The organism is Kosmotoga olearia TBF 19.5.1 (assembly GCF_000023325.1).
Taxonomy (GTDB): domain Bacteria; phylum Thermotogota; class Thermotogae; order Petrotogales; family Kosmotogaceae; genus Kosmotoga; species Kosmotoga olearia.
On sequence record NC_012785.1, the window covers coordinates 1,268,774 to 1,384,116 of the forward strand.

100 protein-coding genes and 1 riboswitch (1 of these 101 cut by a window edge) are annotated in these 115,343 nt (G+C 39.9%); of the genes, 47 read left to right on the top strand and 53 right to left on the bottom strand.

Features of this window, described 5'->3' with window-relative positions; all coding sequences use genetic code 11:
- The 3 genes from KOLE_RS06020 to KOLE_RS06035 form a co-directional block, all read left to right on the top strand.
- Positions 1-966 carry the 3' portion of a GH39 family glycosyl hydrolase gene (locus tag KOLE_RS06020; RefSeq protein WP_015868551.1) on the top strand. Its footprint begins 831 nt before the window's first position, so 966 of the gene's 1,797 nt are visible here — the last part of the coding sequence; its start codon lies off the left edge, out of view; the stop codon is at positions 964-966.
- A 640-nt stretch (positions 967-1,606) separates the two neighbouring features.
- Positions 1,607-2,530 (top strand): MJ1477/TM1410 family putative glycoside hydrolase, encoded by a 924-nt coding sequence (locus tag KOLE_RS06025; RefSeq protein WP_015868552.1) that lies wholly within the window; start codon positions 1,607-1,609, stop codon positions 2,528-2,530.
- A 547-nt stretch (positions 2,531-3,077) separates the two neighbouring features.
- Entirely contained in the window at positions 3,078-3,989 is a 912-nt protein-coding gene (locus KOLE_RS06035; protein WP_015868553.1) for a DMT family transporter, read from the top strand.
- Between the two features lie 5 nt (positions 3,990-3,994).
- Here the strand turns inward: KOLE_RS06035 and KOLE_RS06040 are convergent, their stop codons facing one another.
- Positions 3,995-4,249, bottom strand: coding sequence for a hypothetical protein (locus tag KOLE_RS06040; RefSeq protein ID WP_015868554.1), 255 nt, complete (start codon positions 4,247-4,249; stop codon positions 3,995-3,997).
- Positions 4,250-4,751: 502 nt separating this feature from the next.
- On the opposite strand from KOLE_RS06040, the gene KOLE_RS06045 reads away from it, so the two are divergent.
- The 6 genes from KOLE_RS06045 to KOLE_RS06070 are packed head-to-tail and all read left to right on the top strand — an operon-like array spanning position 4,752 to position 12,519.
- Positions 4,752-5,741 carry a LacI family DNA-binding transcriptional regulator gene (locus KOLE_RS06045; protein ID WP_015868555.1) on the top strand — a complete coding sequence of 330 codons (990 nt, stop codon included), beginning with the start codon at positions 4,752-4,754 and terminating at the stop codon, positions 5,739-5,741.
- Positions 5,742-5,747: 6 nt separating this feature from the next.
- Positions 5,748-7,589, top strand: coding sequence for an MGH1-like glycoside hydrolase domain-containing protein (locus tag KOLE_RS06050; protein ID WP_041288940.1), 1,842 nt, complete (start codon positions 5,748-5,750; stop codon positions 7,587-7,589).
- A complete protein-coding gene (locus KOLE_RS06055) occupies positions 7,586-8,797 on the top strand; it encodes an ABC transporter substrate-binding protein (RefSeq protein ID WP_015868557.1) in 1,212 nt (403 codons plus the stop codon). The genes KOLE_RS06050 and KOLE_RS06055 overlap by 4 nt, the downstream gene beginning before the upstream one ends.
- Before the next feature lie 45 nt (positions 8,798-8,842).
- Positions 8,843-10,009, top strand: a complete 1,167-nt coding sequence (locus KOLE_RS06060) for a carbohydrate ABC transporter permease (protein ID WP_015868558.1) — start codon at positions 8,843-8,845, stop codon at positions 10,007-10,009.
- 19 nt (positions 10,010-10,028) lie between these two features.
- Positions 10,029-10,916, top strand: coding sequence for a carbohydrate ABC transporter permease (locus tag KOLE_RS06065; protein WP_015868559.1), 888 nt, complete (start codon positions 10,029-10,031; stop codon positions 10,914-10,916).
- Between the two features lie 4 nt (positions 10,917-10,920).
- Positions 10,921-12,519 carry a glucosidase family protein gene (locus tag KOLE_RS06070; RefSeq protein WP_015868560.1) on the top strand — a complete coding sequence of 533 codons (1,599 nt, stop codon included), beginning with the start codon at positions 10,921-10,923 and terminating at the stop codon, positions 12,517-12,519.
- A 691-nt stretch (positions 12,520-13,210) separates the two neighbouring features.
- On the opposite strand, the gene KOLE_RS06080 is transcribed toward KOLE_RS06070, so the two are convergent.
- The gene (locus tag KOLE_RS06080) at positions 13,211-14,383 is read right to left on the bottom strand and encodes a DUF401 family protein (RefSeq protein WP_015868561.1); all 1,173 of its coding nucleotides are present in this window, start codon (positions 14,381-14,383) and stop codon (positions 13,211-13,213) included.
- 816 nt (positions 14,384-15,199) lie between these two features.
- Here KOLE_RS06080 and KOLE_RS06085 point away from each other — a divergent pair.
- A complete protein-coding gene (locus tag KOLE_RS06085; protein ID WP_015868562.1) occupies positions 15,200-16,171 on the top strand; it encodes a 3'-5' exoribonuclease YhaM family protein in 972 nt (323 codons plus the stop codon).
- Between the two features lie 61 nt (positions 16,172-16,232).
- Positions 16,233-16,583: a DUF7670 domain-containing protein gene (locus KOLE_RS06090; RefSeq protein WP_015868563.1), complete on the top strand. Its 351-nt coding sequence runs from the start codon at positions 16,233-16,235 to the stop codon at positions 16,581-16,583.
- A gap of 312 nt (positions 16,584-16,895) precedes the next feature.
- Here KOLE_RS06090 and KOLE_RS06095 read toward each other — a convergent pair whose 3' ends face one another.
- From KOLE_RS06095 to KOLE_RS06130, 7 genes are all read right to left on the bottom strand, one after another.
- Positions 16,896-17,417, bottom strand: coding sequence for a UPF0158 family protein (locus tag KOLE_RS06095; RefSeq protein ID WP_015868564.1), 522 nt, complete (start codon positions 17,415-17,417; stop codon positions 16,896-16,898).
- 629 nt (positions 17,418-18,046) lie between these two features.
- Positions 18,047-19,093, bottom strand: coding sequence for a nitrilase-related carbon-nitrogen hydrolase (locus tag KOLE_RS06105; RefSeq protein ID WP_015868565.1), 1,047 nt, complete (start codon positions 19,091-19,093; stop codon positions 18,047-18,049).
- Positions 19,090-19,842 carry a carbon-nitrogen hydrolase family protein gene (locus KOLE_RS06110; RefSeq protein WP_420170100.1) on the bottom strand — a complete coding sequence of 251 codons (753 nt, stop codon included), beginning with the start codon at positions 19,840-19,842 and terminating at the stop codon, positions 19,090-19,092. Before KOLE_RS06110 ends, KOLE_RS06105 begins: the two co-directional genes overlap by 4 nt.
- Before the next feature lie 80 nt (positions 19,843-19,922).
- A complete protein-coding gene (locus tag KOLE_RS06115; RefSeq protein ID WP_015868567.1) occupies positions 19,923-21,218 on the bottom strand; it encodes an MFS transporter in 1,296 nt (431 codons plus the stop codon).
- A 655-nt stretch (positions 21,219-21,873) separates the two neighbouring features.
- Positions 21,874-22,146, bottom strand: coding sequence for an SHOCT domain-containing protein (locus tag KOLE_RS06120; protein ID WP_015868568.1), 273 nt, complete (start codon positions 22,144-22,146; stop codon positions 21,874-21,876).
- Position 22,147: 1 nt separating this feature from the next.
- Positions 22,148-22,354: an SHOCT domain-containing protein gene (locus KOLE_RS06125; protein ID WP_049753258.1), complete on the bottom strand. Its 207-nt coding sequence runs from the start codon at positions 22,352-22,354 to the stop codon at positions 22,148-22,150.
- 119 nt (positions 22,355-22,473) lie between these two features.
- Positions 22,474-22,827: a DUF3147 family protein gene (locus KOLE_RS06130; protein ID WP_015868570.1), complete on the bottom strand. Its 354-nt coding sequence runs from the start codon at positions 22,825-22,827 to the stop codon at positions 22,474-22,476.
- 393 nt (positions 22,828-23,220) lie between these two features.
- On the opposite strand from KOLE_RS06130, the gene KOLE_RS06135 reads away from it, so the two are divergent.
- Both KOLE_RS06135 and KOLE_RS11825 read left to right on the top strand, forming a co-directional pair.
- Positions 23,221-23,430, top strand: coding sequence for a hypothetical protein (locus KOLE_RS06135; RefSeq protein ID WP_015868571.1), 210 nt, complete (start codon positions 23,221-23,223; stop codon positions 23,428-23,430).
- Positions 23,431-23,687: 257 nt separating this feature from the next.
- Positions 23,688-23,813: a hypothetical protein gene (locus KOLE_RS11825; RefSeq protein ID WP_272940767.1), complete on the top strand. Its 126-nt coding sequence runs from the start codon at positions 23,688-23,690 to the stop codon at positions 23,811-23,813.
- 394 nt (positions 23,814-24,207) lie between these two features.
- Here the strand turns inward: KOLE_RS11825 and KOLE_RS06145 are convergent, their stop codons facing one another.
- The 5 genes from KOLE_RS06145 to KOLE_RS06165 form a co-directional block, all read right to left on the bottom strand.
- Positions 24,208-25,557, bottom strand: a complete 1,350-nt coding sequence (locus KOLE_RS06145) for a glycosyltransferase family protein (protein ID WP_015868572.1) — start codon at positions 25,555-25,557, stop codon at positions 24,208-24,210.
- Between the two features lie 26 nt (positions 25,558-25,583).
- A complete protein-coding gene (locus KOLE_RS06150; RefSeq protein WP_015868573.1) occupies positions 25,584-26,675 on the bottom strand; it encodes an ABC transporter ATP-binding protein in 1,092 nt (363 codons plus the stop codon).
- 27 nt (positions 26,676-26,702) lie between these two features.
- A complete protein-coding gene (locus KOLE_RS06155) occupies positions 26,703-28,010 on the bottom strand; it encodes a carbohydrate ABC transporter permease (RefSeq protein WP_015868574.1) in 1,308 nt (435 codons plus the stop codon).
- Positions 28,010-28,888, bottom strand: coding sequence for a carbohydrate ABC transporter permease (locus KOLE_RS06160; protein ID WP_015868575.1), 879 nt, complete (start codon positions 28,886-28,888; stop codon positions 28,010-28,012). Before KOLE_RS06160 ends, KOLE_RS06155 begins: the two co-directional genes overlap by 1 nt.
- Positions 28,889-28,964: 76 nt before the next feature.
- Positions 28,965-30,173, bottom strand: a complete 1,209-nt coding sequence (locus KOLE_RS06165; protein ID WP_015868576.1) for an ABC transporter substrate-binding protein — start codon at positions 30,171-30,173, stop codon at positions 28,965-28,967.
- Between the two features lie 250 nt (positions 30,174-30,423).
- Between KOLE_RS06165 and KOLE_RS06170 the strand changes: the two genes are divergently transcribed.
- Both KOLE_RS06170 and KOLE_RS06175 read left to right on the top strand, forming a co-directional pair.
- Entirely contained in the window at positions 30,424-31,425 is a 1,002-nt protein-coding gene (locus tag KOLE_RS06170; RefSeq protein WP_015868577.1) for a LacI family DNA-binding transcriptional regulator, read from the top strand.
- 13 nt (positions 31,426-31,438) lie between these two features.
- Entirely contained in the window at positions 31,439-32,209 is a 771-nt protein-coding gene (locus tag KOLE_RS06175) for a hypothetical protein (RefSeq protein WP_148207998.1), read from the top strand.
- A gap of 842 nt (positions 32,210-33,051) precedes the next feature.
- Here KOLE_RS06175 and KOLE_RS06185 read toward each other — a convergent pair.
- From KOLE_RS06185 to KOLE_RS06205, 5 genes are all read right to left on the bottom strand, one after another.
- On the bottom strand, positions 33,052-34,212 hold the full coding sequence (locus KOLE_RS06185; protein ID WP_015868580.1) for an amidohydrolase: 1,161 nt from the start codon (positions 34,210-34,212) through the stop codon (positions 33,052-33,054).
- A gap of 507 nt (positions 34,213-34,719) precedes the next feature.
- The gene (gene icd / locus KOLE_RS06190) at positions 34,720-35,922 is read right to left on the bottom strand and encodes an isocitrate dehydrogenase (NADP(+)) (RefSeq protein ID WP_015868581.1); all 1,203 of its coding nucleotides are present in this window, start codon (positions 35,920-35,922) and stop codon (positions 34,720-34,722) included.
- A gap of 6 nt (positions 35,923-35,928) precedes the next feature.
- A complete protein-coding gene (locus KOLE_RS06195) occupies positions 35,929-36,429 on the bottom strand; it encodes a 3-isopropylmalate dehydratase small subunit (RefSeq protein ID WP_041288941.1) in 501 nt (166 codons plus the stop codon).
- A gap of 16 nt (positions 36,430-36,445) precedes the next feature.
- Complete coding sequence (locus KOLE_RS06200; RefSeq protein WP_015868583.1) at positions 36,446-37,699, bottom strand: 3-isopropylmalate dehydratase large subunit; 1,254 nt, start codon at positions 37,697-37,699, stop codon at positions 36,446-36,448.
- Between the two features lie 3 nt (positions 37,700-37,702).
- Complete coding sequence (locus KOLE_RS06205; RefSeq protein WP_015868584.1) at positions 37,703-38,842, bottom strand: citrate/2-methylcitrate synthase; 1,140 nt, start codon at positions 38,840-38,842, stop codon at positions 37,703-37,705.
- A 914-nt stretch (positions 38,843-39,756) separates the two neighbouring features.
- Positions 39,757-39,876: riboswitch (FMN riboswitch) on the top strand.
- Positions 39,877-39,965: 89 nt separating this feature from the next.
- Between KOLE_RS06205 and ribD the strand changes: the two genes are divergently transcribed.
- The 4 genes from ribD to ribH are packed head-to-tail and all read left to right on the top strand — an operon-like array spanning position 39,966 to position 43,189.
- On the top strand, positions 39,966-41,003 hold the full coding sequence (gene ribD / locus KOLE_RS06210) for a bifunctional diaminohydroxyphosphoribosylaminopyrimidine deaminase/5-amino-6-(5-phosphoribosylamino)uracil reductase RibD (protein WP_015868585.1): 1,038 nt from the start codon (positions 39,966-39,968) through the stop codon (positions 41,001-41,003).
- Positions 40,988-41,545, top strand: coding sequence for a riboflavin synthase (locus tag KOLE_RS06215; RefSeq protein WP_015868586.1), 558 nt, complete (start codon positions 40,988-40,990; stop codon positions 41,543-41,545). The genes ribD and KOLE_RS06215 overlap by 16 nt, the downstream gene beginning before the upstream one ends.
- Positions 41,546-41,549: 4 nt before the next feature.
- Positions 41,550-42,722, top strand: coding sequence for a bifunctional 3,4-dihydroxy-2-butanone-4-phosphate synthase/GTP cyclohydrolase II (locus tag KOLE_RS06220; protein WP_015868587.1), 1,173 nt, complete (start codon positions 41,550-41,552; stop codon positions 42,720-42,722).
- Positions 42,719-43,189 carry a 6,7-dimethyl-8-ribityllumazine synthase gene (ribH, locus tag KOLE_RS06225; protein ID WP_015868588.1) on the top strand — a complete coding sequence of 157 codons (471 nt, stop codon included), beginning with the start codon at positions 42,719-42,721 and terminating at the stop codon, positions 43,187-43,189. Before KOLE_RS06220 ends, ribH begins: the two co-directional genes overlap by 4 nt.
- A gap of 97 nt (positions 43,190-43,286) precedes the next feature.
- Here the strand turns inward: ribH and KOLE_RS11490 are convergent, their stop codons facing one another.
- Both KOLE_RS11490 and KOLE_RS06230 read right to left on the bottom strand, forming a co-directional pair.
- Positions 43,287-43,466 carry a hypothetical protein gene (locus KOLE_RS11490; RefSeq protein ID WP_148207999.1) on the bottom strand — a complete coding sequence of 60 codons (180 nt, stop codon included), beginning with the start codon at positions 43,464-43,466 and terminating at the stop codon, positions 43,287-43,289.
- A 264-nt stretch (positions 43,467-43,730) separates the two neighbouring features.
- Positions 43,731-43,940, bottom strand: coding sequence for a hypothetical protein (locus tag KOLE_RS06230; protein ID WP_041288686.1), 210 nt, complete (start codon positions 43,938-43,940; stop codon positions 43,731-43,733).
- Between the two features lie 554 nt (positions 43,941-44,494).
- Here KOLE_RS06230 and KOLE_RS11175 point away from each other — a divergent pair.
- The 5 genes from KOLE_RS11175 to KOLE_RS06255 all read left to right on the top strand — a co-directional run bounded on the left by KOLE_RS11175 (position 44,495) and on the right by KOLE_RS06255 (position 49,790).
- Entirely contained in the window at positions 44,495-45,724 is a 1,230-nt protein-coding gene (locus KOLE_RS11175; RefSeq protein WP_015868589.1) for an HD-GYP domain-containing protein, read from the top strand.
- 227 nt (positions 45,725-45,951) lie between these two features.
- On the top strand, positions 45,952-47,082 hold the full coding sequence (locus KOLE_RS06240) for an MFS transporter (RefSeq protein ID WP_015868590.1): 1,131 nt from the start codon (positions 45,952-45,954) through the stop codon (positions 47,080-47,082).
- A gap of 659 nt (positions 47,083-47,741) precedes the next feature.
- Positions 47,742-48,119 (top strand): helix-turn-helix domain-containing protein, encoded by a 378-nt coding sequence (locus KOLE_RS11750; RefSeq protein WP_015868591.1) that lies wholly within the window; start codon positions 47,742-47,744, stop codon positions 48,117-48,119.
- Positions 48,041-49,048 (top strand): IS3 family transposase, encoded by a 1,008-nt coding sequence (locus tag KOLE_RS06250; protein ID WP_237697556.1) that lies wholly within the window; start codon positions 48,041-48,043, stop codon positions 49,046-49,048. Before KOLE_RS11750 ends, KOLE_RS06250 begins: the two co-directional genes overlap by 79 nt.
- Before the next feature lie 307 nt (positions 49,049-49,355).
- Positions 49,356-49,790, top strand: a complete 435-nt coding sequence (locus KOLE_RS06255; protein WP_015868594.1) for a type II secretion system protein — start codon at positions 49,356-49,358, stop codon at positions 49,788-49,790.
- A gap of 206 nt (positions 49,791-49,996) precedes the next feature.
- Here KOLE_RS06255 and KOLE_RS11180 read toward each other — a convergent pair whose 3' ends face one another.
- Positions 49,997-50,659 (bottom strand): GNAT family N-acetyltransferase, encoded by a 663-nt coding sequence (locus tag KOLE_RS11180; protein WP_015868595.1) that lies wholly within the window; start codon positions 50,657-50,659, stop codon positions 49,997-49,999.
- Positions 50,660-50,782: 123 nt separating this feature from the next.
- Between KOLE_RS11180 and KOLE_RS06265 the strand changes: the two genes are divergently transcribed.
- The 3 genes from KOLE_RS06265 (at position 50,783) to sfsA (ending at position 54,352) form a co-directional block, all read left to right on the top strand.
- The gene (locus KOLE_RS06265; protein ID WP_015868596.1) at positions 50,783-50,914 is read left to right on the top strand and encodes a desulfoferrodoxin FeS4 iron-binding domain-containing protein; all 132 of its coding nucleotides are present in this window, start codon (positions 50,783-50,785) and stop codon (positions 50,912-50,914) included.
- 1,241 nt (positions 50,915-52,155) lie between these two features.
- The gene (gene ltrA, locus KOLE_RS06270) at positions 52,156-53,427 is read left to right on the top strand and encodes a group II intron reverse transcriptase/maturase (protein ID WP_015868598.1); all 1,272 of its coding nucleotides are present in this window, start codon (positions 52,156-52,158) and stop codon (positions 53,425-53,427) included.
- A gap of 163 nt (positions 53,428-53,590) precedes the next feature.
- Positions 53,591-54,352 (top strand): DNA/RNA nuclease SfsA, encoded by a 762-nt coding sequence (gene sfsA, locus KOLE_RS06275; protein ID WP_158303012.1) that lies wholly within the window; start codon positions 53,591-53,593, stop codon positions 54,350-54,352.
- Between the two features lie 110 nt (positions 54,353-54,462).
- Here the strand turns inward: sfsA and KOLE_RS06280 are convergent, their stop codons facing one another.
- Complete coding sequence (locus KOLE_RS06280) at positions 54,463-54,906, bottom strand: GNAT family N-acetyltransferase (protein WP_015868600.1); 444 nt, start codon at positions 54,904-54,906, stop codon at positions 54,463-54,465.
- A gap of 179 nt (positions 54,907-55,085) precedes the next feature.
- On the opposite strand from KOLE_RS06280, the gene KOLE_RS06285 reads away from it, so the two are divergent.
- The 9 genes from KOLE_RS06285 to KOLE_RS06330 all read left to right on the top strand — a co-directional run bounded on the left by KOLE_RS06285 (position 55,086) and on the right by KOLE_RS06330 (position 65,425).
- On the top strand, positions 55,086-55,859 hold the full coding sequence (locus KOLE_RS06285) for a transglutaminase-like domain-containing protein (RefSeq protein ID WP_015868601.1): 774 nt from the start codon (positions 55,086-55,088) through the stop codon (positions 55,857-55,859).
- A 50-nt stretch (positions 55,860-55,909) separates the two neighbouring features.
- On the top strand, positions 55,910-56,386 hold the full coding sequence (gene bcp / locus KOLE_RS06290; protein ID WP_015868602.1) for a thioredoxin-dependent thiol peroxidase: 477 nt from the start codon (positions 55,910-55,912) through the stop codon (positions 56,384-56,386).
- Between the two features lie 686 nt (positions 56,387-57,072).
- Positions 57,073-58,155: a BMP family ABC transporter substrate-binding protein gene (locus tag KOLE_RS06300; protein WP_015868603.1), complete on the top strand. Its 1,083-nt coding sequence runs from the start codon at positions 57,073-57,075 to the stop codon at positions 58,153-58,155.
- A gap of 73 nt (positions 58,156-58,228) precedes the next feature.
- Positions 58,229-59,779 (top strand): ABC transporter ATP-binding protein, encoded by a 1,551-nt coding sequence (locus tag KOLE_RS06305; RefSeq protein WP_015868604.1) that lies wholly within the window; start codon positions 58,229-58,231, stop codon positions 59,777-59,779.
- On the top strand, positions 59,776-60,936 hold the full coding sequence (locus tag KOLE_RS06310; RefSeq protein ID WP_015868605.1) for an ABC transporter permease: 1,161 nt from the start codon (positions 59,776-59,778) through the stop codon (positions 60,934-60,936). The genes KOLE_RS06305 and KOLE_RS06310 overlap by 4 nt, the downstream gene beginning before the upstream one ends.
- The gene (locus tag KOLE_RS06315; protein ID WP_015868606.1) at positions 60,933-61,856 is read left to right on the top strand and encodes an ABC transporter permease; all 924 of its coding nucleotides are present in this window, start codon (positions 60,933-60,935) and stop codon (positions 61,854-61,856) included. Before KOLE_RS06310 ends, KOLE_RS06315 begins: the two co-directional genes overlap by 4 nt.
- Before the next feature lie 18 nt (positions 61,857-61,874).
- Positions 61,875-62,798, top strand: a complete 924-nt coding sequence (locus KOLE_RS06320) for a nucleoside hydrolase (protein ID WP_015868607.1) — start codon at positions 61,875-61,877, stop codon at positions 62,796-62,798.
- Positions 62,799-62,843: 45 nt separating this feature from the next.
- Positions 62,844-63,605 (top strand): nucleoside phosphorylase, encoded by a 762-nt coding sequence (locus KOLE_RS06325; protein WP_015868608.1) that lies wholly within the window; start codon positions 62,844-62,846, stop codon positions 63,603-63,605.
- Between the two features lie 539 nt (positions 63,606-64,144).
- Positions 64,145-65,425 carry an ArsB/NhaD family transporter gene (locus tag KOLE_RS06330; protein WP_015868609.1) on the top strand — a complete coding sequence of 427 codons (1,281 nt, stop codon included), beginning with the start codon at positions 64,145-64,147 and terminating at the stop codon, positions 65,423-65,425.
- A gap of 479 nt (positions 65,426-65,904) precedes the next feature.
- On the opposite strand, the gene KOLE_RS06335 is transcribed toward KOLE_RS06330, so the two are convergent.
- Positions 65,905-66,186, bottom strand: coding sequence for a type II toxin-antitoxin system RelE family toxin (locus KOLE_RS06335; protein ID WP_148208002.1), 282 nt, complete (start codon positions 66,184-66,186; stop codon positions 65,905-65,907).
- A complete protein-coding gene (locus KOLE_RS06340; RefSeq protein ID WP_015868611.1) occupies positions 66,170-66,448 on the bottom strand; it encodes a hypothetical protein in 279 nt (92 codons plus the stop codon). Before KOLE_RS06340 ends, KOLE_RS06335 begins: the two co-directional genes overlap by 17 nt.
- 352 nt (positions 66,449-66,800) lie before the next feature.
- Between KOLE_RS06340 and KOLE_RS06345 the strand changes: the two genes are divergently transcribed.
- Positions 66,801-68,174: an ATP-binding protein gene (locus KOLE_RS06345; RefSeq protein WP_015868612.1), complete on the top strand. Its 1,374-nt coding sequence runs from the start codon at positions 66,801-66,803 to the stop codon at positions 68,172-68,174.
- A gap of 222 nt (positions 68,175-68,396) precedes the next feature.
- Here the strand turns inward: KOLE_RS06345 and KOLE_RS06350 are convergent, their stop codons facing one another.
- Together KOLE_RS06350 and KOLE_RS06355 are read right to left on the bottom strand one after the other, a co-directional pair.
- Positions 68,397-69,434 (bottom strand): metallophosphoesterase family protein, encoded by a 1,038-nt coding sequence (locus tag KOLE_RS06350; protein ID WP_015868613.1) that lies wholly within the window; start codon positions 69,432-69,434, stop codon positions 68,397-68,399.
- Positions 69,435-69,668: 234 nt separating this feature from the next.
- The gene (locus KOLE_RS06355) at positions 69,669-70,943 is read right to left on the bottom strand and encodes a DNA polymerase Y family protein (protein ID WP_015868614.1); all 1,275 of its coding nucleotides are present in this window, start codon (positions 70,941-70,943) and stop codon (positions 69,669-69,671) included.
- A 737-nt stretch (positions 70,944-71,680) separates the two neighbouring features.
- Here KOLE_RS06355 and KOLE_RS06360 point away from each other — a divergent pair.
- Positions 71,681-72,604: an aminoglycoside phosphotransferase family protein gene (locus KOLE_RS06360; protein ID WP_015868615.1), complete on the top strand. Its 924-nt coding sequence runs from the start codon at positions 71,681-71,683 to the stop codon at positions 72,602-72,604.
- A gap of 278 nt (positions 72,605-72,882) precedes the next feature.
- Here the strand turns inward: KOLE_RS06360 and KOLE_RS06365 are convergent, their stop codons facing one another.
- The 7 genes from KOLE_RS06365 to cmr1 all read right to left on the bottom strand — a co-directional run bounded on the left by KOLE_RS06365 (position 72,883) and on the right by cmr1 (position 81,254).
- Complete coding sequence (locus KOLE_RS06365; protein ID WP_015868617.1) at positions 72,883-73,575, bottom strand: transposase; 693 nt, start codon at positions 73,573-73,575, stop codon at positions 72,883-72,885.
- Positions 73,576-73,987: 412 nt separating this feature from the next.
- On the bottom strand, positions 73,988-74,881 hold the full coding sequence (locus tag KOLE_RS06370) for an RAMP superfamily CRISPR-associated protein (RefSeq protein WP_015868618.1): 894 nt from the start codon (positions 74,879-74,881) through the stop codon (positions 73,988-73,990).
- A complete protein-coding gene (locus KOLE_RS06375) occupies positions 74,878-75,279 on the bottom strand; it encodes a hypothetical protein (protein WP_015868619.1) in 402 nt (133 codons plus the stop codon). The genes KOLE_RS06370 and KOLE_RS06375 overlap by 4 nt, the downstream gene beginning before the upstream one ends.
- Positions 75,272-76,252: a type III-B CRISPR module RAMP protein Cmr4 gene (cmr4, locus tag KOLE_RS06380; protein WP_015868620.1), complete on the bottom strand. Its 981-nt coding sequence runs from the start codon at positions 76,250-76,252 to the stop codon at positions 75,272-75,274. The genes KOLE_RS06375 and cmr4 overlap by 8 nt, the downstream gene beginning before the upstream one ends.
- Complete coding sequence (locus tag KOLE_RS06385; protein WP_015868621.1) at positions 76,239-78,959, bottom strand: CRISPR-associated protein Csx11; 2,721 nt, start codon at positions 78,957-78,959, stop codon at positions 76,239-76,241. Before KOLE_RS06385 ends, cmr4 begins: the two co-directional genes overlap by 14 nt.
- Positions 78,956-80,029: an RAMP superfamily CRISPR-associated protein gene (locus KOLE_RS06390; RefSeq protein ID WP_015868622.1), complete on the bottom strand. Its 1,074-nt coding sequence runs from the start codon at positions 80,027-80,029 to the stop codon at positions 78,956-78,958. The genes KOLE_RS06385 and KOLE_RS06390 overlap by 4 nt, the downstream gene beginning before the upstream one ends.
- The gene (gene cmr1 / locus KOLE_RS06395) at positions 80,019-81,254 is read right to left on the bottom strand and encodes a type III-B CRISPR module RAMP protein Cmr1 (protein WP_041288688.1); all 1,236 of its coding nucleotides are present in this window, start codon (positions 81,252-81,254) and stop codon (positions 80,019-80,021) included. Before cmr1 ends, KOLE_RS06390 begins: the two co-directional genes overlap by 11 nt.
- A gap of 387 nt (positions 81,255-81,641) precedes the next feature.
- On the opposite strand from cmr1, the gene KOLE_RS06400 reads away from it, so the two are divergent.
- Complete coding sequence (locus KOLE_RS06400) at positions 81,642-82,730, top strand: IS701-like element ISKol8 family transposase (protein ID WP_015868119.1); 1,089 nt, start codon at positions 81,642-81,644, stop codon at positions 82,728-82,730.
- Between the two features lie 312 nt (positions 82,731-83,042).
- Here the strand turns inward: KOLE_RS06400 and KOLE_RS06405 are convergent, their stop codons facing one another.
- Positions 83,043-83,984, bottom strand: a complete 942-nt coding sequence (locus tag KOLE_RS06405; RefSeq protein WP_015868623.1) for a UDP-2,3-diacylglucosamine diphosphatase — start codon at positions 83,982-83,984, stop codon at positions 83,043-83,045.
- A gap of 396 nt (positions 83,985-84,380) precedes the next feature.
- On the opposite strand from KOLE_RS06405, the gene KOLE_RS06410 reads away from it, so the two are divergent.
- Positions 84,381-85,961 (top strand): TIGR04141 family sporadically distributed protein, encoded by a 1,581-nt coding sequence (locus KOLE_RS06410; protein ID WP_015868624.1) that lies wholly within the window; start codon positions 84,381-84,383, stop codon positions 85,959-85,961.
- Positions 85,962-86,481: 520 nt separating this feature from the next.
- Here the strand turns inward: KOLE_RS06410 and KOLE_RS06415 are convergent.
- From KOLE_RS06415 to KOLE_RS06425, 3 genes are all read right to left on the bottom strand, one after another.
- Positions 86,482-87,174, bottom strand: coding sequence for a transposase (locus KOLE_RS06415; protein WP_015868625.1), 693 nt, complete (start codon positions 87,172-87,174; stop codon positions 86,482-86,484).
- A gap of 122 nt (positions 87,175-87,296) precedes the next feature.
- Positions 87,297-88,295, bottom strand: coding sequence for a type II TA system antitoxin MqsA family protein (locus KOLE_RS06420; protein WP_083763205.1), 999 nt, complete (start codon positions 88,293-88,295; stop codon positions 87,297-87,299).
- Complete coding sequence (locus KOLE_RS06425; protein WP_041288689.1) at positions 88,292-88,723, bottom strand: hypothetical protein; 432 nt, start codon at positions 88,721-88,723, stop codon at positions 88,292-88,294. Before KOLE_RS06425 ends, KOLE_RS06420 begins: the two co-directional genes overlap by 4 nt.
- A 335-nt stretch (positions 88,724-89,058) precedes the next feature.
- Between KOLE_RS06425 and istA (KOLE_RS06430) the strand changes: the two genes are divergently transcribed.
- Complete coding sequence (gene istA, locus KOLE_RS06430) at positions 89,059-90,498, top strand: IS21 family transposase (RefSeq protein ID WP_049753259.1); 1,440 nt, start codon at positions 89,059-89,061, stop codon at positions 90,496-90,498.
- A complete protein-coding gene (istB, locus tag KOLE_RS06435; protein WP_015868629.1) occupies positions 90,495-91,217 on the top strand; it encodes an IS21-like element ISKol3 family helper ATPase IstB in 723 nt (240 codons plus the stop codon). The genes istA (KOLE_RS06430) and istB (KOLE_RS06435) overlap by 4 nt, the downstream gene beginning before the upstream one ends.
- Positions 91,218-91,704: 487 nt before the next feature.
- On the opposite strand, the gene KOLE_RS06440 is transcribed toward istB (KOLE_RS06435), so the two are convergent.
- The 12 genes from KOLE_RS06440 to KOLE_RS06500 form a co-directional block, all read right to left on the bottom strand.
- Positions 91,705-92,772, bottom strand: a complete 1,068-nt coding sequence (locus tag KOLE_RS06440) for an N-acetylneuraminate synthase family protein (protein ID WP_015868631.1) — start codon at positions 92,770-92,772, stop codon at positions 91,705-91,707.
- Entirely contained in the window at positions 92,744-94,408 is a 1,665-nt protein-coding gene (locus KOLE_RS06445; RefSeq protein ID WP_049753260.1) for a cytidylyltransferase domain-containing protein, read from the bottom strand. The genes KOLE_RS06440 and KOLE_RS06445 overlap by 29 nt, the downstream gene beginning before the upstream one ends.
- 380 nt (positions 94,409-94,788) lie before the next feature.
- Positions 94,789-95,157: a hypothetical protein gene (locus KOLE_RS11500; protein ID WP_041288690.1), complete on the bottom strand. Its 369-nt coding sequence runs from the start codon at positions 95,155-95,157 to the stop codon at positions 94,789-94,791.
- The gene (locus KOLE_RS06455; RefSeq protein WP_041288691.1) at positions 95,154-95,612 is read right to left on the bottom strand and encodes a transposase; all 459 of its coding nucleotides are present in this window, start codon (positions 95,610-95,612) and stop codon (positions 95,154-95,156) included. The genes KOLE_RS11500 and KOLE_RS06455 overlap by 4 nt, the downstream gene beginning before the upstream one ends.
- Before the next feature lie 61 nt (positions 95,613-95,673).
- On the bottom strand, positions 95,674-96,105 hold the full coding sequence (locus KOLE_RS06460) for a transposase family protein (protein ID WP_237697517.1): 432 nt from the start codon (positions 96,103-96,105) through the stop codon (positions 95,674-95,676).
- A gap of 121 nt (positions 96,106-96,226) precedes the next feature.
- Complete coding sequence (locus KOLE_RS06465; RefSeq protein WP_015868633.1) at positions 96,227-97,684, bottom strand: oligosaccharide flippase family protein; 1,458 nt, start codon at positions 97,682-97,684, stop codon at positions 96,227-96,229.
- Positions 97,685-98,001: 317 nt separating this feature from the next.
- Positions 98,002-99,711, bottom strand: a complete 1,710-nt coding sequence (locus KOLE_RS06470) for an asparagine synthetase B family protein (RefSeq protein ID WP_015868634.1) — start codon at positions 99,709-99,711, stop codon at positions 98,002-98,004.
- A gap of 1,005 nt (positions 99,712-100,716) precedes the next feature.
- Positions 100,717-102,162 carry a hypothetical protein gene (locus KOLE_RS06475; protein WP_015868635.1) on the bottom strand — a complete coding sequence of 482 codons (1,446 nt, stop codon included), beginning with the start codon at positions 102,160-102,162 and terminating at the stop codon, positions 100,717-100,719.
- Positions 102,119-102,835, bottom strand: coding sequence for a hypothetical protein (locus tag KOLE_RS11505; RefSeq protein WP_158303013.1), 717 nt, complete (start codon positions 102,833-102,835; stop codon positions 102,119-102,121). The genes KOLE_RS06475 and KOLE_RS11505 overlap by 44 nt, the downstream gene beginning before the upstream one ends.
- 590 nt (positions 102,836-103,425) lie before the next feature.
- Positions 103,426-104,511: a glycosyltransferase family protein gene (locus KOLE_RS06485; protein WP_015868637.1), complete on the bottom strand. Its 1,086-nt coding sequence runs from the start codon at positions 104,509-104,511 to the stop codon at positions 103,426-103,428.
- 437 nt (positions 104,512-104,948) lie between these two features.
- Positions 104,949-106,037, bottom strand: a complete 1,089-nt coding sequence (locus tag KOLE_RS06495) for a glycosyltransferase family 4 protein (RefSeq protein WP_015868638.1) — start codon at positions 106,035-106,037, stop codon at positions 104,949-104,951.
- Between the two features lie 357 nt (positions 106,038-106,394).
- Complete coding sequence (locus KOLE_RS06500; protein WP_015868639.1) at positions 106,395-107,681, bottom strand: exopolysaccharide biosynthesis polyprenyl glycosylphosphotransferase; 1,287 nt, start codon at positions 107,679-107,681, stop codon at positions 106,395-106,397.
- A gap of 884 nt (positions 107,682-108,565) precedes the next feature.
- Between KOLE_RS06500 and KOLE_RS11385 the strand changes: the two genes are divergently transcribed.
- The 5 genes from KOLE_RS11385 to KOLE_RS06525 all read left to right on the top strand — a co-directional run bounded on the left by KOLE_RS11385 (position 108,566) and on the right by KOLE_RS06525 (position 111,974).
- Positions 108,566-108,832, top strand: coding sequence for a DUF3467 domain-containing protein (locus KOLE_RS11385; protein ID WP_015868640.1), 267 nt, complete (start codon positions 108,566-108,568; stop codon positions 108,830-108,832).
- A gap of 2 nt (positions 108,833-108,834) precedes the next feature.
- On the top strand, positions 108,835-109,098 hold the full coding sequence (locus KOLE_RS06510; protein ID WP_015868641.1) for a hypothetical protein: 264 nt from the start codon (positions 108,835-108,837) through the stop codon (positions 109,096-109,098).
- Between the two features lie 223 nt (positions 109,099-109,321).
- Positions 109,322-110,797: an IS21 family transposase gene (istA, locus tag KOLE_RS06515; RefSeq protein WP_015868642.1), complete on the top strand. Its 1,476-nt coding sequence runs from the start codon at positions 109,322-109,324 to the stop codon at positions 110,795-110,797.
- A complete protein-coding gene (istB, locus tag KOLE_RS06520; RefSeq protein ID WP_015868643.1) occupies positions 110,794-111,516 on the top strand; it encodes an IS21-like element ISKol3 family helper ATPase IstB in 723 nt (240 codons plus the stop codon). Before istA (KOLE_RS06515) ends, istB (KOLE_RS06520) begins: the two co-directional genes overlap by 4 nt.
- Positions 111,517-111,569: 53 nt before the next feature.
- The gene (locus KOLE_RS06525; RefSeq protein ID WP_015868644.1) at positions 111,570-111,974 is read left to right on the top strand and encodes a type II toxin-antitoxin system VapC family toxin; all 405 of its coding nucleotides are present in this window, start codon (positions 111,570-111,572) and stop codon (positions 111,972-111,974) included.
- Between the two features lie 395 nt (positions 111,975-112,369).
- On the opposite strand, the gene KOLE_RS06530 is transcribed toward KOLE_RS06525, so the two are convergent.
- From KOLE_RS06530 to KOLE_RS06540, 3 genes are all read right to left on the bottom strand, one after another.
- A complete protein-coding gene (locus tag KOLE_RS06530; RefSeq protein WP_015868645.1) occupies positions 112,370-112,726 on the bottom strand; it encodes a four helix bundle protein in 357 nt (118 codons plus the stop codon).
- A gap of 644 nt (positions 112,727-113,370) precedes the next feature.
- Positions 113,371-114,339 carry a nucleotidyl transferase AbiEii/AbiGii toxin family protein gene (locus KOLE_RS06535; protein ID WP_015868646.1) on the bottom strand — a complete coding sequence of 323 codons (969 nt, stop codon included), beginning with the start codon at positions 114,337-114,339 and terminating at the stop codon, positions 113,371-113,373.
- 3 nt (positions 114,340-114,342) lie between these two features.
- Entirely contained in the window at positions 114,343-115,143 is an 801-nt protein-coding gene (locus KOLE_RS06540) for a type IV toxin-antitoxin system AbiEi family antitoxin domain-containing protein (protein WP_015868647.1), read from the bottom strand.
- Positions 115,144-115,343: the final 200 nt, after the last annotated feature.

A 115,343-nucleotide genomic window follows, 5' to 3' on the forward strand; every position in this document is an offset into this window, starting at 1 on the left:
AAGAAGTTCATAGATTATACGAGTGTCGTGCCGCTGATACAGTTAGGATATTTTACCGATGAACCCGTTGAAGAACAACTCGAAAAAGTTCTGGCATTTATTCCTGAGACAGAATTCGTATCCTTTTCGAATGAGGCAAATATTTATCCTGTAATAATGGGGAAAAATGTTTCCGTTGAAGAATTCAATTCCAGATATAGATCAGGGGTCTCAAAAATAAAAGAAAGAGCTCCTTTTATCAAAATAGTGGGACCGGATTTTACAATTGGAAACCTTCCGCAGTATGATTCCTGGTTGAAAAAATTCCTTGAAAAAAACGGAGATTTGATCGACATATTCTCGATTCACTACTATCCCTTTGATGGTTCCCAAAGCGCAGAAAGAACGCTTGAGAACATAGAAGAATTCCCGGTTTATATCGACCAGCTGAGAAAGCTTCTCGGGAAATACGGGCTTGAAGATATCCCTATTGCCATTACCGAATGCAATACCTCCTATGACTTCAACTCTTCAGGACCTGGTAACGCTTCCACATTCGAAGCAGCTCTTTGGGCAGCCGCAGCGTTTATAACAGGAATTGAGAAAGAGCTCTGGTCGATACAGCTGTGGGGAATCGTAAATGATGGAACCTTGAGCCTGTTGAATATCGAAGACGGATATACAGATTTCAAACCAACTACCCGTGTTTACTCTGTATTCAAAGACTTTAGCGACAGATATATTCCCGTTGAAAACAAAGTGTCGAAATTGAAGATCGTATTTTCTCCAAATGAGGACCTTGGAGTTATAGTTGCTGTTGTGGTAAATTATGATTCTTCTCCAAAAGAATTGTTGTTGAGAAAGATTGATAACGGGATATCTGTCGAACCCATGGAAGGCGGAATAAAAATAGAAGGCTTATCCATCACTCTTTTATATCTAAACGAAAAACTTGAGGTTGTGTATAGGAAAGATTATACGAAGTGATCGGGATTCGGGATCTGAGATCCGGGAATCGAAAGAGCCAAAGAGCGATACTGAATGTTGGAGAGTGGAGATTAGCGAGATTCGGAGCGACTGGCTACGCCAGTGAGGCGCACTCCTGCGGAGATAGAAAACATTAGACGCTTGCAAGGCTGTCAGCTGATGGAGCGACGTTCGAAGACAGAGGCTTGCAGACGCTGATGAAAAGCCGAGATTTGAGATCCGAGAGTCCGAGAAGGCTGCTTCGCAGCGGACGCGAATCCCTTCGGGATTGACCCGAACTCCTGGTAAGAATCGAGAGTCCGAGAACCGAGAGGGCCGCTGTGCGGCTGGTGAGCACGCTTCGCGTGGGTGGGCCCAGCTGCGCTGGGGGTACGCCTGACTACGTCAGGGGTGTGCACTCCTTCGGAGTGGGTAAAAACTGTCATTCTGGAGATGTTTTATCCAGAATCTTATTTTCTTAAGTACGAGATCCTGAATCAAGTTCAGGATGACGATCTCTGCTCTTCGAAGCGAGTTTACCAATTGACAGCTTTGCAAGCATCGCTCCATCAGCTGACAATGTCGTGAGCGTCAGCCTCGTAAGCGTCCGGAACGAAGTTCCGCGCTTAAGCCGTTTCATGGTTCAAAAGAAGGTGAAAAAGTGAAAAGAGCCGTTTTACTTCCAATTTTGATGCTGATTGTAGTATTCTTGATGGAAGCGTGCTTCAAGCCAGAAGCAGAAAATAAATATTTTCTTTATCAGTTGGTTGAAATGGACATAAAGGAAGTTCTGGAGCATCAATTCGATTATCTGGTAACTGATTATTCGAGAGATGGTTCCGAAGATGGGCGATACTCGGAGGAAGAAATTAGTAAATTGAAAGAAAAGGGAATCATTCCTTTGTGTTATATAAGTATCGGTGAGGCTGAAGACTACAGATTTTACTGGCAGGAAGATTGGCGAACAAATCCGCCTGACTGGCTTGGACCAGAAAATCCGGAATGGGAGGGAAATTATAAAGTAAGGTATTGGTACGATGAATGGAAGAAGATTGTTTTTGAGTACCTGGACAAAATTATTGAGGAAGGTTTTTCTGGTATTTATCTGGATATAATTGACGCATACTATTATTGGTCAGTGGAAATGAACGAGCTTGGTGAAAAAGAAGCTGCTGAGAAGATGATTGAATTTGTGGAAGAAATAGCAAAATATACAAGAGAAAAAGTTCCGGGCTTTTTAATTGTTCCACAGAATGCAGAGGATATTCTCGAATGTGATGATGACGGAAGTTATCTGGATACGATTTCTGGGATAGGTGTCGAAGACCTTTCTTACACAACTGATGATAATGATAACATAATCGTACAGGAAGAGAGTGATTACAGAATCGAGTATTTAGACCGAATCAAAACAGCTGGTAAATTCGTCTTGAGCGTGGATTATGTATATGATCCAAAAAATCCGGATATGAATATAGTAGGAGATTATGTGAAAAAGGCGAGAAAAAGAGGATATATTCCCTATCCTGCCAATAAAAACAGAGCTCTGGATGAAATCGTGACGGTAATCTTTGAAATTAAATAGTTGGACCTGTTCGTAAATGTTGAAGAAATCGGATACTGTCCCATCGCAGGCGCACATCAACTGCGAAGCAGCTCTTTCGCCTTCTCGATTTCTCGGATCTCGGTTCTTGGCTTTTCATCAGCGTCTGCAAGCCTCCTGGACGTAGTCCAGCACTTCGTCTGTACCGCAGTGGACTGTCCCCATTTTCTTGACCTGTCATCCTGAACTTGATTCAGGATCTCGTACTTAAGAAAATAAGATTCTGGATAAAACATCTCCAGAATGACAGTTTTTACCCACTCCGAAGGAGTGCACACCCCTGACGTAGTCAGGCGTACCCCCAGCGCAGCTGGGCCCACCCACGCGAAGCGTGCTCACCAGCCGCACAGCGGCCCTCTCGGTTCTCGGACTCTCGATTCTTACCAGGAGTTCGGATCAATCCCAAAGGGATTCGTACCTCATCGAAGCCAAGCTTACCCACACTTAGCGTGCTTACCGAATCTCGATTTTCATTTCCTCAATTTCCTGATAGAATAGTTCGAAATTCTAATTCTTTAAGGAGTGTTACATGAAAGAAAGATTAAAAAATCCGCTTATAGCGGCTTTGTTGGCTACAGCGGCTTCAGTTCTTTGGGGAAGCGCCTTTCCTGTATTAAAAATAGGCTTTAGAGAAATGGGGATAGGACCTGAGAATGTTGCGGAAAAGCTTGTCTTTGCCGGTATCCGTTTCTTGGGTTCAGGATTATTGATCTTCATATTTTCGCCTTTGATTGCCAAAGGTAAATTCTGGCCGGGCAAACGAGTTTTCAAAAGCCTGTTGCTCCTTGGACTGTTGCAGACTGCTTTACAATACACGCTCTTTTACAATGGTTTATCCAACACAACAGGAGTGAAGTCTTCTATAATCATCTCCAGCGGAAACTTTTTCGTGGTACTTATTGCTCATTTTGTGTATAAAGACGACAGAATCAATTGGAAAAAAACGTTAGGACTTGCAGCGGGCTTCTCTGGAATACTTATAGCCAATTGGAGCAAAGGAATTAGCTATGATTTCAAGTTTGAGGGAGAAGGTTTGTTGGTACTTTCCACACTTGTTGGTGCCTTTGGTACAATCCTTGCTAAGAAAGTTTCCAGGCAGGTTAATCCCTTCTTCGTTTCTGGTTGGCAGATGTTTTTAGGATCTATTGTGCTTTTGTTGCTGGGAATGCCCGGAATGAAAAACGGCCTGAAATTCACACCACTGGCTACAGTGCTTTTAATATACTCTTCACTGCTTTCAGCAGTAGCATTTTCCCTTTGGTATACAGTTCTCAAATATCACAAAGCCGGAGAGGTCACGCTTTACCGCTTCATGATCCCCTTGTCTGGTGCTTTGTCGTCTGCGGCTTTCATTCCCGGTGAAACGCTTACCCCAAACACTCTGATAGCTCTTGGACTGGTCATTTTTGGTATAGTTGTGGTGAATTACAGAAATAGTTGAACACATCAACGATTTCTTTTTTCTTCTTTCTTTATTGCAGTGTTTATCGCATTGGCTTTCTGATTTATTCTTTGGACTTCAAAATTTAAAGCTTTTAATACCTCAGGAAAATTAAGCCCCTTCTTCTTACATGCGTCTTCGAGCGTGGTCATCTTACCCACGTTCAAGTCCAATCCAAGATGATGAAGCATCTTGAATAGATTTAAATGCAAATCAGAGATTTCTTTCAGCGTCATTGTTCCCTTTATTTGCGGAAGCATGAAAACACCCCCCAGTTTCATTATATACAAGAAAGCCCGGATAAAAGTGGCATTTTGAACCTCTGATCACTAGTCTCGAGATCCGGTGACCGGGATCTGGTAAGCACGCTGGCGAGTGGGTAAGCTAGCAGAGCTATCTTCCGGACGCTTTGAGGCTGTCAGCTGATGGAGCCGCGTTCGAAGTCTGAGGCTTGCAGACGCTGTAAGACTCCGCTGTAGGTTATTCGTGTCTTTTTCTAAACCCTAAACCCGATTTTCTATAGTCTCGGTCTCAGGTTCTCGATCGTCGCAAACAACCGACAACATCTTTTTTGCTCCAGCATGCTTCCCGATTCTTCGATCTCAAAAATGAGCGAATGGTCGAATTATTTTAGGCTAATGGCTTCTAATAACTGTCATTCAAGATTAAAAAGTTGTGATTGATTTTAGGGATTCACTTCTTAGTTGATATAATGTAATCGATTACAATGTAATCGATTACATTCGTATTGGGAGTGAGTTTATGCGTTTAAATATCGCTGAGGTCGCAAAAAGAGCTGGTGTATCCACCGCAACGGTTTCAAGGGTTTTAAATAACTCGCCTTTAGTTTCCAGAAGGACAAGGGAAAAGGTACTGGAGGTAATCAAAGAACTGGGCTATGTCCCAAACCATGTTGCACGCAGCCTGCGAAGCAAAAAAACGGGACTGGTTGCTACGATAATACCATATTCAGCAGATTATGTTTTCAACTTCCCATATTTTTCCATATTTATAAGAGAAGTGACAAAGCGATTAGCGGAAGATGGTTACCACCTACTTTTGACGACAGAAGAACCTGATGATGATCCCGTCAGGATATACAGGACCTTTCTCGATAGAAAAATAGTCGATGGATTCATAATACTCGACCTTAAAGAAAACGATGAGAGAGTCAAATTTTTGAAAGACAGAATGGCGAAATTCGTTGTGGTAGGTAGAGCAAAAGATTGTGACGATCTTCCTTCGGTCGATACCGACAACATGAGCGGTGCCTATAAAGCTACCTCTTATCTCCTTGATAGAGGGTGTAGAAGAGTTCTTTTTATCAATGGTCCAAAGGAACATAGCGTTTCTATATGGCGTAAAGAAGGGTACAAAGCAGCATATAAGAAAAAGGGTTTAAAAATTGAGAAATCGCTTATTCTCAACGGTGATTTTATGGAAACATCGGGCTACGAGCTCGTTAAGAACTTTCGTGGAAGATTTGATGCTATATTTGCTGCCTCTGACCTGATGGCAATAGGTGCATTAAAAGCGTTAAAAGAAATGAACAGGATCGTACCCGTAATGGGGTTTGATGATATTCCTCAAGCGAGTATGGTTACTCCCACACTCTCAACAATAAGGCAACCTATCGACAGAGTGGGTTACGAAGTTGCGGATTCCATTGTTTCATATCTGGAAAAAGGAGAAAAAATATCGAAAGTTCTTGATGTCGAACTAATAATTAGAGAATCTACGGAGGTTGATTAGTTGATTATGAGAATAATAAAGAACGGAAATCTCATGGTTGTGAGCGATGACAATGGATTGATCGATGCCAGAAGTGATATAGCTGCGGGTCTGTACCTGGAAGACACTAGATTTATTTCGTCCCTTTATCTGGAAACGGATAAGAGATTGAGAAAACTCCAACCAAGGTTTGGGAACAGCTTTATCATAAACCGCTATATTTTTCGTTCATCCCCGTTAGCATCTCATTACGATGTTTTCCTGGAAGAAACTATGAAAGTTTCGGGGAATGGGTTAGATATTCGAATAGAGCTCACGAATTATTCAAATGGGACAGTGAATATAGAGCTAAATTATTTTCTGAAATGTGAGTATGAGGATATCTTTCTCGTGAGAGAAAAAATTGGACATTATCTCGAATCGTCAAAAAAAGAGGTTTATCAAGACGAATTCGAGGACAAAGGATTGGAGTACGAAGATGCAGCAGCGCATTATAGAGTTCATAAAAAGCTTCCAGAGGGGCAGTATTCCCTCGAACCCAAAGACAAGTTAACTCTTGAAGGTCATATTCATCTGTATAAAGAACTGAAGGGAGCAAATCTTTTCAAAGATATCCTTGAAGATAGGCCCCCAAAATTTCCTTTTGAAGAATTTAAAACCGACAATCCGCTGCTCAAAAAAACTATTAGTGATCTTAAAATGCTAATGCTTCCAACGAAGTATGGTGATTTCCCTGCTGCCGGACTACCGTGGTTTGCAACAATATTTGGGAGGGACAGTTTGATTTTTGCCCTCCAGACGCTTGATTTCTTTCCTGAAACTGCAAAAACAGTTTTAGAAATCCTCAGTTTATTTCAGGCATCTTCTGAAGACAATTTTAAAGACGCCGTTCCGGGAAAAATTATTCACGAAGCGCGGCTAAATTATCTTTCTCTCAGTAACCTGATCCCCTTTGAACGGTATTACGGCACAATCGATGCGACGCTACTCTATTTGATTCTCGCCGGGGAATATCTTAAGGCAACAGGGGATCTGGGAACCATAAAAAATTTGCTTCCCAAAATAGAAGCTGCCGAAAAATGGATTTACAACTACGGTGATGCCGATAATGACGGATACGTCGAATACATGCCGTCTTCAGAAAAAGGGCTTCAAACCCAGGGGTGGAAAGATTCCAGAGATTCCGTAAGTTTCAAAACAGGGGAATTAGCCAAACCTCCAATAGCTTTTGTAGAAGTTCAAGGGTATCTATACATGGCTTATCATGCCCTTAGTTATATTTACGAACAGCTGGGGAAAAAAGAAAGGGCGAAGACTCTTCTTGAAAGAGCCTGTGAGTTAAAAAAGCGATTTAACAATGATTTTTGGCTTGAAGAAGAGAAATTCTTCGCAATAGCGTTAGACGGCGACAAAAAGAAGGTTGATTCCATAAGTTCGAACCCTGGTCAGTGCCTCTTTACGGGGATAATCGATGACGACAAGGTAGATTACGTTGTGAAAAAACTTATGTCTAAAGAACTTTTCAGTGGCTGGGGAGTACGTACTCTTTCAACGGAGATGAAAAGATATAACCCATTTTCCTATCACAATGGTAGTGTGTGGCCCCACGATAACTCCGTAATAATCATGGGACTCATGAAATACGGTTATCATGAGGAGGCTAAAAAAATCTCTACAGCTCTTTTGGAAGCGATGAGTAAGTTTACCGACAACAGGTTGCCAGAGCTTTTTAGCGGACTTTCAAAGGAAGAAACAAAAGGAGATATTGTCGAATATCCCACCAGTTGTTCACCACAACTTTGGGCTATCGGTACTCTGTTCACCATAAACCAGGCCTTACGGCCAACAAAAGGGGAGGGTTTTTTATGAAGAAACTTGTTAGTTTTCTGATGGTTCTAGCACTGACAGTTAGTGTACTGGCTGTTGTGAACATTAGAATCAGTGGCTGGCCGGGCAATCCCATTGAAGAAAGTGTTATAAAGTCAATAGTGGAAGAATTCAACAGAACGCACCCGGATATTCATGTTGAATGGGCTCCCATTCCCGGTGATTTCAGGCAAATGCTCATTACGCAATTCTCCGCGGGAACGGCACCGGATATTTTTTACGTTGATACATTCTGGTTTGAAGAATTAGCCAGACAGAATATGCTACTGCCTTTAGACCTTTACATTAAGAAAGATAAGTTTGACATCGACGATTTCTATCCATCATTGGTGAATGCTTTTACCTACAAGGGGAGGATTTATGGTATTCCCAAAGATTTCTCCACACTGGCTCTTTACTATAATAAGGAAATATTCGACAAATACGGTGTGGAATATCCGACAAGTGACGACACATGGTTTGATTTCCTTGACAAAGCACTTCAGCTTAAAAGAAAGGGTATGAAGATTCCTCTTGTTTTGGCACCCGACTTTAACAGGATAATTCCCTTCATTGTTGCAGCAAATGGACGTATAGTTACTAAAGACCTCAATACTGGACTCGCTGAACCGAATTCAAAGTTTGCCCTTCAGTTTTACTTCGATCTTGTTAACAAGTACAAGGTAGCTCAGGAACCAGCTAATCTTGGTGCTGGATGGATAGGCGAAGCTTTTGGTAAAGAAGCGGTTGCGATGGCTATGACCGGTCCGTGGACACTGGGCTATATCAGGGGTCAGTATCCGAATGTCGTAGCTAAAATAGGAATCGTTGAACTTCCGCACCTTATCAAAAAGGCCACAATGGTTTACACAGTTTCCTGGTCTATAAACAGGAATACGAAAAACAAGAGAGCAGCGTGGGAAGTTGTAAAATTTCTTACAAAGGAAGGACAGAAGATGTTCGTAGAAGGAGCAGGGGTTCTCGCTTCCAGAAAGTCTATTGCTGCTCAGGATACAGACCCGATAAAAGAAGCTTTCTATGCTGGCGCAAAATATGCGATTCCATGGAGGGTTCCAACACCGAGCGGGATATTCAGCAAAGCCAACGACCAGATAAACAGCAAGCTTAAAGATCTTTTCTATGAAAGAATAACTCTTGATGAAGCACTTAACGAGATTATTGAAAATTATATGAGCTGGGTTTCTGAGTAATTACAGGGCCGCGGTAAACCCGCGGCCTGTTTTTGGGGTGATAGCGTGAATCTGAGCTCTAAAACCAGAGAAGCCATCGTCGGTTATATATTTATTTCCCCGATTATCCTGACAATTCTTATTTTTACCATATATCCTGTTTTTGCTGGGCTTTATTACAGCTTCACAAACTATCAGCCAACTGAAGTACAGAAGTTCAAAATGCGCTTCATCCCTGAAGAGGCAATGATGTTTCATACTGGTGTTTTTCCGGATGAAGAAAACGTGGCATATGAAGACATCGCAGCGATTTTTGATCCGGTAAGTTTTGTGCTATATGATGTAGGTGTGAATCTCAACGACAAGCAAGTAGAAGCCGTTAAGAAATACTTGGACAGCGAAAGACTTATCAAAGATTTCCTTGCTGGAAATTTGAAAGAGGAAATGTCTGTTGCAGACTTTATGAAAAAATACATGAAATCAGAAAGCAATCTGTTTAAGAGATACATCCCGGATTTTATTGGTCTGACAAATTTTAAGAAAATGATAAAAGATCAATATTTTTGGATATCCCTTAAGAATGCATTTGTTTATTCTATCATCGTGGTTCCTGTTCAAACATTGCTAGCTATATTGCTTGCGGTGGCTGCGAACATGAATATCAGAGGCAGGGGATTTTTCAAAGCTGTTTTTTTCATTCCTTCTATTTCCTCTTCGGCCGCGATATCTATGATTTTCTGGCTCATATATTCAAAACCCGGCGTTTTGAACAGATTTCTTTCTTATTTCGGAATGCAGCCGATTGATTGGCTTAACAACCCGAACACAGCTTTGGGAGCGATTATGGTCATGAACATCTGGACAACAGCAGGATACTTTATGGTCACATTTCTTGCAGGACTGCAGGGAATCCCGAAGACAATTTATGAAGCGGCTGAAATAGACGGAGCGAAGTTTTGGACAAGATTTTGGAAAATTACCTTTCCCCTCCTTCGCCCCCAAATTCTCTTCGTTTCTATTATGGGAATTATAGGCTGCATGCAAGTCTTCGACCAGATTTACTTTTTGATAAAGAACATGAGAAACATCACCGTATCTTACTACATATATAAAAACGCCTTTGAATACCACAACATGGGTTATGCATCAGCGATAGCTATGGTACTTTTTCTTATAATATTGGTTATAACTTCTATACAGAGAAAACTTGTCAAAGAGGAAGCGTTTTTTTGATGAAGGAGAGAGCACTCACATGAGAAAAAAATGGAGGATAGGTCTTACAATTTCATACATAATTTTGATAGCGTATGCTGCTGTTTCCCTTTTTCCCTTTATTTGGTCTGCACTGGTATCTATAACTCCGATGAAATACACTGATGAAAACGGGATAGAACGCGGGTTTGACATAATGAAATGGCCCCCGGATATCAACTTTTTCGAATGGCCAGTGAAAGTGTTCGGAGCACCGGGGACACTGGCTAACTACTTGCAAATTTTCAAAATAACTCCCTATGCCAGATGGATACTTAACACTATCATATATGCGGTACTGGTGACCGTAGGGCATTTACTTTTTGATACCCTTGGAGGTTATGCTTTTGCGAGACTGAGGTTTCCGCTTAAAAATTTCTGGTTCACTATGTTTCTCGCCACGCTCATGATCCCGGGGCACGTTACGATGATTCCAAACTACAATCTCATGGTGAAGTTTGGCTTTGTGAACACTTATTACGGGCTTTTCATACCGAAACTAACGGGGGTTTTCGGTCTGTTCCTTATGCGCCAGTTCTTTTTGAGTATCCCGAGAGAATTAGAAGAAGCTGCAAAAATGGATGGGGCATCGATATTTAGAACGTATATAAAAATAATCCTTCCTATTTCGAAACCGGCTATCGCTGCCCTTGCTATCTATACTTTCGTTGGAACGTGGAATGATTTTCTATGGCCCCTTCTTATGACCTCTGACAAAAACATGTATACGTTAACTGTCGGGCTTGACTTCTATAGAACGAGTTATTATACTTTCTGGCAGTATATGATGGCTGCTTCTATATTGATGACTATTCCAATGATTATAATCTTCCTGAGTTTCCAAAAATATTTCGTCGAGAGCAGTGTTTCGACAGGCTTAAAGGGTTGATTCCATGGAAGATCTTTACCTTTATGAGAGTGGAAGAAGAGTTTATTATTTTGGGCGCTCCAATGGTGACAACGAAGGTGTCGGCTGGCATGTGAAAGGGAAAATGGGCGGATTATGGTTTGAAGATGTGAGGATTCTTTCCTCTGTGAAACTTCTCCGCGGGGAGAAAAACCTTATTCCCGATAAATTCATCAACAACCTTTATTACAAAACACTTAATTACGGAAAAACAAAGCTGAACTTCGTTGCCCATCCAACCGATTATTTCTTTGCTATATATCTCGAAAATCTCGAACCGGAAGATGAGTTGGTTTTATATCTTGATCAAACCCCGCTCTGGCTAGAAAACGAAATATATTCTAAAGAGCTGAAAGTTTATAAAAAACCACCAAAAACGATCATTTTTAGACCATTAAAGCATAACAGGAATATATCTATTACCGTTGATAACGCCTTTGTCCATGTCGATAATGGCAAAGTTTTTTTCCGCTCAAAAATGGGATCGCTTTTATGTTTGATTTCGATGAATTCTAGAAACGAAATGGATTTCACTTCAATTGTAGAAACCAAGCAGGATTATTACAGCAAATATCTTTCCGAAGGTGACAATGATGATCTGAAATTCTGGGCTCAGTTGAATGCGCTGGAGCTTTACTTTGAAAGGGAATCAGGCAAAGGTTATGTGGCAGGTCTTCCAGAATTTCCCTGGTGGTTCGGGATAGATACCGTTTATACAGCTCTTGGGTTGCTAAAAACGCCTCAACTCCCTCTAGTCAAGTCTTCGATAAACAACCTGGCGTATTACGGCAATGGAATTGTACCCCACGAGGTTACAACTGCTGGCAGAATTTATGCGAAAGGTAGAATGAACGAGGTAGTTTCCTTCGCTTATTTGGCCTTGAGATATGTGCTTGAGACTGGAGAAATGGATTTTCTCGAACTTATTGATAAAGCAGTAGAAATCTTAATACCCGCTCTAGACAGAAATGGTTATCCCATTGGCGAAGGGATCATCGAGATACCAGGAACTGAAAAATCGGCTTTACTTGATGTGGCCTGCTGGTTTTACAAGCTTTTAGATGAATTAAAGCGAGAGAGTCTCATAAATTCGCTGAAACAAGGGAAAGAACTTACTGCAATTTTTGAAAAGATAGAAAGGAACTTCTTTGGTGTGTGGAGAAACGGCAAAAATTTATTCTACGACGCAATTAAAGGAGCTAAAAAACATTTTGCTGGACATTTTATTCAGATATATCCTCTCGCGATGGGCTTAGTTCCCTATCAAGAGGGAAAGAAAGTCCTTGAGATGATGAAAAAGGTGGGTTTTTTTAATGAAATAGGCATGATACATTCTCTTCCGCTTGAAAAATACGATGCGGGAAACTACGGAGGTCAGGACAAAAACTCCATAGTTTGGAGTCTTCCTACGTTATTAGCGTTGAAGGCAGCCAAAAAATATGCAGACATGGAATTAATGGACATATTGATAAAATCTATCAAGAAATCCTTACATTTGGGAACACGTGGTGCGCTTCCAGAAATACTTCCTAACGGTGGTTGCACCGTACAAGCCTGGAATGCTTATCTATTAGACATTTTTTAATCGAATGAACGAGGGGCAAAGAGCGAGATCCAACTCCTGAATTTCGTCTAAGAATTTAGGTGCCAGTTGATAGTTGTTAGTTCCGATGCTGGGAATCAGCTTCGTGGTTGACGCTTGGATTGCCTCCAGCAATGCTGCTCCTTCTCGCTTCGCTCAAGAAGTGCTTTTCGATTCCATTGGAAGAAGTGAATTTTGTTTCGCCAAAGAAATTGTTGAAGAATTTCCGCTTCTGCACCAAAGGTACATTCACCTCGTTGATGCAATCAACCTCACTTCTATAGCGAAACCATACTCGCTTCATTTGCGTTAGCAAATCTCACTTCAGTCAACTCTGTTGGCTCTCCAGTCTCCAACATCCAATCTCGTTCTTTTGTTCTTACTGCCTCTGCAAGCGTCGCTCCATCAGCTGACAGCGTTGCAAGCCTCCTGGACGTAGTCCAGCACTTCCGCCATAAGCACGTATCATCGACGAAGTCGATCGAAACAACTGCGAAGCAGTTCGTGACAACTCTGAAAGAGTTCGGGTCAATCCCGAAGGGATTCGTATCCGCCGCAAAGCTGCCCTCTTGCTTTTTGATCTTTACGCACAACCTACAACCGACAACCCACAACGGTGTTTATCACTGCGAAGCAGCACTTTCGCCTTCTAGGTTCTCGGCCTCTCGACTCTCGAGCACCGGGTCTCGGATCTCTAAAGTATCAAATACATAACAATCCCCACAATTGTAGCTGAAGAGAGTGGGATGGCTATTCGTTTCACCATGGAAGTGTAACTGATAGAAAAGTACTGTGAAGTGAGGGCAACGCAGAGATGTACTGGAGATATAAGAACACCGGCTACGGCAAATGTATATGCAAGTATGGATGTGGAGAATAGGACATTTTCTGGGACAAGACTTACAAGCAGCGGAAAACTCAAACCCACAGCAGCCTGGGTGACGCCTGTCATAAGCCCCATAATGAACGGCAGTACAATGATAACGAGTATAACGGGAACGTTCCATGAAAGGAGCTCCTGGCTCATGTTTTCAGGAATTCCAGACATTTCCACAAAAGCTTTGAAGAAGAATACAGCAGCAATCAAAAGAAATGTCTTCCATTTTAGCGAACGTTTCAGAATTTCAAGTTTGTTCCTTTTGGTTAGCAAATACACAACAGAAACGATCATGACAACTAACCAACCCGGCTGGTTCAGAATAACCATAACTATAACAACCATTATGGGCCACGTTGAAAGCAAAAGTTCCTTTAATGCTTCCGGAGAAAGTTTTATTTTCGGATATTTTCTTACCATGAGAATATATCCAACGAAAATAGCAGCCAAGCCAGCCGGTAACATCCCCACGACCATTGCCCTTAAAGAAACCTTTGCCATTCCTGCCACAATTACTATTGCTGGATAAAGCGGCCAGAAATATTCCATTGAATGTCTAAACCAGTAGTTGGTAACCATCGCGTCTTCGGCGGTGATGGAAGAATCACTTTCAGACATTTCTTTTACCATAGGAGCAGAGAACATAGCTCCTCCCGGCATGGGAAGCAAGCCTATCATAGCTGGAATAAGAGAAATTGCTACCCTTGGTGTGGGAAATATTTTACCAATCGCTGAAATGAACCGGGCTGCATCACCGCTTTTGTTCAGCGTTTCACCGAGAAGATATATGGAAAAGATAGTCATCATAACCTTCCAGAAATTCCAAACGGTGAATTCCCTTGAAAATGCCTGAAAGTATAACAAAGGCGGTGTCAGCAAAACAGCGCTAATTGCGATAATAGCAATAAAAAGCGAAAGGGTAAGATCTTTTAAGTATCTAAGAGATATAATCATTGCGAAAATACCGATAAACACCGCTAAAGTTGTCATAGGTACCCTCCGAAAATTAGTTTGCATATCGAATTATATAAGAAGGTAGTTTCACGAGGAATAAAGAAGTGAAAACTTCTAGAAAAGTAGGAGAATACAGTACTTAAAAACGATAACCGGAACGACTTGCTATGCCAAAGGTAAGCCTGAGTACGAGACATTTTCCGCTATTTCACTGCTACACAAAAAAGGGCTCAGCATGCTGTATAAAACCCGAGAGTTGAGAACCCGAGAAGACGAGAATATAAAATCATTCTTGGTCGTACGTTGTGCGTTGTATGTCTCTTTTTCTAAATCCTATATCTGTTCTTTATCTAAACTCCAATCTCCAACATCCAATCTCGCTCTTTTGTTTTTTCAGCCGCAGGCGCATATCAACTGCGAAGCAGTTCTTTCACCTTCTCGGCTCTCGGATTCTCGATGATTTTTCCACCGAAGGTGCGTGTCAACTGCGCAGCAGTTCGGGTCAACTCCGTAGGAGTTCGTATCACCGGCGAAGCCGGTCGTATCAATCCCAAAGGAATTCGTACCCTCTGCAAAGCAGCTCTCGGTTCTCGGCTCTCGGATTCTCGTGTTTTTCGTCGCAAACGTCGCTCCATTAGCTGACAGCCTTGTAAGCGTCGTATTTCTTGTATCGCGTGTTGACCCTGTTTTAACAGAGAAGCGGAGGATAATTTGTAGTAAACTTATATTGCAGTATTCAAAGTGGTCAGCTGATTCAATTAATTCACTTTGCCATCTAAAATCAGAATATAAAAGGGGGAGATCTTCATTATCAAGACGGGTGAAAAGGAATTTCCAGTTCTTAGTGATATTTTGGAAAATGTAGCTTATGACAAAGAAAATTATGTTAATAATAATCCCGCATTTTTTCTTCTCACAAACGTCGTTCAAAAGAGCAAAAAAGACGGGAATCCATACTACTCTTGCAGCGTTAGAGATTCAAAAACAGTACTTTCAGCAAACATATGGGAATGGGAAGAAGGACAGGAACCGATTTCTGGGGTAGTTGCTTTGGCAACTTATTCTTACAAAAGAAAATATGGACTTTCTTTAAAGATCCGCAAATTGTACACACTGGAAGAACTTAACAACCATATAGACGATGCCTTTTCTATCTTCCTTCCCAGAGTAGAGAACATAGAAAATCTTAAAGATGAACTCTCTGATCTTATTCAAGGAATAGAAAATGCTTTTCTGAAAGAGCTGTTAGAAAAAACGATATCTCCTGGAGATGGAGAAATAAAAGGCTTTTTCCTTGCACCTGCAGCAACGAAAAATCACCATGTCAAAATCGGTGGATTGCTAGAACACAGCGTAAATGTTGCGAAACTATGCAAAATTGTCGCCAGGACATTTGGTGATGATATAGATATGGATTTACTTATTGCGGGAGCCCTGCTGCATGATATAGGCAAGGTACAAACTTACGATTATAAAAGTTATTCTTTTGAATTTACAGATGAGGGGTTACTTGAGGACCATATCGTTTTGGGGATAAAGAAACTGGCAGTGGTTATTGGCAAAATAGATGGTTTCCCGAAAGAAATCGAGCAGAATCTATTTCATATTGTGGCAAGCCACCATGGCTTGAAAGAATGGGGTTCTCCGGTCGTGCCAAGAACATTGGAAGCAATAATAATCCACAACTGCGATCGTCTTGAAGCCCAAATGGAGGCCTTTAGAGAATTGGCGAGATCTGTCCCCAAAGGAGGTTCCTGGTCCGATTATTCGGGAATACTTGGTACAAAGGTATTCGTCTATGGAAAATATGGTGAAGATACCTGATAAAAGCATTTCTTGGTCTTAATAAATACAATTTAATTAAGACCAAAAGCAGGTGAGGTATATGGAACAAACAAGCATGATTTTGCGTATTGCGAAAATCTGGAGTGTCATAAGCATGGGATTTATTCTGGTTTTCATGGTTGGATATGGATTAGATCCGAACGAACCGCTTCCAACTCCAAGAGAATGGTTTGAACTTGGTTTATTCCCAATAGGTGTACTTGTTGGAATGATTCTTTCCTGGAAACATGCTGGTGCAGGGGCTCTTATTTCTATTGTGTGTCTTGTTTCATTTTACTTTGTGGAATATGCTTTTAAAGGTAGATTCCCCGGCGGTCCCTATTTCTTGATTGTGACAGCACCAGCTTTCTTTTTTCTCGCATATTCAACAATGACTCACAAACAATCTTAGGGACCTAAATTCGTAATCCTTCCGTTCTGCATTATTTGTGCAGCAATTCTCACCTGTCCGTGGCTGGTGGTATGAGGCCTCAATTATCAGTTGCCGGTTGGCAGTTTTCAGTCATTTTCTCATCCACGAAATAGTTCCCAGCATCAGCGACGCAATCGCTATTATTGCCGTTTTTTGTTGACCATTGTTCTCTGTGGCTGATGGAACGCATAATCTACAACAGCTATTGATACGTTAACTTTGTGAGTGTTTAAGGCGTAGCCCTGCAGCCATTCACCCCAAGGTGCCATCTCTTGACCCTACCATTTTCTATCACTTTTGTATTTTGTCTATCGGATCAATACCTATGGAATTAAGCCATTCTATTGCAAATTCTCTTTGGAATTCATCTCTGAACTTAAGCCATGCTTGTCTATATTCTTCATGTAGGTCTAAGAATGCTCTGAATCTTGCGAAGGCGCCTTTCCCTTTTATTGTGTACAGCACTTTGGTTCTTAGTCTTTCATCTTCAATGTTGTACACAAATTCCTCCATCTTTTTATAAACAAGTCTTGAGGATAATTCGGGAATTTTCTTATACCTTCCGGATTCATCTTCCCATGCTATTTCGAACGCTTTTAAAGCAATTTCTCTGGTTACTTCGTCTTTATCCTTTAGCATTTCCATCAGCTCTTCTTTTTCTACATTAAAAATGTCAGGTGGTATCATATCGTCGCAAAAGTGGATTACTTCACCTGTTTCAGTATCAAGGTATTTGTATTCTTCGAAACCAAAAGAGCTGTGAAATGCCATTAAATCACCAACAAGCCCCACATCTACAGGTAATTTCTTCATATTCTCACACCCCTTAGCATAAAAAATAATTATTTTAGTTTCCAGTAGCAAGTTGTTAGTTTCTAGTTTTTGAACTTCCTACACCCTAGACTCTATACCCTAAATCTGTTCTTTTTTTAGTGCGTCGCAACCCTTATCTTCGCGAGCTTCTGACTTGTCATCCTGAACTTGATTCAGGATCTCGTACTTAAAAAATCCAGATTCTGGATAAAACACCTCCAGAATGACAGTTTTTACCCACTCCGAAGGAGTGCACACCCCTGACGTAGTCAGGCGTACCCCCAGCGCAGCTGGGCCCACCCACACGAAGCGTGCTCACCAGCTGCACAGCGGCCCTCTCGGTTCTCGGACTCTCGATTCTTACCAGGAGTTCGTGACAATTCCGAAGGGATTCGCGTCCGCTGCGAAGCAGCCTTCTCGGGCCTCGGCTCTCGGTTTTTTTGCATGCTGTGCCCCTACAATAACAATCCCGGATCTCGGTTACCGGGTTTTATACAGCATCTGCAAGCCTTCCTGGACGCAGTCCAGCACTTCCGTCGAAGGCGCGTGTCAACTGCGCAGCAGTTCTAATCAACCACAAAGTGGTTCCAAGCACCCGAAAGCGGCGCTCACGCCCAGCATCATTTGCGTCAGCGAATCCCGGCACAGCGACGCAGCCGCTTCATATATCTCTCCTCAAATCCTACATTTGTATCACCGTAAAATTCCGCGTTTTTTCTTGCCATTTCCAAAGCTTCTATATCTAAATCAGCGGTTATTAGTAAATCACCCTCATATTTTGGGGAGATAGCAACAACTCCATTTTTTCTTTCTGTCATCTCAATCGGCGCAAAGATGCCTGCTCTTCCCGTAAAGTGCATCCCGCCAAACCATCCGTTCAAAGAAGCCTTCACACCGTAGAGATATGTTTCCTGAACGCGTCCCCATATTCCTCTCAATGCCTTATAAACGTCGTATTCTTCGGCGTTTGCAATGGGAAGTATAACTACATCTGCCTCTTTTTTCGCTGCAATATAGAAAGTTTCGAAATACGTAGCATCCATACATACAGGCATTGCCAGCCTGCCGATAGGAGATTCAAAAATGTGAAGTTCATTGCCTCTGCTTAATCCCATTGCCTCTTCGAAATCGGTCAGGTGAAGCTTCTTCTGACGCCCGAGAATTTCACCGCTGTCCGAAATCAGTGTTCCTGCATTGAACAGCTTACCATTTTCCTCCAAAAAATAACTTCCCGTGTAGATATATATGCCGTACATCTCTGCAAGTTTCACCATTACACCTTCTAGGAGTCTCCGGGCCGGTTCAGATATGGCGAGGAAGGCTTCATAAATGAGAGGACTCACTCCTTTTTCATTTTCTTTTCTCTCTTCATTTCCTTCGGGAGTTTTTCTCATGAGCATGTTCAATATCTTAAATCCGGGAATGAGCATGAAAAGGTCAAACATATTATATTCGGGAAAGACAATCAGAGCACTACCGGAGCCCGCAGCTTCCCTGACAAAGCGGTGGAGATCCAACACATAATCATCTATTCTTCGCAACCCTTTTATACTTCTTTGGACGCACGAGACCCTGAACGAGATCTTCCTTACCAACGTGGGATGGATCCCGTCTAGCACTCGCAGAGCGCGTTTTAAGGTCAGTTTCTTCTCAAAAAATCTGCGCAGGAGTTTCAAAACAATTCCTCCCTCAGATAAAAATCAGTATTCAATTGCCTGAGGGGATCAAATACCCTTTTTGCTTTTTCACTGTCGAGCCCATCAAGCGAAACATCAAGGATAGCACCATCTCCCTTTTCGATAGCGAGAAGACCAGTTCCTCTCTCTGTTATTTCAAGTGGGGCATGGATTGCGGAGAGGCTGTGGAATTTCATCCTGTTCCACTCCCCCTTGAACCCGCTTTCAGCAGCAAAGAACAAATTCATCTGTACGTTCATCCACATTCCTGAAGCCTGTAGTGGAACACGAAAAACCTCTTTCCTTATTGCCATAGGTGTGAGCACAAGATCCACACCCTTGAGAGCAGCGTATCGGGGTACCTGAGGGTAAAACGCGTCTGTTGAAAGTACGATGGCTACCTTAAAACCATTTATTTCAACGATCTCAAGATCGTTTCCTCGTGAAAACCCTATCTCACGCTCCCAGGAAGACAGATATATCTGGTACTGCTTCAGAACAATCTCCCCATTCTTCATAATAAAGGACGCATGTTTTCCGTCTTCCATGCAGCTTCCAAAACATATATACATATCATCATAACTTTTAGAGAGGTGTGCAGCGGTAGAAAGAAAATCATCGAAGTAAAAACCTATAAGCGCCGGCATAACAACTAGCGTTGCACCCTGTGAGCGTTGCAAACATTTTTCCATAAATAGCTCTGCATCCTTTTTGCACTTTATATCATCTTCAACCACACATGAGACCACTCTCAATTTCCATTCCCCCTGGTGCTTTTAACAAGCTACGAACGAAGTGCCCAATTTTCCTTGTCAAAACGGCACCTATTTCAAGCTTTTCTGCTTTTCATTTGCTCTTTCAGTTTTTCCATCTTCTCGTCGAGAGAGGAAATATCCTTTTCAAAAAAGAAAGCGAGTACCAATATAATCGCACCACAGATGAACCAGAACGCGCTGGAAACCTTCATGGCTATTGCTAGACTTCCCAGAGAGACAGAAAGCGTACCACCCACGAGCTTACCAATACCGGTTCCCAGAGAATCCGTGAGATTGAATATGGAGAAAATCCTCCCTCTACTCTGTGGTTCATTCACATTCATGAGCATCATCTTTACGTTTGGACCAGTGTAGCTATCGAAGAGGGCAGCAACAAAACCAATGGACGAAACGAGTATGAATGATCCAGCTATAATGTTTTCCGAGAAAACGAAAATCGTCAAAATTGCACCTAAAATTGTTGTAATCCCTGATGCTACAGGAACAAGCCTTGGTGATTTATTGTACAGTTTTTGCCCCAACCAGCCTCCGATTAACATTCCAACGATATTTCCTGCACCGAATATAAGAAAAATGGTAGTGGCTTGCGAGGCGGAAAACCCCATTTCCCTTTTGAAATACTCCACCATAAAATACGGAATAGCACCCCATGGTATCGTTCCGGCGATCCCCTGGAAGAAGAGCAAGAGGTTTGTTTTAATCCTGAAGAGATCTAAATAATCTGAAAGTTTGACACCTTTTGGATAGGCATACCCCATTTGCACGAGATCCCCGATTCCTTTTTCCATCGCGCCCCGTGGTGGTTCCTTGAGAATAAAGAATCCAAGGCCTGCTAGTACGATGTTGGGAAGCGAGACCATAAGAAAGGGTATCCGCCAACCATATGCAGCACCAAAATAACCTCCGAAGATCATTCCCAGGATATTACCGATGGAAATTGAAAGTCCAAGTACGGCAGCAACCTTTCCTCTTTCATCTTTACCAAACATATCGCTAACAAAGGAAAACGCAATTGGAAAAGATGCACCCACCCCTATACCGGTAAGCGTACGCCACAAAAAGAGCTCGCCGAAGCTCCCGGAAAACGCGGACATAACACATGGAATCTCACCGATAAGAATGGAGTATATAAAAATCTTCTTTCTGTTGTATTTATCTGCTAGAAATCCCCAGACCAAACTGATAACAGCTCCGAGAACGGTAAAAGTAGAAGCGACAAGCCCGATTAGGGCGTCGTTGACGTCGAATTCCTCTTCTATGGCACCAATATTTGGTGCCATAACCATTTGATCAGCATTGAGAAAAATAAGAAGAATAGATAGAAAAATAACACTCCACCACTTGTTCATCTGCTTCCCCCCTTACTGCTATTAATTTGATTTTAACATTAACTATATAGCTACAACAAAAATGACGGAAGTTGTTGATGCTGGGCGACGTTTTACGTCGGATGTTTGAAGTCATTGACACTGGGAATCACCGTTAGAAAATGGGGACAGTACACAAAAGTACACGGTACTGTCCCCATTTTCTGAGCGTCAAGAGCATGAACTTCCAGGAGGTAGTCCATCAGTATTGCAGCTCAGCTGCCCTCCGCCAAAGACGCATGTTACCGACGAAGTAGGGCTTACCCTCCGAAAAACATAGGGGAAACAGTCAATCTCTAGATAGATGGCTCACTCTTTAGGAAATACAACAACGATTAACTCATTACAGCACATCTACACAAAACTCTGTAAGAATTCAATTTCAGTTTTCAACCGAGCATAGACAGAAAACAAATAATAGAACTGACGAATAATAGACGAACTGGAATATCCGCCGTTAGATACAGAAAGAGCGAAGCTGTTTTCTAACTGGTGAACCAGAAAAAGGTATCCGGACTCAACTACTTCAATCTCAAAGAAATGCTTCCTTAAAGTTTCAACGGCTTCTGACCTTTTTCAAAACAGCAACTCTCTTCCTGGCAGCAAATTCTGATAAGTATTTTGAATACTTCCTTAGTTAACTTTCAAGGTTCTTTTTCATTCTTAGGAACTCTTCCTCGTCGATCTCGCCTTTTGCATATCTTTCCTTTAGTATTTCCAGAGCTCTGTTGGAGGAGCGCTTTACATAACTACTGTTGTATCGATTGTCCGATAGCAACTTTTTAAGTGCAAATACCGTAACCGCGATTATTAGAACGAAAAGCACAGATGAAAAAATCATTCCGATCCATCCAAAACTGCCAAACCAACTTCCCCAGCTTGGCCATCCCCACCAATACCAACCATGCATCTTAATTACCTCCTCTTAGTTTTTTTAATTTATCAAGGTATTCTTCCTCACCGATTTCGCCTTTTGCGTACCGTTCCTTCAATATTTCAATAGCGCCTGCTTCATATTCAGATTCTCCATTGCTATTTCCCGGTAGTTTTCTGAAATAATCTGGCCTTATAAGAAGAACCAGTACTATTATGAAAAATAACCATCCAAAAAACATCATCACCATCACCTCTCAATGTAATACCCCCCTATGGGGAGGGGACATCTATATGATAGCATTTAACAGTTGGAGAAATAGTATCAGCTTTGTGAAGTATCGGTTAATTCCAGAAATCAAGATTATTTCCTGATTCTTTTGAGCATAAGAAACCAAAGGGCGTAAGCGCTTGAGGTAAGCACGCCTGAAATCAAAAGACTAAAATAGAAATTTTTCATCCATTTGAGAAATATTGGCATAGCGATGAAAAATATCAGCGAAGGAATAACCATAAGAAAGATGTCGTGAGAGAGAGTTGAGATGAGTTCTGTGTCGCGCTTTTCAATATAAAGCCAGATCATTGCCAATATTGAAGTTAAGGGCAAAGAAGCTAATACACCAGCTACCAAAGAATACCTTTTCGCAACTTCAGAAATAAAAAAAACCAGGACAGCTGTTATCAGTATCTTGATCACAGAATACAATACAGTACTCATGCTAACACTCCTATTCCCCTATTGTAAAGCCTACAAGAAAGGTTGAACATGGAAAGTTCAACAACAAGCAACTTATGAATTCCCTTCATAACATATCTAACCAACTGACAGTTCTCTTTAAAATTATACTAAAAGCAAAGTGAAAAACCAACCAAAAATGTGGGAATTAAAGGGTGTTTGACACTATTGAGTCGAACAATTCCGTGATTGATAGAGCTCTTTTCAGGAGAGTAACGACGGTAAATATATTCCCGCGAAGCGTGAACTCAATAGGCGTTTATGGAGCGATGTTCAAATTCCGTTCCTGGATAGTGTATTTAGCGCAAACTTGTGCCCCTGTAGTGAGGATGCTAATCTCTTAAAACGATAGATTCTAAAGAGTGGATAAATCGTGTGCTGGAATGGAATAATCTAGAAGTTGCCTTTCTTCCTGAGCAGTATTTCAAATGCGAAACTATTTTTTCCGGATATATTTTCTCAATGCTAGGAATAACAGGAATGTTCAGCGCCGTTCCATATGAGGTATTTCCTGATAATCAGAAAGATGTTGCAAAATCTAAGGGTCTTAAAAGTGAAGCACTCAAAATATTTATGATTCTATGATTTAGATGTGTAATTTTTTCTATATAGTATTGAGGGATCTGGTTTGAGAATTCTGGATGAGAATTTCAAATGGAACAAGTCGCATTATATTTTTCAAACATCGCTCATGGGATTTTCCGTAATGGGCATTTTATTCTTACTGGACGCTATTTCTGAAGCAGCGGTGATAGCGTCCTTTGGTGGCAGCTCTTTCATAGTTTTTACTATAACTCATAAAAAAGCTTCCAGACCCAGATACCGAACATCCTCCCGGAGTCGTGCTTGCTCTTGGACTTATGCTTGATGGATTTGATATCAGGACAGCCATTATAACCCTTCTGACTCTGATATTGCTGAGTGTTATTAAAGAGATATTGAAATCTCTGTGGATAGACCTGTTTTGAGACTTTAGTAAAGAGCTCCTTCGCAAACAATTCTATTTTCGTTTTATTCCACACAAAGTCAAGGTCTTCCAGAAAAAAACAGCGGTTTCTTACAGCCTTGCAAACGTTGCTCTATCTATTGACAGCGTTGCAAGCCTCGCTCTATCAACCGTCGCTTTTCCTTGGCCTCCCATGTTTCCTTCTTTTCAATGAAATACCAATGTACCGCAGTGGACTGTCCCCATTTTCCAGGGACAACTGCGCAGCAGTTCTAATCAACCACGAAGTGGTTCGAAACAACTCCGAAGGAGTTCGTATCACCGGTGAAGCCGGTCGTAACAATCCCGAAGGGATTCGTATCTGCCGCGCAGCGGCTTTCTCGGTTCTCGGACTCTCGGTTCTCGAATCACAAGTTCTATGACTCAAAACTTGAGATAATTTCTTTTAATTTTTTCCTGAGAGATCTATAAGAAAGGTATTGTTGTCCTATCGCAAAATTTTTCTCCACTCTCCTGCTGTATTCAGTTGAGTCTTTTAAGAGTTTGATTGTTTCCTTTGCAGCTTCAACGATTTTTTCTCTTGGAATTTCTACATAGCTTGTGCCTTTTCTTTTGGTGTACTGTGTTCCAAGACTAATCACTTCAAAACCGAGTGGTTTGATATCTGTCAGATATACGGGATATTCAAAGACAATCATATTCTTTTTTGCAAAAAGACCCTCGAGGAACTGGTTACCCCAGCCCTCAAGAATACTGGGGTAGGTTATCATGTCAGCAACCACGTACATGTCCCAGAGTGAGTATTTCTTTCCGGCAGCATTATTTTGTCTTTCAGCTTCCATTATTTCGTTGCACCATATGATTTCAACTTTCTCCTTATCAGCAACCTTTCTTAGAAAATCCACATAGTTGGTAGCAGTTTCAATGAGGCCTGGCATTAACATCAAGATTTTGCCATTGGGGGTAAACTCACGGCCGTCATACAATGTTCCATAGAGTTCCTGACGTCTCCTGTTTACCTCACCAACGACTTCAATTGCGAGTTCTATGGCTTTTCTGTCTGTTACACGTGTTGCCTGTAAAAACACTATATCATTGGATGAAATACCCAACTTTTCTCTTAGGTCTTTGTTAAACTCATCTGGTTTCCATAGAGGTTGGTCAAAGTCGAAGACATTGGGGACAACCGTCGAATCCAGTCCTTTTCGTTTGAGAAGTTCTTCTTTCGCTATTTTATTGATCACTACCTGTTTTATGTTTTCATCCTTTGGAGGGTAATATTCATCGAGGTATTCTTTGATAAACTTGCAGGTTGGTTTGCTCAAGGCTTGTCTTTCCCAGTAGAAATCGTGGTTATGTGCTATTACTTTCAATCCAAGCTTTCTGATAACTCGCGCGAATGCTATCGTGACAGAAAATGCCACCCCCAGAGAGAAAATATTGTTTGGGATTAGAAGCTCTATGTTGTTTTCTTTTACAGCTTTGATGAGCTTTTCTTCAATCAACTTTGCTTCTTTCAAGATATCTTCTTTGAACTCCTCTTCACTTTTGTAATCTTTCAGCTTTCTATAGGCATTATTTTCTATTTTTTTAAAGCGTTCACTATGAAAACTCATCTCTGGAATGTAGATTTCGCCATAGTCAGGTGTGCCGGAGATAAAAAAGACCCTGTGCCCCATATCTTCAAGAACCCTTCTCCACTTTTCCATCTCCAGTGAAACACCATCAGTTTCGCCTACTCTGTAATGTGCAAGACCAATGTTCATCCGGACAACTCTCCTTTTTCGTTATTTTATTTGATTTTCAATCTTTCTTCTGTTTCAATATCGAAGAACATGATTCGTTCCTCGTCAAAGGAAATATCGATAGTTTCATCTGGCGAGTACTTTGGGAAAGAAGGCGCTACGATCTTTATTATTTCCCCATTTAGTTCGATGGCCACAATCTGGTGAGAGCCCTGAGGTTCGACAACGAGTACCTTTTCTCTGAAGACAGCATTCCCACTATTTATCTGTATACTTTCAGGCCTGATCCCCATGATCAAACGATCCTTATTATAGTCTTTAAGATATGTAAGTAACTGGCCGTTAAGTTTAAAACTGAATGAAGGGTGTACGAGAAAGATCTCTCCCTTTTCTCGTTTTAATTCCATCTCAAAGAAATTTGTTGCCGGAGTGCCAATGAAACCGGCAACAAAAACATTGACACTGTTGAAATAAACTTCATCCGGCGTGCCTATCTGCACGATCTTTCCATCCTTCATGATCACAATTCTGTCAGCCATACTCATAGCCTCGGATTGGTCATGAGTTACAAAAATTGTTGTAGCCTCTGTTTTGTGATGGATTGCTTTCAGCTCGGTTCTCATGCGAACCCTTAGCTTTGCATCAAGATTTGACAGAGGTTCATCCATAAGGAACAGTTTTGGTTTGACGGCAATAGCCCTGGCCAGAGCAACTCTTTGTCTTTGACCACCTGAAAGCTGGCGTGGAAATCTCTCGAGATACTCAGAAATATTAACCAGCTCTGCCACATCACGAACAATTTTATCAATTTTGGATTTTTCCATCTTTCTTAGCTTAAGAGCAAAGGCGATATTTTCATAGACGGACATATGAGGCCACACAGCATAACTTTGAAAGACCATAGAAACATTCCTCTTTCGTGGAGGCATATCGGTAACATCTTCTCCGTCTATGAGAACCCTCCCTTCCGTAACTTCTTCCAAACCGGCTATCATCCTGAGGGTTGTAGTTTTACCACAACCGGATGGACCAAGAAAGACTATGAACTCTTTGTCGTTAACCTTAAGGTTTACATCCCTGGCGCCCCAAACGCTCTTACCGTATCTTTTGGAAAGATTTATAAGTTCAAGCGTAGCCATATACTCAGCTCCTTTTCCATAATTTTCTTAAACTCTTACCCCACCCCACATCTGAAGGATATATCTTCTTATGATCATAGTAAAAAGTACGGCGGGGAAAGCGAGGGTTACTCCTCCAGCAGCAACAAGGTTTATCATACCCTTTGTTCCCACGAGTGTCTGATAAATAACAACAGGGAACGTAGGTTTGAACTGGGTTAAAACTATGGCCTGCGCTGTTTCTGACCAGCTACCGATAAAAGCATACATGGCGCTGGCAGCCAAACCGGGGAGTGCTAAAGGCAGCGTAACTCTTAAGAAAGCTCCCAAACGAGATGTGCCAAACACCTGTGCTGCTTCTTCGAGTTCCACTGAAATTCCCATAAAGATGCTTGCAGTAATCCACGTGGTCATACCAATCTGGCCTACCGAATAAACCAGGGATAAACCTATGGGTTTGTCATAGAAACCCATTTGAGCAAGTATTATGACCATAGGCATGGCTATAGCTATCCCGGGGAACATCCTGACAAAGAGAACACTTAATTTCAGTAGATTTTTTCCCTTAAATACGTATCTTGCAAATGCATAGCCAGCCATACCACCTATGGTAAGAGAAATAAGAACGGTCAATAACGCTACTTGAATGCTTCTTATAAGTGCACCTACGGAATCCGAAGTTACCCTGAAAAAAGTAATGTAGCTGGCAAAAATGTTTTTACGTACCTTAAATGTAACCCCACTTATAGATTGGAGTTCCTTCTTCAAAGTCTTTATTTTTTCTTCTACCAGAATTTTTTCCTGTTGCTTTTCCTGAAGCTGATTTTGAAGATTCTCGCGTAGTTCCTGGAAAGTTTCATCCTCCGGGTCAAAAAGTTTTAAATTCTGATGTATCTTGACGATCTCTCTGTTAAGCCTGTTTATTGCCAGAATCTCACGTTTCATCTGAGTTTTAAGCTCGTTTATTCTTTCTTCATTTTGGGTTACCAACGTTTCGAGTTCGCTTATTTTCTCTTCGAGAAGTTTTTTTGGGATTTTACTACCTGTCTTTCTGTCAATGAAATTTATCATCTTGTCAAGGTCATTTGCTTCAGATATATTGATGAAATCTTCCTGGGATTTACTGTACACACTCATAAGAAAACCGTCCGGGAGATTGTCGGATTTCTGAAGTAAGAAAGTATTTGAAAAAGCTGGAGCCAAAGCTATAGGCCAATCATATGCTTCCTGGTCTGACATAAATGAAATGGAAACGAGAAAATATATGGGGAGAACAATAACAGTGGCAATTCCGGCAACGAATATATAGAAAATAGTACTTGATATGATTTTTTTTGTACTTTTCCTTCTTGCCATCAGGCTTCCTCCTTTTTGAAGGCTCCCGAGACCTTCAAATAGAGTATGGCAACAACTGAAACTAATGCGGCAACTATGACTGAATATGCAAGGGCGATTCTATAAAATCCCATGATTTCTTCTTTGTAAAAGACAACTTCTTCAAGCAGGACGGGGATCCGCCTGTAACCATAAATCATAACGATGATCAACCAGACTTGAATAGCAGAGATAATTCTCAGTATCAAAGCCGTTTGAATACTTGGCTTGAGCATAGGCATTGTTATTTTTTTCAAAACCGTAGGCTTATTGCCCCCAAAAACATAACCAGCTTCAATTGATTCCTTTGGAATTCCCTGTAACCCGGCAAGTAAAATGACCATCATAAATGGAATAACCTGCCATGCGTCTATCAAAATAATAAGCATTAGAGATTGAAACTCATTTCCCGCGAGAAAGGGGATTTTACCATCTGCTGCTATCAAACCGAGTCTATACAAGAGACTATTGACCCAGCCGTAGGTAGCAAAACCACTGGACCACATAGCTCCGACTGCTGTGGCAGGTAATGCCATAGGAATGAGCGCAAGCGAAAGGAAAATACCTGCTCCTTTGAATTTTTTATTTATGAGCAAAGCCAGTCCCAGTGCAACAATAAACTCGAGTGTGACAGAAATAGCAACAAAAATCCCTGTATTAATAAGCGCTTTCAAGAAATACGGATCAGTGAATATGGTTTTATAGTTAGCGAGTGTAAGCTGGTTGCTTCCCTCTTCAAAAAAGCTGTAGAAAACAGCCGTTAGAACAGGCCTCAACCAGAAAATAGCGTAATAAATAATTGTAGGTGCTATCAAAAGATAGGGGATATATCTTTTAAACTTCACCGCTGTGATAATCATCACCACCTAGCTTGTACAATTCCAAAATAAGGGGGACTAAAAGTCCCCCGTTGTATAACAGTGACGACTCTAAGGGTTATTTCCTGAGAGCGTCAATTCTGAGCTGCATGATCTCAAGGTATTGAGGATTAAAGATACCTTTCATAATCATATTCTTGAAAATGTCGTCGTAAACGAGCTTAACCTGGCCCCAGTCTTTCCAGAGAGGAGCGATGTAGGAAAGAACTCCAGTTTTCATGACCATGATTGACTTCTTAATAACTTCATCCTCAACAGTGTCACCAAGGTAATTAATAGCTTCTTCAACTGTGGGTATAAAGCCGCCGGTTCCCTTGCTGACCTTCAACATGATGTCTGGCCTGGTTATGTATTCCAGGAATTTGACAGCAAGGTCATAATGCTTTGTTCCCTTTACAATGGCTAGACCGCTGGTACCGGCAACGGATCCTCTTCCGGCGGGACCTTTAGGAACAGGAGCAATAATGAAGTTTGTGGGGTCATTTTTATAGACTTCACCGATTCTTGCGTTATGTGCAGCTGCTAGCCAGGCTTCTCCTCTCTTTAAAGGAGGTCTAACATCGTCGTAAGTCATGACAGCAGGTGGAAATGCATCTGCCATTTTACTCAACAGATAAAAGGCCGCCATCGCGCCGGGGTTATCGAGGTTTGGCCAGTCCGCACCATAGGAAAGACATACTGCACCAGCCTGGTAAATGAAGGATTTCATTGGGACACCGGTAACGGCAAATTTTCCTTCACCCTCACCGATGGCAATAGCATTAGCCCATTCAGCAACTTGTTCCCAGGTTAAATCCTGAATATCAGCACCTTCTGGTAAGTAAGGAAGAGCCTTTTTGTTAGCGATGAACAGATAAACATCGGCGCCAATGGGAAGAAAGTATCTTTTACCGTCGAAGATGGTCATGGAATCAAGACCTTTAGAGAAATGCCTATCGGTCCACTGGGAAACAATATCTGTAAGATCGACAACATACCCATTTTTAACCCATTCTGGCATTTTCGCAGCATAGGCAATAACGACGTCCGTCGTTATATTGCCTGTTTGCTGCTGCAGTTTAACCTGTTCAAGAATCTTTTGATCATCAAGAGTGGAGAACTTAACCTCAACACCGTACATCTCTTCAAAAGGCTTGATGATCTCATTGATGACAAATTCCTTTTCTGATGGTGGTGTCCAGAGTCTTGAAACAACAACTAGCGTTTCCTTACCAAAAGCAAAAGCTGCAATAGCAACGAGCACAAGAACAAGAAGAAGCTTTTTCATACTTAGATTCCCCCCTTTTCAAAAGGTGATTAAAGACAACGTTGTCATTTGTGGCACAAAATAAGCTTACTCCTATGAAGTAATTCGAACAAACACGATTATCGGTAATAATAGGTAAATATTGGCAAATAGACCTTTGTGTGCTTTGATATTACTATTATTTGAATGTGGCGAAATTTCATACTTTTTTTAATTTATACTATAATAATGTGATCGACGATGATAATGTTGTCATAAAAGGGGGAGTCTTATGAAAAAAGTTACCATAACAGATATTGCGAAACTTACTGGCTATTCTATAAAAACCGTTTCGCGGGTAATTAACAACGCCCCTAATGTCAAAGAAGAAACACGTAGAAAAATTTTACGCGTTATCGAGGAGCATAATTATAGTGTAAACCTTCTCGCGAAAGCCCTAAGAAACAGCGAGACCAGAACGGTGATCCTTTTTATCGATAGAAGAATGGGTGAGTACTGGAATGAATGGCATGACCTCATGTTAAAAAGTCTCATGGTTAAGTTTAGAAATAGAGGTTACAAAGTTATTCTCTCTCCATCCTCCGGTGAAGAGACGATAAGTGATGACACCGATGGTTTCCATTTACTTAAAAGTGGGCTTGCCGATGGCGCTATCATGTTTGATGTAATATCGGAAGATTGCAGAGTTAGATATTTAAGAGCGAACAATATTCCCTTTGTAATTATCGGAAAGGACAAGGATTTTTCCGATACAACTTTTGTAGACCTTGACAACTATCTTGTGGGGTATATTGGAGCGGAATACCTTATAAACAAAGGTTATGAAAATATAGCTCTATTTCTGGGGCCAAAAGTTTTTAACGTCAATCGCGAGAGGGCTCAGGGATTCGAAGAAGCCTGTGAAAAGCATGGAATAGCTCATAGCGTTTTTTATGGGTTATCCACTATAAAAAGAGTCTATGAAAAAACCCACGAACTACTGGACAAAAGTATCGTGGATGCATTCTTTATCTCTGGAGATGCCAAAGTACTTGGAGCTTATAGAGCCATTCGAGAAAAAGGATTAAAGATTCCGGAAGATGTTGCTGTTCTTGGAATAGACAATCTGCCCTCTAGTGAATACATGTACCCGCCTTTAACTTCTATCGACCAAAATGTCGAAAAATTCTCTGACCAGGCAGTTAATCTTTTGATAGAGATGATGCATTCAAAGAAGAAATCACCAAAGAGGATAATCCTGCCGCCCAGAATAATTGAAAGGCAATCAGTATGAAAGGATGTTGTATGTGAAGTTGTTAAAGGATGTAAATCACAATGGAACCAGATTGGATTATTCAGACTACTTAAAATATCTTGAAGGTGAAAAAAATTCTTCTCTAAGGTTTTTACAGGAACAAACACACTGGCCAATAATTCCGGATCTTACAAAAAAAGTAACCAAAAGTGGAACATACCGTCCTTTCAGAGGGGACACGTTGATATTTCCTGTAAAAGAACGAGAAGCCTTTGTAGAAATCCAGCGAAAACTTTACCGGGATGTTGGTGAATCACTTGCGGCCCCTCTGGATCCAGAATATTTTCATATTACTTTGCATGATTTAAATAATGAAATTGATATCCATAACAAGAACAAGCTCAGTGAGCTCATGAGTCGTTCGGGAAATGATGTCAAAAGACTTTTTAAAAAGCTAGCTACTTACTTCAAAAAGTATCCAGATCAGGAGAAAATAAAGCTAAAAGCTATTGGATTCATAGGGCCTCCAATCGGTATAGCAGTTCTTTTTGCCCCTTCAGGAGAGAGGGATTTCAAATTGCTCCTGAACCTCTTTAATACCTTTCAAAGCATTGTAAACCTTGTAGATCCATTGAAACCACACCTGAGCCTGGGTTACTTTCTCCCTGAAGAACCTACTAAAGAAATAAAGTTACAAATTTCAAAAGCGCTTTCGACAACTCCAAAGATTGAGCTGGAGCTGGATATTGCTGAGCTCGAATACTCCGAATTCACCGATATGAACCACTACACAACGAAGTTTAAGTTAAAGGATTTTGGATAAACTTATCTCGGCTAAGAATCTTGAAAAGCGAGAATAGAGAAAATCCGAGAACCGATGACTGAGAACCAAGAACCCAGAAGGCAAGAACGTTTAGACCTGTCATTGTTTTTGAACTTTCTAACCCCTAGACCTTATACCCATTTTTTATCCAAGCTCTAGTCTCCAACATCCAATCTCGCTTTTTTGTTCTTCCTGCTGTAGGCGTCTTGCAAGCGTCACACTATCAGCTGACAGCGTCCGCAAGCCTCAACCTCGTGAGCGTCAACGTCGTGAGCCTCCTGAGCGCAGCTCAGCACTTTCGCCGCATAGCAGCCCTCTCGCCTTCTCGGATCTCGGACTCTCGAAGTTTTTTTGGTGTACTGTCCCCATTTTCCAGGGACAACTGCGCAGTAGTTCTAATCAACCATGAAGTGGTTCGCACCAGTGGCGTATCCAGTCGTAACAATCCCAAAGGGATTTGTATCTGCCGCGCAGCGGCTTTCTCGGTTCTCGGATTCTCGGATCTCGGATTTTTATCAGCGTCTGCGAGCCTCAACCTCGTGAGCGTCAACGTCGTGAGCCTCCTGAGCGCAGCTCAGCACTTCACAGCTTAGCTGCTTTCCGCCGCAGGCGCACATCAACTGCGAAGCAGTTCGAGACAACCACGAAGTGGTTCGCACCACTGGCGTAGCCGGTCGTAACAATCCCAAAGGGATTCGTATCCGCCGCGCAGCGGCTCTCTCGGTTCTCGGACTCTCGGATTCTCGTATTCTTATCAGGAGTTCGTATCACCGGTGAAGCCGGTCGTAACAATCCCGAAGGGATTCGTATCCGCTGCGAAGCAGTTCGCCCCACTAGCACAGTTAGTATTGGAAAACGAGCTTGCCCTCTATAAAGACTTTCTCTGCCTTTGCTCTGAAGTCGAAGGGATGGTGACTCCAGATGACTACGTCCGCATCCTTGCCAGGTTCAAGCGAACCGATACTGGATTCCATCCCCAGTATTTTTGCCGGGTTTATGGTTACCATCTTCAGGAGATCTTCTTCTTTTGCACCATATCTAAGTGCAGTGCCAAGCTGAATATTGGTAAACTCAAGAGGTATTACCGGATGATCGCACATCATGGCTGCAAGGATGCCCTTCTCATTTATAATTCTGACAGACTCGTAGCTCATGTCTTTCAGCTCGAGCTTAGTTCTGAAACCGAAAATTGGGCCCAGAATCAGGGGTACGTTCTTCGCTTTAATATAGTCGGCGATTTTGTAAGCCTCAGTAGCATGTTCGATAACCAGGTTGAAACCGAATTCTTCGGATATCCTGATCGCCGTGAGGATATCATCCATCCTGTGGGCATGTATTCTGGCTGGTATTTCTTTCTTGAGAACTTTCTCGCCTGCCTCTAACTGCAGATCTATGTCGGTGAATTCTTCCCCATTGGAAAGTGCCTTTTCTTTCTTCTGCATGTAGTTCTTTACCTTCTGGAAGTACTGTCTTATTATCGCAGCTATACCCAGCCTGGTCCCGGGTTGCTGCTTTCTCTCTCGTCCATAAACCCTCTTGGGATTCTCACCGGTTGCCATCTTCAGCCCCGCAGGAGCTTTTACAACCATTTCATCCACTATTCTGGAACGGAATTTGAAGATTGCTCCCTGACCACCTATGGGGTTGGCGCTTCCAGGGAATACATTTACCGTTGTTACTCCTCCGGAAAGAGCCCTATCAATTGCGGGGTCGTTGGGGTAGAAGGCGTCAAGCACCCTGACTTCAGCGGTAACGGGGTTTGTCTTCTCGTTGCCATCCTGGTAAAGCTCTTCGCTTACTCCCTCTTCAAAGACACCGATATGAGAATGCGCATCAACAAAACCGGGAAAGATAAATTTTCCGGAAACGTCAATGATTTCAGCATTACTGTTTTTTAATTGCTCGCCTATGGCCTTGATTTTACCATCAACTATCAACAGGTCGCCCTTGAAGGGACTCGATGTAATTGGATAAATTGTACCGTTTTTAAATAGAATTTCCATAGTTCCACCTCCAAAAAATCTGGAAACAAGAAATTTCCAAGTAAATAGGCTGGTTTCAAGATGGAAAGTATCGCAATAATACAAATTCTAGTTATGCATTATAAGGCATTTGCCACTCCAGCTATACGATCCCATTCTAACAAATAAATAGTACGTAAAGCAAATTAATTTCCAGCGAATAGGTAAAAAACCGGGAGCCGAGATAGCAGCTGCGTTGCTGACATAAAAAACAGGGCACAGCATGCTGTATAAAACTCGAGAACCGAGAGTCCGAGAATCCGAGAAGGTAAGACGACCAATGGCAAAGTATAGTAACCAGAAAGGGCAGAACATGTTCTGCCCCTACATTAGAAAACAACGTTTTTTTACAGTCTTTCAAGTGTTAACATTGTGAGCGTCGGCCGCAGCAAGCGTCGTATTATCGATTGTCAGCGCTGCAAGCCTCAACGTCGTGAGCCTCCTGAGCGCAGCTCAGCACTTTCTCAGCGAAGCGGCACTCTCGAATCCCTATTCTTCAATGTTTTTAATGATTTCTTCTGCAAATTCCGTGGTTTTAAGAGGCTCTACACCTTTCTTTCTTGCGAGATCTATGGTCATCTTCCCGTCCATTATAGTTTTCTCAACAGCTTTTCTTATAATACTTCCAACTTCTTTCCATCCAATATAATCGAACATCATAGCACCGGATAATATCAAGGATGTTGGGTTTGCTATTTCCTTTCCAGCAAGTTGCGGTGCTGTACCGTGTGTTGGTTCAAACAAAGCCACAAAATCTCCTATGTTTGCACCAGGAACTAACCCTATACCACCAACCTGAGCTGCAACAGCATCAGACAGATAATCTCCATTCAGGTTAGGGAGGAGCATTATATCGTACTCCGAAGGTTCTAAGAGTATCTGCTGGAACATGTTATCCGCTATTCTATCTTTTACGATCAATTTTTCAGATACGGGCTCATTTAACTCTCTCTCCGAAACCACTTTGCCTTCAAATTCATTCAAAGCCACTTCATAAGCCCATTCTACAAAAGCGCCCTCTGTGTATTTCATTATATTTCCCTTATGGACTATGGTGACACTCTTTCTGCCATTTTCCAGGGCGTATTGAATAGCTTTTCTCGTAATTCTCTTCGTAGCGAATTCACTTATGGGCTTCAATCCAAGTCCTGAATCGCCTCTAATTTCCAGATTAAACGTATCTCTTAAAAAGTCGATAACCTTTTTCGCTTCTTGTGAGCCTTTTTTCCATTCTATTCCAGCGTACACGTCTTCCGTGTTCTCACGGAAAATTACCACATCTAAAAGTTCCGGGTGCTTAACTGGAGCTGGAACTCCTTTTATCCATTTGACAGGCCTTATACATGCATACAGATCCAGAACCTGCCTGAGCTTCACATTAAGGCTCCTGTATCCCCTTCCGACCGGGGTGGTCAAAGGTGATTTTATAGAAACAACATGACTCTTAATAGCTTCTATTGTTTCTTCAGGAAGTGGATCACCAAAGATTTCTATAGCCTTTTCACCTGCATATATTTCCTTCCATACGACTTTTCTTTTCCCTGCATAAACACGAGAAATTGCTGAATTCCACACCAACATCGCAGCCCTCATTATTTCGGGCCCTATTCCATCACCTGCTATATATGGGATTATGGGATTATTTGGAACCAAAATACTGTTGTTTTCTACCTTTATTTTCTGTCCTTCCAAGGCGAATCACTCCACAAAGTAGTCTCCAAACTCTTTTATGTAATTTCTTATTCCACCTTTTTCTACGATCTTCAATATAAAATCTGGCATGGGGTTAAATCTGTAAGTTTTCCCTTTGGTGAGGTTCTTGACGATTCCATTTCTAAGATCGACCTCTATTACATCGCCTTCGTCTATTTCATCGGTTTCCTCAATTTCTACCAAAGGAAGTCCTATATTTATAGAGTTCCTGTAAAATATCCTGGCAAAGGATTTCGCTATTATGCACGAAATTCCGGCAAGTTTTATTATCCTGGGCGCATGTTCCCTGGAAGATCCCATTCCAAAGTTTTTTCCAGCGACTATAATGTCCCCTTTTTTTACTATTTTTGGAAAATCTTCTCTCGCATCTTCAAGTACATGTTTTGCGAGTTCTGGAAGATTGGTGCGTAAATGAAAATATCTTCCAGGCGCTATATGATCTGTTGAAATATCATCACCGAATTTCCACACTTTCCCTTTAATAATCAATTGTATCTCCCCCTTATGCAAGGAACTTCCTTGGGTCGGTGATTTTGCCGGTTATAGCTGAAGCTGCAGCGGTTGCTGGAGAAGCAAGAAATATTTCAGCTTTTGGATTTCCCATTCTTCCTTTGAAATTTCTATTTTGGGTCGATAGAACCCTTTCTCCATCCCCAAGAACCCCCTGATGAACCCCCACACAGGGTCCGCATCCTGGTGCAAGCACTGTTGCGCCGCTTTCCACAAAGATCTTAATCAGACCTTCTTCTAAGGCTTTTAGATAGACCTCTTTTGATGCAGGTATAACTATTAACCTCACATCAGGATGCTTTTCTCTGCCCTTTAAAATCGAAGCTGCCACCCTCAAATCTTCGAGTCTTCCATTTGTACAGGTACCTATGAATACCTGATCTATCTTGATACCTTCAACTTCGCTGATACTCTTAGTGTTATCGACAGTGTGAGGAAGTGCAACCGCCGGTTCAAGATTGGATACATCTATTTCATAGATTTTTTCGTAAACCGCATCAGGATCAGATTTTATTTCTCTGTAATCTGATTCCCTACCATAAGCTCTTAGGAATGCTCTTGTTTTCTCATCCGGGGCTATTATTCCTGATTTCGCTCCTGCTTCAATTGCCATATTGGTTATGGTGAATCTTGCTTCCTGTGAGATCTGCTCTATAACCTCTCCCTCAAATTCCATTACTTTGTAATTCGCACCGTCAGCTCCAATGAGACCAATTATGTGTAAAATTATATCCTTTGAAAAAACTCCATCAGGAATTTTTCCATTCAAAACAAATTTCAAGCTCGCCGGGACTTTTAGCCATACTTTCCCTAGTCCGAAAGCGAGTGCAACATCTGTTGATCCCATCCCGGTAGCAAACGCTCCAAGAGCACCAGAAGTGCATGTATGAGAATCGGCACCAACAACAAGGTCACCAGGCTTCACATACTTCTCAACAAGTATTTGGTGCGATACTCCCTCACCTATATCCGAAAGAATGGCTCCTGTCTTTTTCGAAAAATCTCTCAATTTCTTTTGTGCGTTTGACAATTCTTTTCGCGGACTCGGTGAGGCATGGTCTATAAAAAGAATGGAATTCGGGGCTTTAAGAACGTCAAACCCCATTGTGCAGAACTCATCAACAGCCAGAGGACCGGTTCCATCTTGAACCATGGCTATATCTACCTTAGCAACAACGATATCTCCAGAATTCACGTCTCTTCCAACATGTTCGGATATTATTTTTTCGGCGATGGTTTTCCCCATTTTTCACTCCCTCGCTTCCAAAGGTATGTATTCAGCGTTCATAGGTCCAACATAGACGCCGCACGGTCTTATTATCTTATTTGATTTGGTATATTCGATAACATGAGCTGTCCAGCCTACTACACGTGCTATAGCGAATATAGCTGTATAGATCTCTTTTGGGAAACCAAGCAGTTTGTAAACTATCCCGGAATAAAGGTCAACATTCGGGAATATTTTCTTATGTGCAAGTTTCTCCACAACGACCTTCTCGAGTTTTTCGGCTATCGGGAAATATTTGGCGTCGTTCATTTTCAACGAAAGCTTTCTCGCGTATTCCTTTAGAACTTTTGATCTTGGGTCATAAGTTTTGTACACCCTGTGACCAAACCCGGGAATTTTCCTTTTTTCTTTCAAAGCCTTTTCAACATAGCTCTCCACATTCTCTGGAGTGCCTATCTCTTCTATCATGTCTATCACTTTCTCATTGGCTCCTCCATGCAGAGGACCTTTTAGGGCTCCGATCGCCCCCGTGATCGAAGAGTACATATCAGATAATGTTGAGGCGATTACCATGGCTGTGAAAGTGGAAGCGTTCAGCCCTTGCTCTGCATGCAGTATTAATATCGAATTCATGAGTTTTGAGATTTCTTCATCAGGCTTTTCTCCGGTTATCATGTAATAAAAATTAGACGCGTGATCCAGGGTTTTATCAGGTGGTACAGGCTTCATCCCTCTTGATAGCCTGTAGTGGTAAGAAACTATTGTTGGCAGCTTGGCTGTTATTCTCGCTGCTCTTTGAAGTTCGTCGTGTGAAGCTTGAAGATCCTCGAAAACGCCGAACAGCGAGACGCAGCTCCTCAAAACATCCATTGGATGAGCCTTATTCGGTAATCTGGCAATATGATCTTCTATTTCGGGATGTATGTCCCGGCTATCTGCCATGAATCTTATAAGGTCATCCAACTCTTTTCTATTCGGCAGATACCCAAACCACAGGAGAAAAGCAACTTCTTCAAATGAAGCTTTTTCCGCAAGAACTTCCACAGGGATTCCCCTGTAGACTAATCTTCCCTTTTCGCCATTTATGTAGCTCAAGGATGTTTCAGCAATTGCTACATTTTCCAGACCTTTGAAAATTTTTACGCCTTCAAAAGAAGTCATGCAACTCCTCACTTTCCCCACATATGATTATTTCATTAATTATCGGCTTTAAAATACTAAGAACACTCAAAAATGAAGCAAAATGACACCAAAATTTCACAAAATAATTGATATTACATTATTTCTAGTAGAATTTAGCGATTTACTCCGAATAGCGCAATATATATACTGGTTTTACTGGTTATTGTGAGTTATTTTATCACAATCATGATGGTTTATCATAATTGGAAGATTGAAAAAAATGTGAACAGTCCCCATTTTCATATTACCGGTTGCTGGGTGTAGAGCAATCCTCTCGGGTTCTATTCCGCCGTATGCACGTGTCATCGACAAAGTCGGTCGAGATAACTGCGCCGGACTTACCCACACGAAGCGTGTTTACCAGTTCTCTATTTTTCAAGCCGCAAAGCAACCCTTTCGCTTTTTGATTTTTACGTACAACGCACAACGTACAACCGACAACGGTTTTTATCGCTGCGCAACAGTTCGCAACAACTACGAAGCAGTTCGGGTCAACTCCAAAGGAGTTCGTATCACCGGCGAAGCCGGTCGTATCAATCCCGAAGGGATTCGTATCCGCCGCGCAGCGGCTATCTCGGTTCTCGGCTTTTTATCAGCGTCTGCGAGCCCCAACCTCGTGAGCGTCAACGTCGTGAGCCTCCTGAGCGCAGCTCAGCACTTCACAGCTTAGCTGCTTTCCGCCGCGCAGCGGCTCTCTCGGTTCTCGGACTCTCGGATTCTCGTATTCTTATCAGGAGTTCGTATCACCGGCGAAGCCGGTCGTATCAATCCCGCAGGGATTCGTGTCGCCGCGAAGCGGCTCTCTCGGACTCTCGGATCCTTGTCTCTCAGTTCTTTGAAAGTACGTCAAGAATTGGGTATAATATACTTAAATAGAAAAAATTAAATACAGAAAAATTCTCCGGGGCAGGGTGAAATTCCCGACCGGCGGTGAAAGCCCGCGAGCTCCTGAAGGAGTTGATCCGGTGGAATTCCGGAGCCGACGGTGAAAGTCCGGATGGGAGGAGAATTGATAGTAGATAAAAAGCAATGTATATGTTGCGATATTGAATCTTAAAAGTCCCCGGAGTTTTCCGGGGACTTTTTTCTTGGAGGAATGGATATGGATGAAAAATTTATGGAGCTTGCTATCGAGGAGGCAAGAAAAGGGGAAGGGCTGGTAAATCCCAACCCGCTTGTAGGGGCTGTAATCGTCAAAAATGGAAAAATTTTGTCCACTGGTTACCATGAATACTTTGGTGGAAGGCACGCGGAAATTGTAGCCATTGAGAACGCGAAAAAAATGGGGTATGACATCAAGGGAGCTGAGATATATGTAACGCTCGAACCCTGTGTCCATTATGGAAAAACGCCGCCTTGTACTGACAGGATTATAAGAGAAGGGTTCTCAGCTGTGTACATTGGAACCCTGGACCCAAATCCCATGGTCCACGGAAAAGGCGAGGAAAAACTAAAAAACGCCGGAATATGCGTAAAGCACGGAATTTTAGAGGTCAAGGCAAAGGAATTGATCGAGGTTTTCGCAAAGTATATGAAAACAAAAATGCCTTTCGTTGCGTTGAAACTCGCTATGAGCTTAGATGGGTTCATTACAAGCATGCGTGGAAAACGCGAAAGGATTACATCAGATCGGGCAAGAGAAAAGGTTCATAGATTAAGAAACTACTACTCAGCAATAATGATTGGTTCAAAAACCGCCATTTCTGACGACCCTCTTTTGACCTGCCGATATTCATTTTGCAAAAGAAATCCAATTCGTATCATCCTGGATAGATCCGGGAAAACTGCGAAAGTGAATCTAAAACTCTTTGCCCAAGAAGGAAGGACGATAATCTTCACATCTTCGAATGAGCGTTGGCCTGAAAATGTTGAAGTTATCCGAAAAGATGATTTATCTCCAGAACCAATATTAAAAGCACTTGGAAAAATGGGGATAGATTCCGTTCTCGTTGAAGGAGGCGCAAATGTTGCATCCCAGTTTATCAACTATGCCGATAAAATTCACCTCTTCTATGCTCCAATAGCCTTTGGAAATGGGCTTTCCCCATTTGATCGTAAATTTAAAGGATTCACGACGAAAAGAGTAGAGGTGTACCATCCAGACATTTACTGGGAGTTGATACCATGTTCACAGGTATAGTGGAATATGTTTCAAAAATGGAAATACGTGGAAACACGCTGGTTATCGAGAATCCGTTTGATGACGTGAAGATAGGGGACAGCATTTCGGTAAACGGTGTGTGCCTTACAGCAACGGCAGTTGGAAGGTACATAACCTTTACCTGTGGGCTGGAAACACTCAAACGCACCAACCTTGGCATATGGAACGGAAGGGAAGCAAACATAGAGCGCGCGCTACCTGTTAATGGAAGATTTGATGGCCATATAGTTACAGGGCATATCGACGGCACAATCAAGTTCTTAAAAAGTTTAAAAGAAAGGGAAACAACATGGATGACCTTCTCCATGCCGAGGGAACGTTGGGGAATTGCCGAAAAAGGGTCGATCGCGATTAACGGCATTAGCCTAACAATCGCAAAGATAGATCTCGATACATTTACCGTGCAAGTCATACCGCATACATTTGAAAACACAAACCTTAGAACGCTTCATCCAGGTGACATAGTGAATTACGAGATAGACGTTATCGCGCGCTACTTGAAAGGAATTTATAAGGGGTGAGTATATGGAGATATCGAAAATTAGAAAGGCATTTTTGGACAGAAAACCAATTGTGCTCATAGATGATAAACGCGAGATGGAGGCAGATCTCATCTTTCCAGCCGAACTTGTAAACACTTATATTATAAACACGATGATAGAGAACAAAGGAATGTTGTGTGTCGCGATGGATGAATATGTACTTTTTGAAAGGGGATTTTTCAAACTTCCTTCACGAAATAGTGAAACGAACTTCTTCGTCCCTGTTGATCATTTGGATGCAGGGACCGGGATTTCTGCAAGTGATCGCGCGAAGACGATTCGGGCACTTGCGAAAGGGGAAAACATAAATGCTTTTCGATACCCCGGCCATATACATCTTCTTGGAAGCATTGGGCTCAATAAAAGACAAGGGCACACAGAGTTGTCGCTCGAAATTATGGAACTGTGTGGATTCTCAAGATCAGCGGTCATAATCGAAATACTCGACAAACATGGAAATTCGCACAATATAGACTTTGCCAAACAACGCGCGAAAGAGAATGGTTTCCCCATCGTCACACGCGATCAAGTTATTCAGGAATACACAAAAAACAAACAGCTGGTTAAAGTAGTGTCAATCGCCTCGCTGCCGACGAAGTTCGGAACTTTCCAGATCGTTTCCTTCGAAAACAATTACGACTTTCTGGAACATACAGCAATCATATATGGAGACATATCCAAAGAACCGGTGCCTGTGAGGATCCATTCTGAGTGCCTTACAGGTGATGCACTGGGGTCACTGAGATGTGATTGCGGCTCACAGCTTCAAAATGCAATGCGTTATATAAAGTCCCAGGGAAGAGGTATCGTGTTGTATCTCAGACAGGAGGGACGTGGAATAGGGCTTCACAACAAAATAAAAGCATACCATCTTCAGGATAACGGCATGGATACGGTTGATGCGAACATCGCTCTCGGATTTCCTGAAGACATGAGAGATTACGGTGTTGCAGCACAGATGTTGAGAGCACTTGGAGTAAAAAAGATTATACTGCTATCAAATAACCCGGATAAACTCAGACAATTAAAGCATTACCAGATCATCGTTGATGAAACAAGGAACATCTTCGGCGAGATAACACCATACAACCACTTCTATCTAAAGACAAAAATGGAAAGAATGGGTCACACATTTGAGGAGGTGCTTAAAAAATGAGGGTTTTCGAAGGAAGATATTACGGAGAAGGGCTGAAGATCGCCATCGTGATTTCGAGATTTAATTCCGCTGTTACGAAGGAACTTTTAGACGGAGCTCTGGATGCTTTGAAGAGACACGAAGTAAAAGATGAAAACATAGATGTTATTTGGGTTCCTGGTGCTATGGAAATACCGCACATCACAAGGTCAATCGCTCTCAAAAAGAAACACGACGCGATAATTGCGCTTGGCGCGGTTATCCGTGGCGAGACATATCATTTCGACGTCGTGGCCAATGAAGTCTCGAAAGGTATCGCGGCGATCAACCTGGAAGTGGATGTACCTGTATCGTTTGGAATCATCACATCCGACACTGTCGAGCAAGCCTTGAACAGAGCAGGCATTAAATCAGGAAACAAAGGTTTTGAAGCGGCTATGGTGGCGCTGGAAATGGCAAACCTAAAAAGGCAGATAGAAGCAATTTAATAAATTGTGGTTCAAGAGTTTGAAAGTGAAACAGTAAAAAACAAAGAAGCGTGGTACTGATGAATAATATGACTCTGTTGATACTCAAGAAATAGTCTTAACTTAAATGCTGGAGTATCATCCATTTAGACATGAATGCGTCACTGCAAAAGATTCCACCGTTTTCCTTTGACGGGTTATGGAATACAAGCTCCATTTTGGCTTTGTTGTACCTTGGAATAGTCACAACCATAGAAGTTGCTTTCTTCGTTTGTCTCTTCAATAATACGAGAGGCATCTTCTTTTCTTTGAATATAAGACTTTCTGGATTGCCAAACGCAGGTTAGATATGGTCGCCGAGTTTGTCGAGCTATAGAGGAACAACTAACTCAGAATCTCTACGGTAAGGTACTTGCGGAAGGGGATAAATAGTGTATTGAAATACATTGGAATATCTGTATGAGGAAAACCCCATTTTCCAATCACTCAAAGTTATACTTTAAATTCTCACCTCAAACACGTACTTCAACCATAGCGGGAACCCAATCAGCAATATTGTATGTTAAGTGCTTTTCTTCTGGAGATTCATCGTATTCCAGGATATTTCAACCTGCGGAAAAATTCTTTCTTCCCGGATGCGAGTAACAGGTAATTCCCTTCCAAATTCCATCGTTCCACTGGCGATCAGGATACCCGATGTTGGATATTTAAAGAATAGCAATTCTACTTTATTCCTGTTTCTTCTAATAAATGCCGTCACCTTTCCTAACACATTATCCACTAAATCAGTAAAGCAAATTCAACGCTCTATTACTTTATGGCTAATACTACCAATCTTCGACCTGGCGTCAAACATCATAACCTGAAAACGAGAAACAATCATAAATGTTGATCAAAAATGCATTAAAATTTGGAGTGTTTTAGTAGAAAAACAAACAAAAACAGTAACTTCCATTTTATTCATAAACTGAACAAATGTATGGTATAGTAGATTAGAACAAATGAATTAATAATATATAGCAAGCACACAAATGAAGAGAATTGATAGCTAAACTGATAGGTGCTCACAACAAAGCAATCCAAAAACTTGGACAATCCTTTATTTCCAGTACGAGTACGATTTCAGAATCAGTTATAGAAAGAAAAGAGCAGCCAAATTTGGAGTAAAAGTTGAACGCTATACCGTCGAAGTAGTTCACAGAAATCAAGTCTTTATAATTGACCCCTTGGGAATAGTGGTTGTCTAACGTAAGTCAAGTGAATATGGTTCGAAGGCTTTTCTAAGAAGTGTTGGGATAGAATTCAAGAAAAACGGATGGTGGAAAAATGACCAGACTGAACGCTAGAGGAAAAGTTACCCTCTTGAGTTCCATTTTTATTTTTGTTCTGGCTTTTGTTGCTTCTATCACTAGATTCCACAATCTCAACCTTACCAGGTACAACGAAAGAGTAAAAGGACATATACACGCTTTTGAACTTTCAGTTCAATTGGTTGCTGAAAAGCTTTCTTTTGGATATTTTCAATGGACTGAATTTTATGACGCGGTTACTGAAGAAAAAGCCGATTTTATTCAGGAAAACTTTGATGAAATACTTGATAGATCTAAATATATCTCTTCTATAGAACTAATTGATAGACCGGAAAGCTTTCAAGATTTCGACCGCTATTATTCTATTTATTCTGAAAATGGCAGATTGTTTATTTTATTTAATGTCTACGATGATTTCGTTGAAAATGTGCTGAAAGACCGGGTAATAAAATGCGAATTGGATCTCGAAACTCTTCTTAAATTGCATGGTCTTACCACATTAGTTGATATCGTGAATGAAGGGAAGCCTTTCGCTTTTGGGCTTCACTATAAAATCAAACAACCTCCACTGCGTTTTTTCCACTTCGTTAGCTCTGTTGCCATAGCCTTTCTAATGGTGTTGATAATTCGAAGCATTATAAACAGAGAAATACATATTTACTATCAGACTGATGGTCTTAAAAGTCTGGTTTGGTTCTTTGAGCAGCGAGACAAATATACCGTCAATCATTCGAAAAAAGTCGCTATGATCTGTATGTTCCTTGGAAAAGCATTGGGATTACGGCGTAAAAAGCTGAAAAAGCTCTACAATGCCGCTTTGCTTCATGACATTGGGAAAATAGGCATCCCCGAATCTATTCTCAACAAGAAGGGTAAACTTACCAGCGAGGAGTTTGAAATTGTAAAAAAACATCCTGAAATTGGCGCAAACGTAATTGGTAAAATTCATCAACTGCAGGATTTGGCACCTATCATACTTTACCATCACGAGAGGACAGATGGGAGCGGCTATCCTGAGGGACTCTCGAAAGACAGAATACCGCTTCTTGCCCGTATTCTAGCCGTAGCGGACGTATTCGATGCGCTGGTGAGCGATAGGCCCTATCGTCCTGGTATGACACCTGAAGAAGCAATCAGAATAATGGAAAACATGGCATTAGACCAGGATATTGTCAAAGTATTGAGAGAAAACCTCGAAGAGATAATGAAATCGGTGAACTCGTTGCTTGTTCAGGAAAATGAATAGGTTTCGTAAAGTCAACTGTTCGAATCGATCTGCCACTTCTGACATTATCAACCGAAAAAATATTCGAAGAATCTTTGTGTCTTATTGTTAATTTGTCACTTACTAAACATTTTTTATTGTTCTTCTATCCTTCCTACCCGATCACGTTACGTAGAGATGGGTCATGGTACTTCCAGCCACATGGGTCTATAATCTTTATTAAACGTACATTTTTAGGGGAGTTTGATTTGTTTATCTGGGATTTTATCTTTGAAGCACTTACATATTCCAGCTTTGCTGCAAGAAGCATGCTTGGCCAATTCTTTGATATCGCGGGTTTCAGTCCCGTGGAGATTGGCTATTTGGTGGCTATGCTACCCCTTGTAGCATTGATTTCAAATCCATTCTGGTTTAGAGTGGGATCAAGGATTACGGATAAAAAAGCCTTCATAATTGTTTCGCTCATTTCGGGCTTTTTATTCTGGCCAATATACATTTCGAGAAATTTCATTCTTGGCCTCATTTCAATTGCCGCCTTTTCCTTTTTCTTCTCGGCCGTTGTCCCCCTTGGTGATTCACTTATGATGGCTTCCATAAAAAAGCACGGTGGCACTTTCGATAAAATCAGACTCTTCGGTACCATAGGTTTTTCTATTACAGCACTGCTTTTGAGTTATCTGGTTAAATGGGGTTTCATCTGGTATTTTATAGTTGCTTCAATCAGCCTTTTTATCGCTCCCATTGTGATAAATATAAAAAGAAAGAATAACAAGAAAATACAGGAAAAGCCAAAAACAGTGTTTATAAGAAACGGAAATCTGTTTACTTTTGTTCTTATGACTGTTGGAATGATCTTCGGTGTAACTCTAGGAAGTTTTCATAACACCTTTTTTCCTGTTTTATCTCGAGAAATGGGCTATGATAAATCGGTTGTAGGACTTGTCTTTTCTTTCATGGCGATTACAGAGATTCCTTTCCTGTTTTTCGCAGAAAAGATCATAAGAAAGTTTGGAAATTTCAGTGTTCTTGTAGTCGGCATGCTGGTAAGTGCTTTGAGAGTTGTGCTGGTTACTTATGTCTCGGGACTGGTGCCTTTGTTGCTAACCCAGGCTCTTCACGGGCTCACGTACATCTTGATGTATTACGCTCTTTTTAACTATATACATTTCAGATTACCCGAGAAATACTTGACCAATGCTCAAAGCCTTTTCTGGCTAACAAGTTCAGGATTGACATATATTTTTGGGTCAATTATCGGTGGTTATCTCATAGAGTACTTTCAAACAGTAACGGGTTTTAGGATTATGGGTTATTCAGGTTTTATAGTAACCGGAGCAATCATAGCAATTTTCCTTATATTTAAACGCAAGACATCATAACTTTCAGCGCTTTCATTTAAGTGAGCGTCAAAGAAGAAAACAGGGACTGTGTCGTAGGGGACTGTACCTGTTTTTCGAGGCTCACTCACACGTAGCGTGCTTACTGAGCTTTTGTACATTCGTCATCCTGAACTTGATTCAGGATCTCGTACTTAAGAAAATAAGATTCTGGATAAAACATCTCCAGAATGACAGGTATCCGTTGACTTCTAAAGAATGACAGCGTCTGAAGCTTTCAAGACGTAGTCCAGCACTTCAGTAGAGTAGCTGCTTTCCGCCGAAGGCGCACATCAACTGCGCAGCAGTTCGCAACAACCACGAAGTGGTTCGCAACAATCCCGAAGGGATTCGCATCCGCCGCGCAGCGGCTATCTCGGTTCTCGGACTCTCGGATTCTTATCAGCGTCTGCAAGCCTCAACGTCGTGAGCCTCCTGAGCGCAGCTCAGCACTTTCGCCGCATAGCGGCCCTCTCGCCTTCTCGGCTTCTCAGACTCTCGATGTTTTCTCTATACCCTAGACTCCAGACCCTATCCCCGCTTTTGGTTCTTTCCGCCGAAGGCGCGTGTCAACTGCGAAGCAGTTCGAGACGTAATCACCCCCTAAAGAAATAGGACAAGAGATAACGAAGTGATAGTATGAAAGAAAAGGGGGCGAAGGGATGAGAGGCAGAGCACAATATTCAATGGAATTGAAGCTAAAAGTGGTAAAGGAATACGAAGAGGGTCACAAAAACACAAGAGAAATCAGGGAAGAATACGGGATACCGGATTCTACATTATGGGGTTGGATAAACAAATACAGAGCGGAGGGAGAAAGTGCTTTTGAACCGAAACTCAGAGCTGGAGATTTCATTGTTGATCCAACGAAGATACCACCTGTTCTGTACAAAGAGATAGGGCTCGGCAAGATAAAGAAAGACCCAAAAGAGCTAAAAGGGGTTCTCAACGAAATCGAGAAATACAAACTCATAATAGCAGAGAAAGAATTGGAAATAAGGTTGCTAAAAGAAGCTCTAAAAAAAACTGGAAAAGGCTAGCAGTTGAACTTTTCGCTGAAACATATATGGGTTATGGTTTTTCAACCTCTTATCTTTTGAGAATCTTTGGAATAACCAGAAGCAGTTACTATCGCAGGAAGAAACCCTTGTTCTTTCTCAAAAAGGCGAAGACAGGTAGAAGGCGCAATTACTGTCTAAAGACAAACGGTGAAAAGTTCGAAGATAAAGAGCTTGAAAAACTACTCAAAGGCATATACAGCAGAGTGAATCCATATGAACCTGAGTATTATCTGAAAGTGCTAGGAAGCAAGAAGCTCAGCAAGTATTTTCTGAATGAATTTGGGATAATAGTGAACCACAAGAAAGTACACAGAATGAGAAAGAAGCTGGGATATGTCAGGAAATACTGGCCGAAACAGCACCATCCTGTTAGGCGCTCAACCCAGCATGAGATAGACAGGACAGGAATACTGTGGGAAGCAGATATTAAGTACATAACCACAATACAGGAAGGGAATATAGCCTTATTGGACATAATAGATGTATATTCAAGGGAAATAGTGGGTTCATATCTTGGGAAGAGTTGCAAGTGCAAAGATTTTACTCGAACACTGGGAAGGGCAATGCTTTACCAGGAAACGGTACCTCAGTTGGTCCGTACGGATAATGGAAGCCTGTTTACAGCTAATTACACCCGGGAATATTTTGAAAAGAACGAGATAATCCAGGAATTTGGGATAAAGCACCACCCTGATTCCCAGGCCTTTATTGAATCACAGCATTCGAATGTGCAAAGGGAATTTGTGGCTATGAATGTGTTTGAGAGAGCGGAAGACGTTTACCGAAAATACCAGGTGTACATGGATTTCTATCATAATCTCAGACCACATGGTTCTTTGAAATACATGACACCACAAGCCTTTAAGAAACACTGTAGCATTTCCATGATTCAGTCTGTTAAAGCTTGATCTCGTTAACCCGTGTCTCATTATTGGGGGGCAGACCGGAGACAACCACGAAGTGGTTCGCAACAACTCCGCAGGAGTTCGTATCAATCCCGAAGGGATTCGTGTCCCTGCTGCAAAGCAGCTTTCTCGGACTCTCGAAGTTTTTTTGGTGGACTGTCCCCATTTTCCATATCCGCTGCGAAGCAGCGCACAGTGGAGTACCTCCATTTTCTTATTTTCATTGCCAATAGCGACTCCTAATTGGCACAATTTTGCATACAGATGATTGAAGCAAAGACTACTACTATTCTTTAAAGGAGGGATGTAGGTGAGAAAAAGAGGATTTTCACTCGTTGAGCTTTTGATCGTTTTAGCGGTTATTGCTGCATTGATCGCCACAATTACACCAGTTGCGTTAAACGCGATCAAAAAAGCACAGGCTACAAAAGTTGCGCAGAACTTGAAAACACTTGCCAATGCCTTTGAAAACAAACTTTATATTGATGGTGAAATTCCAGCATCTATTAATGAGCTTGGAAGAGATATTGATACTGACAACTATGGTGTCGCATATTATATAACCAGCCCTGGAACCTATGATGTTATTGTGTACACCAAAGAAGATGTTGATTTTACCATTGTTAAGAATATATTGAGTGACGCATGGAATGGACCAATGCCTTCTTATTTTAATGTGCTACCTGGTTCTGCAGATACAACCGACGTAACAGCATGGTATGAATTTATCTTCACAGTATATTGATATCATATAATTGACCCCGATAACAGAAAATGGGGACTGTACCGCAGTGGACTGTCCCCATTTTCTGTTTTGACTGTAGCTCCTATTTTAAGCAATGTCAACTGCGAAGCAGTTTGCATCAACTCCGAAGGAGTTCGCCTCACTGGCGTCAGCCAGTCGTATCTTTTGTAAATATTAGAGTCTGTCCTGTCCTTTTTTACTTTGATTCATCTTCGTCTCTCGTGGCCGCGTAGTGGCCCTCTCGGTTCTCGGACTCTCGATGTTTTTTGGTGGACTGTCCCAATTTTTCTCGGACTGTACACCATTTCAAAGGAGCCTTTGAAGCCGAAAATCTTTCTCCATGGAAAGAGCAGGGTATGAAATTTTATAATTTTAAAACCCATCCTTTCGTATAATTTTCTCGCTTTAATGTTCTGCTCTATTACAAAGAGCCTGATCATAGGCAATCTTTCTTTTTCTGCAAAATCAATTATGAAACTCAAAAGCGCTGTTCCGATTCCTTTGCCTCTTGCTTCTTTTACAACGGTTATAACGTCTAAAAGGAGACCATTTTTAGCACTCTTTTTTAACGCCAATCCCAGGAATGCTACTCTGAATATGGAGATCCCGAATTCTTTTAAAGCTTCTAAGACGCCGATTTCAAGCCAATTGTCTTTCTTGGTTTTTATTCCAGCGACACCTAAAATTTCTCTGTCTTTTCTGGCCACAATTATCCCGTCACTTTTCAGGTATCTTGAGTATATTTCAATACTTTTTTCTTTTGAACCGAAAATAGGTTTTACTTTTTCGCTAAATGGTTCGTAAAGTAACTTTGCAATCTTTATTCTTTCATACTGGAAAAAACCGAAAGCTATTTCGATATTTTTCATATAGTTACCCCCCAATAAGATTCTATAACCTGTTAGCACTAAAACCAATACTATCCAGAGCTTTGGATTCCATATAGTTTATCTTAGAATTAAGTTAAGCCTAAGGGAAAGGAGCGAAAGAGAATGCCTAAAGTAACGACTAAGGGACAGATTTTCGTGTGCGAAATTTGTGGAAATGTTGTAGAAGTAAAGGAAGTTGGAGGCGGCGAATTGGTCTGTTGTGGTCAGCCAATGACGATAAAAGAAGACAAATAGTCGGTTACACCAACTCCGAAGGAGTTCGTACCACTGACGAAGCCAGTTGTACCAACGCGGAGAGCACGCGCGACACGCTGACTTCGTCAGGACTAGGATTAGCACACTGCGTGTTGACATGCGCTCCTTCGTCGCGGCTATGCGGCCCTTCGAGTCGGAATAAGACATTTTCTAATCCGCCGCAGGCGCAAAGCCGTTCCGTAGGAACGCATAGCCTGAGCGAAGCCCAATACGGCCGCTGCGAAGCAGGGAATTTCTCGCCCTCTCGGACTCTCGGATTCTTATCAGGAGTTCGTGACAATCCCGAAGGGATTCGTATCCGCCGCGCAGCGCCTCTCTCGGTTCTCGATTGTCACGTACAACCTACAACGATTTTATATTCTCACCTTTTCGGCTTCTCAGACTCTCGATGTTTTCTCTATACCCTAGACTCCAGACCCTATCCCCGCTTTTGGTTCTTTCCGCCGAAGGCGCGTGTCAACTGCGAAGCAGTTCGAGACAACCACGAAGTGGTTCGCAACAACTCCGCAGGAGTTCGTATCAATCCCGAAGGGATTCGTGTCCCTGCTGCAAAGCAGCTTTCTCGGTGTGCCCGGCATGACATACAACTATAGGGTGAAAGTCCCGAATGCGGGGAGCGAGATAAGCATTAGCTGAGGGCAAGGGTGTCACTGGTAACGGTGAATCTGAAGGAAGCCTAAGGCAAAATCTGGAACTGAACGAAAGTGAACCAGTGTTGGCCGGTAGAGAGGGTAACCTTGCCGAGAATGGGTAAGCCCGAGCTCCAACTCTACAGGTTTGGATGGCAGGATTCGGATGAAAGCTGTATGTCTTACCCGGGGAAGTCCTCACTCGTCCCAAAATGGGTAAGCCGGAACAAGGGGAGACCCAAGGACTGGTGAAGCGGAGGAGGATGGCAGACGAACCCGTAGTAGTGTTGAACCTCTCTGAAAGGAGAAGGGACTATCGCCTTGAGCGATGGGGGTAACAGGAACCGAAAGGGCCTGTTACTTGCGAAGGGGGGAAGGATTGAGGAAATGGCACAAAGGGAAGCGAGTATAACAGGAGTCCGTAACGGAGGCTGAAATGCTAACGACGGTTGAGAATAGCCGGGGCAGGTAAGTAACCATTGCAAAGATAGGAAGATTCCCGGGGGGGGGGTAAAGAATCCAATCTTTGGATGGGAGAAGAAACCGATTCTGTTATATGCGACTTATCCGGAAGGCCATACAGGAGGAAACATGAGGAAGTACTACAGTCTTATTGACAAAGTTTATCTGGAAGCGAACCTGGTCAAAGCATATCACAAGGTGCGGAAGAACAACGGAGCACCTGGGATAGATGGAGTAACGGTTCAGGAGTATGGAGAAAACCTTCTGGAAAGGATTAAGAAACTCAGCGAAAAGTTGCGAAAAGGAGAATACCGGCCTTCACCGGTAAAAAGGGTAGAAATCCCGAAAGGAAATGGGAAGACACGTATGCTCGGGATACCGACGGTAGAGGATCGAATAGTACAACAATCGCTGAAAGAAATAATGGAACCAATCTTTGAGGAAGGATTTCATCCTTCAAGTTATGGATACAGGAAAGGAAGGAATCCACACCAGGCAGTAGAGAAAGCCTATGCCTTCGCGTGCAAATACAAAATGAAATACGTGGTACAGTTAGACCTTAGTCAATGCTTTGACACCTTAGACCACGAAAAGATGATAGACGCAGTAGCGGAAAGAATAAGCGATGGCAAAATATTGAGACTAATAAGAAGTTTCCTCAAAAGTGGAGTCATAACAGACCAATACCAACCCAGTGAGATGGGAAGTCCACAGGGCGGAGTAATAAGCCCCCTGCTATCCAACATCTATCTGAACAAATTTGACCAGAAAATGATGGCCAGAGGAATAAGGATAGTGAGATATGCAGATGACATACTAATCTTCGCAAAGAGCTACAAAAGCGCGGAAAAATATCTGAGAATAGCTATCCGAATACTGGAAAAAGAGCTGAAATTGAAGGTCAACAAAGAAAAGACGAGAATAACCACGATAGATGATGGAATCGAATTTCTTGGATTCACCATACAAAAAGGCAAAATACGAATCCAGGAAAAGAAAATGAAGAGGTTCAAAGCCAAAGCAAAAACACTCACCCGAAGAAACCAATGTACACCGATCGGAGAGATAATAAAACGACTAAACCAATTGCTGAGAGGCTTCAGCAATTACTACAAAATAATCGACTGGGTGGGCGTATTCAGAGACCTCATGGGTTGGATAAGAAGGAGATTGAGAGCCATAATCCTGCGACAATGGAAAACGACAAAGAAACTACGCAGGGTGATGAGACAAAAAGGATACAGAGGCGAAATATCCGGAATAAGAATGAACAAATGGAGAAGCTCTCGATCGCGATTGGTCAGTAGACTACTGCCTAACAAATATTTTCAGAAGATAGGGCTGTATGATATGAAGCTTTCACATGTACCACTGTCGGAGAATCCGATACTCAATCCATGAGCCGTGTACGTTGACCCGTACGCACGGTTCTGTGAGAGGACGAGGGGCATTGCCCCTCTCCTACTCGATATTCTCGGCTTTTTATCAGCGTCTGCAAGCCTCAGCCTCGCAAGCGTCCTGGACGGAAGTCCAGCACTTCGACAGCTCTGCTGGCTCTGATATAATGAAAGAGATGAAAAAATACAAATGGATCAGAAAACCTGAGAACGCGAAATTTATCGAAAGGCCAAACCGCTTTACTGCTATTGTGGAACTATCTGGAAAAAAGAAAAAGGTTTATCTACCAGATCCAGGAAGACTTGAAGAGCTTCTCCTTCCGGGAAACGAGGTAATTCTGGAGAAGAGGAGAAATAGTGGTAAAACAGAGCATGACCTTCTTCTTGTAAAGACCAAAGCCTTTCCCACCGGTGAACCTCTTTTGGTAAGCGTGGATTCGCGGTTACCAAACCTTTTGTTTCGCTGGTTGATCGATGAAAAAATTCTTCGCCATTTTGGAAAGGTTAAGTATGTAAAACCAGAACCCGTAGTAAACCACGGGCGGCTTGATTTTTATATTGAAAGTGATAACGGTAAACACTACATCGAACTAAAATCGGTAAATCTCATCGATGCCGAGGGGACGGCGAGATTTCCCGACGCTCCCACGAAAAGGGGGACAAAGCACATAAAGGAACTAATAAGGCTCAATTCTGAAGGCTTTCACAGCTGGATATTTTTCATGATAGTGAGGAAAGATGCACTGAAATTCAGCCCCTTTTTCGAGAGGGACCCGGAGCTATCAGAGGCTTTAAATGAGGCTTCAAAAAATGGAGTTCAAATCAAAGCACTTCAATTCAGCCCTGGAATTGACGTGGAATTTTGTGGAGAACTGAGAGTAGAACTCGAAAAAGGTAGTTTCCCTGGCTTCTGGCCTGAAGTAAAATAGCCGACAGTTATCAATTGGAATATGATACGAAGTTCGGTGACCGAGAACCGAGATTCGAGAGGGCGAGAGTGCCGCACAGCAATTCCAAACATCAACGGCGTTAGCTGTTTCTAAATCGTCAAATCTTTATACATCTTAATGTGAATAATCCCTGCCTCTTCGAATTCCTCTGAATCTTTTATATAACCGGCTTTCAAATAAAAGCCTGAAGCTGAAAGCTGGGCATTCATTATAATTCTGTATATACCTTTATTTCTCGCCTGAGACTCAACAAATTCTAAGAGCCTGGTTCCCAGTTTCATACCGCGATAAGGTTTTCTAATGGAAAAGCGCTCTAACTTCCAGATCCCATTTTCAACTTCCCTGACTCTGCAGGTACCCACAGCTTTACCATCACACTTTATAAGAAAGTGTACAGCCTCAGGATCCAGCCCATCAATTTCAATAGCTTCAGCAATTCCCTGGCCTTCTATAAAAACTTCTCTCCTTATCTCAAAAGCTTCTGCAAGTCTTTCTTTATCAGATCCAGGAAAAGTCATTAGCGTTATATTCAAAAAACCATCTCCTAAAACTTGAGTACTTCATCGTTTATTATAACTTTTTTAGCTACCAGAAAATGCAGACTGTCTCCATTTTGATTTTGGCTGCAAAATAGATTTAGCGTAAACTAGTGCTCTTTTAGAGAGGATGCTATACTCTAAACGCGATAGATTCAAAAAAGGGGGTAAATCGTTTGCTAGAATGGAATTATAAAGAAGTTGTTTCTCTTCCTGAAGTGAAAATGGATGATCTCAACAGTTCGAAAATGATGGAGCTCAGGGAGAAGTATCATCTTGATGAAGTAGTGGCTGGTGTCCAGAGTGATTATGAGAAGTTAAAACGTTTGATGAAATGGGTTCACGATAGGTGGAAGCACAACGGGAATAATGAACCATCCAGGGAAGACCCTTTAACTATGCTTGAAGAGGCCTCAACAGGAAAGAATTTCAGATGTGTGGAATACGCCATTGTAACTGCTGCAGTTGCTAGGTCTATGAGTTTCCCATCAAGAGTTCTTGGACTCATGAGAAAGGATGTGGAAACAGCCACCTCTGGAGCTGGACACGTGGCTGTTGAGGTATGGATGGATGAGTATGAAAAATGGGTGTTTCTCGATCCGCAATGGGATGTTATTCCAGAACTTGATGGGATTCCGCTTAATGTGGTGGAATTTCAGGCAGCTATTACTGATAATGGAAGCAGATTGAAACTTATCGGCTCATCCGGGACCGAGAAAGGTGTATATCTAAAGTGGATAGCTCCCTATCTGTATTATTTTAACTATCGGGTGGATCAAAGGTTTTTCACGGAAGAGGAAAAGAAAAGCGGACTCAAGATAATGCTGATTCCAAAGGAGGCTACCCCTCCGCGTGTGTTTCAGAGACGTTATCCAATAGGGGAGTATATCGGTATTTCAAATCCGAAACTATTTTATCCAGATATGTTTTCTCAATACCAGAAGAAATAGGCATGTTCAGCTCAGTATTATTCGCAAAGCGAAGAAAAGGGGGGATGATTATGGAAAGCAAGGCAATAGTTGGAAAACCTGTTCCAGATTTTACTTTAGAAAATGAGAATGGTGAAAGCGTTACGCTGTCATCTTTTCGCGGCAAGTGTGTTGTGTTGTATTTTTATCCCAAAGATAATACACCGGGATGCACACTTGAAGCTCAGGACTTCAGAGACCATTTAAAGGATTTCGAGGCTCTGAACACCATAGTACTGGGTGTCAGCAAAGACAGCGTCAAATCACACATGAATTTTGCAAAGAAACTGAATTTGAACTTTCACCTGCTCAGCGACCCAGAGGCAAAGGTACACAAGATCTTCGACGTGCTTAAACCTAAGAAAAGGTTTGGAAAAGAATATATAGGAACAGAAAGATCCACCTTTGTTATAGACAAAGACGGCATTCTAATCAAAGAATATAGAAAGGTAAAAGTAAAGGGGCACGTCCAGGAAGTATTAGAATTCATAAAAAGCAATTGCGGCTGAAAAGTTGCACCCACTCCGAAGAAGAGCATACCCTCAACGAAGCCGAGCTTACCCACGCGCTAGCGTGCTCACCAGCCGCGCAGCGGCTTTCTCTGGTCTCGAATCTCGATTTTCGATTGTCACGCACAACCCACAACGCACAACCAACAACGGCTTTGGCTCACCCCTGACAAAGTCAAGCTTACCCTTGGCGCAGCCAAGCTTACCCACGCGCTAGCGTGCTTACCGGATCTCGGTTCTCGAACTCTCGATGTTTTCTCTATACCCTATACCCCAGACCCTATACCCGCTTTTGGTTCTTTCCGCCGAAGGCGCGTGTCAACTGCGCAGCAGTTCGAAACAACTCCGAAGGAGTTCGTGACAACTCTGAAAGAGTTCGTGTCAATCCCGAAGGGATTCGTTGCTGCAAAACAGTTTGCTCCGCTGGCTTGCTATCCAAAGGAGAATTATGCAGATTTAAAGAAAGCTTCCAAAAAACTGAGAAATACAGAGTCTAATAATTTTTTTGGTGGTAATCCATTTTTATGTTGTCATATTGGTCTATTTTTTGCTGTTTTTTGCAGGTATAATGGAAAAAAATAGCTAAAATACGCATTTTGCAACAAAGGATATTGTAAGGATTATGAACCAAAAGCCCGTTGGTCTTTTTCTTGGTTGATAAAACATGTAAAAAGGGAGGGATATTTGTGAAAAAGATTCTGGTTGTTTTGTTGATTGCCGTGATGTCATTGACATTATTCGGTAAGGTAAAAGCAGTTTTACTTGTTAATGGTACTTTGGGCGACAAATCTTTCTTCGACTCAGCGGCAAGAGGAATGAAAATGATAGAAGAGCAACTTGGTGTTGAAACTAAAATTATAGAGATGGGTTACAACCCTTCAGAATGGGGACCAACTTTGGAAGACATATCAGATCTTGGTGAGTACGACATAATTATCGTTGGAACATGGCAAATGGTAGAGCTGGTTGAAAGAGTAGCTCCAATGTATCCAGATACAACTTATATTATTTTCGACACGGCTGTGGATTATTCAAAAGGTAATTTGGACAATGTATATTCGATACTTTATAAACAGAACGAAGGTTCCTTCTTAGCCGGTGCCATGGCTGCCATGGTTTCTACATCAGACAAATTTAAGTACTCATTGCCGGATAAAAAGATTATCGGATTCCTTGGTGGAATGGATATTCCAGTTATCAATGATTTCCTTGTTGGATATATTGAAGGGGCACTGTATATCGATCCAGACATAAAGGTTGCCATATCATACGTAGGTGCCTGGAATGACCCTGCAAAGGGTAAAGAATTCACTTTATCCATGTATAGACAGGGAGCAGACGTTGTATTTGCGGTAGCTGGAGAAACAGGAAATGGTGTTTTGGCGGCAGCTAAAGAAATGGATAGATGGGCAATCGGTGTTGATTCAGATATGCAGTTGTTATATGAAGAAAAAGATATGGACATTGTAAAACACACACTTTCATCAATGTTGAAGAATGTGGATTACTCATTGTTGAGAGCGGTAAAATTGTATCTGGAAGGAAAACTTCCAGTTGGACAAGTTGAAGCGCTCGGATTAAAAGAGCGTGGTGTAGGATTGGCAGATAATCCATACTTCAGAGAAATTATGGAAGCAGATCCATGGATATTGGTAAAACTAAGAGAATTAGAATTGGCTATAATTCGCGGAGATATAAAAGTAACATCAGCTTATGGGATGAGCAATGAAGAACTGAATAAAATTAGAGATGCTGTAAGACCTAAATAATAAAAATTTGCTATAAAGGTTGAAAATAGGGGCTTTTTGCCCCTATTACTTTAGAGTAAAGGGTGAGAGCCAGATGAACGACTATGTTCTTGAGATGAGAGATATCTGGAAAATTTATCCTAATGGTGTTGTTGCGAATAAGGGTGTTAACTTAAAAGTCAAAAAAGGTGAAATCCACGCATTGCTTGGCGAAAATGGCGCCGGAAAAAGCACTCTGATGAAAATCTTATTTGGCTTTGAAAGACCTACTTCCGGAAAAATCTTCTATGAAGGAAAAGAAGTCGAGATCCATTCACCGGATAAAGCTATTGCATTGGGAATTGGGATGGTTCATCAGCATTTTATGTTGGTTCCTTCATTAACAGTTGTAGAAAATGTCATTCTTGGTATGGAGCCTACAAAAGGATTTTCTGTTGATCTGAAAAAAGCAACAGAATTCGTAGAAACAGAAATGAATAAATATGGATTACCTGTTCCGCTTCACGAAAAAATAAAAGATATAAGTGTTGGTATGAAACAAAGAGTAGAGATCTTGAAAACTCTCGTAAGAGGGGCTGATTTAATAATCCTTGACGAACCTACGGCCGTTTTGACCCCACAGGAAACCGTAGAACTCTTTAAAGCTTTGAAGAACCTGACCGCAAAAGGAAAAACGGTGATTTTCATAACCCACAAGCTTAATGAAGTCAAAGAAATAGCTGATAGGATCACCGTATTAAGAAGAGGTAAAACAGTTGGCGAGGCCAATGTAAAAGATGTATCTGAAAAAGACATGTCGAGAATGATGGTAGGAAGAGATGTTGAGCTGAAGATAGATAAAGAACCTGCAAAACCCGGTAAAGTAGTTTTAGAGGTGAAAGATTTACATTATACAAGAATAGATGGCGTCAAAATGCTTAAAGGAATAAATCTGAAACTAAGAGAAGGCGAAATCCTTGGCATAGCTGGAGTAGAAGGAAACGGACAAAATGAATTGGTTGATATTATCACTGGAATGGACAAACCGGAAAAAGGTGAAATTTTTATATTTGGAAAGAATATGAAAAACATGGATAGCCCGGAAGCTTTCAGAAAATCAGGAATGAGTTTTATTCCCTCAGATCGTATGAAATGGGGGATTTCCGGAGAAAACTCTATTGAAGAAAACCTGATCAGCGATAGATTTGAAAAAGAGCCTTTTTCAAAACGAGGTATTTTATCTTATAAAGATATAACCAGAAGTGCGGAAAAATTGATTTCGGAATTCGATATAAGGACAGATGGGCCCAAAACGGCTGTTAAAATGCTCTCTGGAGGAAATATACAAAAGGTTGTTGTTGCAAGAGAATTCACCTCTGATTCCAAAATCATAATAGCGGATCAACCAACAAGAGGTATAGATGTTGCGGCAGCAGACTTTATAAGAAGAAGGCTTATAAAAGAAAGAGATAACAACGTGGCCGTATTGTTGATTTCTGCAGACTTGACAGAATTACTGGAAGTATCAGATAGAATACTGGTTATGTATCATGGGGAATTTGTTGCACATTTCAAGGATATCTCCAAAATTAACGAAACAATACTGGGCGAATATATGCTTGGGATAAAAAAGATGAATATTGATGAAATGGGTGATTCGCTATGAAAAACATAAAAAGATATGAAGTATATAGGACTATTCTAGCGATCGCTATTGCTTTGTTATTGGGATACTTATTAATATTCTTTACAAGCATGCCTAAGGGAGATATGCCTTTAGGTGAAAAATTAAAAGAGGCTTTCCAAGCAGCAAACAAGGCGTTCAAAGTATTCCTTACTTCTCCTCTTGTGAAAGAAAGGCGCGGGAAAGTCCTTTTTAACTTAAGGGGATTTATACAATGGATGAATGAAAGTGTTCCAATAATAATTACAGGTTTGGCTGTTTCACTTGTTTTCACGGCGAAACAATTTAATATCGGTGCAGAAGGACAATTGTTCATCGGTGCCGCAGTTGCAAGTTTTGCCGCGATATATTTTCCAGCAATACCTATAATACATCCTATTGTTGTAATATTACTGGCTTCATTAACCGGTGCTGCGTGGGCTTCTGTTCCAGCAATAATGAAATCAAAATTAAACGCATCGGAACTTGTTACCTCCTTGATGATGAACTATGTTGCATTATACATGGGATTGTTTATCATAAAAGTTTTTCTTAGAGACCCAAATGCTGGACAGCTTGTTTCACTACCTTACAAAGAAACATCCATGTTATTCCTGATCAACTCAAGATATAGATGGCATATTGGAATAATAATCGCTCTGGTTATGAGCTTCTTGTTATGGTTCATAGTAAAAAGAACAACCTGGGGATACAAGGTTAGATTGATTGGTAACAACAAAAATTTCGCATACTATTCTGGAATAAACACTTCAAGAACGATTTTCCAGGTTCAGGTAGTTAGTGGTGCAATTGCCGGGATGGCCGGCATTATAGAATTGATAGGATATCACGGTAGATTTTTATGGCTCTTTTCACCAGGTTATGGATGGGATGGAATCATTATTGCAACATTAGCAAGAAATAATCCGCTTTTTGTACCGATTGCTGCTCTCTTCCTTTCTTATATAAGGGTTGGAGCTAAAACTATGGGAAGATACACGAATATCCCACCGGAAATAGTTTCCATATTACAGGCTACGATAATATTGCTTGTAACCGCAGAAGCGTTCTTATCGAGGTTACGTCAAAAAGCTATTGAAAAAGAAGCAAAGGCAAATGAACCAAATAACGTGGCAGTTGCAGGTGGTGATGTCGAATGAATAGCGCACTGAGTGCCATTTTTTCGTGGGAATTTGTTGCAGCGGGAACGAGAGTCACAACGCCTATATTATTAGCTGCGCTAGGAGCACTTGTTGCAGATCTAGCCGGAACACCTAACATAGCCCTTGAAGGAACCATGTTATTTTCAGCTTTTGTTGGTGTGGTAATAAGTGGCTTTACTCAAAATTTATGGTTATCTGTTATTGGGGCTCTATTAATGGGCGTTATTATGTCCTCTATATTAGCTTACTTCTCCTTAAAACTAAAAACAGACATAATAATGGCAGCAATAGCCTTGAACATATTTGCAAGTGGAGGAACAATATTTGCGCTGTACCTTTTAACTGGAGATAAGGGATCTTCCGCATCATTAAAATCTCAAGTATTGCCTAACTTAGATATCCCTTTCATTCAGGATATCCCGGGAATCGGAAGAATATTGAGCGGCCATCATATCTTGACCTATGTGGCAATTATCCTTGTTTTTGTAATTCAGTATATGTTGTACAAAACACCTTTAGGATTGAGAATACGCTCCGTTGGTGAATCTCCAGAAGCAGCAAAATCCGTTGGTATTTCCGTATTTAAAACACAATTTATAGCGCTCATAATAAGCGGACTTCTGGCAAGTTTGGGCGGAATATTCCTTTCAATGGGTTATGTTTCCTGGTTTGCAAGAGACATGACAGCAGGTAGAGGCTTTATCGCATTAGCTGCACAGGCGTTAGGAGGAACATCTGCGTACGGTGTGGCATTAGGCTCATTATTGTTTGGATTTTCAGAAGCTCTTTCGTTCTCGCTACAGTTCTTGAACATACCATACGAAATAACACAATCAATGCCCTTCTTAATAACAGTCGGCGCTCTGGCATTCTATGCGTGGAACAAACTAAGAGAAGGAAAAATCAAATTCTTCTGAATATAAGGTGGTGTGGGTATGAAACGTAAGATTATTTTGGATTGTGATCCTGGTCACGATGATGCTGTCGCTATATTGCTGGCAGGAATCGCAGAAGAGATTGAATTACTAGGTATAGTATCTGTAGCCGGTAATTCATATATAGAGAATACAACAAGAAATGCCCTTATTTTGGCGGAAATGGCAAAGCTGGATGTGCCAGTATTTAGAGGATCTTCAAAACCATTGTTGAGAAAGCAAATTGTGGCTCCAGATATTCATGGTGAAAGTGGTTTGGAAGGAGCAAATCTTCCACTACCTACTAAAAAAGCTGAAGAAAAGAATTACTTGGAGTTTATGGCAGAAACTGTTGAAAAATTCCCCAATGAAATTACATTCGTAGCTGTCGGACCGCTAACAAACATAGCTAAATTTGTTCTTAACTATCCTCATTTAGTTTCCAAAGTGAAAGAATTGGTAATTATGGGTGGGGGAATAAAGTTTGGAAACGTAACTCCAAGGGCTGAATTCAATATATACGCCGATCCTGAAGCTGCGCAAATAGTTTTCAACGCGGGATTCAATTTAACTGTTTTCCCGCTCGACGTGACTCACCAGGCAAAAATATATATGAAAGAGATAAAAGAGATGCAGAATTTTAGATCCGAAATAACTTCTAAAATGGGATTGTTATTAGAATTCTTCCACCAAACGTATTACGATATATTTAAAATAGAAGGGGCTCCTTTGCATGATCCATGTACCATAGCCTATTTAATAAACCCGGATATATTCGAATTCGATGAATTTTATGCCCAGGTAGAAACAAAAGGTGAATTAACATACGGTGAAACAGTTGTCGATTATTGGCACCTGGAGGCCCCGAATTCAAAATGGGCGCTGAAGGTTGATAGAGAGAAGTTCATTGAAATACTTTTTGATAATTTAAAGAAATACAATTAATTTAATTCTAAATTCTATTCTAAAAGAAAGGAGAGAGGTGAAACCATGGAAGATCCAAGATACCACATAAGAATAGACGATCCAGAAAAAGTAGGAAAATACGTTTTATTACCAGGGGATAGGGGAAGAGTAAAAAGAATTGCAAAGTATTTGGAAAATGCAGAGGTCGTTGGAGACAACAGAGAATATTTTACAATGACAGGCTATTTGAACGGAGAAAAGGTATCTGTAATGTCCACGGGAATGGGAGCACCGTGTATGTCAATAGGTGTAGAAGAGCTAAAAACTTTGGGTGTTCATACATACATCCGGATAGGGACAACAGGAGCTATGCAACCAAATCTGAAACTCGGTGATTCAATAGTTCCAACAGCCGCAATTAGAGGCGACGGAACTATGGATTATTATTTACCAAAATCATTCCCTGCGGTTGGACATTTTGATGTAATTTCAGCTCTGAAAGAGGCTGCTGGAATAATCGGCAATCCGCATCATTTAGGCGTTGTACTTTCCACCGATTCATACTATGGAAGATTCTTCAATTCCAAAAAAGCTGCTGAAGAAGTGGATTTATTCGTAAGAGCACATACATTAGCGGTTGAAATGGAAGTGTCTGCTTTATATATTTTAGGAAATGTACATAACTTAAGAACCGGTGCAATCTTAACCGTAAGAGAAGAATTGGGTGAAGATGGGGCTTATGTAAAGCAAGCAGGAGAAGAATATGAAAAAGGATTGGAAAAATCCATACAAATAGCAATAAAAGCAATTGAATTGTTGATAGAAAAAGATAAAGGTAATGCGTAATGTGATGTGCGTATAAGGTCGATAGATTTTTCCCCTGAAAGGCCGTAGAAAAAGGGGACAGTCCCATTGTGGACTGTCCCCTTTTTTCACTTGTGAACTTGGTTGTCATCCTGAACTTGATTCAGGATCTCGTACTTAAGAAAATAAGATTCTGGATAAAACATTTCCAGAATGACAGTGGCGGGTTAGGATTCTGGATAAGACATCTCCAGAATGACAGGTATCCGTTGACTTCTAAAGAATGACAGCGTCTGAAGCTTTCAAGACGTAGTCAAGTACTTCACAGCGTAGCTGCTTTCCGCCGCAGGCGCAAAGCCGTTCCGAAGGAACGCATAGCCTGAGCGCAGCTCAGCACTTTCGCCGCATAGCGGCCCTCTCGCCTTCTCGGACTCTCGGATTCTCGTGTTTTTATCAGAAGTGCTAACTCTATTATTTTCTACTTTCAAATTTCATATTCTTCAGTTCTATTTGATAGAATGGATAATTGTTAGAAGTTATCTGATTTTGATATATTACCAAGATAAGGAGATAGAAGCGACATGGATATAAATGTGTTGATAACTTTAGTGATTGTGGTTATTGTGTATGGATTCATCATTTTTGGTAAAAAGAACAAAGCTGTTGTCGTCTTTGGGCTATCACTGGTTATTGCGGCATTAAAACTAGTAGAAGGGCTTGATCCTGAAAACATCAGCAAGGTGGTTGATCTAGACACCCTGGGCCTTTTGCTAGGTATGATGATAATTGTTGCCTTTTTAAATACTTCAGGTTTTTTCGAATATTTCTCGATAAAGGTGATAAAGTTTGGCGGAGAGCGTTTTTATTTCACATTGACCCTTTTGATGATCGTTGTGGCATTAACTTCGGCCTTTCTTGATAACGTGGTTACTATAATCGTCATGGCTCCAATGATGTTTTTGATAGCGGATATGCTTGGGATGGATCCAGTACCTTTAATAGTGTTGACATTGGTGATCGATAATATTGGGGGTGGGGCCACCTTGATAGGTAGTCCATTTAATTTAGTCCTTGGCTCAATAAGCGGTTTTTCCTTCAACGATTTCATCATAAAACTTGGTCCAGCTTCTATATTTGCTTTTATAGCAGTGATGCTTTATTTCAAAAGATTCATTAAAGTGGACGAGTCTGTTGTGAGTAAAATTAGAAGGCTTAGTGAAATGGATGAAGGAAGAGCAATAAATGACAAAAAAATGATGAAAATGTCTCTTGCGGTATTTCTTACGGTAATTGTTCTTTTTGTTATTCATAATCTGATTGATGTTGACCTTTCCTATATCGCGCTTTTGGGTGGTGTTTTCCTTCTTGTGGTAAACAAAAAAGATTTTGAATATGTCGCTGCCAAGATAGACTGGGATATGCTATTTTTCTTTGCGGGCTTGTATATCACCTCTTATGCTCTTGAGTCAGTAGGAATTACGAGTCTGATTGCTGAAGGATTGAAATCAGTGATGAATAACCAGCTAATGATATTGCTAACGCCCTTCATACTAGCCGCGATTAGTGTTCCAATATTAAACAACGTTCCAGCTGCGCTCATATTTGGTCCCGTTCTCAAAATATTGGTAGGAGCTGGTTTCCCAACAATAATTTGGTGGTCTTTTGCATTAAGTGGAAACTTAGCTACAAGCTTAACACCATTGGGAGCAGTACAAAATATAGTAGCTGTAACCTATTTAGAAAAAGAGATTGGACGTTCTTTCGGTTTTAGAGAATATTTACGTTGGATGATAGCCCCTGTGGCTATAAGTCTTGTAATTGGGTTGATATACATATTTGGGCTCTTCATAGTATCTAAGTAAAAAATCTTGTAGAATCTCATCTTTTAAGCTTGACTATCATCCTGAACTTGATTCAGGATCTATCATTCTTGATCTCTCGGATCTCGCCTTCTCGGTTCTCGGATTTCGGTTCTCGGCTTTTTATCAGCGTCTGCGAGCCTCAACCTCGTGAGCGTCAACGTCGTGAGCCTCCTGAGCGCAGCTCAGCACTTTCGCCGCATAGCGGCCCTCTCGCCTTCTCGGCTTCTCAGACTCTCGATGTTTTCTCTATACCCTAGACTCCAGACCCTATCCCCGCTTTTGGTTCTTTCCGCCGAAGGCGCGTGTCAACTGCGAAGCAGTTCGAGACAACCACGAAGTGGTTCGCAACAACTCCGCAGGAGTTCGTATCAATCCCGAAGGGATTCGTGTCCCTGCTGCAAAGCAGCTTTCTCGGACTCTCGGATTCTCGGATTCTTATCAGGAGTTCGTATCACCGGCGAAGCCAGACACAGCATCTTTCACTTCTTATAAGCATCTCCACGCTTGATTATATGAATAACAAGAATAACGAAGGTATTATTCTGAAGCTTGAATATAACACGGTAATCCCCAACCCTCAATCTTAATAGACCATAATACTTGCCTGTCAAGATCTTCACATCGGGGCGGGGCACATTTTTATCCCCATTATAGTGATCTATGAGATTCAAAAACGCTTTGTCGATTCTTTTTTGAACAGTTCTGTCTAACTTATTGTATTCTTTTTGTGCTGCTGTTGTGAATTCAATCCTGTAACTCATGCCCATCTGCTATCTCCAGATCTTCTTTTGTCATTGCATCGAGAATTTTGGTTAGTTCAGCGTTTTCTTCATCATCACAAGGCTCAACAGTTGACATGATCTTGAAATACAGGGAATTGTACCCTTCTGATTCTATGAATTTCCACAGGGAACGTTCAATGATTTCACTTGCGCTTTTTCCCAATATTCTTTTCAATTCATTGAGAACTTTCCAGGTTGAAGGTCTCATCATTATATTGTGTCGTTCTTTTGTCTCATTCATGCCATCACCTTCTTTACATATACACATAGTGTGTATATTATAACATATTTCACAAAATTGACTAACGATTTCTCGGGAGCTTACACCCCCGACGCAGCCGGGCTTACCCTTGGCGAAGCCAAGCTTACCCACGCGCTAGCGTGCTCACCAGCAGCGCAGCGGCTCTCTCGGTTCTCGGATTCTCGGATTCTCGGATTCTTATCAGGAGTTCGCACCACTGGCATTAGCCAGTCGCACCCACGCGCAGCGTGTTTACCCGCTTTCGCTTTCTCGATTTTGAAATGATATAATAAACATGTGCCGAATTTATGGTGCGTGTACCACAAATATCATACATATATGAGGTGTGATTATGCCAATTTCTGAAATTATAATGTACAACCCATGGTGGAATAGTTCTATTAATATGGATACACTCGTTAAAAAACTGACTGAGCAGTATGAAAACGCTCGTTTCAAAAGGGATTATTCTAACCTTTTCGATTTATCTTCAAATGCTCTCTACACATTAAGGGGAATGAGACAGATCGGGAAATCCACCGCCATTAAGATAACGATAGCTGAGTTGCTAAAAAAGAATGTCCCCGGAAAAAGCATAATGTTCTTACCCTCCGATACTGTGGCTGATTTCAAAGAGCTGAAGGAAGTTCTTTTAGAATACTTGAACTATGCCAGAGAATATAAGAAAAGGTATATTTTCATAGACGAGATCTCCTATGTAAAAGGTTGGCAACGTGCCATAAAAGAATTGAGGGACAACACTATCCTGAGAAACGACCTTATGATACTATCTGGCTCCTCAGCACTGGACATTAAAAGAGGGGCTGAGCGCATGCCGGGGCGAAGAGGCAATGTTGTCGAGCCAGATAAAGTACTTTTGCCGGTAACATTCAGAGAATACCTTGAAATCATTGGTTTCAAAAGCCTGCCATTGTTTTCTCTGGATGAACTGCTTACTCTAAATGAAAAATATACCTTTGACTTTAAAATACTTGAGAACGAAATTAACCCGATTTTTGATAGATTCCTTTTGTCTGGCGGCATTCCCGTAGTTGTTGAAAAAACGATTCAAGAAGAATCCCTGGAACAGCTTGTCAACGTATTTTGGGATATCATGGTAGGTGACATTGAAAAAGTTGGATTGAATAGAATCACATTAAGGAAGATAATAAAGTATCTTGTAGGCCGAATCGGTTCAAGGCTTTCATGGAACTCCGTTGGTTCAGAAGTAGAACTGGACACAAAAACCGTCCAACGTTATCTTGAAGCCATTACGTCAAACTACCTAGGATTTGTAATTCACTTTCTCGATAAAAACAAACATACAATAAAACCCCTTAAACAGAAAAAGTTTTACCTGTGGGATTCCTTCTTGAACACAGTAATTCAGGAAAAGTTAGGAGTGTCTACCAAAATTCCTGAATTAATTGAACAATTAGTAGGAAAAGAACTCCTGATAAGATACGAAAACAACCTTTCAGAAGGCAGTTATATGTTAGAAAACGTAGGGTTCTGGTATTCTCAGACTGGAAACGAAGTAGATTATTTGGTAAAAAACATACCGATAGAAGTAAAATACAAGAACAACATATCAAAAGGAGACGCCGTTACAATCACAAAAGCTTTTGGGAAAGGTATCTTACTTACCAAAAAAACGCTGGATTTATCATCGCCTGTCAAACGCATCCCGGTGTCCCTATTCCTGGCAGTTTTATCTGTTGGTTGATCTGTTTGAAAAAGGTTTTTCTGCACACAGCTTTGCAAACGTCGCTCCACCAATTGACAGTCTCACAAGCCTCCTGGACATAGTCCAGCACTTCGCAGCGTAGCTGCTTTCCGCCGCGCAGCGGCTATCTCGGTTCTCGGACTCTCGGACTCTCGGATTCTCGGATTCTTATCAGGAGTTCGCACCACTGGCATTAGCCAGTCGTACCCACGCGAAGCGTGTTTACCGTGGGAAAACAAAAAAGCTGTCGATTTCCTGGCCCTTTATGTCATAACAGGTGCCTTTTAGTTTGCCATTATCATATTCAAAGAGAACGAAGTGATATCCTTCGAAGCTTGCTACCGGACCTGAAGGATCTTTAATGCCATAAGGAGAAGCTCCACCACCACCTATTACGATGTATGTGAGACCATTGTGTTCAATGCGCTGGTAGTTATGATCATGACCAGAAAGAACAAGATCAACGCCATATTTTTCAAACAGAGGAACAAGAATAGTTTTCACAAAATAAGAGTCCCCATGTGAGCTGTAACTGAAAGGCGGATGATGAAACATTACAATGGTAAATTTAGCGGAATTGGTCATTACCAAAGACTTCAACCATTTGTACTGTTCGGAATACCTGTCAAAACGTTCATTTGTATTTAGCACAATGAATAACAATTCTCCAATTTTGAAAGAATAATATGACTCGTTTCCTGGGAGAGAAAAGAAAGTTTTGTAATTTTCGGCTGCTTTTTCATGGTTACCAATCGCTGGAAAAAACAAAACATTACTCAAAGGTTCTGTCGCTTTGAAGAAATCTGCCCAATCGTTAATACGGCTGTCTGAATATACAATATCACCTGTGTGCAATACAAAAAGAGGCTCCTTTGAAGAAATGACCTTGGTGACTCTTAAATGTATTTTCGGATTACTTCGTGAATCTCCGTAAACAACGAACCTAAGGTGATTACCAGGATTAAAAGGAATAGAAAAATTACCTTCCAGAACATAGTCGGTAGAAGATTCACATTCAATACGATATTTGTAAGAAACATCCGGGCTCAAATCGGATACAGTCAGTACATGAAACTTCGAAGGTTTGGATTCAAACACTTCTTTGGAAAAGTGTTCATTATAGACATACAAATTACATACAACCGGAGTTGTAGTGTACCAGCTAAACTGAACAGTATTTGTAGCAGGTGATGTGATAACAACAGCCAGCAATGTCATGGAAATCGCAACAAAAAATAGTATGGCAAACAACATTTTCATACCCAATCTCCCTTTCAATATTTAATGCTCCTACTGTCCTTATTTTACAGTACAAAACAAAGAAAATGGGGACTGTACCGCAGTGGACTGTCCCCATTTTCTTGCACTCTTTATACCTCAACCACGAAGTGGTTCCAAGCATCCGAAGCTATGCTCCGCCCAGCGTCAGTTGCCGTTAGGTAACTCCCACCATCAACGGCGACAGCCGTTCCCAGCGTCTGATCGGAGAATAACTCAAATACTAGCGACGGCGAGAATGGAAGCAGGGAAAATTGAGTACTCTCCGAAATGATTCTGGAGATTGAGAACGACTTCGACCGTGTCTTTTTCTTTTTTAAATAAGTTTTCTTGATATACGTTTTTATTTACAGGCTTAAGTTTGTAAAGAGAAACCCCTACTGCCCTTACGGCTTCACCGTTCCATATTTCTCTTATCAACCAGTAAAGAACATTGTTCAAGTGTTCCGGGCGTGAAATATAAAAGGAAAGACTTCTCGTGATTCTGGCAACGCTGAAATCGCTGTATTTTAAAAACAGACTGGTTCCTCTTGCCTGGTATCCGTATTTTCTCATTCTGTAAACAGCTTTCGCGCCGAGAAAACTTGCGACCCTTTCGATAAGTTCTATTGAATTTACATCATGATTGAGAGTCATCGAATGCCCCACAGATTTTGGTGGTTCTTTTTTAAAAAACAATTCTTTTGGATAATTTTTAACGGTAAGTGATTTAACGAGCCCCAGGAAAGAATTTCCAAAATTGTGGTAAAGGAAAAACTCATCTGCTTCTAATAATTCAGAGGCTTTTTTAAAACCAAAGTTTTCTAATTTCATCAGCGTGTGTGGTCCAATACCCGGAACCTGAGATATATCGACATTCTGCAAAAAAGCCTTTTCTGATCCCTCTTTAACCACGACAAATCCCCGTGGCTTATTAAAATCACTCGCGATTTTGGCAATTAAAGGGTTTACTGCAACACCTATTGAAAAAGAAATCCCGAAGGTTTTCTCGATAGAGGTTCTAAAAAGCTTCAAAGCATTTATAGAATCAGACAAACTATGATATACGGATAAATCAATAAATGCTTCATCGATACTCGCTACAGAATATCTTGGAGATATGAATTCAAGGCGTTTCATAATTTCTTCGGATACGTATGTGTATTTGCCACTATCAACAGGCACAAATAAAGCTTTCGGACATATTTCTAAGGCCTTAAAGGCAGGCATACCCGCTTTAACTCCGTATTTTTTAGCTTCGTAACTTGCCGAAACGACCACAGAATGCCTTGTATCTTTTCCAGTCACAATGATTGGTTTGCCCTTAAGATAAGGATTGGAGGCTTGTTCCACACTGGCAAAAAAAGCGTCCATATCGACGTGTGCGATGTAGGGAATTGACTTTCGTGACTTACCAGTACTGACTTTCGTGGTAATACCACTGTTTGTCAAATTCTTTATATTCGAGAATGTGGATATTCCTCGAAGCCCTAACTGAGAATTTATAGACACGATAATCCCCCCTACGTTCTTTCCAGACGTATACAACCTTTTCTATTCGAATTTTTCTGTCATTGAGTACGAAATAGATGGGAAAGAAAAAACCTTTTTCAAAACAAACTATGACTTTTATAGGCCTTCCTTCAGAATACATTCTTTCACCTACTACGACTATTGAGGTATAAAAAAGTATATCACATTTAAATGACCTTGCCAAAGTCTAATCGAATCATGTTGTACAGTACATTGGAAAGGAAATATGGCGATATTTAACGTGGCAGCAAAAAGAAGTTCAATTATGTTGGATTATATGTAGCATACATTGAAATACCTATATTGTGTATATGGCCATAGAAAATTGACCCCCTACCCCTGGTAAAAAACTTCTTGGGCAGGATAATAGAATCAATCTGCAAGCGTCGCATTATCAATTGTCAGCGTCCGCAAGCCTCAACCTCGTGAGCCTCCTGAGCGCAGCTCAGCACTTTCGCCGCATAGCGGCCCTCTCGCCTTCTCGGACTCTCGGATTCTCGGATTCTTATCAGGAGTTCGTATCACCGGCGAAGCCGGTCGTAACAATCCCAAAGGGATTCGCATCCGCCGCGTAGCGGCTATCTCGGATTCTCGGATTCTTATCAGGAGTTCGCACCACTGGCACAGCCAGTCGCACTCTTTCTCAGTTCAAGGCGCCATCTCTTGATCCTGCTACTTTTAGTGGTTTAAAATAAAAATAGAGGAGGAACAGAAAAATGATTATTAATGAAGAGGTTATTTGGATTGTAAATTCATTGGTAGGGGAATTTGAAATTATAAAAGACCATAGGAATAGTAGTAACAGAACAGGCGTTTTAGAAATTAATGCTAACAATAAAAGAATGTTTATTAAAATTCATAACAGATTAAGTCGGTGGAGTCCTGAAGTTTATGCATATAAAAATTGGACTCATATACTTGGAGAATATGCCCCTAGACTTATACATTCTTTTAATGATGATAATTTTTATGGAATAATTACTACCCCAATTTATGGAAAGACAGTAAATGAATATCAAATAAATGACGAGGATATATTAGAACCAATTTACTATAAAGCTGGAGAATTACTTAAGCAATTACATAACAACTTTAAAGGTACATATTTTGGTATTCCTGCGATTGATGGTTCACCTCTTGAAAGTAAGGCAAAAACGGATCCCGTAGATTATATTAATTCTGCATTAGAAGATATTTTGAAATCAGGATATGATAAAGGATTATTTAATAATAGTGATAAGGAATTAGTTAAATGGTGTATGAAGCATAGTGATGTCTTTGCAAATAGCAAGCCAGTTCCTACAAACTGGGACTTTTCACAAAACAACTGGATGGTTGATGAGGATGGTAAGTTTACTGGTTTTATAGATTTTGAAAATATGCTTTGGGGGATTGATGTTGACAGTTTTGGAATAGTGATTGAAAGGTATACCCCAAATAGACCCAAGTTAAGGAAAGCTTTGTTTGAGGGATATGGATTAGAAAATAGTGAGGAAAAACAACTGCAACTTAAAATTGTAAGCGTTAAAATGGCTATAGCGGATATAACATATGGAGCTAGTGTTGGTAATGATAGAATTTTTTCATTAGGAAGAAACTTGATGGATAACCTAAAAATGCCAGGCTTCAAGATACATTAAGATCTTAAGAAAATGGGGACTATACCGCAGTGGACTGTCCCCATTTTCTGAGACTGTAGCTCTTATTTTAAGTAATGTCAACTGCGCAGCAGTTCGGGTCAACTCCGTAGGAGTTCGTGACAACTCAGAATGAGTTCGCTCCAATCCCGAAGGGATTCGTGTCTGCCGCGCAGCGGCTATCTCGGTTCTCGGACTCTCGGATTCTCGGATTCTTATCACGAGTTCGAGACAACCACAAGCAGTTCGCGTCCGCCGTGCAGCGCCAAGCCTTGTAAACATTACCTTTTCTTTGGTCTGCCTTTTGGCCTTCTTTTCAGTGGGAGGCCCAAAACCTCTTCAAATTTAGCAATTTTTTCGTCGTTAAAAAATAATCTTCCAGTAGAAGTATTCCTTCGTATATTAGAAAGAAAATCATTACTATCCGGATATCCAAGATATTCTTTCCATCCGTCAGGATTCCAGTTAAATCCAAAATCTGACAAATCGCTTAAGTGAAGAAAATGGGGACTTTCCCTCCGTGTGTCCCCATTTTCTTTTACACGTACCCTAGCGCTCGACCATTCATAATCCCAGGGAAATTCAACTATCTTTGCTCTTACGGGGTTTCGCTCAACATATTTAACAGCCGAAATAGCATGTTCTTGATCGAGAGGGCAGGAATAGAATCTTCCCTGCCAGAGATGTCCCGTTCTATGATGTTTTCGATTAAAATACTGTGAGTATCTCATATGAGCGTACTTAAAAGCCATGGCTAGAGAATCTTCTCTTTCAGGGACAGCGATAAAATGAACATGATTGGTCATGAGGCAATACGCATATATCTTGAGCCCATGTTTAGCTGAATATTCCTTAATGAATTCAAGATATTTGATTCTATCTTCAGGATCCTCAAAAACACTTTGACGATAATTACCCCTTTGCGTTACATGATGAGCAATACCCTCGAGAACAACCCTCGCGCTTCTTGGCATTTCATCACCACTTGGCAACCAAGATACCCGATCATACCATAAAATATTGGTGTCTGTCCCTATTTTCTTGTAGAATGAAGAAGTAGGAGATTTTCTTGTAGATGGCGTAGTTATTGAAGTGGGTGGAAAAAATAAAGCAAAAAAGAGAGCTGATTACGTAATACGCGACAATATAGATTTACCTCACGGGAATGTAATCCCACTGTGGTTGCTTGGATTTATGTACTGACAAATATTGGAGTCTGTCCCTATTTTTCTTCTATTTTTCTTAGCTTTTTGTTATTTTCTCATATTTCGGAGGGAGTTTACACAAAATTGCTAACAGACCCGGTTCTGGCCAATTCAGTACGGATAAGGCTCCTTGAGCAACCTCCGTACGAAACAATCGCCGTACTTTAATACGGGGTGGAGGTCAAATAATGATTCGCCATGTTCCTGAGTTCATTACCTCAAACCTAGTATTTTCTTTCACAACGGATCCAGGTACCCAGCAAAGACCGGGGGAGGAAATAGCTCTTCCTGCTCCTTTTCTGTTATCCCATTCTCTTCCCGTGAAAATCTCTATCTCGCCTTCTATTTTCAAAGGTGGAACACATTCAACATGTGCCCAGACAGGCTTTCCCGCTATTATAATCACATTTACGGACTCCTTAGTTTCACTCCATTCACCATAAAATCCCTCTGTTTCCAGTTTTGTATCGTCTACCCTTTTTAGTTTCGACAACTCTATCCTCCCGAATCCGTACTTTCTCTCACCACCTACTTGTAGAAACTGAATCAGTTCAGAGAGTTTCAGCCGAGCACCTTCATATTTGAGTGAAAGATCATCGTCCTGTTCAGAAAAGCTCTCGAGTTTCTTCACCCACAGCAACCCCTTAAGAGACAAAGGAGAAGAATCATCCATACTGTAAGGATTTATATGCTCAAGATGATGCAGGGTCTCCTCTTCTGCGGATAGAGAGTATGCATCTATGGAGGTTGTTGATATGGAATGAACACACTTTTTTTCAAACTCATACAAAGAGACTCCACCGAATTTTAAACCTTCCTCCGTATATTTAGGAATAAAGAGTTCTTCTCCATCTGAAAGATAAAGATATCCAAATCTCATCTGTTCTTTCAAAAACTGCCCGGCTTTTTTATAGTCACCTTTACCTGTTTTCTGCACAAGTCTTACCGTCACAGCACCCCAAAGAGTTCTTCCAGGAACATAGAGTCTTGTTCGCATGAGATGCATGATTTTGTGATATCCAATGTGCAAAGGTGATTTCAGCCGGAAGGTTACAGAATAGAGAAACCAGCTCACTTCTCCTCACCTTGATTTTTAGACTCTTTTACCCTGGCTTTGGCATGATATCTTGCGTATATTAAAGTTTTCTCGATAACCTCAATAGCGAACATCAAATCGTGTATCTTCTCTGAAAGCTTGCTTATCTGCAAGAGCTTATCTTCCTCCGAGGAATTTTCCAGAAGTTTGAGTTCACCCAGTATTTCTATGGATTTATCAAGAATCTGCTTCGTTCCATTTTCAACCATGCAGAATAAACCGAGTGCATATAATCCCTGCTGCTGTAAAACACTCAGGGCTTTGGTTATGAGGTTCAGAACTTCTTTTGGGGTGTGCTTATCATCTATCATTCTGTTTGTAATTTCAAAACTATATTTTGCACAGATTTGGTCGATGTTCTTAGTTTCCTCACACATTTCCTCTCACTCCTTCAAAGTTCAGCACCCTCATTCTTCCCATTCCACGCGTGTTCATGCCACCTATTCCCAAGATTTCAAAAAGTTTTAAGCCTTTCTCCACCTGAACTTTCACCCAGTTTATTCCAACGTCTCCTCCATCTTCTGTTTTCAGTTCTTCACCACCAACTTTGAAATATTTACCCGAATTGTATATGATAGCGAATTTTAAAATGGTACCACGCGGTATCGCTTCATAAGTGAAAAGTGCTTTTTCTTCAGCAGTACCAGTATCGGGATCGATACTCACTGACGTTCTCACTTCAAGATTACTGTTTACAATCTTTTGAAAAAGCGCGTCCGAGACAAGAACTGCCCTTTGGGCCACAAGACCAGGTGGCACACCTTTGACTTCATCCAATTTCTCTTTCGCTTCCTTTTGACTATTCTCTTCTTTTTCCAGCATGATCCAGCCGAAATTGAGTCTTTCTCTGTTTTTTATTTGTTCTCCCAAAGGATAGAATTTATCGTCTGACAAATTGACATCATCCAACTCTAATGCCAATGGAGAAGTCACCCACACAGGTCCTATCATGGACGAAACAGGGAAAAGAAGGATGTGTGCATCAAAAAACTGCGCAAGACCCTGCATGCTGTTACCAGAACCTCTCGAAAAACCATATGAAACACACACGGGGCACGCGGGATTGACTATTCCACAATGTTTTTCGCCACCCTCTCCGCCTCTTCCTGCGCAGGAATATTCCTGTTTGTCCTTTTTCCATCTGTACTTCCCCGTTGCAAGAGCAGTATACGCTCGTGCGGGTCCACTTATACTTGTCCCCGGTATTTTCGGAAGTCTTGTAGCAGGATCCCGTACTATGGAAAGATCCACTCTTTCTAGTCTTGTTCCTCCCACCCCAACATGTATTGGATCAATGGTTATCGCGTAATAGGTTTCCAATTTGTAAATATTGGATTCACAAGGACTCATTTTGATCCCCCTTTCCTATTTTCTCTTTTCTGACTTGAAGATTCCAGTAGAGACACAGTTCAAATAAACTGTCTTCAACTGACGTTTTTAAAAGGTTGTATTCGTTCGAAGAATCATCAAGATCCAGTATATTGATAAGACTCGATCTTAAAAACTGTTCAAAGGTTTCTCCATTGTATTCTTTGATTTTCTCAAGTTCTTCCAAAAAAGCGTAGAGCTGTGAAATAGTCCATTTTTTCGATCTTAGTTTACGTTCAACTATTTTCCACAAATTCTGAATTTCATGGATATCGTCTAGAAATTTCAAATTCTCATCCACATAGAATCTATCTGAAGCTTCCTCTATGTAGCAGAGTTTGAAATAGGAAGGTTCTATTTCTAATTCGTCTCCTTCTTTTATCTCTTTGATGTGCACAACGTAATTCCCATTGCCCGTATAATCTAAGCAAAGCTTTCTATTTGGTTTCCCTTTGTTGCAAAGCCTCAAGTATGGATACCACAGATCTTCTACGTCTGGATCTTTTGTGGAGTATGAAACAACCCACTTCAAGGGAATCCTTCTTTTGTTGACCCTCAGCAATAGCTTCTTACTCATTCCTGATATCGGATCTTTCATATCTTCAACTCTCTCCACATCAACCACTATGGTTTTTGATGATTCAAACTTCTTCAGCAGTCTTTTTGCAGCATCCATCACCACGTAAAGCGGTGTTCTTCTATGAAAGGCAATGACTCCAAGATGCAAGGGCAATCTATCTCGTACTTTGGAAAATTGTCTTTCGTATTCTTCAACGATCTTCTCTGCAATGTCGAGAGTCTCATATGCAGGAACGAGTATCATGAATTGATCTGGAAAGTCATAGATTTTTATGTAAGGAAGATAATCCTGATACTTGTCGTCTGCTGGTTTCGCCTTTGCAATCCTGAAATCCCTCCAGCTTTTCTCTGGTTCTGTTTTCAGTTTTATATTCTGGCCGGAAAGTGCTTCTGCTATTTCTTTCACCGTTTTTCCGAATTTGCTCAAGATTTCAAGATTTATCGTAGTAACAAAAAGCCCCCTTACACTGTCGACACAAACTGGGCTGAATCTAACGCCACTTATAGATATGTCACAAGTTGAACCCTCAGGAACCTTGGGATTTGGGTTTATTTCTAGTTCTATGCGCTGTTTTCTCAAAGCTGGATATTCATAGTTGTTTAGTATCCCTTTAAAAACAGTTTCCCTGATGAATTCTTCCGTAGTCTCCCATACTCTCCTTATGCGAGCAGGGGACGGATGCTTTCTAACATCATTGTTTCTGGGGTTACTAGCATTTTCGGTAGAGGGTTCGTTAAACGTAAGCGTTTGTATAAAACTTCCGTTCAACCACTCATCTATTTTGAACATCCCTACTACGAGAGCTACTCTGTCATTGTGATCAGAGATTTCGTCGATCCAGATGGAACTTTTCGGGTCCATTTGCCATTCCTGTGAACGATTGGTCCTTCTGTTTAAACAGTGATTGCATATTTCTTTACCTCTTTCTACTGTTCTCAACCTACAAATCGGACATACTTCTTTGTTATTCTCAGGTCCAAACTCATTGCATGGAAATCCCTCCGAGTAAGCAGGAAAAGAAACTCGCTCTAAAGCTTTTTTTCTGGCTTCCGGGATGGATTTCAACAGGAGTTCTTTCTTCTTCGCTTCAATTGTTTTCCTATCGCCTTGTTCCTCGGGAGGAATTTTCGTTTCAAGAGGTATTTCCGTAATACAAGCCATTATTTCCGGTTCGATTCCTCTTATCTTTTTCAGGATCTCTTCTTTCAATTCGTGTAACTCCACAGCAGCGGTCAGGAAATAAATACCCTTTGTATCACGAAAGATCTCATTACCTATTGGATATGTGACCTCTATCATTTTCTTGACTTCCTCGAAAATCTTTTCGACACTCTTCCAGTATCCCTTTATGTCACCTATTTTTATCCCCTTAGTTAGAAGTCCAAGAACATCGAAATTCACAGCAAAAACTTTCCAGTCAAAATGAAGAGGGTCGAATGTATTTTCAGGCTTCAGAAATTCTTGAGCCACCGCACACTTCATCATTGTTGCAACGGAATACGAGTGATCCCATAATGTTACATCGTTCGCAGGTCGCCTGGTCTCACCAAGAAATAGAAGATAATACTTTTTTGTACAGAAAATTACCTTATACAGCGTTTCAATGTCATTAGAGCTTTTTTGAAATCTTGTTAGATGTTCTTCAATTTTCCTATACATTTCCTCTTTGATGCGGTCTATTTCATCAATCTCGATCTTATAGTTTTCAAATCCAAACGCACTGGAGATGAAAGTATGCTCTTTGCTCTGCTTGCTTTCCACTTTTCCTTTATCTACTCCGGAATCTATCCCGTCGAATCCATTATTAACGGCACTTATCAACGCAACGAGCTTAGGAACGGTTTCCAATTCTCTATTATGATGGTGTTCTATGAAATCCATAATTGATGCTTTTTCGTTTAGCACGTCTATCTTGACTTCAGATAGGATTTTTCTGAGTTCGTCAGGAAAAAGCTTAGGAGGGGTATGAGAGGGACGTTGGTTTCCTGCTTCTTTTGAGTTACCCTCTATAAAATCCTTTGTTGCTTTTCCCAGATCGTGTAAATACGCCCCTATCTCAGCGAGTAAGATGGGAACTCTGTTTTCTTCCACTATTTTAAGAATGCTCATTTTTTCCCACGCTCCACAATATCTTTTAGCTCATCAAAATTTGAAAACTGCAAAGCAGACAAAAACTCTTTTACCTCAAGCCTGCTGGCACCTTTGTCCCATCTATCTTTTATCTTCCCAAAACCAATCGTTTTCTTCGCAGAAAATCCGTACTCGAGCGTCATAGCTTCAAGGCCAGCTACAACCTGGCTTAGATCTTCCCAAACTTCCTCTTTGAGTTTTTCGTCATTGTTTCCCAGCCAGTGGTATGGTACATAGAGTAAACGGAATATGCCCTTTGCTCCTTCAGGAACGACTTCAAAATAAATGGGATTCTTGCCAGTTTTTGTTTTTCTATCGTGGGGATTGATCACCATCAGATCGATTTTGTTCCAGAAGGTGGGATAAAAATGAAGCATTCCTTCAACATGAATATCTTCTGCCTTGGAGTCGCTTTTATCGAACATCTTTACTAATCTTTTTCTGTAGAATTCTCTTGCACCGGGACACATCCTATCCAGGTATTCGGTCCATCCTGTTGGTGTTTCTTCCCATCCCTTTTCTGTTCCGAAAAGTAACGTATGGCGAAACCTCATTTCCGCAAATGTTTCTGGATTGTCTTTGTTCTCTTCAAGAAGTTTTTTCATCATCGCCCATCGTAAATTTCCCTTCCACGTGGTGGCAGAGGTGAAGGGTATTGCAAAGACATTGTCTTTCTTTACAGGGTTATCGATGATGTAAAGTGGAACATCATCTCTCGACAGAAAGGGTTTCTCCAATCCTATATGAAATTCAAGAACCCAGCTTCCTTTTGGTAAGAAAGTTATATCTATATTCGAATCTATTCCAAGTAGTTTTATTTCATCCAGCCTGCAGTGAATGTATTGACCGTAAAATCCACGAGAATGCAAAATGGCTTTTAGACCAGATTTCGCATGATTAACAATATTGCTCTTATAATAAGCTGTGGAAAGAAGTAAGACTCTTTGATACGTATCTACAATATCGTCGTATTTTTCAGAACCATTGGCAAGCTGATCGAAATCCTGTTTGTCTTTCGTTTGATAGTAAGCATAAAAATCATGAGACATTCTCCCCTTCTCCTTTCAGAAGGCTCTGGATGAATTCCTCTATGTCTGTATACAACTTCACAGTATCCCTTTTTGTCTGGAATTCTCTCCACACAACAAGCTGATGGTTCTGCGCCCGTTCACCAAGAATTTCCGCTAGATTGTTCATATTGAGCTCATTTTTAAGAGCATCCAGAAAAGCATTTCGATTAAACCCTTGGGGTGTGTCGTTTTCTGGAATCCATCCCCAGAGTCTGAATTCCCAGAGATCACTGTTTATTTTATAAGCGCAGGAAATGTTTATCTTTGAGGCGCTTCTTTCGATAATTTCTTCTTTTTTGAATTCTCGCTTACAATTTGCGCATTTAAAAATTTTATCTCCATCCCCATTTTTCGGAGTTACTCCGTTATAACACTGCGGGCAAACACTTTTACTGGTTCCAAACAACCAGTTTTCCAAACCTTTTGTGTTTTGACCTCCGATTTTCCAGATTTCTTTTCCATTTCCATATCTCAGCCAGTTTTTGATCACCGGAGCTATGGGGAAGAAATTATTACGAAGACATTCTTCTACCGCTTTTTTGCTTTTTTCAACTCCGTTTATCTTCTTCCACCAATCTCCGCGTGCCCTGAATTGAACTTTTGCAAAAAACATTTCTTTGAGATTTGGAAAACCGAGGCTATTTGATTTTTGACGTTTTGCATCTTTTGAGAAAAGTTTTTCAAGAGCTCCCCTAAAATCATGAAAGTCAACGTCCGAAGGATTTGTCAGTTCAACTACGCCGTACCCAAGTTGTGTCTTTGCTCCAATTTCCCCCCATTTTGAAGCGATGAGTAGCGGTACTAATATGAGAGTTTCATCGAATTTTTCATCAAGAGAAATTATTTTAATCTCTAATTTTCCGACGATACCAGGTCCCAAAAACCAGCCATGTGAACGGCCGGAGGGTTTTATGTTTATAGCTTTATTTCCCGGGAAAGAGATTTTCTTTCCTCCATTTATCTCTAATCTGAACAATCTTCTTCTTCCTCTGGCACCGAAGATCAGGCAGACAGGACAGTAATTCCCTTCATTGTTGTTGGGGCATCTTATCTCGTCGGTGGGATCACACGCAAATTCATTCATTCCTCTGATGAGAGTTTCCATCCACCAGCGAAGTGAACCAGTAACACCGGTTGGTTGAATGGTATCACTCTTTGTATCAATATCACCCGTCCAGATAGGAGTTTTTATTTGTAAGTTAATCTTTACACCCCCACGGTTGAAACCAGAAGAATCTTTTTATTGCACGTGTTATCCTGTTACATATTATAAACAATCCTCACCTTGTTGTCAAATGAATTCAGCCAATTATTCTCATTGAAGTTGCTTTGGTGTTCAAGTCAACAAAAACTTTCAGGAAATTCTGTATTGAGTAGAGATAGATTCACATTGCCCTTCCAGTAGGTCAAATTATACGTTTTTGAACTATGGGGAGGTCATCTGGGGAATATTTTGCTTTTCGAAGAGTTTTATACATAGTATCATCCCAAACTATGCACTTAGAAGAAAGAGGAAATACAGGTCATTGAAAAAGGCATGGGAACCTAGTAAATTAGTTGTGAAGCCAAACACAACATATGGAGGTTTCCCATGCCCACAACTAATATACCACAACTTCTAAATTCTATGTGTGAAGAGATTTCTTTTCCCAGGTCTGAGCACAAAACACTGCTGCTCGATTACACCAGAGGCCTTGCCATATCTCATTTCAAAAGCCTCAGTTCAATCGGTAGGAAAATGGGGCATTCTCAGTCATCTTTCTCACGAATGCTTTCAAACACCATGGTTACCACTGAAGAGCTCACAGGCAGCAGATTGAATTTCATCCAAAACTTTCTTTCTAACAATGGTCTTGAACCCAAATACATCATATTGGATGAGACCGTTATTGAGAGGTATGGCTCAAAGATAGAGAACCTTGGCAAGTATTACTCTTCCACAGCAGAGAAGGTAATAAACAGTATCTCGCTTATCTCATCTGTACTATATGTAAAGAACGGACTGTTTTTTCCCCTGGTTACAAGAGAAAGAACAAAGGGTGATTTCACAGGGCAACTCATCTCCATTCTTGAGTACTCGAAGCTTGAAAACAACATTGTCCTTGTAGATGGAGCCATTATGTGCGGCAGGATATTTGCAAAGGTTGTCAATTCTGCTTCGACTATAATCGGCAGGCTGAGAACCAATCTCAAGGTTGTGATTGACGGAAAAAGCTTCTTGCTTTCAAAGCTCAAGAAAAAAACTAAGGGAGTCACATCATTTATTGCGAGAGTTCCGAGCTACCAAGCAAAGGTAAAGATAGTCATTGACAACAGTGCTGACGAAACGAGAATCATTCTTTGCAGCGACACGAACATGACAGAGTATGAGATACTCAATCATTACAGCAAAAGAGAGACTGTGGAAGAATACTTCAAGCAGGCAAAAGGTCTATTGGGGCTGAAAACACAGGTTTACTCACAGCGTTCCACTGAAAAACACACGGAGCTTGTAGCTCTCTACTTCACAGCGATGATGATAGCGAGATACTATTTGAATGTCAAAGACCGGATAGGATTCAGAGAATTCATTGAACGGCAGATAGAACAGTACCATCTGGAAAAAGCTTTATTTTCCCTATTTGCTTTATTTGTTCGTGATCCCGAATCGTTCTTTTGTTTTCTCTCTGGGTTTATCTAGCTAAGTGCATAGTTTGGGATCATGGAATAGCGTAAACTTTTAGAGTTTTCTTAACTATAAGCAAAATTTTTCTACCATAAAAATGGTGTCTGTCCCTATTACTGTCCCGGTCCTTGAAGTACTCATCACTCGAAACTCGGCCCTTACAAATATTGGTGTCTGTCCCTATTTTTCCTTGATTTGATTGGTTATTGCCAAATTCAGTTGCCTATAGAAAATTTCTGTCATCAACGCTTCAATCCCAAAGGCACCATTTTTCGACTTTACTCTTTTTTATTAGATTTTTCGAGTGAGTAGCATGTATGTTTGGTTTTACGATAACTGATCGATCTTCATTGCTTTGCCGTCATTCCACTCGTACAAGTTAATAGAGTTCGTTGATGGGTCAAACAGGCAAAATGTAGCTGTTTTTTCTACCCAAGAACCTGCATTGGCATAAATTATATGATTATCGATTTTCCTCAAAAGAGGTTTATGTGTGTGTCCAAAAACTATAAACACCTTAGAAATATCTTTGGATTTTTTCAATACATCTTCTCCTAGCTTATAAGCTCCCTCCGCATATTCTTCAAGATTGCCTTGATATTTATCGCTAGATGGTGTGATATAGGACTGAATATTATCAGCAACTTGATAAAATGGATTAGTGAGCTTTTCTTTGAGAGATCTAAATACTTCACTAGTAGATTCATAAATGTCCCATAATTTTTCGTCAATATCCTTAGAAATAGACCTTTCGGCAATGCCGACTACTTTAGCAATAAATCTTCCAAGCAATCCCTTTGAACCTCCTGCTAATTCGGAGCTTGCGTGATTGTATTTGTCAAATCGATGACCATGTTCGATCCATAAATTTGACTCCATATAGTATGGAAAGATGAGCTTCTTTTTCTGATCGAGATCTGTCTGATCAGTTAATTTTAGCGACCCTATTGGAAATGGTGCAGCCTTATATGCAAGCTTAGCAAAGGGTAAAGAGTCATGATTTCCCGGAACATAAATAACTTCTTTGTTTGACTTAGTAAGTCTTATAAATGCTTTCCATACGTCTATGTACATTTGAAGGGCTTTTTCGATTTTACATTGCCAAAGTTCAAAAAGATCTCCAGCAATAATTAGTTTGTCTATGCTATCGTTTTGTTCAATCCATTTCACGAAACGAATAAATTCTAGATAATTACCGGACGTGAAAAAATCATCTGCTTTTGAACGATCACCAATATGCAAATCACTTACAATAACTATGTTCCCCATACTATACCCCCCTGTTGTGTTTTTGAATATTCCTTCTGAAATACCAAAAAGAGTGGTTACCCCAATTTCTCTCTGTTAGGTTCTAATTCTTGTTCTTTATCCGCATACAAACGCTTACTAAAATAAGTATTACCCAATCTCGAGGCTTATCACTTATTCTTACTATTATTTATTTGCATACAAACACTTACTAAAAAAACAATTAACACCATCTATTATTGTAACATATTGCGAATATATGTACCAAACTTTGTTTATAAAAGGTAAAAATGTAGAATGAAGAAAAAGCGAAAACAGAAGGCTTCAAATTCTTATTTTGAAAGAGCAGTAATAAATGGGATATTCACGCTTGTTTTTCTCATTATGTCCCGTTTTCGTTTATAGGAGGTGAGGCAGTTGAAAACTCGTAAGTTGAACATCCTTCTCGCAAAGCAAGGCTATAGTGATCCTAGATCTATGGTTAACAAACCCGAGCGATTCATCTGGAAAGATCTTGATAAGAAAATCATTAGTGGACAACTTGCCATAACAAAGGGTAGTACAACTCCAAGTTGGGTAAGATTTGTTAATGATGCTTTGGAAGAGGAACTAACAGAAGTAATAAACAGTGCTAACAGTGCACTGCTGTTTGTTAATGTAGAAAAGCGTATGTTCATTCTCTCTTTTGGATATGGAAGAAATATGCTAAAAGAAGAATGCTTCGTGAGAGATTTTGGTTTGAAAACCGTTCTTAACACCGTTGATCCCACCAAGATCAAAAGCATTGACTCTGCAATAACAGAGAACATCACAAAGCATACTAGGTCTCAAACGAGCATAGCATCTCCAACAGAGGAATTCGGTTTAGATGTTTCTCGGGATATCCTGAGAGCCGTGACTGGACATCCAAAGGAAGAATATCGAAAAGTCTTGGGAAGAACCATAACGGGAAAAGATTCATTGCATATATTAGTTAAGATCACGATGAGAGATCTTGAAGAACTTCTGGAGAAGATCTTGGAGCTATATGAAAGTGATTCTTACAAAGAGAACTTCGACTGGGTAGACAATCTAAGAGAGGAAAAAGATCCTTCGAAAATTAAAGAGCTCAAGAAAAAACTCGTCGATGATTTGAATTCTGAGAAGTATGAAGCATTTCATCTTGCAATACCCGAAATCTATGAACCTGACAGGATCGAATCCTTCGCCTATTTCTCGAAAAATTCATTTAGGTATACAGAGTTAGACATTGTTGAAGCCATAAAAGAGCTAAAGAAAAAAACAGACGAAATAAACTTTGATACTCTTAAAAACAAGAACATCTATGCGTTTGAAAGTGATACAAATGGTATTTATATGAGATGGAGTTTGGCGAAATGTATTGTATATGAGACAGAATACGAAGATAAACGCTATGTTCTTACAATGGGAAATTGGTACTGTATTGAACCAAGCTTTGCCAAAGAAGTGACCAAAAGCATTGAGAAGATTAAAGATGTTCAGCTTATTAGCTGTCAAAGTGATTTTCGCGAAGACCAATACAATGAAAAATTAGCCAAAAATATTGGAGACGCTATTCTATTTGATAAAAAGCTCATTAAATGTACAGATGCCAGATCAAGAATTGAACTTTGCGACGTTCTTACCAAAGATCACATGCTCATACATGTGAAAAAGCGAGGACGATCTTCTACGCTTAGTCATCTCTTTTCACAAGGGAAGGTATCTGCAGAAGCGCTTTTATCCGATGCTGGATTTCTTAATGAGGCTCGAAATCGTATTGAGAAAGAGAAAAAGAATCCTGATGACTATCTCCCGGATACTAATGACAAAATAAAATCGGAAGGCTATACTGTAGTCTTTGCCATCATCGACAAGTCTGATAAACCATTAAGCAAATCTCTACCCTTTTTCAGTTTGCTAAATTTCAGGCAAGTCGAAAAGACATTGAAAATGATGGGCTACAAAGTTGCCAAGGCCAAAATTGATGTAGTATGAAGAGCTAAACGAACCACGATTATGTTTCAGCCCAGAATTTGTGGGTCAAGAGAGTGCTTGAAAAATATCTTGGAATAGGTCAAGCTCCTATGTTTAGATATCTCATTGATGCTACTCTTCATTGGTATCAGACAAGATAACGAGAGCAAATTTGATTTTCTTATTCTGCCGAAGGCGCATATCACTGCGAAGCTGTTCTCTCGAATCTCGAACACCGGATCCCGATTTTCAGATTCTAGTGTTTTTATCAGTCTTACCTCCAGCAAAGCTGGGTTCCCCTTTGCGTGTCATCCTGAACTTGATTCAGGATCTCGTTCTTAAAAAACAAGATTCTGGATAAAACATTTCCAGAATGACTATCTTTACCCACTCCGAAGGAGTTATCGAGTAGGAGGGGGGATTCCCCCCCTCCTACTCGATCTCGCGTCAGCGTGCTTACCAGATTCTCGTATTCTTATCACGAGTTCGAGACAACCACGAGCAGTTCGCGTCCGCCGTGCAGCGCCAAGCCTTGTAAACATTACCTTTTCTTTGGTCTGCCTCTTGGCCTTCTTTTCAGTGGGAGGCCCAAAACCTCTTCAAATTTAGCAATTTTTTCGTCGTTAAAAAATAGTCTTCCAGTAGAAGTATTCCTTCGTATATTAGAAAGAAAATCATTACTATCCGGATATCCAAGATATTCTTTCCATCCGTCAGGATTCCAGTTAAATCCAAAATCTGACAAATCGCTTAAGTGAAGAAAATGAGGACTTTCCCTCCGTGTGTCCCCATTTTCTTTTACACGTACTCCAGCGCTCGACCATTCATAATCCCAGGGAAGTTCAACCATCTTTGCTCTCACGGGATTTCTCTCAACATATTTGACGGCCGAAATAGCATGTTCATGATCGAGAGGGCAGGAAAAGAATCTTCCCTGCCAAAGATGCCCTGTTCTATGGTGTTTTCGGTTGAAATACTGTGAGTATCTCATATGAGCGTACTTAAAAGCCATGGCTAGAGAATCTTCTCTTTCAGGGACAGCGATAAAATGAACATGATTGGTCATGAGGCAATACGCATATATCTTGAGCCCGTATTTGGTTGAATATTCCTTAATGAGCTCAAGGTACTTGATTCTGTCTTCAGGATCCTCAAAGATGTTCTGACGATAATTTCCCCTTTGGGTTACATGATGAGCAATACCCTCGAGAACAACCCTCGCGCTTCTTGGCATTTCATCCACCACCTGGCAACCAAGATACCCGATCATACCATAAAATATTGGAGTCTGTCCCTATTTTTCTCCTATTTTTCTCCGTTCCTATTTTTCTCCGCTCCAACTGCAAAGCAGCTCTTTTATAAAACTTTGATCGGAATTCTGCTTTGGATCATGTTTTTATTGAATCTAATTATTTTCCCTCGTTCAGTTTCTTTCCAGCACTTTTCATCATGAGTCAATTCTGATAATTTCCTTGAACTTAATTTTCCATAAGTCTTTAAGACAGAATCGATTATTAAAGATTCTCCTTTTGAAATAACTTTAGCTGGTTTGTATTCACGGTAGTCCAAAAAATGTTCTTTATCTTGGTTGTCTGAAATAACGCCCTTTTTCTTGAGATATCCAAGGATAATGTCGTAGTTATAAGGTGTTGGACCATATATGTTAGCCTTATATCGCAATCCAAAAATAGATTTACCGGTTTTCACAAAAGATTCCGCGTCAACATAGAACATGAGCTTGAGCAGCTTCATCATGTCTAAAGACTTTTGAACAGCCATTATTTTTGCTACACATGCGCAAAGTTTTTCGCCGTCGAATACTGTATAACCGTTCAGTACGGAAGGAAGATCTCCGTGTTCTGACAAGATTTCTTGATCAAGTAAAGTTCTATTTGATATCCCCATTCTCTCCAAAAACTGGTTCCTCTCCTCCATTGCGATTCTTCCATCAAGTACAGCCTTATCAAGAAGTTGCGCGAAATCATCACCACCAGGAATTATGTGATTCTCATATATCTTGAGCAATGATTCGGATAATCTACGCGAACCATTTTCAAGCTTGGAAATTAGAGACTTGGTTCTTCCTATTATCTTTGAAAGCTCTTCGGCGGTTAATTTGAGTTTCATTCTGGCTTCGCGCAATGTCTCAGGTGAAGGTATATGATTTTCCTTTTCATAGTCATCCCAGACCTTTTTCCAGGCCTGTTCCAGAGAAGCAGAATCTACAAAAGAATCTTCACATTGAGGGCATACAAAAACATTATAGGAAAGTTCAACTTCCCTCCCTTTAAAACTCTGTTTTTCCCTTATTTGTTTTTTATATAACTCTCTACCACACTTTGGACATTTCATCATCCCGCCTCCCCGGGACCATATTCCGGTAAATGCAGCGAAAGACAGATAACTCTTTCGGGAATACTGAAACTAAGTTTGAAGTATACATGATTATTTGAAGCATAATTCGCTGGGGCATCAAACTCTTCAGGTAAAAGATCCAGTTCAGAAAGAATATCATCAAGGGGTAAAAATTCCCATATAAGCACTATATTACTCTCTCGTTCCGAGTCATTTCTTATATCATCGGGTTCATACTTCCTGGCAACATTCCAAGTTGCCTCGAGAACATCATATCTATCTAAAATACCGGATTTATGAAAAGCCATCATTAGATCCACGTTTTTCTTGGCGTCGTACAAAAGCCTAATATCACATTCTCTGTTCTCGATTATTTCTTGGATAAAAGCTTTGCAATGTTCAAATAGCTTTCTTTTTATCTCATCCAAGGGAATCACCCCTATTATATCCTTGTTTTATCAACTTTGTCAACTTTAATTTTCTCTATGGACAAAGACACTATCTCTTCCTATTACTGTTTTTTGGCTGGGCGCGAACACTTACTAAAAAACGATTAACAGCGTTTGTAATTGTAACATATTGCGAATATATGTACCAAATATTGTTTATAAAAGATGAAAAAAGTAAAATAAAATAGACAGAGAAACCAGAAAACTTTGAATATCGACTCTCAAAAAACGGCATTAAAAAAGTTCGCACTTTTTCAGTCAATAGGAAAGGTGGGGATGCTGTTCATTAATGAGGATAATGTAAAAAATAGTGTCTGTCCCCATTTTCACAGAGAAGCATAGCCAACGAGACGGGTCATGACTTCAGAACGGTGAAGAAATATGACGAAATGGACGATTTCAACGAGTATGTTCAACGCAGAAAGAAGACTTCCAAGCTCGAACCGTACAAGCCCAAAATAGATGAATGGCTGGAAGAAGACAAAAGAGTCAAAGCGAAACAGCGACACACTGCCAGAAGGATTTACAGGAGATTGTGTGAGGAATATCCAGATTTCCCCCTCAGTGAACGTACCGTGAGGGCATATGTGAGGAGGAAAAAGAAGGAATTATATTCCAACGAAGGTTATTTACCACTCAACCACCCTGGTGGTGAGGCGCAAGCGGATTTCGGTCATGCTCAGTTTATTGAAAAGGGTAAGGGAACAACACTGCATTATCTGAACCTTTCTTTTCCATACAGCAACGGAGGATATTTTCAACTGTTTAGAGGGGAAAACCTTGAATGTTTGCTTGAGGGACTGAAGAACATATTCGAACATATTGGAAAGGTGCCTCGGCGTATATGGTTCGACAACCTATCTCCCGTGGTGAAAAAAATTCTGGATGGAGGGGAAAGGGAGGTAACGGAGAAGTTTTACAGATTCTGTCAACATTATGGGTTTGAACCTGTGTTTTGTAATCCTGGTCGGGGTAATGAAAAGGGTAATGTGGAGAACAAGGTTGGATATAACAGACGAAACTTCTTTGTTCCCATTCCCAGGATAGAGAATCTTGAAGATTACAACAAAAAACTCTTAACCCTCTCGGAGAAAGATATGGAAAGACCTCATTACCAGAAGGGAAAAAACATTAAAGAACTATTTTTAGAAGAGAAGGAAAAGATGCTCTTACTCAACGAAAAACCTCTGGATATTTCCAGGGTACAGAAAGCAAAGACAGACAAGTATGGGATGCTTCGTTTTGAAAACAACAGATACTCCGTGTCACCAAAACATGCTGAAACAGAAGTGTGGTTGAAGATAGGGGCATCGGAAATAGAGATACTGGATGAAGACTACAGAGTGCTCGTAAAACACCCCAGGTTATACGGACACAACCTCCAATCTCTGAATTGGTATCCATACCTTGAGACCTTAAGCAGAAGACCGCGTGCGTTGAAATACACAGGATTTTACAGGGAATTACCTCCTATTTGGCAAGAATACTTTGAATCCTGTGATTACCAGGAAAAGAAAAACAGCCTGAAATTGCTGGTCAAAATGCTACGTGAAACAGATATGGAAACCGCGAGACGTGCGCTGGAGATAAGTCAGAAGAGCGAACGTTGCACTGCTGAGACAATATTCCTCTCATATCGACGGTTGATCCAGGAAGAACCATCACCCTTTGAAACAGGGAACAAAGTACCGAGATTACAAGCATACACAACCGATTTTAAGGAATACGATTCCCTGGTGGGTGAAAGGAAATGAAAGAACTCATCGCTCAATACTGCAAAGAACTGAGATTGGGAAAAAGTATAGTGGAAAATTACCAAAAGATACAGGCAGAAACCAACGAGGAATTCCTTCTGAAACTACTGAAGCTGGAGATTGAAAACAGACGGGTATCACGTAAAAATCGTTACCTAAAACAGACAAATTTCGAGGTAATGAAAACCTTCGAAGGCTACAGTTTTGAAAACGTACAGATACCCAAGAGTATAACATTGGAAGAACTACAAGAAGGGAGGTTTCTGGAAAAGAAAGAGAACCTAATACTGTATGGTCCTGTAGGAACAGGAAAAACACACATGGCAACAGCCATAGGTATCGCAGCCTGTAACCGGGAAAAGAAAGTCAGATTTTACAGAACGGCCACACTGGTAAACGAACTTGTGGAAGCAAAAAGCAACGGAACATTGAAGAGATTCTTGAAGACACTCAGAAAGACAGATTTGCTCATATGCGACGAATGGGGTTACATACCTTTAGACCGAGAAGGAGCGCAACTTTTATTTCAAGTGATTGCGGAAAGATATGAGAGGAACAGCGTAATAATCACAACGAACCTTGAGTTCAGCAAATGGAATGGGATATTCTACGATGAGAAACTCACCAGTGCCATAATAGACAGATTGATCCACCATTGCCATTTACTGGTGTTTACAGGCAAGAGTTATCGATTGGAACATTCGAGTATTAAGGCTTAATTTTTTTACCCCGGGTGCTGGCTTTTTATTTTTCCGAATGCTGGATTTTTATATTGCCAAAAACATATGTACAAGAATTTCACGCATTCCACGTGCCCTCAATTGTTCTCCCACTACTGCCTCTTTAATAAATTGCGGACGCGCTCCGATAACTGACAAAACCTTCATTTTTTTCCTCCTTAATCACTTGTTTTTCAGCAATCTTATGATCCACTAGCTCGATTCTTTTAATATTATGTATAAAGTCAATAGATTTCTGGTTCTTCCCGCAAATTTACTGATTTAACCAGTGAAAAAGAGTAGAATCGAAGTAGGGACAAAAAACTATGATAAAGCAGACAGAGTCAAGAGAATTATGTTTGGAAAATGCTTGTTTGAACCACTGAGGCCGAAGGTTCTCACACTCTGATTTATATACTTTTCGGAAGAACCAAAATCCTATTGACTTTTTACATTCAAGAACTAAATTTTATATTGCCAAAAGTAATCAATCTATACGAAAATCACCAAATTGAAGAATTTCATCTTCACCTATATCTCTAGTTGCCTTGCTACCGATCACTTTATCATATAGCAAAGGCGAAACTCCTGTTCCTGGTCTCTTTATTTCAATGTCGGTTTCTTCTATTATCTTGCCCGCAGGAATGAATCTTTTGGCTACGAGACTACGTCTCGCATTAAGTCTAGAAATTTCTTCTTCCTTTATATAGTGTTTTTCAAAATTGCCAAGAAATTCTTTGTATTCATCCAACAACTTAACAAAACGGCTTAAATCTTCTTTGTCCATAGCGTGATAATGGTCGTTCCCTGGCAATGTTTTGTCGAATGTGAAATGTTTTTCTATAACTTGTGCACCAAGAAGCCACGCTGCTGTAAGAACCTTTTCCATTTTATTTGGAAGCGTGTGGTCGGAATACCCGATAATATAGTCTTGAAACTTGTTAACCATGTCTTTTATCATGCCTATATTTGCTCGTTCTATTGGGGTTGGATAATTCAAAACACAATGAAGTAAGACAATTTGGTTATTTCCTTCTTCCTTTATAGCCTCAATAGCCTGCCATATTTCGGATACTGTAGAAGCACCAGTTGAGAGAAGAATAGGCTTTCCTTTTCTAGCGATATGTCTAAGAAAAGGAATGTTTGTTATATCTGCAGAAGCGACCTTGTAGGCAGGCATCAATGGTTCTAGAAAATCCGCAGATTCAAAGTCAAAAGGTGTAGAAAGGAAATCTATGCCACATTGCTCTGCGTAATTTGCCAACTCTTCGTATTCTTTCTTCCAAAATTTATCGTATTTCTTGAATAGCTCGTACTGACTTCTTGTTGGTTCCTTGTTAGTATTCCAATATGATGGTGAGTATTTCGAAGCAAGTTTTTCGGCTTTGTATGTTTGGAATTTAATTGCTGAAGCCCCAGCTTCAGAAGCTTGCATTATCATTAGCTTTGCTTTTTCAATATCTCCCTCATGATTGACACCAGCCTCAGCAATAATGTAGGGCTTTTCCAGTGAACCTTTAATAATCTTAAAATTCCCTATTACTATCTCTTTCATGCTTCCACCTCCTGTATTCGCTTTCAATCAGATCAGTTACATTAAAAATTCCTCGCCTTATTTCCTTATATGGTAAATTATCAAACATTTTTTTTCGCTTACTTGAGTCATTAATTAACTCAACAACATTTTTGTAGATTGTTTCTTCGTCGACATTGCAAGAAACTCCCAAGTACTTTATACCTTCAGAGTATCTTGCAAACAGATGCATCGTTTCGCGATCGTTCTGAGCTATGCTGATCATAGGGATTCTCATAGCAGCAAGTTCATATACAGTTCTACCATTTGAAGTAATAGCGAGGTCAACATTCCTCATCACTTTTGCCATATTTTTTACGTTACGCATAACTTCAAGATTCCTATTACCCCAATGCTCCTTTATATATTGTCCTAATTTGTCTATAGCTCTATATGATGGGCCAATCACTAATTTAACATTGATTTTGGGATCAATTTTTTCGAGGGCTTTTAAGGTGCGAAAAGTTAGATCAGTTGGATCAACTCCACCAAAAGTTATCAATACAGACCGGACACAATCAGAAAAAGTATTGGGGGCTTGAAGAAGGAAATCATCTCTAAGACATACATATTTGTATCCATATCTATGCGAAAATGGTGGATCAAATCTTTCATATAATGCATTAATTACTAAATTAGCTTGATCTGCACCAGTTCCTAAGTCTTCGAAGTTGACAACAAAACAACCTTTCGAAATAAGTTTTTCAATATATTTAGAATCCGTATCTAATATATCGTTTATAATTATATCAAAAGGTTTAATATATTTTATAATCTCTTCTAGTGTGACAACCTCATTGTGCTTATATCCTCTTTCGGTGATAATTTTTTTCGCTTTCGAAGAACATTGGTATAATATGAATTCTATATTATGCCCAAGCCAAAAATCTGCCAGAGTTAGTGTTCTGTAAATATGTCCCATTCCAGTGTTACTATTTCCAGTAACAACAAATTTGACACTCAATCTCTTGAGCAAAGCTGAGCACAGTAACCAATCATTTGGAGAATCTAAATCAATAGAAGCTTCAAGCGGAACTTCGTAGATTCCCACTTTTCCCCCGATTCTTGTTCCTGAATTAATTATTTCTCTTTTGCTGATAACAAAAGCTCCTGTCTCTTTAAATCTTTTTGGTAACCACTGACGATTCAGCCGTTTTTTATAATCTGGTTTAAGTTCATTGTTTTCGATTTTCCAACCAAGATGGGTATTGTCAACAACGCTTATCAACGAGTCAAGGTCTTGAGCAAAAAAATTATCAATGGCTTCATCGATAAGGGACGAAGTGATCAAAGGTGAGGTTGGCTGAATCGTTATCACAGTTTCAACGTTAGCGCTATAATGCTCTTCAAACCATTGAACAGAATCGCTTACTACCGGATCAAGAGGAACCGAGTCTTTTCCGAGATGTTTTGGCCTCTCGCGAATAATCACGTTGAATTGTTTACAGTATTCCGCTATCTCGTAATCATCTGTTGTGACGATAACAGCATCAATTTTTCTTGAAGCAATAGAAGCCTCAAGAACATAAGAGATTAGGGGCTTTGCATTAAGCAATCTAAGATTTTTTCGCCTAATACCTTTGGATCCACCTCGAGCTGGGATAACCGCGATCAACATGTCAAACCACATGTGCTAACGCACATACCATCAGTGAAATTTCTTTTGTGAGTGTCTAATCTAAGTATGAATTTTGACAAATTCACACCACCTTTCCTTATTTGCATAAAGTCAACAGCTTATTGGTTCTTCCGCAAAAGTTATGAACTAAAGCATGAGAACCTTCAATCTAAGCAGTTCAAAGGGACATCTGCCATACATAATTCTTTTAATTACCTTTATCTTATTATTCCTTCAGCTAGTCCATTACTTTCATTCAGTTTCACAGCATTTTTGACAGTTGCTAGGTCTCTTTCAATCCCGTGGACAAGGTGATTGAGTTCCGAAATTGAATATGTCTTCGTTGTTTCAATCCATTTTTCAAGATTGTTGTCATCTTTTTAAGCCAGGATTCGTCTAAATTCTTTTACCGTTGAATAGACCTTCTGCAAACCTCCGTTACCCTCAATATAGATTCGTACTTTTTTCTGTTCACTTTCTTTGAGTTTTGAAATGTCCTTGTACAACAGCAAAATCAAATATCTTCGCTTCAATAATGATGGCGCCGTCTGATTCTTATTTCTTTTTCCCAATCCTTTGTTGTATTTGGCTAAGAATGTCTTTACGTTTGAATAAGAGCCCCTATATCCTTCTTTGCGAACAGTTGAAATTTCCATTATAGTTTTCCTGTTCTGGCTCATAGCGATGATTGTACTCTTGTAAGGGTCAAGATTGCTCTTGCGACTTATCCCTTTTGACGCATGGGTCATTCTACCTTCACATCTGATGTACTTCCAGATAGCATTTTTTGCAATCCAGATATTCTTCTGGACAAGTACCCTTGCCTGTAGAGGTCTTTAACCATTCTAACGATTTTATTCTTCTCTTCTTCGCGTCGCTTTTGCAGCATTTCCTGCCTGGTACATTTGAACTCCGTCAACTCTGTCGGAAGGTTTTTTTCTTCTATACCGGCTATTTTGATTCTTTTGGGTATCGTTCGCTTTATGTATTCTTTGGCTTCTTCGGTGAGATTCTTGACTAAACGAAATCGGTCACTAACCTGTATGACCTGAGGGAATGCTTCTTCTAAGGCTTTTGCATAGCTAATCGAACCATCACGTGATACCACTTCTATATCCGGATATCCTTTCAACCATTCGGTGACTTCTTTCGTATCTCGAAAGGCAACGATATCTACAACCTGTGACGTATCCCGATCGACCATCACTGTCCCATAAGTGCGGACTTTCTTTATGGCAAAATCGTCGTTGCAGATTCTCTTGACTCTAATGTTTACAACTAACTTGTTTTTTTAATATCCGTAAGATTGTGTCATCCGAAATCCTGGCTATCCCTTTGTTAATAACTTTCTTTGCACTGCGAGCACTCATATTTAATGCGATTTCTCTGATTTTTTCATCCAGCCTGATCGTTCTTCTTCCATACCTGGTGGTAAAAGGAAGTGTTTCTGGAAATCGTGCATGGTCACATTCGGGATTCTTACAAAAAAAGACTCTCCGCTCCAGTATGATTGTCAGTAGCTTTTCTTGAACGGGTAAATCGGAGATAGTATTACGATATACGGAGTGGACATTCCTCGATTTCTTGCCACAATATGGACAAGCCTCTTCAGAAGTCCCTTTTCTCGCATGGAGTTCTATTTTTTTATCGTCCGTAAAAGCTTCTACCAATACCAAATCTGGATCCAGTGTTCTCAACAATCCCTACATTTATATCATCTGTCTTGTCATAGTTTTTTGTCCATGCTTCGATTCTACTCTTTTTTATTGGTTAATCAGTAAATCCGTGGAAGAACCAATTTTATTTGACCACATACACTTATTGACTTTCTTGAAAGTTGCGATAAGTTTCTATTGAAAAATATAGCAAAATCAAAATGCAAATAGATGAAGGCCCAAAACGCCATAATCTTTCTGGAATACTAAATGGTTCGAATATATTTGTCATGACATATTGTTCAAGAGAGATCGCAGAAGGGATTAATGCAAAAAGAAGCATAATATTAAGTGCCAACGTTTTCTCTCTCAAAAGAATGCTAGAGCTAAACCAGTGGAATAGGAATAAACAAAAATAGGAAAACACGGTAGTCCAAGCAGCAATTTCATAACCGTAACCTGGTATAAGCCAGATGTTTAGCGTAATATTTATACCTCCTGCAAGCAACGAACCTATAGATATTATCAATGTTTTCTTTTTAAAGAGCGCATAATTTACGTAAAGAGTATACAAGAATTGGAAGAAATAGCTAAGAATGATTACCGGTATAATTCGAACTGAAGCAAGAAAATTAGAGGGAGCCAGAAACAGTGCAAGTTCAGGACCTATTGCCATAATGCCTATGGTAGAAATTAAAAAAAGCATTGTAAATAAATAAGAGGCTTTTTTTATTCGCTCGGAGTTTCCAGCAGCTTTTTGTCGAAAAAACCATGGGACCCAGGCAGAGTTGGCAGCTACTAGAAGAATTAAAAGAATCATCCCAATATTATAAGCAAAACTGTATAAACCAGCTTCTTTTGAACCAATTATCGATTGAATAGCGATCCTATCAAATTGAGCGAGAATTATGCCCGATAAACTGCTTGGTATTAATGGTATGCCTATTTTAAGAGCGTATTTCCAAGCTTTAGGCCAAACCATTTTTCTACCTGCACTCAAAACAAAAATGAAAATAACCACAGCGATTATAAAAGAAGGAATTAGTGAACCATAAACTCGCCCTAAATATTTTCTTCGTGAAAACAGTATTATTAACACTATAGAAAGACCCGCTTGAATTCCAGCATTAGTAATATTAAGTATTGCCCTTTGCTTGTATTTTTGTCTAAAGCGCAAATCATTGTCCCAAAAATATAAAACAAAACCAACATAACCAGCCATAAGTGAAAGCAAAAGCAAATCAATGCTTAACTGAGAAATTTTTGCAAGCCAACCAATTAAGAAAAAGATAAACAAAAACATACTCGCAAAAGAAAACAATGAGAGAAAAAGTACCGACGAACGATATTGCAAATACCGTTCCTTAAAATCTATTAGAGCTGTTCCGTTTCCAGCTTGTAAGTTTGCTCCGGTAAGAATCTTCATTATACCAACAACACTTGCATATACTGAAATGATGCCGTATTCTTCTACTGAAAGAAGCCTCGTAAAGATAGGGATTGTAATAAACGATATCCCTCTCAAAAGGAATTCGCTAATAAGATACCAAATTCCAGATTTAAGAGTGGTACTTCTGTATAGGAGTACCTTTGCTTTCTTAAGATAACTAAGTAAATGCATCTACCCTATTCTCCTAATTTGATTTTTGAGGTTTTTAAATATTTTGATTTTAATCTGATGCAGAACCTTGTGATTATAATAGTAATAAAAGTATAGAAACAATTCGCAAAAAAGCGAACAAATTTCTTTGAATATGCCTTTTTGCGTAACCCTAGTTAACCATTTTCATTTTTACATCATCCAAATACGCGTCACAGGTATACTTTTCCTTTAAATCTCAACTATAGTCCAATTTAACACATTTTCAAATTTTGTGTTGAGGTTTTCTATCTTTTCCACATGTTCGATGTTTTAAGAAAAGCAGTATAATTTGAAATTCAATACTTTAATATGTTTTCAATATTACCGATTTTGAATTCTATTAAGCTATCAGCGACACCATCAACAATTGTGTCAGTTAGCATTTTTAACTTAAGAATTTCGATAGCGAGGGGAGTCTTGTTGATTTGGTAACTCCAAATAAGTGATTTATTGAAAATACTGTCAAATAAGTCGTTTTTTTTGTTCAAAACATCATGAAGGAATTTTTGAAAATCTCTGTGAAGAGTCCATTTCCAATAATCCAACCCTGTTCCTCTAAAAAAACGTGCTATAATTGATTTACCAGCTTGTTCTGGTAAATGACTTAACATAGGATTTTTTCTTTTTATTATTTCTCGTAACATCACCCTATTAACTATGAATTTTGGAGGCCATTTTAATATATTGTCAAATGCGAAGGGATAATAAAAGTAATATGTCTTCTTTGTTCTTGATAACGATTCAAAACCACCACAGTATTGCCAACGCTCAAGTATAGTTGCAGCATACTTCTGCCTTGAAAAAAATTTTCCACCTTCACGGTTTCTTTCTAGGAATTTAGCAATATGAGTTCTATAATCAGTAATATCATTAATATCGTATAAAAAATCCAGAATACCTAGCTCGTCTTTTTTGTTTCTTCCTTTTGGTAGAAATTTTTCGAGTAATTTTCGTGGTCGCCTGTGATATATTGAATATCGCCACTTATAAATAGTAAAGTAGTCCATCATGTAGTTTAGTAGTTCTTCATAACTCATTCTATCGTGATCATATTTGACCATGCCGCCAACAGATATGCCAGGATGTCCAGTGAGTAATATATCAAATTTGGGAATACGGGTTACTGGATTCTTAAACACTTGTGAAGGCCCAAGGGGATTATTTCTAAGATCTAAAAGAGCTTGGCCAAGATATTTTCCATCTGTATAATTCACAAAGTAATTTGAGATTCCAAGATGCTTTGCAATCATAATTGAATTTTTATGAGAAATTGAAAGCCACCCCCCAAAGGGGCTTTCCTCTCCTATTATGAATGATAATACTGGCAAATTATATTGCTTAGCATAAACAGCAATTAATCTAGAATCCAATCCACCGCTATTTCCGAATGCGAAAACTTTGTTTGGATTTCTTGTTTTAATGAAATGAAAGAATTTATTCATATCAGATTCAAAGCGTTGAAAAGCTTCATCAATCGTTAGAGTGTAATCTGGATTATATGAGTAATTCCAGTATCTTGATTTAGTAAAATCTAATGAATTTATGTCAATTTTCATGATAGTCGCGTATGGTAGTGTAGTAATGTTTTTAAAAAATGTGGATTCTTCATCGAAGCTGTAAAAAAAGAAAAGAGTTTTCTTCAATACGTCAGGAAGGATTTCAATATCACTATAACCCACATTTCGCACAATTTCCCAGAGACAATTTGTTAGAATGAAACGATTTCCTTTTTTGAAAAGGAAGGTTGGAATCTTGCCAAGTTTGTCATTTTTTATAACTAGGACATTGTGTAAAGCATCGTAACCAATGTAGATGAAAATACCACGAACAGGAGTAACAGCAAAATCATTTGGTGAAATTTCTAAAAGTTGTTCTGTGGTATATTCGACACATTCACCATCTAATATGATGAGTCGATTCTTAGTTAAATTCGCGTTCCCTTTGTAGTAAATTGAACCAAACTTAATACTATCTTTGAAAGGTTGGTTGCTAACTACAAAATCCACAAAATCACCTTCTTCTTATTCTTTTGATAACGTGTTATGTTCGATAATTTATTAAGTTGTCTCGAGACTCAGTAATAACCAACGATATTAGCCACTTTTCTGTGGAGGGGTAACCATCTAATCTAAGATGTTGAAAATAACACAAAAGTTATAAGCCAAAATGGTCAAACCAACTGCTGTATCATCATTCTCATATACCGGATATGTTCTAGTTTGAAGTAATCTTCGAGGATATTGTTCTTTCTATCCTCCCCAGCGTTTTAAATACTTTGCGGTATGTTTTTCAATTCCAATAGTTCCATATATTCAGGGTTCTATTCTAAAAAGTCCTTTGTACCACGATAAGAAGTGCCACTCAGTTTAAGCAACACCAAGAAATTCATTCTGCTCTTGTCAAAATGCAATTTTCTTCCCTCTCTGCCACTTATGTTGATAGATTCGATCGGCAAGAGCTTATCCCTAGTATTTCAATAGCCTTCGCGATGTTCTTTCTTCAAGCTTTTGCGGTATCGTGGGCCTCCTTTCTTGTTTTGAACTGTTTCAATAGTACCACCATTGAAACCTTTGAAGTCCCTCTTTTTTCGAGGTATCCTATAATATTAATTTTAATACCACTAATAAAGCATGATCATTGCTTTTTATTCGTGTTATGCACTTCAAATTAACGGCACGAATATATTACAAATTCTCCCGAACAAATATTATTAAGGCTGCCTGCTTCGACCGCAAAGAACAGGAGAGATTCGTCCTCAATTATTCCTCTGTCTTGTTCATAGCAAACCACAAAAACGAAACGCCAAAAGACTTGCTAAGTTATGTAATTGCTCTCAATTTTCCATTTCAGCGAGATTCTATCATTCTGTCAAAGATTAGATAGGACTTAGAGATTTCTTAGAAGAACTCATTTTCAATCTATCTTTGGATTGCTAAGAAAATCGTTGAAATCAGCTCTTTTGTTGTGCTTTTGATTTCTTTGTTAGTTCAAAATGCATAACTTGAGGAACATCAGAATCGTTCTGGTTGTCTACCACTTAACATAGTAATAAAAGATCTAAAAGACTCTTGCCAATCCATCTTCCAATAGTACTTCCAGTCAACTTTATTCTTAGGTTTATCTTTAGAAACAATAAGTTCAGCGAGTTCTTCAGCGCTCTTAAACCACTTTCCAATTCCTTCGGGAATATAAGCTCTGCTTCTAATATCATCGTAAATAAAAATGGATTTTTCAAATGGCAATGCCTCAAAAAGAGTCGTAGAATTAAAGCCTACAATTGCGATTGAGTTGGCAATATAATCGTAAATGCTGCCGTCTTTCACAACCGTAATTCCGCTGATATTGTACAATGATCGATATCTGTCTTCAAAAGCAATTTCTCCTGGATGAAGTTTAAAAATAATCTCATATTTCTCTGGAAGTAAATTGCGCAGTTTTTTCGCAAGAGTAACCATCAAGCTCGAGACTATACCTTGTGAAACAACCAGTATTTTTTTCCTAGTTGGATTTGTTGTGATATTTTTATTTTTATACTTAATCCACCTACGTGCCAAATCAGGATTACCGATCACAACCTTTTGACTAGGATATCTTTTGAGAGAATCGTTCCAGTATTGACCAAAAGTTAGGAAGTAATCTGGGAGGTAATTCTTGTAAATTTCATTGTTGATTGCATAATTGTATGCTAAATGACTATTCCCTACCCAGCCATGCTGGAATTCTGCTACTTTAATGCCTAAGTTTTTACATTCTTTGATGATTATAGAATTCTTTCCACCATAAGACCCGCAATGAACAAAAACAAGCTTTGGACGAATTTTGTTAACTAAACGCATTACTATACGTGAATATTCTAATCCATATATGATTTGCTTGCTTAATATTGTTTTATTTATTATTACTTGTGGGAATTCTTGAATTATTCTTTGTTCCAGTTCATCAACAAATGTTTTTACAATTTTTTTCTTAGAACGTGGTATTTGCAACATGGCAATCTTTGCCTGTAAATTCAAAGGTTCCAAGTAAATAATTTTCTTTGAAAAAGCCGGTGAGTAGTGAACTCCTGAAGTTCCTTCTTCCAAAATCACCGGTTCATTTGGAAATAGTGAAGCAAGGTTATCATATATCGTATCAAAATAGAGGTTATTAACCTTTCTTCTACGAAGTCCTGAAATAGAAAATATAAGAAAATCAGATTTCATTTTCCTTATCCTGTAACTGTGTACTGTCCAGCCCATTACTAAAGATTGAGCGAAATTCAGTTTCCAGAGTTTTTGATTAGTTAAAGAAGAATAGGGTTTTTCAAATTTAGAATATGAATAAATTATACTACTAAGAAGATTCCAGCGAATTATTGGGTAAATAAGTTTATCCTCAATTTTCTCTGCTAGAAGTACATCTTCATTTTTCTTTTCAAACTCCAGCACTTTCTCTACCAATTGCTGATAATCGTTCATTCTGACCTCCTAGAGTATGACCAGACTTATAGTATAACTCTTTAATAGCAACAGCCCAATTAAATTCAGCGATTAACACAACAATAAGTATAGGAATGATCCTTAAAGTAATGACGTTAAGACCATTAAATTGGGAGATCGCAAGGTTTATTGTCATTAACCATGTAAATAGCGAATAGTTATATTTGCTTAGGAGCCCTAGTAATGTACTTATTATCAGTGTTCCAAGGAATATACCATAGATCCCATTAACAATGTACATCTCTCCGAAATATGTTATTCTTACACCAACCGTGCTATTTTGACTTCCAAAAAGAATTGAATGAAACAGACTCCCTCTATTGAATAAACCGATTTCGTATTTATTCACACCGAGAAACTGCCAAACTTCGTCTGGAAGCAGTGTCGCGATCATATTTCCCAATATTCTTTTTCCTGTTTCAGTGTTGGAATTCGGATCATATTTGTTAATGAAATTCGAAAAATCTCGAAATTCGGGAGCTAAAGATGCGAGAGTGATTCTGGAAATAAGAACAGGATCATCTATTTTGCTTTTTATAAGCAATATCCGATAAAACATCATAGACAAAAACGCTATAATTATAAACATAAAGAGTATGGTTCTAAAACGATGATTTCCAATACCCATTATTACAAGGAAATATACAAACATTATTCCTAACCACAAAAACAAGCTTCGCGATCTTCCGAAAAGTACTAAAATTGAGAATTTTGCTATAAATAACAACAAGATAAAGATTTTACTATTCGAAGATTTTCTAGAAAATAAGTATAGACAATCAAGACCCGATGCAATTGACAAAACAGTTAATCCTACACCAACTAATCCAGATTCTGTTATTGGGACTCCACCATAAACCCAGAATGGTTTGAACCCCATCTGATACAATCTATTGAAAACAAGCATAACACCAACTGTAAGGAGTGCCAGTGAAGAAGTTGTATAACTAAATCTCGTTATATTCAATACTATAGGGTAAGTGCGTTTAGGTAAAACAGAACGAGCAATTTTGTAGGCAATAACAGCCAGAAGATAATTAATTATCATAATATAAACTGTCTCATTTCTTCCAATAGTTTGATATCCATAAAAAAAGTTCATGAATGTTGACATTAAATAACCAACACCGAATAAATATATATATATCATTGAATAAATAAAGAAACTGAAATTGTCCCTTACTCCAGAAAACAACCGATTCATCACGCTCACCCGACTTTAGAAAAGTCTGTATAAAATTTTTAGGAGAAAATTTTCCTGTAATAAGCAAAATAGTTCTCCCAATACAAATTATTTTCTAAAACATAACTTCTTGAAAGATTTTGGAGATATCTTAGTTTACTTTCATTTTTTGCAATCGAAGAGACTTTTTGATAAATTTCTTCGGGACTTGCTCGCTTGCCAACAAGGAGCATAACCTCCTTTGGGATTTTTATTGAAAAACGAGAGTGATCAGTAACTAATACACAGCCGCCAATTAAATATTCATAATTTTTATTAGGAGAAATTATTTCTGATTCTGGAAAGTCAAGCAAATTGAATCCAAAATCGCTTTGTAAAATAATTTTGGCAACTATTTTGTGATCCACAGAACCTAAAAATTTCAGATCATCTGGAAATTTGTTCTGCAAATCCTCTATCCTTTTCTTTATTCTATTTTTTCCTGGTCGATTTGCAATTTTGCCTATTAAAATAGTTTGAAATTCTCCAGACTGAAGTAGAAGTTCGAAAACATCGAGTGTCTTCAACATAAACCGATGTTCTTCTGTTATCATACCTGCATAAACTACTGTCTTTTTTCTAGTGACTGATTTATTCATATCTTTAAACTCAAAGTCTTCTTTCATAGGAAGATTATCAAAAACAAAAACATGATCAAATTTATTTTCTAAGTACTTTTGTCCACGAATAGCTGTCACACATGATCTACTTAATTTGTGGTGCAGCGATTTCAAAAACAAGAATTCGATCTTTGACATTGTGCCTCCAATTTTCTCATGAATATCAACGACAATTTTGCCATTCACGCTTCTTCTAAAGGAAAAGAGCGGTAACAATATAGGATCTTGAACAAAGAAATAATCATACCCTTTTAAGCTTTTACTTATGGTGCGAAAAGTCGAAAAAATGTTTCCATAATCTCTTTTTCCAGAGATGTGGTAGTGTTTAAACTCAAAGCGATTATCATTTACCATAAAAGTTGGGGTATTTTCAGTAGATATGTTGAAGTACGTTACATAATAACCAAGATGCAAAAGGGATACAATATGTCTTTTTATTCTGTAATCATAACTCGGATGGCAAGATAATACAGCAATTCGTTTCATATATACACCTACCGTTTGAGATAATTTACTTTTAATCAAATCGATATTTTTTAGCATAAACTCTTGAGTAGCACAAAAAATATTCCTATAGGAACATATTACTGGAAAGTAAAAGCTGTAGAGTTGTTTTCCGTATTTTATTAATAGCTTTCTTACTATCTTGATTTTTCTTTAGTCTGACCTTGTCTAACTCTCATTTCAGCGATATCATTTTTTCTCACCTGGTTAGAACTTTTCCTGTATCAAAGGTGAGGTTTTCTTCCTGCTATGAAAAGTCTTTCCTTTTTTCCAAAAGCTCTTTCCACTGCGTTTTTTATATCGGGTTATATGTACACTTATTGTTCGAATAAATATCCCTTTCTTTTTTGGCGGTTTCTTAAGAAATTCCTTTATTGATGTATTTTTTCCTTTCTTATTTATTTTCTTAGTGATACTCATTATGCAAGCTTTTTACTAAGTATTTTCAGTGAGATATTAACTATATTTTCGGCTGCTTTAGAAGGTGAATATTTCAACTTTCCAAATTCCCATGCATTTCTGCACATCGCTACCTTTTCACTAAAATCTAATTTTTTGTAGTAGTCTATTGCACAAACAAAGCCATCTACGTCACCTTCATGAACTAAGAACCCCGTTTTCTTATCAATTATCTGTTCATTTATAGCTCCCGTATTAAAAGCTACCACTGGTCTTGAATGTCTATAAGCTTCAATTATAACTCCAGATTGTGTTGCGGATTTATAAGGCAATAATACTAAACCTGCGTTATCAAAAAAAGTATTCATTTCTTTTTCTGAAACATATCTATCAATTAACTTTATATGACTAAAATTCCTGGGTAATTCATAGACTTCTTGTTTTATTTTCTTGTGAACTTTTCCAACGATAAAGATTTTATTAGAGACCTTTTGGGCAATTTTTTTAAAAGTAAGAACCCCTTTATACGGATTGATTCGTCCGAAAAAAAGCAATGTATTGTCGGTTTTTAATTCATTAAAATCTAACCATTGGTGCCAAAGATTAAGAATGCTAACTTTTTTTTCAGGAAAATTGTATTTTCTACAAAATAGATCCTTAAAGTTTTTGCTGTGAAGAATTATAAGGTCTGTATATTTAGAAATTAGTCTATTATAATTGTATATAAACAAACCCTTTCCCTCATTCGGATGAGGAATGGGATCATGAATGCTATGAAGAATACTAATATTATTTCTTTTTAAATGTGGATACAAAAATATATTCCATATATGAGAACTTAAATAATAAACTACGTTGATTTTATGCAGTTTTATTATTCTTATAAGTCTGCTAAGTGATGAAAAATTTAAAGTTCTAAATTCAATTCCTGGCTTGTTGGGAACATCAATTAGAAAATTATGTTTATCTATATCTACATTATCAATTAATTTTGTGCTACCAATGGTTATTGTGAATGCTTTTTCTTTTAAATTATTATATAGCGTATAAAGGTATTTTTGCATATCATAATTATTCGAAAAGCTAATAAGAGCTATCCTTAAATTCAAATTATCTTCACCTCTAAGTTAAGTCTCTATTATTTCCTGATTTAAAAAATAAGAGAGCTTTTTTGTTAATAAATCACAAGTGTTACCGCTTAAATGTTTTACATGTTAAAATGGTCAAACGATCATATTCAATTCTGAAACGCGCTTTTGTATGTTTGTTCTTTCCTATTTTTCCTTTTTTAATTTTTCAAACTGTTAACAATATTCCCATAAATTTATTTGTGGCAGTTCTTTAATGACCTCAACTTTTTTGAATTTTAGGTGCCTTTTTTACGGGTCTACTATCTTTACTTGAGATTATCTTGATAGCATTACCACTGGAATTATGAGAGCTCCTTTGTTTTCATCATATTATGTTTACTTAGCTCCCTTCCTGAATACCACAGTTTCAAACGTTCTAAGAATTATCAGAAGATCGAGCAGTAACGATCTGTTTTTTATGTAGTAAAGGTCATAGCTTAGTTTCTTTGCCTGTTCTTCTATCGTTGCAGCGTATTTGTAATTCGTCTGAGCCCAACCGGTAAGTCCGGGTTTTAATTTATTGCGGTAGTTATAGTAGGGTAAAGCTTCTGCCAATTCTTTGGCGAATTCAGGTTGTTCTGGCCTTGGACCCACGAAGGACATCTTTCCTATCAATATATCATAAAACTGGGGAATTTCATCCAATCTGACTGGTCTCATTAATTTTCCGATTCTTGTGACGTTGTTTTCCTGTTGGGTGGCATATTTAGCACCGGTTGATTCCGCATCTTTTTTCATTGACCTGAATTTATGCATGATAAAATTACTGCCATTCAAGCCTACGCGCATTTGTTTGAAAATGATTGGTAGTCCATCGTCCAGAAGTATTGCCAGATATATTACCAAATATACAGGGGAAAGAATAATCATAGCTATTACTGAAATGAATAGGTCTAAAACTCTTTTTGAAGGGGTTTCTTTTACTGAACTGAATTGAATTTCATAATACTCCTTGAACTTATCTATCAGTTCAATGGGGATTCTTTTCAGGGTTTGTTCGACTATTAAGGGAAGGAATTCCACTGATTTACCCTGTGAATCTGCTTTTTCGAGAATGGATTCTACAGATCTGGAGAGCTTTTGGTCGGCTACGAGGATGCTATCAAAGAGACTTAGTGAAAGAGCTTGTTCAAGAGCAACAGAAGAAGGATTCATATATCCATAGATTTTTACTTTTTCCATAGAAGCTTTTTCGATTTCTCGGATGATTTCTCCTATCTCTGACTCATTCCCAATAACGAGATAGCGTTTTGGAGGGATCATGGAAAGCACTTTTCTTATTGTGAATGTAGAGATTATTGGAAATATCACACCTGAAAGTGCAAGAGCTGTTATGAACACCTCTTTTGGAAGTTTTGCTTTGAAAAAAGCTACGATCATCAAAGAGAAGAGAGCACCTATAAGAGAGCCTATAGAATAAGAGACAAGACTAGAATTTAATGATTGAATGTTGAAATTATCAAAGCCCCGGAATGCGTAGATGCCTAAGAGAAGTGAAATGTTTAAGATTGTCGCCTGGATAAAAAGAGAAATATCCCACTCGAGTAACAGGGATTGAATGATGTATAAAATTATAAAATAGAACAATGCTAACGAATATTTCACTTCGCGTAATCTTTTCAAATAGCCCCCTCCGATAATAAATTAATAAAAAGCTTGCTATTTAAATATTTGCTCTGGTTTACCGTTACCAGTGACGTCTTTACCCTCAGTTAATACTTGTTCTGTCCCCAATATTTGGAACTTTCACCTTATAGTTGTATGGCGTGTTGGGCTTACCACTGCAAGCATCTTATTACTCTTAGACATTCTTTCCTTAAAAACTTTATACTTAATTATCGGACATTATAGCCAATTATCAGCTGTTAATGTTTGTTATATCATTATTTCTTTTATGTAGTACATGTTAACTTTACAGAATTTATATTTCGTTTTTATTTCCACAATGATAATATCATTATTACGACGCATGTTGATATAGTTCACTTAACAAACTAACGACCTATATTCAAATTCCCAATTGCAACCTTTCTATTATTATATACTATCAAACACTACAATCAATAGTTTTCTATGGATGTTAGAGATTGGAGAAAGCTGCTTCGCAGCGAAGGAATCCCTTTGGGATTGCCGTGACCGGCTACTCCGGTGTCACGAACTCCTTCGGAGTTGGAAAAAATCTGACGCTTGCGAGGCTGAGGCTTGCAGACGCTGATGAAATTCGTTGTTGGTTGTAGGTTGTGGGTTGTACGTAAAGATCAAGTTTTGGTAACCGAAGAGAGATTAGATGTTGGAGACTAGGGTTTGGATAAAGATCAAAAACCGAGAATCAGAGAGCAGAGATTAGGTAATAAAGATCGAGATTGGATTTTGGTTTTGGTTGGCATGTTATTTTGTATAGTTATGTGGTGTTTGCCTTTTCGAAAAGGGTTTCTTTGGAATTCTCTGGAATCATAGTTTATAATCCTTGTAGTAAGATGGATTTATTGAAAGAGGGTGGATTTTTAATGGCTGAAAAGGAATTTGATATCCAGGGTGAGGTATTGGATCGTTATTCTAATTTTGTCCATATATCTTCATCGTTTTTTGATTTCACATTGAGATTTGGATTAGTAGAAGATTTGAAATCGGAACAGAATAAACTGACGATTAGCAATGTCACGCGAGTTTTTCTAAGTCCACAACATGCTAAGGTGCTTTATAAGATTCTTAAACAGCAGCTTGATGAATACGAGAAAAGATTCGGTGAAATAAAATTGCCTAAGGAGGAATAATTATGAGACCTGAGGCTTTGCATAAATGGCTTCATAAGAATGATATAACGACTTCCATGTATTATTTGTCTGTATCTACGAAGGGATATTCTAAGGCCATTTCTTCAAGTAATACACAACAAGTTGTTGGTATTCAATATGTGAAATCTTCAAAGCAAAAGCGCGAGTTGCTTCAATTACGTGGGCTTGGAAAGCATGTATGGGAAGGTATCAACGCAGATGAGTATGTTCGAGAGCTAAGAGAAGAATGGAAAGAAAGTGAATGAGTCAGTTTGGAGAATGTGTTTGAAAAAGTAACAAGAATAGGTATTGATACTTCCCCTTTTATTTACTTCATAGAATGTGTATGGCAAAATAAAGATACAGCGAGTGGCAGGATAAAAATCCAGCGGTAGGGAAAAAGAAAAGATCATTGCCAGCACCGGGGAAATCCATTACCCTTTAATTGCACAGCAAACAGTTAAAGGGGGTTAGAAAGGAGTGCTGACAATGATCCAGGTACATCATATCAAATATCTGCGAGAATTTAAAGGGAAGTCATTGAGAAGCATAGCCAACGAGACGGGTCATGACTTCAGAACGGTGAAGAAATATGACGAAATGGACGATTTCAACGAGTATGTTCAACGCAGAAAGAAGACTTCCAAGCTCGAACCGTACAAGCCCAAAATAGATGAATGGCTGGAAGAAGACAAAAGAGTCAAAGCGAAACAGCGACACACTGCCAGAAGGATTTACAGGAGATTGTGTGAGGAATATCCAGATTTCCCCCTCAGTGAACGTACCGTGAGGGCATATGTGAGGAGGAAAAAGAAGGAATTATATTCCAACGAAGGTTATATACCTCTTGACCATCCTGGTGGTGAGGCACAAGCGGATTTCGGTCATGCTCAGTTCATTGAAAAGGGTAAAGAAACGACGTTGCATTATCTAAACCTTTCCTTTCCATACAGCAACGGAGGATATTTTCAATTATTTAGAGGGGAGAACCTTGAATGTTTGCTCGAGGGGTTAAAGAACATATTCGAACATATGGGAAAGGTTCCCAGGCGTATATGGTTCGACAACCTATCTCCCGTGGTGAAAAAAATCCTGGATGGAGGGGAAAGGGAAGTAACGGAGAAGTTTTACAGATTTTGCCTTCATTATGGATTTGAGGCGGTGTTTTGTAATCCTGGTCGGGGCAATGAAAAAGGCAATGTGGAGAACAAGGTTGGATATAACAGGCGAAACTTCTTTGTTCCCATACCCAGGATAGAAAACCTTGAGGACTACAACAAAAAACTCTTAACCCTCTCGGAGAAAGATATGGAAAGACCCCATTACCGAAAGGGGAAGAGCATTAAAGAACTATTTTTAGAAGAAAAGAAAAAGATGCTGCCACTAAACGAAAAGCCTTTGGATATTTCCAGGTTACAGAAGGTGAAGACAGACAAGTATGGGATGCTTCGTTTTGAAAACAACAGATACTCTGTATCTCCAAAATGTGCGGAAATAGAAGTGTGGTTGAAGATAGGGGCGTCGGAGATAGAGATACTGGATGAAGACTACAAAGTACTCGTAAAACACCCAAGATTGTACGGACACAACCTCCAATCTCTGAATTGGTATCCATACCTTGAGACCTTGAGCAAAAGGCCAGGTGCGTTAAAATACACAGGATTTTACAGGGAATTGCCTCCTATTTGGCAAGAATACTTCGAATCCTGTGATTACCAGGAAAAGAAAACCAGCCTGAAGTTGTTGGTCAAAATGCTGCGCGAAACAGATATGGAAACCGCGAGACATGCACTGGAGATAAGCCGCAAGAGCGAACGCTGCAATGCTGAGACCATATTCCTATCGTACCGACGGTTGATCCAGGAAGAACCATCGCCCTTTGAAACAGGGAAGGAAGTACCGAGATTACAGACATACACAACCGATTTCAAGGAATACGATTCCCTGGTGGGTGAAAGGAAATGAAAGAAATCATCGCTCAATACTGCAAAGAACTGAGATTGGGGAAAAGCATAGTGGAAAACTACCAAAGGATACAGGCAGAAACCAACGAAGAATTCCTTCTGAAACTACTAAAGCTGGAGATTGAAAACAGACGGGTATCACGTAAAAACCGTTACCTAAAACAAGCTAACTTTGAGGTAATGAAAACCTTCGAAGACTACAGTTTTGACAACGTACAGATACCCCAGAGTATAACATTGGAAGAACTACAAGAAGGGAGGTTTTTGGAAAAGAAAGAAAACCTAATACTGTATGGTCCTGTAGGAACAGGTAAAACACATATGGCAACAGCGATAGGCATCGTAGCCTGTAACCGGGAAAAGAAAGTTAGGTTTTACAGAACAGCTACACTGGTAAACGAACTTGTGGAAGCGAAAAACAATGGAACATTGAAAAGATTCTTGAAGACACTCAGAAAGACAGATTTGCTCATATGCGACGAATGGGGTTACATACCTCTAGACAGAGAAGGAGCACAACTCTTATTTCAAGTGATTGCAGAAAGATACGAAAGGAACAGTGTAATAATCACAACGAACCTTGAATTCAGTAAATGGAACGGGATATTCTACGACGACAAACTCACCAGTGCCATAATAGACAGATTAATTCACCATTGTCATTTACTGGTATTTACAGGCAGGAGTTACCGATTGGAACATTCGAGCATTAAGGCTTAGTTTTTTTACCCCGGGTGCTGGCTTTTTATTTTTCCGAATGCTGGATTTTTATATTGCCAAAAACAATAGAAGAGAATGAAAAATACCTCGAGGTTCTTACCTTCATTTTCAAAAAGATTGACATAGGATCTATAAAGGCTTTTTCGTCAGTCTTAACTCTTGCTGAAGTGCTGGTGCGACCATTTGTTAAAGGAGAACAGCATCTTATCAATGAGTATATTAGTATTTTTACAAGCTGTGAAAACCTTTCTTTGATCCCTGTGGAAAAAGAAATAGCAGTTTTGGCCGCCAAAATTAGAGCTAAGAATGGTTTGAAACTTCCTGATGCCCTCCATTTTGCGACAGCCAAAGTATATAAGTGCGAGTTGTTTATCACAAATGACAAACATTTCAATGGGATCTCAGATTCTGAGATACAGATAGTTTTACTTGATGATCTTCTGGATAAGAATGTCTGAAGGGCGGAGTTACGCTCTGGGGACTTATGAACGCAGTAAAAACCGTTGTTGGTTGTAGGTTGTGGGTTGTACGTGACGATCGAAATCAGAAATTTGGTACGACTGTCTGACACCAGTGTTTCGAACTCATTCTGAGTTGTTGCGAACTCCTGCGGAGTTGGAAAAAATCTGACGCTTGCGAGGCTGAGGCTTGCGACACTGACAAATGATAATGCGACGCTTGTGAGGCTGTCAGCTGATGGAGCGACGGTTGATAAAGTGATGCGAACCGCAAGCGGTTGTTGCGAACTCTTTCAGAGTTGTCACGAACTCCTTCGGAGTTGTTACGAACTGCTGCGCAGTTGTCTCGATCGACTTTGTCGATGATGCATTTTTTTGAAAAGAGAAGAAGTTAATTAATTCGCATGCTTTAAATACTTTATGAGAGCTGATAATCTGTGTTCTAGAGTCTCACACATTTTGATTATCAAACGAAAGTCTTCTTGACTGAGATAACCGATTTTGTTTGATAGTATGCATTGGGTTTGTAGTTCATATAATGAGCCCTTAGCTATATTGAGGAATCTTATGAAGTCTTTTGTTGAATCTCTACCCTTTCCTTCCGCTATGTTAGATGGTATTGATACTGCAGCTCTTCTTATTTGGTCTGTTATTCCAAAGATTTCTGTTTTTGGGAATTTATCTGTGATTTTATATACTGTTTCAGCTAAGTCCATTGCTGATTTCCAGACTTTAAGTTTTTCGACGTCCATGGGTGGCCTCCTTTTTTGGGTTTCGAGATTAGTATAACATTGTTGTTTTTATGAACGATGCGAACCGCAAGCGGTTGTTGCGAACTCTTTCAGAGTTGTTTCGAACTCCTGCGGAGTTGACCCGAACCACTGTGTGGTTGACTACTGAGGTAAAGAGTGGGTTTTATAGGGTCTTGGGTCTGGTGTTCTTACTACTACGAAACCCTAACAACTAGACCCTAAACCCGAGTTTAATAGAGCGGATCTGTGGTATAGGGTCCGAAAAATAGAAAAATAGGAAAAATAGGGACAGACACCAATATTGAAAAAACCAAAAGCAGGTATAGGGTCTGGGGTTTAGGGTATAGAAAGAGCTTCGAGAACCGAGAATCGGGGTCCGAGAGGGTCGCTGTGCGGCTGGTGAGCACGCTAGGCGTGGGTAAGCCCGACTTCGTCGGTGATACGTACTGGCGGTGGGAAATGAGAGCTGGAAGGCTTTCCTTATTATTGGGGGTCAGACCGCTGAGTCCAAGTGCGTCCCGGGTATAACAAAATCCTCGAAGATCCTGAATCGAGTTCATGATGACGAAGCGGCTGGAGTGTAGAAAGTCCAAAAACTATCAACTAACAACTAATAATTGAATTAGATGGGGAAAGGCGAAGCTTCAGGAATTGTGACGATTGTGTAGTAATACGTTTTTTGCTTTCCATATTAATTGGGGTTGTAGGTTGATCCTTTGTATAAGTTTGGTATCTTGAGTTAAGAGTTCAGGTACAATTTTGCCTTCGTTGTTGAGCAGCGATAGAAATTTTTCTTCGTTATCTTTAAGTGGAAAAACGGTCCTGACGATTTCTTTTGATGCGCTTACAATTTCGTTGATTTGTTCATCGAAAGGTATTTTCAATTTGCTTTTGTTCAGTACTGGTAGCAGTTGCTTTTTGATCTCTTTCTTGTCAGGTACGAGATCTTTTTCGGAGATTTCCATTAAATTTTTTCTATTCAATCCTATATAAACAACAAATGCGATTTTTACCTTTTTCCAATCGATTTCATGAATGTGATTTCTGAGACTGTATAGGTCATAAAAATCACGAGCAGCTTTTCTTGCAAGCATAGCAACAATTTTGGAAGCTAAAAGTTCGTTTAAGTTGAGAATAGAGACTTTTTGTGCTTTGTATGGGCCGATATTTTTCGAATCCATTATTACCGGATCAAATAGTGGTATTCTGAATTGGTAGTTGATTTCGATCTTAAGGTTTCCCCCGGCGCCCATAGCACTTTCGTATCTTAAGGAATATGAAGTTGCAGCGTCTGTTTTTCGTGAGTTTCGAATTTTGAGTTCCAGGGTTTTGAATGTAGATTCAATGAAATGTTCAAAACCCGGCCGTTCGGCATTAAGTGATTTTCGATCGGGATCTCCTATGAAATTTAGATCAATGTCTACCGACAATCTTGGGATATCGAACAGAAAGAGGTTTAGAGCTGTTCCGCCCTTTAATACGAATTTTCCTTTTAACTCGGGTGTTTTGACAGCTTCATCAAGCCATGATAGAAGTATTAAGACCTTCTCAAGGATTTCAGGACGATATCCTGTATCTTCCGACAGTTTTTGCAGGGTTTCTCTGGAAAGCAAGATTTATTCCTCCCATTCGAGTTCTAACAATGATTCCGGGATTGCCAGGTTCCATTTTTTGGAAACTCGTGTTTTTTCCTTTCTTGAACGATCTAAGTAATGTATTGATTTTGGTTTCAATTTTTCGATTTCATGGAGAAGAGAGCTTTCAACGTTGAATGTTTTACGGTGGGTTTCAAGAAAGAATCCAACTTTTGCTGCTGTTGTGGAATTTTCTAAGAGCTTCAAGTATTCAAATAGCACTCTCATATCGAGAAATTCGGTCATTTCCAGAGAACGCCATACTTCTTCGATGCCTCCACTAAGGTCTGGTCTATCAAGCATGTCAACGAATGTTCTTTCACGACAGGTAATACGTACCTTTAGTCCCTGGATATCTATCTCCTTTACACCGTAATTAACTTTCTTTTTTTTCAAAAGGGTGGTTGGTGGTTTGACCGGTTTGTAATATATATCCCTGAACTCAAAAGGCTTGATGTTTCTATTTGTAATGAAGGTTCTTACGTTATGTATTGAATAAGCACTCCCATAATATTCTTGGGCAGTGTGATAAGCCAGAATCGAGTCTGAAGTTCGTTTGCCTGCTACCAAAAAAGGGTTGGGAGAGAAGTTTTCTGGATTAGCATTAGCCGGGACACTGGCATAGAGACTTCTACATATTTTGATAATCCTTCCTTGCTTTAAGTGATAGTTTAGAAGAAGGTAATAGTTTTTTTCTGCCTTTGATTTCCAGCTTTTGAGATATTCTTTTAGTTCTGTTGTGGTAAAAACTGGATAGCTAGCGAAAAAGGAATCAAGTTTCATAGACATCACCTTTTTGACAATGTGGAGCGTAATATATAGTATTATTATATATTTTGGCGATCATTGTCAAGTGGTGCTGGGAACCAGCAGAGCTGTGCGCTGCTTTGTAGCGGGTAAGCACGCTAGGCGTGGGTAAGCTTGGCTTTGCCAAGGGTAAGCCCGGCTGCGCCGGGGGTGAGCCAAAGCCGTTGTTGGTTGTA

Coding starts and splice junctions, on each gene's coding strand:
- KOLE_RS06035 (WP_015868553.1), top strand. CDS start 3,078: ATGAAAGAAAGATTAAAAAATCCGCTTATAGCGGCTTTGTTGGCTACA.
- KOLE_RS06040 (WP_015868554.1), bottom strand. CDS start 4,249: ATGCTTCCGCAAATAAAGGGAACAATGACGCTGAAAGAAATCTCTGAT.
- KOLE_RS06045 (WP_015868555.1), top strand. CDS start 4,752: ATGCGTTTAAATATCGCTGAGGTCGCAAAAAGAGCTGGTGTATCCACC.
- KOLE_RS06050 (WP_041288940.1), top strand. CDS start 5,748: ATGAGAATAATAAAGAACGGAAATCTCATGGTTGTGAGCGATGACAAT.
- KOLE_RS06055 (WP_015868557.1), top strand. CDS start 7,586: ATGAAGAAACTTGTTAGTTTTCTGATGGTTCTAGCACTGACAGTTAGT.
- KOLE_RS06065 (WP_015868559.1), top strand. CDS start 10,029: ATGAGAAAAAAATGGAGGATAGGTCTTACAATTTCATACATAATTTTG.
- KOLE_RS06070 (WP_015868560.1), top strand. CDS start 10,921: ATGGAAGATCTTTACCTTTATGAGAGTGGAAGAAGAGTTTATTATTTT.
- KOLE_RS06080 (WP_015868561.1), bottom strand. CDS start 14,383: ATGACAACTTTAGCGGTGTTTATCGGTATTTTCGCAATGATTATATCT.
- KOLE_RS06090 (WP_015868563.1), top strand. CDS start 16,233: ATGGAACAAACAAGCATGATTTTGCGTATTGCGAAAATCTGGAGTGTC.
- KOLE_RS06095 (WP_015868564.1), bottom strand. CDS start 17,417: ATGAAGAAATTACCTGTAGATGTGGGGCTTGTTGGTGATTTAATGGCA.
- KOLE_RS06115 (WP_015868567.1), bottom strand. CDS start 21,218: ATGAACAAGTGGTGGAGTGTTATTTTTCTATCTATTCTTCTTATTTTT.
- KOLE_RS06120 (WP_015868568.1), bottom strand. CDS start 22,146: ATGCATGGTTGGTATTGGTGGGGATGGCCAAGCTGGGGAAGTTGGTTT.
- KOLE_RS06125 (WP_049753258.1), bottom strand. CDS start 22,354: ATGATGTTTTTTGGATGGTTATTTTTCATAATAGTACTGGTTCTTCTT.
- KOLE_RS06130 (WP_015868570.1), bottom strand. CDS start 22,827: ATGAGTACTGTATTGTATTCTGTGATCAAGATACTGATAACAGCTGTC.
- KOLE_RS06145 (WP_015868572.1), bottom strand. CDS start 25,557: ATGAACATTGGTCTTGCACATTACAGAGTAGGCGAAACTGATGGTGTT.
- KOLE_RS06150 (WP_015868573.1), bottom strand. CDS start 26,675: ATGGCTACGCTTGAACTTATAAATCTTTCCAAAAGATACGGTAAGAGC.
- KOLE_RS06155 (WP_015868574.1), bottom strand. CDS start 28,010: ATGGCAAGAAGGAAAAGTACAAAAAAAATCATATCAAGTACTATTTTC.
- KOLE_RS06160 (WP_015868575.1), bottom strand. CDS start 28,888: ATGATTATCACAGCGGTGAAGTTTAAAAGATATATCCCCTATCTTTTG.
- KOLE_RS06165 (WP_015868576.1), bottom strand. CDS start 30,173: ATGAAAAAGCTTCTTCTTGTTCTTGTGCTCGTTGCTATTGCAGCTTTT.
- KOLE_RS06170 (WP_015868577.1), top strand. CDS start 30,424: ATGAAAAAAGTTACCATAACAGATATTGCGAAACTTACTGGCTATTCT.
- KOLE_RS06185 (WP_015868580.1), bottom strand. CDS start 34,212: ATGGAAATTCTATTTAAAAACGGTACAATTTATCCAATTACATCGAGT.
- KOLE_RS06200 (WP_015868583.1), bottom strand. CDS start 37,699: ATGGGGAAAACCATCGCCGAAAAAATAATATCCGAACATGTTGGAAGA.
- KOLE_RS06205 (WP_015868584.1), bottom strand. CDS start 38,842: ATGACTTCTTTTGAAGGCGTAAAAATTTTCAAAGGTCTGGAAAATGTA.
- ribD (WP_015868585.1), top strand. CDS start 39,966: ATGGATGAAAAATTTATGGAGCTTGCTATCGAGGAGGCAAGAAAAGGG.
- KOLE_RS06215 (WP_015868586.1), top strand. CDS start 40,988: ATGTTCACAGGTATAGTGGAATATGTTTCAAAAATGGAAATACGTGGA.
- KOLE_RS06220 (WP_015868587.1), top strand. CDS start 41,550: ATGGAGATATCGAAAATTAGAAAGGCATTTTTGGACAGAAAACCAATT.
- ribH (WP_015868588.1), top strand. CDS start 42,719: ATGAGGGTTTTCGAAGGAAGATATTACGGAGAAGGGCTGAAGATCGCC.
- KOLE_RS11490 (WP_148207999.1), bottom strand. CDS start 43,466: ATGCCTCTCGTATTATTGAAGAGACAAACGAAGAAAGCAACTTCTATG.
- KOLE_RS11175 (WP_015868589.1), top strand. CDS start 44,495: ATGACCAGACTGAACGCTAGAGGAAAAGTTACCCTCTTGAGTTCCATT.
- KOLE_RS11750 (WP_015868591.1), top strand. CDS start 47,742: ATGAGAGGCAGAGCACAATATTCAATGGAATTGAAGCTAAAAGTGGTA.
- KOLE_RS11180 (WP_015868595.1), bottom strand. CDS start 50,659: ATGAAAAATATCGAAATAGCTTTCGGTTTTTTCCAGTATGAAAGAATA.
- KOLE_RS06265 (WP_015868596.1), top strand. CDS start 50,783: ATGCCTAAAGTAACGACTAAGGGACAGATTTTCGTGTGCGAAATTTGT.
- ltrA (WP_015868598.1), top strand. CDS start 52,156: ATGAGGAAGTACTACAGTCTTATTGACAAAGTTTATCTGGAAGCGAAC.
- sfsA (WP_158303012.1), top strand. CDS start 53,591: ATGAAAGAGATGAAAAAATACAAATGGATCAGAAAACCTGAGAACGCG.
- bcp (WP_015868602.1), top strand. CDS start 55,910: ATGGAAAGCAAGGCAATAGTTGGAAAACCTGTTCCAGATTTTACTTTA.
- KOLE_RS06305 (WP_015868604.1), top strand. CDS start 58,229: ATGAACGACTATGTTCTTGAGATGAGAGATATCTGGAAAATTTATCCT.
- KOLE_RS06310 (WP_015868605.1), top strand. CDS start 59,776: ATGAAAAACATAAAAAGATATGAAGTATATAGGACTATTCTAGCGATC.
- KOLE_RS06315 (WP_015868606.1), top strand. CDS start 60,933: ATGAATAGCGCACTGAGTGCCATTTTTTCGTGGGAATTTGTTGCAGCG.
- KOLE_RS06320 (WP_015868607.1), top strand. CDS start 61,875: ATGAAACGTAAGATTATTTTGGATTGTGATCCTGGTCACGATGATGCT.
- KOLE_RS06325 (WP_015868608.1), top strand. CDS start 62,844: ATGGAAGATCCAAGATACCACATAAGAATAGACGATCCAGAAAAAGTA.
- KOLE_RS06330 (WP_015868609.1), top strand. CDS start 64,145: ATGGATATAAATGTGTTGATAACTTTAGTGATTGTGGTTATTGTGTAT.
- KOLE_RS06335 (WP_148208002.1), bottom strand. CDS start 66,186: ATGAGTTACAGGATTGAATTCACAACAGCAGCACAAAAAGAATACAAT.
- KOLE_RS06340 (WP_015868611.1), bottom strand. CDS start 66,448: ATGAATGAGACAAAAGAACGACACAATATAATGATGAGACCTTCAACC.
- KOLE_RS06345 (WP_015868612.1), top strand. CDS start 66,801: ATGCCAATTTCTGAAATTATAATGTACAACCCATGGTGGAATAGTTCT.
- KOLE_RS06350 (WP_015868613.1), bottom strand. CDS start 69,434: ATGAAAATGTTGTTTGCCATACTATTTTTTGTTGCGATTTCCATGACA.
- KOLE_RS06360 (WP_015868615.1), top strand. CDS start 71,681: ATGATTATTAATGAAGAGGTTATTTGGATTGTAAATTCATTGGTAGGG.
- KOLE_RS06365 (WP_015868617.1), bottom strand. CDS start 73,575: ATGCCAAGAAGCGCGAGGGTTGTTCTCGAGGGTATTGCTCATCATGTA.
- KOLE_RS06375 (WP_015868619.1), bottom strand. CDS start 75,279: ATGTGTGAGGAAACTAAGAACATCGACCAAATCTGTGCAAAATATAGT.
- cmr4 (WP_015868620.1), bottom strand. CDS start 76,252: ATGAGTCCTTGTGAATCCAATATTTACAAATTGGAAACCTATTACGCG.
- KOLE_RS06385 (WP_015868621.1), bottom strand. CDS start 78,959: ATGAGCATTCTTAAAATAGTGGAAGAAAACAGAGTTCCCATCTTACTC.
- KOLE_RS06390 (WP_015868622.1), bottom strand. CDS start 80,029: ATGTCTCATGATTTTTATGCTTACTATCAAACGAAAGACAAACAGGAT.
- KOLE_RS06400 (WP_015868119.1), top strand. CDS start 81,642: ATGCCCACAACTAATATACCACAACTTCTAAATTCTATGTGTGAAGAG.
- KOLE_RS06405 (WP_015868623.1), bottom strand. CDS start 83,984: ATGGGGAACATAGTTATTGTAAGTGATTTGCATATTGGTGATCGTTCA.
- KOLE_RS06415 (WP_015868625.1), bottom strand. CDS start 87,174: ATGCCAAGAAGCGCGAGGGTTGTTCTCGAGGGTATTGCTCATCATGTA.
- KOLE_RS06420 (WP_083763205.1), bottom strand. CDS start 88,295: ATGATGAAATGTCCAAAGTGTGGTAGAGAGTTATATAAAAAACAAATA.
- istB (WP_015868629.1), top strand. CDS start 90,495: ATGAAAGAACTCATCGCTCAATACTGCAAAGAACTGAGATTGGGAAAA.
- KOLE_RS06440 (WP_015868631.1), bottom strand. CDS start 92,772: ATGAAAGAGATAGTAATAGGGAATTTTAAGATTATTAAAGGTTCACTG.
- KOLE_RS06445 (WP_049753260.1), bottom strand. CDS start 94,408: ATGTTGATCGCGGTTATCCCAGCTCGAGGTGGATCCAAAGGTATTAGG.
- KOLE_RS11500 (WP_041288690.1), bottom strand. CDS start 95,157: ATGACCCATGCGTCAAAAGGGATAAGTCGCAAGAGCAATCTTGACCCT.
- KOLE_RS06455 (WP_041288691.1), bottom strand. CDS start 95,612: ATGGTCGATCGGGATACGTCACAGGTTGTAGATATCGTTGCCTTTCGA.
- KOLE_RS06465 (WP_015868633.1), bottom strand. CDS start 97,684: ATGCATTTACTTAGTTATCTTAAGAAAGCAAAGGTACTCCTATACAGA.
- KOLE_RS06475 (WP_015868635.1), bottom strand. CDS start 102,162: ATGAACGATTATCAGCAATTGGTAGAGAAAGTGCTGGAGTTTGAAAAG.
- KOLE_RS11505 (WP_158303013.1), bottom strand. CDS start 102,835: ATGTTTGTATATTTCCTTGTAATAATGGGTATTGGAAATCATCGTTTT.
- KOLE_RS06485 (WP_015868637.1), bottom strand. CDS start 104,511: ATGAAACGAATTGCTGTATTATCTTGCCATCCGAGTTATGATTACAGA.
- KOLE_RS11385 (WP_015868640.1), top strand. CDS start 108,566: ATGGCTGAAAAGGAATTTGATATCCAGGGTGAGGTATTGGATCGTTAT.
- KOLE_RS06510 (WP_015868641.1), top strand. CDS start 108,835: ATGAGACCTGAGGCTTTGCATAAATGGCTTCATAAGAATGATATAACG.
- istA (WP_015868642.1), top strand. CDS start 109,322: ATGATCCAGGTACATCATATCAAATATCTGCGAGAATTTAAAGGGAAG.
- istB (WP_015868643.1), top strand. CDS start 110,794: ATGAAAGAAATCATCGCTCAATACTGCAAAGAACTGAGATTGGGGAAA.
- KOLE_RS06530 (WP_015868645.1), bottom strand. CDS start 112,726: ATGGACGTCGAAAAACTTAAAGTCTGGAAATCAGCAATGGACTTAGCT.
- KOLE_RS06540 (WP_015868647.1), bottom strand. CDS start 115,143: ATGAAACTTGATTCCTTTTTCGCTAGCTATCCAGTTTTTACCACAACA.